Here is a 115,343-nt window from a genome sequence, read left to right on the forward strand (position 1 = left end):
TATTGAATAATCAAAATCCTTAAATGTCTCTTCCTTAGCTTTTATGATAACATTTCCCATAATATTGCCTGCACCACCAAATTCTAAAGCATCTGAATTTAAAACTTCCATATATTCTCCTAATTCAGGTACTCCTACTTTAAAATCATAATAAACCTCTGGAGTAAAGTTGCATATAAATATTAATTTTTCATTTTTATTTTTTCCATTTCTTATGAATGAAAGTACACTTTGTTCTGAATTATCAGCATCAATCCACTTAAAGCCCTTTTCTTCATAATCAAGTTCCCATAAAGACTTATTTTCTAAATAAAAATGATTTAAATTTTTAAAGTATTCTTGAGTTTTTCTGTGTATATCAAATTCTTCAATAACATTCCATTGAAGCCCTTCCCATTCTCTCCATTCAACAAACTGTCCAAATTCACATCCCATAAACATTAATTTCTTACCTGGATGTCCAATCATAAAAGAAGAATACAACCTTAACCCTGCATACTTTTTCCAATTATCTCCCCACATTTTATTTATAAGAGACTTTTTTCCATGAACAACTTCATCATGAGATATTGGTAATATAAACTTTTCTGAATAATTGTACACCATAGAAAAATTCATCTTATTGTGATGATATTTTCTATATATAGGATCAAGTTCTATATAACTTAAAGTATCATTCATCCATCCCATATTCCACTTGTAGTTAAAACCTAATCCACCATCCTCAATAGGTTTAGTTATTCCTTCCCATGAAGTTGATTCCTCAGCTATTGTAATAGCTCCTTTTCCTTCTGATTTTATTATTGTATTTAATTCCTTTAAGAATGATATAGCTTCAAGATTTCCATTTCCACCATAAATATTTTCTTCCCATTCGCCATATTCTCTTCCATAATCTAAATAAAGCATATTTGAAACTGCATCTACTCTTAAACCATCTATATGGAATTCATTTATCCAGTACATAGCATTTGAAAATAAAAATGATTTAACCTCAGGTCTTCCTAAATCAAAGTTACAAGTTCCCCATCCTTCATTATTTGCCTTCCACCAAGCTTGATATTCATAAGTTGGCGAACCATCAAACATAAACAATCCATGTTCATCCTTACAAAAGTGACTAGGTACCCAATCTAGTAGAACCCCTATATTATTTTTATGTAGTGTATTTATAAGTATTTTTAAACCATTTAAATCACCATACCTACTTGTTACTGAATAATACCCAACACCTTGATAGCCCCATGAAGCATCTAAAGGATGTTCATTTATTGGCATAAACTCAACATGAGTATATCCCATTTCCTTTATATAACCTGGCAAGACTTCACTTATTTCTTCATAGGTCATAAATTCTTCATCTTTTGTTTTCCAAGAACCTAAATGAAGTTCATATATATTCATAGGTTTATTATCTAGATTTTCTTTTTCTCTTTTATTAAGCCATCTCTTATCTCCCCATCTGAAATTCTTTATTTTAGTTAATACGGAAGCTGTATCTGGTCTTAATTCTGATTTAAAAGCATATGGATCTGCTTTATAAACTGTATTGTTTTCACACTCATTAACCACTGCAAATTTATATTTAATTCCTTCTTCTAATTTAGGTATAAATAAACTCCATATGCCCCTATCATTTACCTTTTTCATGGAATACTCTTCTTTAATTTCCCAATTAGAAAAATCACCTACAATATATATCCTACTTGCTCTAGGAGCCCATGTAGTAAATCTTACACCTTTTCTTCTATTTTCTGTGACAAAATGTGCTCCCATAAAGTTATAGGCAGAATGTTCTTTCCCATTTAAGAACAAATCTAAATCCATTAAAATATCCTTATTCTTGTCATTTCTACTTTTTTTATCTTCTTTCTCTTTTTTCTCGGTAACGTTACCATTATTCTTTACCTCAAGTTTTTTACAATTTTTCTTTTTCTCTTTAACCACCATAGTAATCCCCTCATCCTAAAAGATATTGTAATTTCTTATAAATATAATATTTTATCTCTATTGTACCATTTTATACATTAAATTACAATTAATCATATTATTCCTTAAAATTCTATTCTCTCCTTAAAACTAATTCTCTATCTTTAATATCAAACTTTCCATCCTTACTAAATGCAACCTTACTTTGTAATATGCCTATAATATCAACTAATACTATTCCTAAAATATTTTGACGTATTAATAGATTATATTTATCTTCTTCTATTTCTTTAATTTCATAATAATTGTTAATATCTGACACTTCTGCATTTACTTGTGTTTTTATATTCCCTTTATCATCATATATAAGATTTAAATATGACTTTTCTTTGTGAGAAATGTCTAAAAGATATTTTTCTTGTTCACTAAAAAAAATTTCTATTTTATAATTAGGTAAGTACTTTATACTAGCTTTATTTCTATTACTTATTTCCCACTGATTAGTTAGTTCTCTTAGTTCTCCATTATAATAATCGTATAATAGTAAAATAGCTATTCCACCTGATCCCGGAAACCTCCCTTTAACCAATATGCTATCTCTTCCATCTCCTAAAAAATCTCCTAAAAACAATTGCATGAAATATCCACCATAAGGTATTTTTTTTACTATACTTCCCACATTCCCCTCTAAATAAACATTTAATTCCAATTCATCTGCAAATTGATCTCTTTCTACTGGATATCTTCCCTTAAGTATAACTCTATCCTTTGAAAATCTGCTTTTTATATTACCCGTTTTCTCATCCAAAATAGCCATAAAAAAACCTCCGATTAAAAATTACCCATATAATATATTCATACTCTTAAGCATCTGTTAATTCTAAAAATTAATATGAATAAATTTATAAAATTACTTACTCCATATAAATTTACAAAATTTTAACTCAATATACACTTTATATACACTTTTGAATAATATTTTCCTATTAATCTTATATTGACATTTACATACTTATAGGAGGAAATATGGATTTTAATAGAATTATAAATTTATCCACAGACATCGGAACCTTAATGCTTAAAAATGGAGCTGAAACCTATAGAGTTGAGGAAACCATGAGTAGAATTTGCTTAGCTTATGGAATAAATAAGGTTGATGTATTTGTAATACCTACAAATATAATAATAACTATAAAAATTAATGATGATGCTATTTCAAGAACTAAAAGAGTTACAAGTAGGACTATTAACTTGGATAAAATCTCAAAACTTAATAACCTTTCAAGAGATATAGCTTTTAATAATGTATCTATTGAGGATGCCGAAATCGCTTTAAATAAAATAGATTCTGAAAAGGAATATTCTCTTAAAGTAAAAATACTAGGCTTTTTACTTACAGCCTCTTCATTTACTTTACTCTTTGGAGGAAATATGAAGGATGCCATAGCTTCAGGCTTTATTGGAATAGTACTATGTATTCTTTCATACTTTTTAAATATTTTAAGGACAAATAATTTTTTCATAAATATATTGTCAGGTGCTTTAGCCTCATTATTGGCTTTTTTCTCCATAAAATTAAACCTAGCTAATAACTTAAACGAAATAATAATAGGTTCATTAATGCCTTTAGTACCTGGTCTTGCCATAACTAATTCCCTTCGTGACATAATAGCTGGTGATTTAGTTGCTGGAAGTGCTAAGTTTATTGAAGCATTCTTAATTGCTGTTGGTATAGCCATTGGAAGTTCAGGGATTTTATCTATATTAATAAACCAGTATGGAAGTATATCTCTATGAATTTACTCTTAGACTCATTTTATGCATTCCTTAGTGCATCAGGCTTTGGCATAATATTTAATATAAAATTTACATGACTCTGTTTTAAACTAGTGTTGATTTTTATATGGAACTGTAAGACCATCTTAATGAGCAATTAGAGTTTTGAAACAATCTAAAAAGTTCTAAATTATAAATATAATTTAATTAGACATTTTTCATTGAAAATCATGTTGTTTTTACATTTTTTAATTCAAAGTCTTTATAACAATATATTCTTCACGGTATAATAGAAATGAAATAATCTAATAATTTTTCAAAAAAATATTTCATATTAATCTTATATGCTAATTGGAGGTACCTATGGATTTTAACAGAATTATCAATTTTTCAACTGAACTTGGTACTTTAATGCTTGAAAATGGCGCTGAAACATATAGGGTTGAAGAAACCATGAACAGAATCTGTTTAGCTTATGGAATAGAAAAAGTTGATGTTTTTGTAATTCCTACAAACATAGTAATAACAATAAAAGTTGATGAAAGTGCCATTTCAAGAACTAGTAGAGTAACAAGTAGAACTATTAATTTAGATAAAATATCTAAATTAAATAATCTTTCAAGAGAAGTAGCATTTAACAAAATTTCTATTGAAGATGCTGAAAATAAACTAAGTAATATAGCTAGTGAAAAAGAATATTCTCTTAAAATAAAGATATTAGGATATTTAATTACAGCTTCAACATTTACTTTACTTTTTGGAGGGAATTTAAAAGATTCTTTATTCTCTGGCTTTATAGGAATAGTACTTTGTCTTCTTTCATATTTTTTAAATATTTTAAAGACAAACAATTTTTTTATAAATATAATATCTGGAGCTTTAGCATCATTACTAGCCTTTCTTGCGGTAAAATTCAATATTGCTCCTGATCTAAATGAAATAATAATAGGGTCTTTAATGCCATTAGTCCCTGGACTTGCTATAACTAACTCACTTCGTGATATAATAGATGGAGAGTTAGTTGCTGGAAGTGCAAAATTTATTGAAGCATTTTTAATAGCTGTTGGAATTGCTATTGGAAGCGCCAGTATTTTATCTATATTAATAAATCAACATGGGGGTATGGCTCTATGAACCTAATAATCAACTCAATTTATGCTTTTTTCAGTGCTTTAGGTTTTGGGATAATCTTTAATATAAAAGGTAAGAATTTATTTTTTTCTTCTCTATGTGGTTGTTTAGGATGGTTTGTTTATCTTTTTTCTTCAAAATTTATAAGCACAAATGAAAATTTCAATTATTTTTTAGCAGCTATTTTTATATCTCTATTCTCTGAGATTGCAGCTAGGGTATTAAAAGTTCCTGTATTAGTATTCTTAGTATGTGGAATAATTCCTTTAGTTCCTGGAGGAGGTATGTTTTATACAATGCTAGAAACTTTAAAAGGAAATCTAGATAAAGCTTTATCCCTTGGATGCAATACATTAATGTTAGCTGGTTCTTTAGCTACTGGAATTGTTTTAATTTCATCATTTACTAAGCTATTCTTTTCTATAAAAAGACTTATTAAAAATAAAGTTAATCAAAATAATAACTATTTAAATAAAAACATTTAACTTACTTAAAATACTCTTATACTTTTAATAAATAATCTATACAAAAAGACTAAATCTAAGATTTAATATCAACTTAGATTTAGTCTTTTTCACTATCTTAAATAATCATTTTCTTCAGAATCCCATGAAACAAAATAATAAACATCCATTAAGTTATCAAATTCACCCCTAACAAAATCTATTATTTGACTTCTTGAATTACTACTGTGCTTTTTATCGTAGTCTTTCCTTATAGTTAAACAATATTTTTCTCCATTATCTGTGTATCTTATTATATCTTCTACATACTCTGATTCGTTTTCATAACCTCTATAATCATTATCCTTAATTAAGTATAACTTATAACCCTTATCTTCTAAAGCCATAAGTATATTTTCAAATTTTTCTTTAAGCTCATAATTTTTTCTTATCTTATTCACAAGATTTCTTTGTTCTATAGTACTGTATTTATCTAAATATAATGCTGTGTTCCAAGAATCACCACTTATCCCTAGTTGAATTTGAGGAATATAATTAAATACCATATCATCTTCTATTCTATTTCCCTCAATATCATGGAAAAGATTTAGCACTTTTATAAGTTTTCTAATATCAGCTCTATTTTTTCCATAGGATAAATATATTCTATCAACATACTCATCATTAACTCTCTTTGATGGCCAAGTTATACTTGTTATATATTGCTTTTCCCAATGAGAACTTAATCCTCTAGAATTCATAAATTCTAAAAGTCCAGAATTATGCAATTCTCTTAACTTATCAGCTGTAACTCTTCTTCCTTCTAATATAAATTTATCTCTATTTCTTGATTTGTCTATATCAAAAGCTCTAAAATCACTTTCTAAAAAAAAGTTTCCCATATTTATACCCTCCTTAATAAAACATCTTAAAGTTTATTTTATTAAATATTTAATCTCATTATACACCTCTTAAAAATCACTTTAAAATATTTTCATTTGATAAATATTAACCTAAAACCTTAGAATTTTTATATCTATTTAAAAACTTATTGTTTATTGTATATAAAAAGAATTATTTTCCTTATTTTTTTAAAAAACTTCAATATATAATATAATCCTTTTTATTTAATATTAATTTTTAAATAACTTTTTATTACTGCCATATAATTTATAAAATAATAAAGAAAGTTTATATACAGTATGATATAAAAAGAGTCAAAGATAATAAAAATCATCTTAGACTCTCTTTTCTTAACTTATATAAAACTCTCTTTAAATTACTTTTTCTCTACTCTCTCTTTTGAATTAGCTATTAATGAACATAAGTTAACAAAAACTTCTGGTAAGGACATAAATTTAGGATATGCTAAATATCTTGGTTGCCAAACTGGTGAAAACTTTGACTTATATCTTCTAAGCCCATCAAAGCTATAGAATATATTTCCACCATTATAAACTAATCTTGCTATCTTTTCTTGTAAATGTGAATGAGCATTAAATCCAACATTAGCTAATGGTGCTTCTCCTAAGCTAAAATATTTATATCCTTTTTCTTTAAAAGCTAGAAATAAATTAAGCATTAAATAATCCATAGAAGCATTAGGAGCATCTTTATCTATTCTCATTAAGTCTATTGCTACAGTCTTTCCTCCATCATTAGCATCCATTATTGTTACAAAGCCCCTAATTTTATTTTCTTCCTCATTCTTTAAAATAGCTATAGGTGATCTTTGTATATAATCTTCACTAAACCATCCTAATGAAAATCCTTTTTCCTTTCTGCTTCCTAGCCATTTATCAGATATTTCTTTTAATTGACTTATTACTTCCTTATTGAAAGGTGGTTCTATAATCTGAAAACTATAACCTTCTCTTTCAACTCTTCTTAAGGTGTTTCTAAAAGCACTTTTTTTGGAACCAACTAAGTTAAATTCCTCTAAATTTACTACTGCCTCTTCTCCTATTTTAAAGAAATAGTATCCCGCATCATGATAAGTAGAAAAGTTTTTTTCTTCTATTTCATAGAAAACAACATCATATCCATATAGATCTGTAAACTCTTGAAATTCTTCTATACTACTATATAGATTTTCTCTAGTGGCTATAGGATCTCCTAAAACTATTATTTTATCTTTGTATTTACTATACATTATTAATGATTTACCTTCATTAGCCCAAAAGACTTTCTTATCTTTTAAATAAACTAAATGAGAAAATATAGTTCCATAATCTATTTCACTATAAAACTTTGATATCTTATCTAAATCTGCATCCATATATCTCTCATCCTTTTCTATTTTAGGCATAGTCAAATACCATATTATAACGAATATTATGAATGCTATATAGGTATATAAAGCTATTCTTAAATAGCCTCTAGTATTTTGGAAAAAATCTACATAATACCTATAGTTTCTGCTAAAATGTATATTAAACTTATGTATAAAGCTTGCAAATATAATTATTACAAATAAAAAAATAATTAATATTGTGCTTAATTTAGTTAATTTCATTGGAATACTTTCTCTATAAAAGCTTTTCTTTGATAATATTAACAGAATTATAACTCCTAAAATAAATATTCCTTCTGTGTAATCTAAATCTTTTATAAATGCAAAGGCTCCCCCAATTATAAGTAATGTTAGTGTAACATAATAAGCTCTTTTAACTTTGAAGAAAACTTCCCTTGAAGTCATTATTAACATCAATCCAATTAAAACTGAAGCTCTATGTGAAAATCTTAAAAAGGATAAACTATATATAGTATCCAAAAATTTTATTTTATAAAATATTGTAGGATAAATTCCTGAAACTATTAAAAGAACACCACTTAAAAATACTAGAGCAGATACTATTATATTTGATATATCACTTAGTATTTTATAATTCTTTAATAATTTTTTTATATTTTCATAATTCTTTTTATCTCTTAAAAACCTAATAGCATTTTTCACACTATTATAACTCTTTTTTAGTGAATCCCACATATTATCTCCTTTCTTTGAAGAATGCATTAATTTGTTATCAAATTATTCATATTTAACTTGTATATAGTATATAAAATTTTACTTTATAAAGCAAATCACTCTCTATACTTATAAAAATAAAAGTAGGGTCTAAAATTAATATTCCCTACTTTTTAAATATATTTACTTATTTTCTATTGATAAAGTTTAAAATATCTATCCATAACCTTTTCTAGTTCAACAACACTTATATACTTAGCTTCCCTTAAGATTTCTTTACCATCTATATAAAGTATAATTGCTGGAAACATAAAAATACTTAACTGTGCTACTATATCTATACTTTTATCTGCTTCAACCTCAACCATTTTTGCATTTTCATATTTTTTTATTAGTTCCTCAATCTTAGGTTTCAAAACTCCACATGCACAACAAGTGTTAGTACTTAAATAAACTAATCTTATTCCTCTTTCTCCACAAAAATCTTTAAACTCATTCTCATTATCAATAATCCTCATAATCTCATCTTCTTTCTAATTATGTATAAAGGGATGAATTTCTATAAAATTCATCCCTTTATACATAATTATATCAGTAATAAAATAATATTCAATTTAAACATTTATTGCCCATTGATATATCCTATCATTTAATTTCGGCAAATAAGGCTCATGTCCATAATCAGGATACAAAACTAGTTCTTTTTCACAAAGTATATTGTTATATGCTGCAAACTGAGTTGATGGAGGACATATATCATCCATTAGGCCTATTGCCATATTTACCTTTCCTTTTATTCTATGGGCCATATTTTTTATATCAATATATCCTAAAGTATTAAAGACATATTCTTCATTTTCATGATTTGGATCTATGAATTTAAAATATCTTTTTAACTCATCATAAGCTTCCCCGCCTAAATCCATAAACCACACTCTTTTATAATCGCATAAAAATGGATAATATGCATATACTCCTTTAATTCTATTTTCTAAAGCAGCACAGGCTAAAGACAATGCTCCTCCCTGTGATCCTCCTGTAGTAATAACTCTATCTTCATCTACACATTCCATATTCATTATAATTCTAGCAAGAACTACAGTATCTAAGAATATATTTTTAAATAATAATTTTTCTCTTCCTTCAACTAATCCTCTTACTATGTGTCCTTTTACTGTAATTCCTTTAACCCCTCCAACATCTTCTGATAAACCAGCTTGTCCTCTACAATCCATAGATATTACGCACATTCCACTAGCTACATAATGAAGTTTATTGCTCCAATCAGTACTTCTTCCTTGGTAACCATGGAATTCTAGTAATGCTGGCATTTTTCCTTTAACCCCTTTAGGTTTCATAAATTTAGCATATATCTTCGCTCCATCTATACTATTAAAGTATAAATCATAACATTCAGCTATAGGACTTTGAAAATCAGCCTTTTTCATTTCAACCTTAACATCTAAGTTATCCAATTCTTTTAACTGCTTATCCCAAAATTCATCAAAATCTTTAGGTAAAGGACTAACTCCTTTATACTCATAAAGCTTTTCTAAAGACATATCTAACATTGGCATAATAATATTCCCCCTACTCCCATAAACCTATAATATAAAAATAATTATTTTCCCCTATAAATAATTATTTTAGAGCTAAACTTTTAATCAGCATCTTATTTAAACGTTTAACCAACATCTAAATTTTACCATTAAATTGTATTTTTTTCAAATATTGAATTATAAATTCTATTTTCTATATTAATAATAAAGATTTTTCATCTTAAAATCACCTAAAAAAACGTTAGTTAGGAATAGAGTTTCCTAACTAACATAAAATAACAAACTAATTTAAATCTATCTATTCTTCTCTTTTCTTAGAAAATTTTAAGAAACATCCTCCAAGAGTTGATATAACTCCTAAAAGAATTACTCCTTCTCTGCCAAGTTCTACTCCTGTTTGTGGCAAAGAATCATTTTTGTCCTCATCCTCAATATTATCGTCATTTCCACCATTGTTTTCATCATCATTTAAATCATCATCACCTTCATCATCTAAATCATCCTCTGGTATATTTATTTTAAATGAAAGCTTAATTTGATTTTTATTTCCAGCCTCATCTTCGGCTTCTACACTTAAAACATATTCTCCAGATTTCTCTATAGACTTTCCGTCCCATTCTTCTCCATTTAATTCTATATAAAGTTTAGCGCCTTCCTCTGTTGTAACTATTGGAGTTACAGGTTTATCATAAGTCTTTCCATCTTCAACACCTTCTATTTTTATTTCTGGAGGTGTTATGTCCTTATTTTCATCATAAGTTGAAGAATATATCGTATTAGAAATTAATCTATATTTATGCTGAGGATGGGCTTTATTCATTAAGTTATCAGCAAATAAAGTTACATTTTTCCCATTTATCTCTTCCGTAAAAGCCATTACCTTTCCCTTTGCTTTTTCATTGTTAGGCCACCATCCAGCAACAAAGAAATCCTCTTCATCGCTTATTTTCCCAAGCACTTTAGCATTCTCTGAAACACTTGAAATCCAAGCTCCGTTAGCTGTATATATTAGTTCTTCCTCATCATATCCAGATGTTATTACACTATCTAAGTTATAAATTCCTTTTACTAACCCTTCATGATATCCATATTGATCTGTTGTTTCATAATCAAATTTTGGTATTATATTACTACTTTTAACAGCATCTAAGGACCACATTCCTATTCCTAAATAATCCTTATCTTCATTTAGATAATCTAAAGTAGCATTTCCATAATCATCTACTATTATAGTTGCATCATCAACAGGAACTAATTCAAATCCAAGTTCCTTTAAAATCCATGTACTTTGAGCTGAACCAATATTCGCAACCTTAGGTTTCTCTAAAGTCTCACTCTTAATTTCCTCATTAGCTTTTTCCACTTCTAAATAATATTCATTACATAATTCTTTAAGATCATTAACTTCGACTAAAAAATCTCCCTTAGAAAAATCATCTCCTGAATTTAAAATGACTTCTACTTCTTCTCCATTTTCAAGAAGTTTATTTACAGCCTTTATAGTATCTGTACTTGTATTTTCTAAAACAACCTCATCTCCATCTTCAAAAATAGTTATAGGTTTTTTCACATCTTTTACAGTATCATATTTGTTTTTAAATACATCAGCTTGTCTAACTTCATATTCATCAAATCCTCTAAGAGCTGGGAAATTAACAACAATTTCTGCATACATTTCATCAAAATCTGAAACATCATATCCATCATATAAAAGCATATTAGCTAATCCTCTCTTAGCTTGATGCATGTCCACAATATAGCTTCCCTTTGGATATTTTGTTTCATTTATCTCTACATCCTCAGTTGTAATGCCAACTTTAACCCCATTTCTTAAAAGATGTTCAACCATATTATAAACTTCTAATACGTTTTTTTGTAATTCATCATCTACTGGTAAAACATAATATTCAGGGAAGAAGTTTTCATTATCTCCTCTTGGTCTTCCAACTGATTCGCCTGCCTGATTCACAAGATATTTATCCACTGTCTCCTTTGCATCTATTCCCTTAATACCACGATCAAGATATTCTAACTGATTTAAAAATAATTCATCTTTATTGTTTTGGATATAATTCATTGAACCAAAAAGTCCATAAACTAAAGCATTAACACTCTCTTCATTTAGCTCTGGTATTTCGATTGTATGTCCTAAAGAACCATGATGCATTGCAAAAACCGGTGTATATGATGGACCGCCATCATCCCATCCTGTCTCATAGTCTTCATAGGGAATTAGATAACTATCATATTTACTATTAGCAATTCCACTTTTACCAAATATATTGGCTTGTTCTAGCATTTTATCTACTAATAAATCATACTCATAATTTGGATCATGAGGTGGAGTACAAGGTTCTATTAAAAATCCTGATACAAAGCCATGTAATTCTAAAAAGCTTATAGGATTCCACTTAGCAATTTCTTCTACAACTATTCTAGTTTCTTTTTGTGTTTGATACCCATTATCTCTATTTAAATCAAATCCATTTGCATTCTGTCTTTTATTATAGTATCTTCCATCTGGGTTCTCTGTTAAATTCAAAAGAATTATAACATCCTCTAAAAGATCATCAATATTTAATGTTTCTTCCTTAGTTCCACCTTGAAGATTTTTATCATCAATTGCCACATTATAAGTTATATTTTCCTCTGTGGTTAGTTTTTTTAGAGTTTCTATCTGAGCATCAACTCCTGGAGTTTCATCTGGATGAATATTATTTATAAACATTGGAACTTTATAATCCCCTAAACTTCCATCCTTCATCATACTTTGAAGTTTCTCAGGATTATCATTCATAAGTGGTACAATTTCATTTAAATACTTATCAACAGAAACTTTATCCTTTGCCATAATAACAAAATGCATATCTCTTCCTTCTACAGATTGTCCCAAAACTTCATATTCTAAATATATATCTTTTCTAGCATTTTTAAATATTTCATCTACTGCTGGCTTTAATTCATCATATTTTTTATAACTATCATACACATTTAACTTCATTGATGTTTTTTTACTCTCACCTGAAACTGAATCATTGATTTCAAGCTCATAATCCCCTATTAACTTTGGAAATTCTCTTCTATATCTTGAAGCATCTTCTGTTCCATATAACAGCTTAAACTTTAAAGTAGCCTTAAGCTTATTTCCTTCAACTACTGGTTCCTCAAGAAATTCTATATAATTTTCACCTGTATAAGTTCCATCTTCTATATTCCAAGTTTTCCACTCCTCAAACTCTTTGCCCCCAAGAGTCCAGACTAAATTCTCAACTTGAATGTTATTTTTAAACTCAACCTCTACCTCAATCTCTCTTTCATCAGTCATAGATATTAAGTTATTACTTAAGATTATTCCCTCAGCAATATTTTTATTTTCCTCTTCCTCTACTAGAAGTTCTTTTTCCTCATTTTCATTTAAAGTTTCATTAGAATCATAATCCCCATTATTACTTCTAATCTCTTCTGAAATGACTACATTTTCTCCTTCCAAAACTTCCTCTGCTGAAACACTAATAATAAAATTATTTAGTAAAAGACTAAAAGATATTGCCCCTGCTAAAATAGTCTTCAACTTATTATTTTTCATTTCTTTGCCCCCTTTATTTATTTGTATATTTATTGCTTATTGCTTTTACAAAATTTATTATATTGTATATTTATTCACTTTTCAAGAAAATATTGCATAAATATAATATAAACTTTTTATATCATTTAAAACATAACATTGTATTGATTACTTTTAGTAGAACATTAAAAATTTCATATTGCTAAACAACGAATAATTATTCACCAAATACTGTATATTTATATATGATGAACATTATATATAAATATACAGTAAAATGTGCTTTTAAAATAAATCATCTTCTTTAAAAAATTCCAAATTCAGTAAAAATATTTTTAATTTTATTAAAAAATTTACTCTTAATATAAATAATGTACATCTATTAAAATACATATTAAATTATAATTCTTATTGATGATTTTCTTTCTCATCAATATATAAAATTAAGGAGATTAGTACATGGATAAAAAGAAAAAAATAATCAGCTCAATTATTGGAATTATAATTGTTCTTATTGGTGGATATTTTGGAATAGATTTAACACAAAACTCTAAGTCACCTAATGATGAAAAGCTTATGATTTCATACATGGATGTTGGACAAGGGGATGCAGCTTATATAAATGTAAATGGAAATGATATTTTAATAGATGCTGGTCCAAGAAGCAATTCTAAAGAACTTCTTGAACAATTAAAAGCTAAGAATATTGATGACTTTGAACTAGTTATTGCAACCCATCCACACGAAGATCATATAGGGGGAATGGTTGACGTATTTAAAGAATACAAAGTTAAGAGCTTTTATTCTCCTAAGGTTACACATACAACTAAAACGTACGAAAATCTTGTTAAAGCAGTAAAAGATGAAGGATTAAAAATAAATGAACTAAAAGGTGGCATGGTTATAGACTTAGGAGATGGAGCTAATTTTGAAGTATTTACTCCTCAAAACTCAAATTATGAAGAACTTAATGACTATTCACCTATAATGAAATTAAACTTTGATAAAACATCTTATTTATTTACTGGTGATGCAGAAAAAATTGCTGAAAATGAAGCTCTAACTAAATATAAAGATTCTCTTGATTCTGATGTCATTAAATTTGGTCATCATGGTTCAAGTAGTTCATCAAGCTCTGCCTTCATTGAAGCTGTTTCTCCAAAGTATGGAATAATCAGCTGTGCTAAAGATAATAAATATGGACATCCTCACAGAGAAACTTTAGATATAATCAAAAAGTATAATATAAAAACTTTTAGAACTGATATAGATGGCGAAATAATATTGACTTCAGACGGAAAAAATATAGTATTTAACAAATAAAAAAAGACACTAGTTTTTAACTAGTGTCTTTTAATTCCTTATAATTTAAGCTTCTTCATGAGTAGTCATATCACCTGATTTTAAAGCTCTTCTTTCAGCTATTAAATTCTTAACTAAAACATCAATAGTCCAATTAATAGATGTTTCTGTAACCATTGCAACTAATGGTCTTTGTATTCCTACCTTTTTTAAGTTTTCTAAAAATATATGCACTTTTCCTGGAGCTGTAGCATTAAATATTATGGCTCTTTCCTTAACGCCTTCCCCTTCTTTGCTTTCCATTTTATCTTCTAATATATTCTTTATAGTTTCTTCTCCATTTTTAGAGCTTAAAACTATTTGATCTTTTATTCCCATTATTCTAGCAAAGTTTTGTATCTTTTTTAATTCTTTATTTCCAAAGTTATATAGAATTACACAACTTCTACCTTCTTGTTCACTTCTATCTGAAATATCTATTCTTTCAAATGACATAATTAATTCTCCTTTAATAACAAATTATAATTATTATTTAATATCAATTATATCATATTTAAATTAATAATTATATAATCTAAAATTATGTTTTAAATTAATACTAATTTTTAGCTAATCAAATATATTAAATTTTAAATTATCATTTAAATCTTATTGAAACTATTTAAACACTCCTCTATATTATTACTCAAAAATAAAAGAGACATACATGCAAAATCATCAGCACCAGCACATAAAACTTCCTTGAAATTCTCTTCATTTATTCCTCCTAAAGCCACTACAGTACAATTTACTTTTTCTCTAATTTCTTTTATGAACTTACTTCCTCTAGGAATTGCTCCAGGTTTACATTTAGTTTCAAAAATAGGAGACACGAGTATATAGCTTGCTCCTAATCTATCAGCCTCCATAGCCTCATTAATAGAATGAATAGATACTCCAACATCTAAGGATTTAATATTTTCTAAATTTCTCTTAAAATCATTAAAACTTAAATGAATGAACTTTTCTTTCAAGATATTTACTGCCTCAATATTAGAGTTTATTATTATCTTTGTCTCTTCAGAAACTAACTCTCTTATCTTCTTATATATCTTTATTAATTCATCTGTTTTTAAATCTTTCTCTCTTAAAATTATATTTTTAACACCATATTTACTTGACTTTTCTATAGTATTAAAATATTTTTCCTCACTTACTAAATTTCTATTTGTTATTAAAAACATATAAAATCACCATTTTACTTAAATATTACAAGTTTAATCTAGAATCTATGCCAATCCTTAAATATAGGTTGATATCCTTGACTCTTTATTAACTCTTTAACCTCACTTACAGAACTCTCATCATTTATATCAAATTGACTTGTTCCCTTTTCTTTCAAAGAATGTCCTCCAACAGCAGTAGAAACTCCAGCACTCATTTTACTTACTCCTAAAGGAATTAAATTCTTTCTAAAATTCTTCTCTTCTCTAGTCGAAATATTTATTCCCCCTTGGGGATCAAACAGCTTATAAGCTAAGAGTATTTGAACTAGTTCCCTATCATTAACTTCATTTAACTTTTTAAGCCCCCCTTCACAGGGTCTTATTCTTGGCAATGAATAACTTATGTCTATATAAGGATACTTATCTCTTAAATATCTTCCATGCATCGCTGTAAAGAAGGCATCAACTCTAAAATCAGCTAATCCTAATAATGCACCTATACTAATACTTCTCATTCCAGCCTTAGCTCCTCTCTCTGGAGCCTCTAACCTAAATTTATAGTTTTTCTTTGGTCCTGCTACATGAACCTTATCATATGTCTTTTCATCGTATGTCTCTTGATATACAGTAAGCCCTTCTGCGCCAGCTTCTACTGCTCTTTTATATCCTTCTTCTGTCATTGGATATATTTCAAGAGTTATAGACGGAAATTTCTCCTTTAAAGTTCTAATACTATCTTCTATATAATTTACTGGAGTATGATATTCACTTTCCCCAGTTAATATTAAAATGTGTTTAAAACCATCCTTTGAAATAGCTTCTCCCTCTTTTTCTATCTCTTCTTGGTTCAACTTCTTTCTACATATTTTATTTTCTACATTATACCCACAATATGAACATTTATTTATACAATAATTTGAGATATACATTGGTGTATATAGTAATATAGTTCTTCCAAAATATTTTAAAGAAAGTTCTCTTCCTTCTTGAGCCATTTCTTCTAAAACTTCTTCTCCTATTGGAGATATTAAATTAAGTAAATCCTCTGGGCTCTTATTTCTTTCATAAATACTTCTTAATACGTCCTCCCTTTTTACGGAATCAAAGTATCCATAAAAATCAAACTCTCTATATTTTTCTACTACATCATAAAAACTCAATTCAATCATCTCCTAATCTAAGAATCCAGTAAGTGGAGATGAAGCATTTCCAAATTTTGATTCTCTTCCCATTTTAGATTCATAGGCTAATCTGCCACCCTCTACTGCCATTTTAAAAGCTCTTGCCATATTTATAGGATTTTTAGAAGATGCTATGGCAGTATTAACTAAACATGCCGCCGCTCCCATTTCCATAGCCTCCATGGCTTGGGATGGTTTTCCTATTCCGGCATCAACTATAATAGGAATATCTAGTTCATCTATCATTATTTGAATTAGTTCCTTAGTTTTCAAACCTCTATTGCTTCCTATTGGGGCTCCCAGTGGCATTACAGCTGCTGCTCCTGCCTCTATTAACCTTCTACCTGCATAAAGATCTGGACACATATAAGGAAGTACAATAAAGCCTTCATCAGCCAATACTTTAGTTGCCTTTATAGTTTCTTCATTATCAGGAAGTAAATATTTAGAGTCTGATATAACTTCTATTTTTATCCAATTTCCACACCCCATAGCTCTTGCTATTCTAGCTATTCTAATAGCCTCCTCTGCATTAGTAGCTCCAGAAGTATTAGGTAATAATATTACATCCTTTGGTATGTTTTGAAGAATATCCTCTTCCTTATTATCTAGATCCACTCTTCTTAATGCTAAAGTTATAACTTGAGATCCACTTCCCTCTAATACATCTTTTATTATCTCATTTGAAGGATATTTACCACTTCCAACAAAAAGTCTATTTTTTATTTCTACTCCACCTATTATTAACTTGTCCATAAAAATTCCCCTTTTCTACTCTTTTTTGTAAATTTTTCAAAATCATATATGAAATTGTTAGTTAATAAAACTTATAATTATCACTAAATATATTTATAAACTCTTTTTAATTGGTTCTGTTTTAGACTAATGTTGATTTCTAGAAATCAAACTTCACTTAAAATATAACCTTTTAGTTTAGTCTTTCTTAACAAATTCTATTTTATTAACAGCTATATCTATAACTAAATTAGCCATATGATTTGCACATATAGAAACTCTAGGAGCCATTAGTCCACATCCCTCTTTAGCTTCATTTACTAAATCTCCACAAATATAAAATTTATCTGTTATCTTCTTTGTTTTTATTAAGTTTGAATCATAAAAACCTGCCATTCCTGAAGATGAAATTAAGTATTTTTCTTTCATATTACTTAAAACATAGTTTGCTAATAAAGCTTTATAATCTGGATTATCAAAGGCCTCTATTATTATGTCAGCTTCTTTTAAAATCTCCATATTATCCTCAGAAAGTTTAATATTTAAATCTTCTATTTTTATAAAAGGATTTATTCTCATTAAATTTCTTTTTAATGCAGACACCTTAAACTCTCCAATATCGTCAATATAATATTGCTGTCTATTTAGATTAGAAGGTTCTACTATATCAAAATCTACTAATCTTATATTTCCAACACCTAGTCTTGCTAGAGAAATAGCAATGTTAGATCCAAGCCCCCCACATCCAGCTATTAAAACCTTAAGTTTTTTAAGTTTTTCATGAATACCTGGTGTATGTCTTGAGACCATTAATTCTTCTAATTCCTCTTTCTTAGGCTTAATTCCTTTTTTAATAAAAACAACTCTATCTCCATCTTTTAACTCTTTATCTTCTCCAAGTGGAAATCCATTTAAAACTATAACATCAGCATCATTTAATTCTTTATCCCTTAAAGAATAGACTGTACAATTTTCTTCAACCTCTTTCCACTTTTCATTAATCTTTATCTTCATAAAGGCTCCTTATATCTTTTTCTCTTTTTTCTCTCTTTTACTTTCAACCAACTTTTATTTTCTTAAACTTCTTAAATTCTTATTAATCAACCTCCACCAACAAATGCAATAATCTCAATTATATCTTCATGATTTAATAAAATCTCATCATAACTACAAGAGTTAATTATCTCTTTGTTAAGTTCCACAACCACTCTATTTCTATTTACATTTAAACTTTCTAATAAATCAGAAACTGTATTAAGGTTTTCTTTATTTAATTTCTTTCCATTAACAATCATATCTTCACCTCTTTCCCTTTAAATACCGCTTTATACCAACAAAAAAAGGTTTAGCAATATTGCTAAACCTTTTAAAATATATTTTCTAATTAATCATAATAATATTTTCTAATATGAAAAATCACAACTTAAAATATACTTCCCTACGTTGGTATTAACCAAATCAGGTTATTAGAGTTAGGATATTAAATCCCTCTCAGCCTTTTACAGCACCCCTAGCAATATCTTAAAATTTATTTGTTTTATTCATCATAACTCAAAAAACATTTTTTATCAATTAGTTTTTTCCACGCTTTCCATTTTTTTATTTTTCATATTTATTAATTGCTTATTTAACATAAGTGTTAAAATTAATCCAACTAAAGCTATCATAGCACATGTTAAGAATAATTTAGTATATCCTGTATTCATTACTTGTTGGAATGTAGTTTCTATAGCATTTTTAGCCCCATCTAAGCTTTGCATATATGATTTTTGAATCATATCTATATTTACATGAGGATTATTAGCAAACTTGTCACCTAATGATGCAAATTGTGATTGCACCATATCCTTTATAATGCTGAATATATTAGTAACACTTGCATTTCCCATTGAATTTGCAACGTGTGAAGATCCTCCACCATTTGCCATAATATTTGACATTCCATCTACATGAGGCATAACTTTTTGTAATGCATCTGGTACTCTTCTTCCAGCATCTGATATAAAGTTAATAAGTATGTTTGGTGATACTGCAATACCTATAGATTTAACTAATGATACTGCTGATTGTCCAACTGTAGCTTCATTATCAGGTACTAAGCTAAGCATTAAGTAGTTTATTGGTGTTCCCATAGAAAATCCTAAACCAAATCCCATAATAGCTAATCCTATTATTAAGTTAACCATACTTGGATGTTTAGTTGTTATATACCCTTGATAAAGGTTTCCTATTATAACTAAACTCATACCTATTATTAATACCTTTTTAACACCTATTTTATCAATAAATTTACCACCTAAAGGTGCTGCTATACCTACAAATACTGCAAATATTGTAACTATATATCCACCACTACCCATAGGTGTTCTTAATATATTTTCACTAAATTGAGGAATGAATACTGTTGCCATTAATCCACATCCTACAACGAAACTTAATATTAAAGTTATCGCTATTTCCTTATTAGTAAAGTAGGATAAGTTTATTACTGGATCTTCTGCTTTCTTTTCTACCCAAACTAATACAGGAATTGATATTACAAATATTAAAAGATATGGCCAAACATCTAATGATTTTATTGAGTCCATAAAATCGTAGAATTTTAAGTTTGTAGCTCCATACATTAAAGATAAAATTAATACAGTTAATACTCCTGAACCTAATATATCTAACTTCTTAACTCCTTGTGCAGAAGTATTCTCTTCTAATTTAGTTGCTAAAAGTAATATTATTATACTTATTGGAACATTTACTAAGAATAAAAATCCCCAGTTTTTATCACCAAAAATAGAAAGTATTCCTGAACCTAAAGTTGGTCCAATTACTGTTGCGATTCCATATACTCCACCAATCATTCCTAAAGCTGAACCTCTTTTTTCAACTGGGAATGATGTTCCTATATAAGCTGTAGCTATTGGCATTATTCCACCACCACCTATAGCTTCTATTACTCTTGCACATAATAAGAATCCATAACTATTTACATAATCTGATACTCCACATAATAAAGAACCTAGTCCAAATAAAGTTATTGAGACCATGTACACTTTTTTTCTTCCGAACTTATCAGAAAGTTTTCCCATGATAGGCATTGATACTGCATATGCTAAGGTATATATTGTTATAACCCAAACACTGGCATCCTGTGAAACCTTTAATCCATCAGCTATTATATCTCTTGCTGGTGATACAATTCCTGAATCAATAGCCCCCATGAATATTCCTAGTAAGAAGACAGCCATAGTGATTCCAACTGATTTCTTTTTCATAATCGTCACCCTTTCTTAAACTATAAACTTGTCCTTACTATGCCTTTTATTAATATTATTTTTTAAATATTATTAATAAAAAACACAGTGAACTACGTTCATATTACTCCTTAAAGTTTATAAAATCAAAGAGTAAATTTCCCCAAATTCTTCTAAAATCCCAAACAAACAGTTATATTCCTTAACTTTATTAATAATTAATTAATATTTTGTTCATATATAATTTTAAAATAAAGCTACCTTAATTATTCATCAAGGTAGCTTTCTATTATTTCATTTGTTCAATATTTTCTTTTAATTTTCTTATTTCTTCATCTTTTTCTCTTAACTTACTTTCATAGTAATTATCCTTATTATCTAAACTATTATTCAACATATTGATTAATGAAGCCATTTCATCTGCACTTCCTACAATTCTATTAAAAAGCAATAGATTTGATTTTAATATTTCAGGTATTTCATTATGAGAATATCTAAGCCTATGGTCAATTTCCCCATATCCCTCTTCAAAAATAGTTCTTACTTGAATCTCTGCAATAACCTTTTGATTTGTTGGATAACACTCCACAAGATAATGAACAGACCTATACCCTGATTGTCTTGATATAACTTCAATACCTAAATTATCAAATATAGTTCTGTCATCTCCATCTCTTATATTAGCTGTTATTTCAATTACATTCCATGTCTTTATTATAAAATCATGTATTGCCTTCCATTGATCTTTAAATATATGTAATACCCTTATACCTATCAAATCAGTTATTTCATTTTTATAATTTTCAACATTAAAATAAAAATGTTCACCATATTTTTCTTTTCTATCTTCTGTTTTTCTTATTATTTTTTCAATTAATCTTTCCGGATTTTTTATTCTTGATTTTACAGAATGAACATTTTCATTTGAACGTAATATATTCGCTATGAAATCTGCTTGATTCTCATAAGACTCTTCATATTTCACAAAGTCATAAAATATTTTTTGTAAATCTTCAAAATTAATATCATTCTTTTCTATGTATTCTTCTACATGAGGATATTTTTGGAGAAAACTTTCTTTATTTAAACTTCTCATAATTACCTCCCCTTATTTTAATTTAGTACTATATATTAAATCTCAATAATCCTTACTTTTTTATTAATTTCTTTAAATCTTCTAACCCCAAGGCTATTTCTTCCTTAGAAAAATTATATTGTTTAAGCTCTTCATCACTCTTTTTATCTAATAAGCTATACATCTTCTCTCCTATTTCATAAACTTCCATAGAAGGATTTTTCTCAGCCTCTCTAAAAAGCATATCTTCTGCTTCATCAATTTTTCCCTTAGATATTAATCCTCTTAAAGTTATCCAAAATATATCATCTTTTGAATAAGTATCAGCCAAAAGAAAATCATTTTCTCCATCTTTATTTAATAAAAATCCCATTTTAACACCTACTTTTCTATTTAAATATCTCTAAATATTCTTCATACCCTTTTTCTTTTAGTTCTTCCTTTGGAATAAATTTTAGTGAGGCTGAATTTATACAATATCTTAATCCACCTAACTCTTCTGGTCCATCACAAAATACATGTCCTAGATGAGAATCGCCTAATCTACTTCTAACTTCTGTTCTAATCATTCCATAGCTTTTATCTATCTTTTCCTTTATTATACTTCTATCTATTGGTTTTGAAAAAGCAGGCCATCCACATGAAGAAAAGAACTTGTCCTTAGAAGTGAATAAGGGTTCTCCAGTTGCTACATCAACATATATTCCTTCTCTATCAAAATCCCAATATTCATTTGTAAAAGGTCTTTCGGTTCCATTTTCTTGAGTAACATAGTACTCCTCATCTTTTAAAAGCTTCTTTAGTTCTTCTTTTTCTTTCTTTGCATATTTCAAAATAATCACTCCATTTAAAAATTTAATTTCATTACTTAAATTTTTTCAAGATAATTTTTTATAACTTTAATTATTAGTTCTAAGGCTCTAATACTTTCTAATACATTTCCTTTTATACACAGAGAATGTCCTGCATCTTCTATTTCTAAAACATTAAACTTTTCTTCTTTTATTTTCTCCAAATTATCTGAAGATATTAAAGCATCCTTAGTACCTGTTATTATTAAACTTTCTTTGTTTATGTTATCCTTAAAAGTTTCATTTATAGGAGTTAAATAAATATTTTTAACCTCTATATTATAAACCTTTTTAATTTCCTCACCTATTTTATTTTGTAATACTGTACCTAAACTTTTTCCTATAATAACTATATTTTTATATTTTCCTGTTCTAAATTCCAAAGCACTAAAAACAACATCTAAGCTTTCCAAGAATAATTCTCTAATGTCCTCTTCATCATGTCTATTGAAAGTTTCCCTACTAACTTGAAATCCATATTCTATTCCTAAACAATCATAATTTAAGTCTAGAACTAATTGTTTTGAATAATCCAGTATTGCTTTATCCAAGGTATATCCTAATCCAGGTAATAAGATAACCAAAGTTTCACTTTCATTGCAAATTAATTTATTATTGGTTCTACATTTCCACATAGATTGTTTCTCTATATTAAAACTCTTCACTTTTCGCACCTTCTTTTTAAATTCTATTATATAATTATATACGAAATTTTTTCAAGAAAGAAAAATGATGTTTTATTAAGTAAAACCTTAATAAAACATCACTCTCTTCTATTAAATGTCCTTTATTGAATTTTCCATTTCTGTTAACATTACATCTGTTGATTGTAATCCTGGCCCACCTAAGTACCAAGCCTTCGTATCTAAATAAACTATTTTCCCATTTTTATATGCATCTGTTCTTTGTACTAATTCATTTTCAATTATACCCTTAGCAGGTTCTTGCTTGCTACTTGCTACTATGCCCTTATCTATTACAAATAAATATCCAGGATTAATATTTGCTATATATTCATTAGAAACTGTTTGTCCATGATTTTCAGTTGTTATATTTTCATCTGCTTCCTTAAAGCCAAATTCTTTGTGAATAGTACTAAATCTTGAATCTTTACCAAAAGCACTTATTTCGCCATCATAAACCATTGTAATTAAAGCTTTTTCATCCATATTAGAAGTTTTTGCATTTATATTTTCTATTCTAGTATTTATATCTTTTATTTTATTATCCACAAAATCTTCCATACCGAAAACTATACCTAATGTCTTTGCATTATTTTCTAATGACTCAAAATGATTATTACCATTTCCCCCTAAAAATAATGTAGGTGCTATTTTAGATAGCTCATCATAATGTTTTTCTTGTCTTCCTTCTATTATTATAAGATCTGGTTTTAATTCATTTATAGTTTCCATATTAAACTCTTTTAAAGAACCTAAATCTTTATAATTATCACCCTTATACTCATCTAAGTATTCTGGTAAACTACCTTTAGGTAATCCTACAACTGTGCTTTCCTTATCCATTTCGTCAATTATATCTAATGATGAATAATCTAAAACAACTACTTTTTCTGGGTTTTTAGGTACTTCAATTTCCCCTTTTCTATCTGATACCTTCACCATTTCCTTTGCAGCCAATGCCGTGTTTTTGTCCTTCTCTCCTCCAAAAAGAGCAAAGCCTCCTGCCACTAAGGCTATACTTATCCCTACTATAGCTAAAACCTTTTTATTCATATATATATCCTCCTAAATTTTATTTTATTAAAAATAAACACATAATTTATTTCCATTGAAATTTTTAATTTCAAAATCTATTTCATATATATCCTCTAAGAATTCTTTGCTAATTATCTTAGATGTATCATCATTTCTAGCAATTTTACCATCTTTTAATACCACTATATTATCTGAATAGAATGATGCAAAATTTATATCATGCATAACTATTACTACTGTTTTGTTCAAATCATTTACTAATCCTCTTAAAACCTTCATCATCTTAACTGAATGTTTCATATCTAAGTTATTTAATGGCTCATCTAGCAAAATATACTCAGTATTTTGGGCTATTACCATTGCTATATATGCTCTTTGTCTTTGTCCACCTGAAAGCTCGTCTAAATATCTGTTTTCTATATCTTTAAGTTGCATATACTCTATTGCATTATCAATATGTTTCTCGTCTTCTTTAGTAAGCCTTCCTTCATTGTGAGGGAATCTTCCAAAACTAACTAACTCTCTAATGGTAAGCCTAACATTTATGTTATTAGATTGTCTTAGTATTGCTATTTTCTTTGCTAGTTCTTTATCATTCCACTTTTCTAAAGGAACCCCATCAATGATGACTTCACCCTTATCTTTACTCATGATTCTAGAAATCATAGATAAAACAGTACTTTTACCTGCTCCATTTGGTCCTATAAAAGATGTTATTTTTCCTTTATTTATATTAAAGGACACATCATCAACAACAAATTTATTACCATATTTTTTACTTAAATTTTTTATCTCTATCATTACTTACTCTCCTTTAACAATAAATATAAGAAATATGCTCCACCTATAAAGTTTATAATTATACTAACTGTACTTGTGTAGTTTAATATTCTTTCTACTATAAACTGTCCACCTACCAAAGCTATTACCCCCATTAGAGAAGCTCCAGCTATGAGTACACTGTGTTTATAAGTACTAAAGAACTCATAGGATAAATTAACTATTAATATCCCTAAAAATGTTATTGGACCTACTAAAGCAGTAGATACTGATACTAATATAGCCACAACTACTAAAATCTTTTTAGATAATTTATCATAATTTATTCCTAAGTTTATAGCATTTTCTCTTCCTAAAAGTAAAACATCTAATTTCTTTATATCGTCATACATAAAAGCAAATATTAATAATACAATAACTATAGTTATAAATAATATATCTGTATTCACATTGTTAAAACTTGCATATAAGCTAGTTTGTAAAGCTTCAAACTCATTTGGATCTATTAATACTTGCATAAACGTTGATAATGTCTTAAATAAGGTTCCAAGTACTGTTCCCACTAATAACAAGAAATAAATATTATTACTCTTTTTAAACATAAATTTATAAAGAATCAAACTTGAAATTATCATGCATAAAACTGATACTCCAAAATTAACTTTATGATTTAACATTACAACGCTACTTGTACCAAATATAAATACAGATAAAGTTTGTACAAATCCATACAAGGAATCTAAGCCTAATACGCTTGGAGTTAAAATTCTATTGTTAGTAACTGTTTGAAATATCATAGAGGAATATGCTATTGCCCCTCCTGTTATAATTATTGCTATAACCTTTGGTACTCTTTTGGAAATATTGTAATCCCAATTATTCTTATTTAATCCTTGAAATAAAAACAATAGTACAACTGATAAGGCTATAACTCCTAATAATATTAGTTTTTTTCTATCACTTTTTGAAATTGTCCTATTCATTTTTGTTCCTCCTAAAAATAAGATAAAGGAATACTATACTTCCAACAGTTCCTACAGTTACACTTATAGGAATCTCATAAGGATAAATCATTAGTCTTCCAACTATATCACATACAAGAACAAATATTGCTCCAAATAAAGCTGTATGCCATATATTTTTGCTTAAATTATCTCCCATCTTTAGAGAAACTATATTAGGGACTATTAGTCCTACAAAAGGAATATTTCCAACAGTTATTACAACTAAAGCTGATACCATAGCTACTATTGAAATACCTATATTAGCTACCTTATTAAAATCTAAACCTAAGTTTTTTGATATATCTTCTCCCATACCTATAATGGTAAATTTATTAGCATATAGTAATGCAATTATCATTAAAGGCACTGTTAAATACATAAGTTCATAATTACCTTTTAACACCCCTGAAAAACTTCCTTGCATGAAAGAACTCATATTTTGTACCATATCAAACTTATAAGCTAAGAAGTCTGTTATAGCACCTATTACATTTCCAAGCATAATACCTAGTAAAGGTATAAAAACTGCATTCTTATACTTTATCTTTTTTAGAATTTTCATAAAAATAAAGGTTCCTATCATTGCAAACATAAAAGCCCATATCATCTTCTGCATAAGAGTTACAGATCCTAATAGTAAAGTAGCAAATAAAATTCCTAACTTCGCTGAGTCTATTGTAGCTGCCGTTGTAGGAGATACAAACTTATTATTACTTATTTGTTGCATTATAACTCCCGATACACTTAATCCTACACCAGCAAATATTATGCTTAAAAGTCTTGGTAATCTACTTATTAAAAGCACTTCTATCTTGTCTGTATTTCCAGCCAATATATCTTTAAACCCAATATCATAAACTCCTATGAAAATTGATACAAATGATAATATGATTAAAGCTAATATTAAGTATCTCTTTTTCATAAATTAAACTCCTTAAATAATTAAATTTCCTATGTTAAAATTAACCTTTAATTCCTTACACTTTATCATTCTAATGATAATAATTATCATAGTCAATACATAATCAATCTCGTTAACTATTTATTATCATTAGTAATCATTTATACACAAAACAGGAATTTTTTGTATTTTATTTTTATTTAAAAGGAAATCTTAGTAAATAGCAGAATATATACTATAATCTCTATTTTTAGGAAGGAGTTTCTCATGAATATTGACGACTTAAAAGAAGTTCAAGTAAAAAATAATAAGATGATTTCTGAAATTCATTTTAAAGAACAATGTAGTTGGCTTAGAAATTCAAAAAAGAAGAAAAACTTAGAAGAAGATTTTTCAAAAGAAATCTATGATGAGTTTCAAGAGAAAAAAATTTATCTAGAATTAGTTGAAAAAGAAATTAAAGATATTTTTTCAAGCAAAGAATTTACAGCTAAAGAGAAAAAGCATATATATGAATTAACTAATGAGGCTTTTTGGAAGTGGAAAATTAATATAAATAAAAAATAATAAAGCATCATTAGTATTTTTCTAATGATGCTTTATTTTTATTTACTTTGTTCTGTATTTGTTTCTTCTGTATTATTTTGAGCTTTATTATTATCTGCTCCTGACTTTGAAGTATTTTTTATAACTTTAAATTCATAATCTTCACTTTTATAATAATCTATTATTTGTGGTAATATTTCTACAGTCTTTTCTTTTCCGGCTGCATCATGCATAAGAATAACTACATGATTTTTTCCTTTTGATGTTTTCTTAACATAGTTAAGCATTTCTTCTGTAGAATATGGTTTTCCTTCTGCATCACCATCTAATGCATTCCAGTCAACATTTACTATTCCATTTTCTTGTAATGTATTATCAAATTTTTGAAGAGAAGGATCTTTATAATATTTTCTTGTACCATACCCTCCTGGCATTCTTAGTACTCTACAATCAAATTCTTCTCCTAAAATACTTTTCATTATATCATTAGTCTTATTAAACTCATTCATAAAAGTTTCTATATTTAACTTATTATTTGGATATAGCTTTTTGAAGTCATGACTATAACTGTGATTTGCAATAGCATTTCCACCCTTTAATTCTTCTTTTAAATACTCTTGTCTTTTAGAGTCTTTTTCTATACTACTACCTAAAACGAAGAATGTTGCATGTACATCCTTTTCTTTTAATATATTTAATATCTTTTCTGTTGAATTTGATGGACCATCATCAAAGGTTAAAAATACATATTTACCATCACCTTTATATGTACCATCAGCCATTTCTTGAACATCTTTAGCATCAACTGCATACTTGTCCGCTTCATATGTAATATTCATACCTGGCATTACATCATCTGGATTAGGTTTTGCCTCCTGAACCTTATCAGCTTGTTCTTGACTAGTTGAGCTTTTGCTTTTAGCTGAACTATTTCCTATCATTGTAACAACTTTTGTACCAGCCCATAATAAAATTATAATTCCTAAAACTCCTAAAAAGATTTTTAAAAAATCATTTCTCTTGGAATTTCTTCTTTTTTTTGAAAATATTCCTTTGCTCATCATTTCCTCCTATGTTAACTTCATTTAAATATCTTTAGAATAAATCCACTTGTCCACTTATATAATTATCTTTTAAAACTTAATTTTTATCATTTCAAAACAGTTACATTTTTTTAAATAAATATTAATATTTTAAAATCAAACTCAATCCCTATTATATATCACTATTGAATATATTTTCCAATATAAAAAATGAGAATAAACTTAAAATATCAATGTTTATCCTCTCTTTTTATTAGTTAGCTTAAATTATTTTTAAAATACATAACTCCATATACTATTGTTGAAGTTAGTAAAAGTATTAATTGAATCAAAGAAATACCACTTATTAAACGGCTATTGATCTTTCCATAAATAAAAGTTCTTCTCACTACTTCTATCATTAAAAATATAGTTAAAATCTTAAGGTATATTTGTTTATTTTCTAAATATTTGCAATAACATATGTATAGAAGATATATAAGACATATAACAACTATTAAACTTATAAGAAAATCTCCATTTAGCATCCTCTCACTCCTTACCAAAACTATATTTTAATTGAGTTTTACAATCCTATAATTTTATTTTACAATAAAAAGTGCTTAATAAATATAAAGGATGGTTAATAATGAAAAAATTTCACAAAATTTTTATTTCCCTATTCATAATTGTACTTATATTAATCATGTTCTACTTTATGAATAAAGATATAATAAACATAAATACCTTGAGGAACTTAATTTTAGATTCTGGCTATTTTGCTCCATTAATATATATAATAGCCTTCTCCCTAGTACCATTAACCTTTTTCCCAGACTCTCTATTAGCTATCTTAGGGGGAACTCTCTTTGGGTTAAGTAGAGGTTTTTTATATACAAGCATAGGAGCTTTAATAGGTGGAAGTATTTCTTTTTTTATCTCTAGGATATTAGGACAATCTTTTGTAGAAAAGCTAGAAAATGATAAATTAAAAAATATTCAAAACCTTCTAAAAGATAATGGGTTTCTAATGATTTTACTTTTAAGACTAATACCTTTATTTCCATTTGATTTAATAAGTTACGGTGCTGGTCTTACTAAAATATCATATAAAGATTTTGTTTTAGGAACTTTAATAGGAACAATTCCTGGGATACTTGTCTTCGTAAATTTAGGAGCTCAATGGATTAGCTTTAATAAAGAAAGCATCTATTTATCAGTAAGCTTACTAATTTTATTTATAATAGTATCTTTATTCCTAAAGAAAATTTATATCAATAAACATCTATCTAAAGAAAATTAATATTTAAACTTTCTTTTGTATAAAATAGAAATAGCTATATCAAAGTTTAATCTTTACTTTGATATAGCTATTTTTTACTTTAATTTTTGGCTCCGTTTTAAACTAATGTTCATTTTCATCTAGGTCTGAGTAGCTAGTTAAAAATCAACATTAACTTAAAACAATGCCTAATTTTTATAACTACTCATATTTAGTGTAGGTATATTATTTTTTCTTGCCCATCTATTAAACATATTAAAAACATGCTTTTCGTCTAATTTATCTCTTAGTTCCTTTTCCTCCTCTTTACTACAAGATAAATATTCTTTAAATAAATCTTTCTCACTTCCTGATAAAGATTCTATAAAATCCTCTTTTTTATCTAAAGGCATATTATTGAATTGATTTTTAAAATCAGCATTAAAATCTTTTCCTACTTGCCCATTTGAATTTTTTGAGAACCACTTAAAAGCAGCCTTTACATTAAGCAATGATTCAACTAATAATCCTATTGCTAAGATTACTATGCCTACTACAATTAAAACCTTCATTTTATCATCTCCAAACTAAAATCTATTATATACAAAAAGGAGTGTATTAAAAATTAACTTCAAAGAAAGTCTTTTATAGTTTTCTTCGATAATTTAACTTTAATACACTTCCTTTAAATTAGCTTATGTAATTCATAGGATTTACCCATTCACCATTTATCATTATTCCAAAATGAAGGTGTGGACCTGTACTATATCCAGTTGATCCTACATAGGCTATTACTTGTCCTTGTGATACTTGTTGACCTGCTTGTACGGCAAGGCTAGATGAATGACCATATAAAGTGCTTGTACCATCACCATGATCTATTATAACCATATTACCATAAGCTGTATTCCATCCTGCTTCAACTACAGTACCTGACTTTGAAGCCAATATAGGCGTTCCATAAGGTGCACCTAAATCTGCGCCTGTATGCACACTTTGTTTTCCTGTTACTGGATGTGTTCTAGGACCAAATGGATCTGTAACTCCACCTGGAGCTGGTCTCATAAATCCACTTGAAGTATTTGTGTTTCCACCTGAACTTCCATTACTTCCTGAGTTTGATCCTGAATTACTATTGTTTTTATTAGTATTATCATTTGCCTTACTACTATTATTTTGATTTATTAAATTATTTATATAATCTTTAAGATTTGCATTGTCTTCTTGATAACTATTTATTTCATTTAATACATCTTTTTCTTTTTGGCTTAAACTATCTATTTCTGCTTGTTTTTGTGCCTCTAATGAATTTAATTCTTTTAATTGAGATTCATACTGACTTACTAAAGTGTCATATTCTTTCTTTTCAGTTTCTAATCTAGACTTTTGATCTGATAAATCTGTTTTTTGACTTTCTAATTTATTCTCTTCATTTTTCAGTTCGTCTTGAACTTTCTTTATGTCATTTATTAACTTATTATCAGTATCAACAATATATTTTATATTTGATACATTACTTATGAAATCCCCTACATTCTTTGATTCAAGCATTATGTATAAAAATTGGTTACTTAAATTTGACTTATATGCACTTCTTATTCTACTAGCAAGTATTTCTTCTTTTGCTTCTTCTTCTTTTTTCTTCTTATCTATACTCTTTTGAACATCGCTAATTTGAGTTTCTAAATTATTTATACTAGTCTTTAAAGAATCAATATCCCCTTTATATTCATCTACTTTCTTTTGTGAACTAAGTAGCACTTTATTTTTTTCAGCTATTTGATTTTGTATTTCATCTATTTTACTTTGAGCTTTATCTTTCTCAGAATTTATGTCATCCTTCTTATCTTTAAGCCCATCTATTTTGCTATTATTATTATCAATTTCTTGTTGTGCTTCTTCTTTTGTTTTAGCTTGTACAATATTACTACTGTTTATTGAAACAGCAAAAATCATTGTTATGCTAAGTATAACAGCCGTTAGTCTTCTTCTGTTCATAATATTTCTTCACCTATCTCTTTATATATATTATTTTGCTAAAACACTACATACCAAAACATTATACACTATAAAGATAAATTTGTTAATATAGCCAGTATACACTATAAACATTGTTAACATTTATTTAACCTTAATTTCAAAAAGACTATATAAAAACCAGCTTTCTTATATTTGAAAGCATGTTTTTATATAGTCCTACTTACGAATTAGAATCTTTCATTTGAAATTTCATCTTCAATAAGTTCTTCTAATGTTTTGTACTTACTACCTTCTTTTAAGTAATGTTTTTTTATACTGTCTTCCATTTCAGATAATGAAACTTCAGTATCAAATTCTTCTTGTTTAAAATCTTGTTTCATTCTTTTATATATTCTTGTTATTATATTTTCTTTATCTTTATTACTTATTTCCTTACTCATATGTCTATCTCCTTATTTAATTTAATAATTTATTCATAATTATATTATACACATAGCCTCTAATATATTAAAGTGATTATTAAAATATATATTATTCTTTAAAGCTTTTTTCCTATTTAATGTTATAGTTATTTTACTTTAAGTAACTAGAAAAGATTGATTAATATTAAAAGTTCTAATATAAATATCATTGATAAATTTAAATTTTTCTTTGGCTCTGAAAAAATAAGGAAAATTTAAAATTCTTAATATGATTCACCAAATCTCCTATTTTTTCTATACTATTACTAGTATTTTAATTTTAGGAGGTTTTTTATGAGCAAATCAGCGTGGGATTATACATTAGAAATCCTATCCTTAATGGGAGATATTGATTATTATAATGATTTACTAAGTAAAAATTTAAATCCTAAGGATAGAGAAATATATTCTAGAAAAGTAGATGCTTTAGAAAGTAATCTTTTCACTATGAAAGAAAAATTGAAAAATACATTCATTCTTTAAAGTAGCTTAAAACAAGCTACTTTTTTAATTAGTCTATATTTTAGGTGAATGTTAATTTTTAGCTAGCCGTTCAGACCTATCTAAAAATTAACACTGATTTAAAACAGATTCTTAAATTAAAGCTACTTATACATTATACCTATTCATAAGAAAAAAAGGTTCAACTTCAGAAGTTGAACCTTTAAACAAACTCAATTATATTCCCAAATATGCCGTCACACTTACAATTTTATACCTGCCTCTCGCAGGTGGGTTCTACTCAAACTAACTCGACCATCTTCTGTCACAAAAGTGAAGTTAAAAACTTGAAGTCCGATTTCCTTAGCTATTTTGCAAATCCCGTATTTAACATGTAGGTTAAAATTAATAAGCTTCGCGTACATCTCAGGATTGATTATGTTTTTATTATAACATAAGAATTTTAAAAATCAACCTTGATTTTTTAAAATTTTTTTACCTTAATTCATCTAATATTTCATCTACTTCTAATTCTTCATCTTCAGGTAAAAATACAGCTATGAATTGCTTACCTGAATAATTAGTAGCATCAATTTCATATCCTTCAGCCTTAGCTATAATTTCAAACTCTTCCATAATTTCTTCTAGAATCTCTTCAACATTATCTGTTGCTATATCATCTAAATATGGAATAACTCCTTCCACTATCCATGGATTACTATCCTCTTCATAATCTGTTTCATCATTTGCACAAGCCTTAGCTCCCTGTATTTCTATATCTTCAAAATCATAATAAAACTTAAGGGCCAATCTGTTATCTTCAGAAGAAACCTCTTCTACTTCTGTTAATCCATTGGTAGATAAATAATTTATTATCCTGTACTTATCCATAATATCCCCCTTTTTATTTTAATATAATAATTTTTTATATTCTTTTTTTACTAATCTAAATTCTTCATCGTCTTCAACTAAGTTATACTCAACTGAATCATTTACTTTATCAACTCTAAAAACAAAATCATCAGCTTCATCTCCTTCACCATCTACTGGTGAAAGAACTATATATTCTTTTTTATTTTTTTCTCCTAAATATATCTTAGCAACAACTTCAAATTCAACTTTATTTCCCTCTTCATCTCTGAAGGCCATTATTTGTTTTTCTTCCATACTAATCCTCCTAAATCAGCCTATTAAAGGTGATTTTTCATCTTTATAATATATATATTCATAATGTAATGCTCTAGTTAAAACAACATATAAAAGTTTTTTATCTATTTCATTATCATTATAATTTTCTTTACTTAAATTATAAACTATAGTGCAATCAAATTCTAACCCTTTAGTAAGATATGCCGGTATAATTATTAAATTCAAATCAAATTCATTTTGATCATCCTTAATTAGTTCAAAGTCATACTTGGAATATTTTTTAATCGCAGTTTTTATTTTTTTACATTCACCAAGAGTTTTTCCAACTATAGCTATTGAATTTTTTCCTTCACTCTTTATTTTTTCAACTATCTTATCTAAACTTTCACAAAAATCTTTTGCATTAGTAAATGATATTTCTTCTGGAACCATTCCATGTCTTAAAACTGGTTTTGCTGGTTTTTCATAAGTTTTTTGTTTAACTAAAACCTTATTAGCATAGTTTATTATTTCAACTGTACTTCTATAACTTTGACTTAGATGCTTATATTCTGCATTTCCATCATATACTAATTTAATAGCTTCTCTCCAGTCATTAATACCCTTAAAAGAATATATTCCTTGACCAATATCTCCAACTATGGTTAGTGAATTTCCTGAAACCATCATAGACATAACATATAATTGTAGCATAGAATAATCTTGTGCTTCATCAATTACTATGTGTTTTAACAGACTACTTTCTTCAATTCCTTCTATTCTAAATTTTAAATAAAGCATAGCAGCTAAATCATCTGCATCTATTATTTTTTTATCTATATTATTAGCCAAATTCTCTCTCATATATACAGCTAACTTTTCTGGAATTTTTCCTGCAGTTATTTCATCAAAAATCTCTTTATTTTCAAATAAAGTTCTATAAACATTAGTTGTGTCTATACCTTTCCATTGGTTGAAATATTCATTAAACTCTTTTTTTGCTGATTTCTTTATCTCTTTTTTATGATTATCTCTCTCGTCATAAAGCTCAATAAGCTTTTGTCTTCTCTCTTTAGAATCTTCCATTTCCTTTTTAAGTCTAGCTATTCTATATTCGTATTGGAAATCAACTTTATCTAAAACCTTACTTATCTTTTCTCCTAATTTTTTAGAAAAATAATTTTTTATTTCATCTTTTCTCTTATTTACAGGATACTTTATTAAATCCTTTAAAAACAATCTCTTGATTTCTTTAGAATCAAAAATTGAGTAACCGCAAACTCTTATATTATCTATATTACTGTCTTCTCTTTCAAGAACTTGAATATATCTATCTAACATTTCTTTAAAAAGTATAGAACCTTTTATTTTACTATCACTCATTATGTATTTATTTTTCTCTAAATCGTTCTCTAAAATTTCTACTAATTTTTTATCTTTAGTTATGACTTTTCCTTTTATCCCTAGCTTCTTTAAAGCTAATTCTTCAAAAGTCTTCTGTTCAACCTTTTCAACACCAAGATTAGGTAATACCTCTGAAATATAGTCTAAGAATATTTTGTTTGGTGCTATAACTAATATGTCCTCGCCTGTTATATTTCCTTTATATCTGTACAGAAGATATGCCAATCTATGAAGAGCTACAGTAGTTTTACCCGAACCTGCTGACCCCTGTATTATTAAAGGGAAATTTTTAGGCGCTCTTATTATATCATTTTGCTCTTTTTGTATTGTAGCTACCACATCTTTTAACTTTGTTCCTGTACTATTTTCTAGGTTTATTCTAAGGAATTCATCTATTAAACCATCGCCCTCTTCATTAAGACCAGATTTTAAGATTATTTCATTTATTCCTTCATCAAAACATTCTTTAAGATTATGGTCATCATCAAAAAGGAATTTTCTCTTTAAACTAAGCTCTCCCTCAATTACCCCCATAGGTGCTCTATAGTACGCTTTTCCTTGCGTTCCACTATAATAAAGGTCTGCTAAAGGTGCTCTCCAATCTATTACCTTCTCTTCCCCTTCCATAATATCTCCAAGACCACATTTACCTATATAAAAACTTTCAAAATCTTTTCTATATTCTCTAAAATCAATTCTTGCAAAGTATGGCTTATCATAAGCTTCGTTAAATTTATCTAACTCCTTTGATAAAAAATCAACAGATTTCTTAATTATTTCTATTTCAGGATCATATGCTCCTTTAGATTTTTTATTTAAAGCATCTAGTTTTTCATCTGTTTTAGATTTTTCATTTTTCAATCTTTCTTGTTCACTTGCAATCCATGTTTTAGTTTGTGAAAGTGCTTCTCTTTCATAACTTAAAACCCTATTATCGCTCATAATAAATACCTCCTTCACTAAGTAACTTTATTAAATTTTTTCCATAAAAATCATCAATGAATTTAATTATACTATCTTAAGTGTAACTATACAAATTTTATAATAAAAATTATAAATAAAAAGAAAGATTATTTATAATAACATTATTTTTTGATAAAAGGACAAAATACTAGGGAGGTGATATTCATGGAAAAAGTTACAGATAGAACTCCAAGCGAAGCTCTAAATGATAGTCTCAAAGGACTTTATATGGGTATAGATATTTTTGATCACTACTCCAAGAAGTGTACATCTAATGAACTTAAAAATTTACTTAGAGATGTTATAAACGTATACCAAAAAGAAGCCACTGAAATTTCTGCTAAAATTTCATCATTTGGTGGCTCTCCAGCATCTAGTACCGGTATAGTAGGTAAGGTTTCTGAGGCTCTCTACAACATAAAAACTCTTACTGCTGATACGGACAGTGAAATTCTTAAAGAAAGTATAAAAGCTTCTAAATCAGGAATAATCATGTTTCAAAAATTACTACAAGATAAAGAAAAAGAATTAGATTCACATTCTATTAATCTAATAAAAAACATGATAAAAGAAAATGAAGAGCTTAGTAAAAAGTTAAATGAGTATTCAAGTCCTCATCAAGCTAATTTCTTCTAAAATAAAATAGGTGCGTATTAATATAAATACGCACCACTTTACATAGCCCACTTTTTATCCTTTGTAAAAGATACATTTAGCCATTTTTCATAAGCTATGTGATTCAACGAATTAAATATTTCCTCTCTTAATGTATCCATTTCATCTAAGGCCTTAATATTAGATTCTTCATTATATATAAAATCTATTTCTATCCTTAAATCTCTTCCAGTTTTTGAAACTCTTGTAATGGCTTCTTCAAACCTATACTCTTCCTCTATTCCTTTTACAAGCTGACTAATTTCTGAAGTTATGCTATCATCAGCTTTAAATTCTAGAAGCTCTTTAAGTCCATCTATAAATGCTTTTACTGGCATTTTTATAAATATTGATGAACACATAATAACCATTAATGGATCTAAGTATTTAGTAAACCAAACAAGTTCTGTATATTGAAGTATGTTTGCTATTAAAAATCCTATTAAAACACCCATACTTAAAAGAGTGTCCATAAGCCATTGGTTACTTTCCACTGTTAATAAACTTGAATTTGTTGTCTTCCCTTTTCTTTTTAAGAATATATATGCAATTCCACATCCTAAAGTTGATATTATGGCATATATTAATGCATACCCATATTGAACCTCATTTCCACCATTTAATAAATCTTTAATTGCTCCAGTAAGAGAATACATACACATAATAAATATTGCTAAAGATTTAATTATAACTATCAAAGGCTCTATCATTCTTTTCCCGAAAGGATATTTTTCATAATCCTTTTTGTTTATATATATAATTCCTAATACCGATAATATTGATAAAATTACACTACCTAAAGAATATAACCCATCAAACAAAATCATTTCTGACTTTACAGTTCATCCCCATGCAATTCCTAATACTGCAAAAAATAATGCTCCTAATGCCGATATTTTTAATAAATAACTTTCATTCTTCATAAATTCACCTCAAAATAAGTCTTCTAAGATTATTTTATGATTTTTTAAAGTAAAATTCACTCACTAATAAGTTATATAAAAGGCACTAATATATTATTTTAAGATTATTTTTAATTTAATATAAAACATTTTAATCACTATTTTACCTTAAACTTCTACTGATTTTTTCTTTTTTTAACTTTGTTTCAATTTTTTCCTTTAATAACAAAGCCTCTTCTTTTGAAGGATAGACATATTGAAAACTTAAATCCATATTTATTGACTTTAAAGCATCTTCTAATTTTTCCGTAATAAACTGTGAATTAGCTAAATAGTACCAATATATAGACGATGTTGGATTTTTATCTACTAATCCACTATAATATTTAACTAAATTCTCAAAATATTTTTCATAGAGATCTCTTGCTTTTATTAAATTATTATTTTTAACACTATATATTTCTAATTTATATGCCTCTCCACTATCCCTACTCCAAATAATCACTTCAAAAATACCATCATCGTTAATATCTTCTACATATAAATCATTAAATGGCTTATCTAATGTTAGATAATTATATATACCATATTTATCTTGAGAATATATATCTAAAGTTTTCCATATATCTGAAAGCTCCCACACCACTATAATGTATCTATTTTTATCCTCTAGAGGTGCTATAATTATTTTATTTACATTATAACCATGTCCTTTTAGAATTTCTAATAATCCCCATTCACCCTTAATTTCTTCAAGAATAATTAAATATAATCCTTTAGCATATCTATATCCTGCAATAATTTCCTTATTTCCATCATTATTTATATCAACCTCATTAGCAAATAATATTTCACTATCCTTATTTATAAATCTTTTTACTATTTCCACTAAATCTAGCCTTTTTATCTTTGTATCAATTATAACTTCTCCCTTATTATCGCCATAGTACCCCTCTAATAAAACTCCATGTATATTTTCCTTTTTTATTTCATCAATTGATATTACTTTTTCCAAAAATATATTTTCCTGATATTCTTCTCCGTTAAATTTTGCTATTCTATACCCATCTTCTATCCCCAATCCTGAAATATATAATATTAAGTCTTTATATCCATTAGTTTTTTTATTTGAAATTATTATTGGATGTGCTACACTACTAAAATTTCCTATAACTTTAAATTCTCCATTATCCTCTTTTAAAACCAAAGCCTTGCACCCATTAATATTACAAAAATACCAATCTTTTAAATATATGAATATTTCATTAGTTCCATCATCATTTAAATCCACATTATATCTCACATATTTGAAGTTATCTTTTTCAAAATTTAATTCCTTTTTTATAACTTCCTTTATTTTAGGATCCTCTTCAGAAATTCCAGTTAATATATTAAAGCAACCTTCTTCTATACAAATCTCCTTATTTCTATAATTCTGATTTATAAAATTTCCCTTTAAATTAACAGTTTGGTCTACTAATTTAAACTCCTTATCTCTATAACTAATTACACTTTGAACCAAACATATAATATCTGTATCAGACTGCCCTAATATTTTTTGTAATACACTTATGCTTGCAACTCCATTTCCCATTGGGTAAAAAGGATAACATTCCCACACTCTACTTATATTAGCTTTTTCTCTTCCAGGTTTAACTTTACCGGAATCATCATAAACAAAGTCTAAATAATACTTATAATTTTCTCTTACTACAACAAAATATTTCTTATTTCTTTCATAATTTAATACTTGCAACTCATAATTATCTTTATAAAGAGCCATTACCTTATTTTCTTTATAAAATGTATTACTATTAAAGAGTTCTACAATCTGATTATTTTCAAAAGAAAATACCTGGCACTTAACATATCCACCGAAACTTTCACCAATGTTTCTTAAAAATATTTCTTTTTTTCTACGGTCTCTAAAACTTATTAACTGAATCTCAAATTTATAATGATCTTTTTCAAGTGGAAACTCATAAATATTTCCTGTTTTCTTTTCATAAACTACTAAAAAATTATTTTGCTCACAAACTTTTCCTAAACATGATACAATATAAACCTCTTCTTCAATTCCATTACCAGTAAGATCGCCCTTATCATAATCTATGATTTTATCATATTTACTAAAATTCATAATAACCTCCATAGATATCTACACTATAATAATAGTTTATCTTAAGTGTTCTTATCTGTTACTTCATATAAAAATAAGTGAAATTCAACTCAATTTAGTTTATAATTGAATTAATAAAACCTTATAGATTGGAGATAAGTTTCATGACTAAAAATAAAAAGAGGCTTTTAATAGTTTCGTTATCATTATTAATTCTTATAATAGCATCTTTTATAGGTGTAAAAATAGTTTATAATTCCTACTTTGCTCCTAAAGTAGCCGTAACTCCAATAGATTCTACCATAGAGCTTGATAATTGGAATTTGATAAAAAAGTTTCTTCCTAATAATGTAGATTTTTCCTTAAAAGAAATAAATGTTGAATCAACGACTGAATTCTCCGATTCTGAACTAACAGATTTATTTATATTAGCTTTAAGAGAAGAACCTAATGCAATAAAACAACTTACTGGATTAAAAGTAGATATAGAAAATAATGATATTAATGTATATATAGATGTAAATTATAAAAATATCCCTTTCCAAGGCAAACTTACCTTCACAGCTCAAAGTAATGATGGTAAAGGAATATTTCATTATAAAGAAGGAAAAATTGGATTTATAGATATTCCTAAAGATGCTATTTTTGAAAATCTAAAAGACAATTCCTTACTTTCCTTTGATAAAAATAATGGAGATATCATCCTTTCTTTTAAGGACATAATAAAATATCTTCAGATAAAATCTATAACAGTTGAAAATGATAAAATAATAATTGTATTTAATGGAGCAGTGCCTTTATTTAGTGCAATTTTTCCAAATGTGAATTAATAAAAAAAGTTCTAACTTTAAAATAGTTAGAGCTTTTTTATTGTTTAAACATAAATTTATATATTAAGTGGAATAATAAATTTACTATATATTTATTTTAGGTGATTATATGATTGATAAAGCTATTAAAAAATTCAACTTAGATATAGACTCAATGAAACGTGAAGGTTCTATTGCTTTTTTAACATTTTTAATCTCTTGGATATTTTTTGGAATTAATAATGCAATATTAGCCTATCCCATAGCATTAACTTCATCAATTCTTTTGAAAGAAAATTTCAAAATAAATCCTGTAGAAAAAACTATTCAACTTATATTTATATATTCATCTTTAGTTATTTTATCCTTTTTAGCTTCAAGCAACTTCATATTAGGAATTATAATTAATTTTTTCACTATATTTTTCATTGCTTATAAATTTTCAGTCAGCTATACTCCTTTACTTTATAAGCCATTCTTAATGTTATATATATTTACTTATTTCTATAGAATAGATTTTCAAAGCCTTCCAAAAAGATTATTATCTATGCTGTTTGGTTTTAGCTTAATAATAATATTTCACTTATTTATAAATAAATTGAGCTATAAATCCCTAATAAAAGAAAGCATAAGCAAATCAATCCTTTTATTAGACGGTCAAATTGATAACATTCTTTCAAAAAATTATAATTTAGACTTGCAAAAATCTATTTCTAAAGAAATGAACAATATCTGTTATAATCTTTATACAACTAGAAGAAGAAAAACATTAACCAATAACCTAGGTAGCATTCAATTTAAAATATATATAATATTAGAGAACTTAAATTTAGATCTGGCTAATTTAAGCATTCTTTATTATAAGATGAACTATAACAGCCCAATAATAAAATCTTTTTTAAAAGAATTAAAGAGATCTTTATTAATTATAAAATCATATTTAAATGATGAAATCTCTTATTATGAAATAGATAAACAACTTGATAAATTAAATAGATTTCATGAAAATTTACCAGATCAATTTACATTTATTCATGATATATCTACTTCAGTTAATAATCTTTATTTATACCTAGCTGATATGAATACTCTTGAAGAAACTGAAGGATATAAATCCTATACGCCTTGGAAAAACACTGATAAAAATCAATTTAAATTTAAAGATTCATTACATTTTGGAACAATCAAATTTAACTTTGCCTTAAGAATTTCATTGACATTAACCATTGTCTTATTGCTTAGCTCTTTATTTAATCTTGCTAAAATGAGTTGGCTTGGAATTACAATAATGTCCATAATGCAGCCTTATTATGAGGAAACATTAAACAAAAGTAAAGATAGATTTAAAGGAAACCTCTTGGCAATTATTCTTATAACCATTATTTTAAACTTATTTCAAAGTCAAGCAGTTTATATCATTGTTTTAAGTACAAGTTTATATTTAACCTATGCTTTCAAAAGTTATTATAAACTATCATTATTTACTGCTATATCAGCTATTTGTATGGCTTCTTTAAGCTATGAAGTAAATAATTTGGCATTTTTTAGAGTTTTCTATTTAGTTTTAGGTATAGTAATAACTTTTTTAGCTAATAAATTTTTATTTCCTTATAAACTAGATCATGGAATTAAAGAGTTAAGTTTCAAGCTAATGAGATATTTAAATATCTTAGCTGAGGAATTAATAAAAAATCCTTCTAAAAATGAAGAAGGAATAATAAATTTAACCATCCATATAAATCTTATGTGTAATAAGCTTTCTCTTAGAAATATTCAAAAAGATAATGCTAATATTTCTAGATTAATTTCATTAACTCAAAATTTAACAGCATCTTTAACCTATTACACATTACTAAAAAAAGACTTAGGATTAGTATGTGAAGTCAACAAAGACGAGTTAATAAAATTTCAAAACCAATTACAAAATTTACTTAAAGAAAAGGCTTCTTTAATAGATATAATAACCCTTTTAAATAACACACTTGATTCTCTCATAAATTGTCCTTATCTAAGAAAAATAAACTATACTCCATCTTCTAATGGTTTAATATTATAATTTATATTCTCAATAATAATAAAAGCTATATGAAAATCTTCATATAGCTTTTATTTAAATTTACACTAAATAATCTACTTTAAATAAATTCATTACCTCTTCTTCACTTAATGTGTTAAAGGCATTTCCTACTGATAGCTCTCCTTCTTCAATAACCTTAGAAATTAAAGTCTTTTTCTCTTCTTGAAGAGCTATTACTTTTTCTTCAATAGTTCCCTTGGCTATTAGTTTTATAACTTCTACCACATTCTTTTGCCCTATTCTGTGTGCTCTATCTGTAGCTTGTTCTTCTACAGCAGGGTTCCACCAAGGATCAAAATGAATTACAATATCTGCTGAAGTTAGGTTTAACCCAGTTCCTCCTGCTTTTAAACTTATTAAAAACACTGAGTTTTCACCCTTATTAAAATCATTAACCATATTAACTCTCTTTTTAGGTGAAACACTTCCATCTAAATAGCTAAAAGAAATTTTTTCATCTTCAAGTCTTCTACTTATATTCTTTAAGACAGAGGTAAATTGTGAAAAAACAAGTATCTTATGTCCTCCTTCTATTCCCTGATTTAATATTTCTATTAAAGCCTCTATTTTCGCACTTTCTCCCACATAATCATTTATTGTTACAGCTGGATCTAAGGCTAACTGTCTAAGTTTAGTTATATAAGATAATATTTCTATCTTGCTTTTATTGAATTCCTCTGCATCTTGTTTCTTCTCCATAATTGATAAAGCATTGTTAGCATATATGGAATATACTTTTTTCTGCTCTTCACCTAAGTCAACTAACTGCATCTTTTCAATCTTATCTGGTAATTCTTTTATAACATCTTTCTTTTTTCTTCTTAATATAAATGGTTTTATAAGAGCATGTATTTCCTCTAAAACTTCTTTACTTTCATTTAATTTCTTATAATATCTAACGGTAAATCTCTTTCTATCATAAAGATATCCTGGCATTATAAAATCAAAAATTGACCAAAGTTCCATAAGAGAATTCTCCATAGGAGTTCCAGTTAAAGCAAATTTATATTCAGCATTCACTTCTTTAACCGCTTCTGAATTTTGAGAATCTGGATTTTTAATTGCTTGTGCCTCATCAATAAAACAATAATCAAAATTTATTTTTTTATATTCCTCTAAGTCTCTCTTTAGTAGATTATAAGTAGTTATAATAACATCTTTATTGCTTATATCTTCTAAAATTTCTTCTCTTTTATCCTTACTTTCATTCAATACTTCTACAACTAAATTAGGTGCAAACTTTGTAAACTCCTCTTTCCAGTTATATATCAATGAAGTTGGAGCAACTATTAGTGTTTTCTTTCCCTTATTAGAAAGGATAAATGTAATGGCTTGAAGAGTTTTACCAAGTCCCATTTCATCTCCAAGTATTCCCCCTAACCCTAGATGTTCTAAAGTTTTGAGCCAATTATATCCAAACTTTTGATATTCTCTAAGTTCGGCATTAAGTTCCTTTGGAACCTCAAAAGAAAGTTTGTTTATATTTTTAAATTTACTTTTTATTTCATTTAATTTCTTTTTCCCCTTTATATATCTAATTCCTTGTTCTTCTATGTAGTTGGCTATAAATAAAGCTCTGTTATTACTAACCTCTAAACTATTATTATTTAAAGAATCTATATCAAGTGAATCCACAAGTTTTAAAAACTGTTTTAATTCTAACTCTTCTAAATCAAGGAATTCTCCACTTTTAAGCTTATAGAATTTTAAATTATCTCTAAAGGCTTTAAGTATTCCTTTTGTTTCTTCACTAGGTATATCCCCTATTTTAAAATCGAACTCAAAGTAATTATATCTTCCTGGTTTAATATCTCCCTTTATACCTTTACTTCCTAAGCTTTTGATTCCCTTAAAGTTTTCAGAATAGTAAACTTCTCCATACTCTTGCAATTTACATATATCATGTTTAAAAAAGCTAAATATGTATTCATCTCCTAAGTAGAAATAAAACTTTTTATTTATCTCCTCAAAACTAAATCTTTCAATTAAAGCAAGAACTTCTTTTTCTTTTTTTATATCTCTATAAATTATTTTTTCCTTACAATCATCAAATATATTAAATTCATAAGCTCCGTATTTTACTTTTAAAGTTAAAGTTATTTCTTTTCCTTCTTTATCAAAATAAAAGTTAAATTTTACTGGCTCTAGCACCGTCTTATTCATTATATTTTTTGAAAGGAATACATTATCAGTTAAATCTCTTAAAGAAGGAATTAGCTTTCTAAAGACTCTTTCTTCCTCATATTTATCAATATTAATAATCTTTCCCTCTGAAAAAACATCTAAATAGTTTTTTATCTTATAGCAAAACTCTTTTTTAGGAATATATATATTAGTTCCATATAGAAAAACGTCAGCTCTATCTCCTAAAACCTTAGGCATACCATTTGGAGAACTTAATTCAAAATTATTTTTTGAATCTTTTAAAGAAAAATCTATTGGTACCTCTTCAAAAAGTACTTCTCCCTCGACTGCTCTATAAAAGAATCCTTCATTTAAATAAACTCTGTGATTTTTTATTATACAAAAAAAATCTCTTACTAAATAATTAGGTATTTTTATACTTTTGCCATCTATAAATGTATCTCTATTTCTTAAAAAGCTTTTTATTGGTTTTTCTATTTCTTTTAAAGTCTCTATAAACTCTATTAATTCCTTATCCTTAGGACTTAACCTCTGCTCCCTTATGTCAAAAGTAAAAACCTTACTGTATCTAATAGGTATTTTATTATAATATGATACTAAGAACTGCTCAATATCTTTTAATATATAAAGCTTATTTGAACTCATTGATTTAGTTCCTATTTTAAATTCAGCTAATATACTATTGCTCCACTCATTTTTATTTATATATACCTCTATTTTCAGTTCTTCCTTCTCCATTTCTTCTTGAAGAATTAAGTCTAAAATTTTATTTTCACTCTTTTTGCAAAATAAGTTTTTATTTTCTTTAAATTCTTTCTTATTAGCTAAATCACCTAAAGCTTTATAAAAAGTTGCTACTAAATGCTTACAACAGTAATTTTCCTTACTAAATTCATGCTTTTCATAATCAGTACAAGTGCAATATGTTGATAATATCCCCTTCGTTCTAATATCTATCTCTAATTTAGTATTATATTTACTAAATAATTGCTCTGAAATTACTATTCCATTAACAGCTATTAGCTCTTGCTCATCCTCTATTTTTATGGATTCTACTAGATCATTATTAATAACTCTTTGCCCTTTGTTATAATTTCTTCCTGTAGTTTCTTCCTTAAATCTCTGTAACAATAAATCTTCAACTAACATAGTTACTCCTCTATTTACGTGCTTCATATCTTCTCATTATAACATAAAGTTATTTTTACTGAAAAATTAACTGAACTTTACTTTTTTATATTAAATTTATTTTTTTGTAGTTTTCACTCTAAAATCTCCCAATTTTAAAAATTCTGAAAGACAAAACAAAAATATCAGATGTAGTATTTACATCTGATATTTTTATATGATTATTCTACTGTTCCTCTTTCTACTAAAGAGGGTTCCAAATTTATTATTTTGCTCTTTAAAGATTTGTTATTTACTAAATCCATAAGCAACTTACATGAATATTCTCCAATTTTATAAATAGGTTGTGCTATAGTAGTTAATTCTGGCTCCATATAAGAACATATATTGATATTATCATATCCTAAAATACTTATATCCTCAGGTATTTTGTAGCCGTTTCTTATTAAATATTTCATACCTCCAATTGCCATAACATCACTACTATAAAATATTGCGTCAACTTTATTATTATTTTTGACTATTCTTTCTGTAGCTTTTATTCCGCCTTCCATAGAAAAATCTTCCTCTTCTATTAAAGCTTCACTAAATATTCCTAAATTTTTTGCTGTGTTTTTGAAACTTTCTAGTCTCAATTTAGCTATTTCTAAGTTAGATTTACCTGTAACAAAAGCAATTTTCTCTTTTCCTTTGTTAACTAAGTAATTAACCCCTAATTCAACACCTTTTTTGTTATCACAAAATACTCCATTTACATTTTTTTCATCTGAAATTATTCTATCTATCATTACAAAAGGAATTTTATTATTTTTTAGAATTTTAATCCATTCTTTACCTTCTCCACAAGCTGCTATTATTACACCGTCTACCAACTTACTTATTAAGAGCTTTAAATATTCCTCTTCCTTCTTTTTTTCATTAAGAGTATTGCATAAAATAATGCTATAGCCATGCTTTTCACTTTCAATTTCTATGGCTTTTGCCATTTCTGAGAAGAATGGGTTTTGGATATCTGGTATTATCATACCTAAAGTATAGCTCTTTTTAGTACTTAAACTTCTTGCTAATGAATTTGGTATGTAATTCATATCTTTCGCTGCTTTAAATATTCTTTCTCTAGTCTCTTTAGAAACATTTATTTCTTTATTATTTAGAACCATTGATACAGTAGTCTTTGATACATTTACTGCTTTAGCTATGTCTAATAATGTAGTTTTTCCCATTTTATCGCAACACCTCTTGTCCGCTTCGTTTTATAACAACAGTAATTATACCATATTATCCCTAGCTGTACCCTAATTATTTAGTATAGACCTTAAGATCTGCCGCTATTTTATCCTTAACACTTTCACCATGATATATTTTATTTGCTAAATCTACACCTAGTGCTCCAATTAAATCTGGTTGTTGTGCTATTGTTGCTGTCATTTCACTTGCATCTATAGAATCTTTGGCATCATCATTCCCATCAAAGCCTATTACCATTGCATTTAATCCACTAGCTTTAATGGCCTTAACAGCTCCTAAAGCCATTTCATCATTGTGAGCAAATACAACTTGTATATTAGGATTTGCTTGAATTATATTTTCCATAACTTGAAGTCCCTTTTGTCTATCAAAGTCTGCTGCTTGTATTGAAACAAAGTTGAATTTATCATTTTTGTCCATTATATTATGGAATCCTTCTCCCCTATCTCTAGTAGCTGATGCTCCTGGAATACCTTGTATCTCAACTACATTTATTGGACCCTTTTCATCTTTAAACTTATCTAATACATACTCAGCAGCCATCTCTCCACCTTTTATATTATCTGAAGCTATGTGACTTGTTATCTTTCCTCCATTAGCTTGTCTATCTAATGTTATAACTGGAATATTACTTTTATTTGCAACCTCAACTGTTTTAACTACAGCATCACTATCTGTAGGATTTATTAATAGTGCAACAACACCTAATTGTACTAAATCCTCTACATTAGCTCTTTCTTTCGCTGGATCATTTTGAGAATCTAAGACTACTAAATCATAACCTAACTTTTCTGCCTCTTTTTCTGCTCCATCTTTCATATTTACGAAGAATGGGTTATTAAGAGTTGATACAACCATACCTATTTTAGGCTTATTATCCCTTGAACATCCCATAAATGAAGTCATAAGCATCATGAGTATTAACCCAACTGAGAATATTTTTTTATTTATACGCATAAAACTCACCTCTTAAGCTTCTTAATTTTTTCTGCTCTTCTTGTCTAAAAGTACTGCTATTAATATAACTAACCCTTTTACTATTGATTGATAGAATGGTGATACATTCATAAGGTTTAATCCATTGTTAAGTACTCCTATAATAAGTGCACCTATTAAAGTACCTGTGATTGTTCCTTCTCCACCTGCTAAAGAAGTTCCTCCTATTACTACTGCAGCGATAGCATCTAATTCAAATCCTGTTCCTGCATTAGGTGAAGCAGATCCTATTCTACTTGTTATAATTACACCTGCAATGGCAGAAGCAAAACCTGATACTACATAAACTAAAGTTTTTATTTTATCTGTATTTATTCCTGATAATCTTGAAGCATCTTCATTTCCACCTAAGGCATATAAATATCTTCCAAATCTTGTTTGTGATAAAGCATATACTGCTATGATTGCTATTATTACAGTTATTATGACTGGTATTGGCATAAATCCTATTTTACCATTTCCTATTTTAACAAATGCTTCAGGTAATTTTGATATTGGAGTACCATCTGTAAATACTAAAGTAGCTCCTCTAAATATTGTCATTGTGGCTAAAGTAACTATGAATGCTTGTAGTTTTCCTTTTGATACTAATAAACCATTTATTAATCCTACTACTATACCTATAACAGCAGCTACTATAATTGCTAAGAATACGTTTCCAGTTGACTTAACAATAGATGCTCCAACAGCACCACTAATAGCTAAAGTAGATCCAACTGATAAATCTATTCCACCTGTTAATATTACAAAAGTCATACCAATTGCTATGATTGCATTAACTGAAACCTGCGTAAATACGTTAGTTATATTAGACACACTTAAAAAGTTTGGAGTAACTATAGTAATAACTATACATAATAATACTAGTCCTATAAGAGATTTATATTTAGATATATTTGCTTTAACATTCGCTTTCATTATGTAATCCTCCCTAATTGTTTATTCCAACAGCTAATTTCATTATACTTTCTTGATTTGCTTCTTCTCTACTTAATTCTCCAGAGATTCTTCCTTCACTCATAACCATAATTCTGTCGCTAATTCCTAATACTTCAGGTAAATCTGAAGAAATCATTATTATTGCTTTTCCACTAGCTTTAAGCTCATTTAGAAGCTCATAAATTTCTTTCTTAGCTCCAACGTCTATTCCTCTAGTAGGTTCATCAATTATTAATACCTCCGGTGATAACATAAGCCATTTTGCAAGTATAACTTTTTGTTGATTACCTCCACTTAAGTTTTTAATAATCTGATCTTTACTTGGAGTTTTAATATTTATTTTTTTAATATAATATTCTATGTCCTTAGTTTCTTCTTTTTTGTTTATGACTTTAAAATTATTTTCATATTTTTTTAAATTACATAAAGTCATGTTTTCTCCAACAGGCATTCCTAAAATACAGCCTTCTTTCTTTCTATCTTCAGAAAGATAACATATTCCTTTACTGATTGCATCATCTATACATCCTATGTTAATGTGACTTCCATTTAATTCAATTTCACCACTTGTCTTTTTGTACTCTCCAAATATCGTTTTTGCAAGCTCTGTTCTTCCTGATCCCATAAGACCTGCAACTCCTAATATTTCACCTTTTCTTAAAGTAAATGAGGCATTCTTTACGCCTTCCTTACAGCTAAGATCTTTGACTTCTAAGGCTAAATCACCCTTTTCAACTACCCTATATGGAAATTGGTCTTCTATTGTTCTTCCAACCATCATTGATATAAGCTTGTCATTATCTATGTCTTTTATGTTTGCACTTCCTGCATACTTACCATCTCTTAGCACTTCTACTCTGTGGCAAATTTTAAATATTTCTTCCATTCTATGTGATATGTATATTATTGCGATTCCTTTTTTTCTTAAGTTTTCTATTACCTTAAAAAGGTTTTCAGTCTCTACATCAGTTAATGCTGTGGTTGGCTCATCCATAATAATTATTCTAGCATTCTTGGTTAAAGCCTTAGCTATTTCTAACATTTGCTTTTCTCCTACATTAAGGGTACCAACAAGTCTATTTGGATTTATATCACAGCCTATTTGTTCTAAGAACATTCTACTTCTTTCATCTAATAATTTTTTATTTATTCTTCCAGTAAACTTATTATGTTTTTCATTTCCTAAAAATATATTTTCTGAAACAGTTAAGTTATTTAAAACACTAAGCTCTTGGTGAATTATTGTTATTCCAGCTTCTTCAGCTGACTTAATTCCCTTTACTTCTATTTCTCTTCCTTCTATAAAGATTTTTCCTTCATCTTTTTTATAAACTCCACTTAATATTTTCATTAAGGTTGATTTTCCTGCACCATTTTCTCCCATAAGAGCAGTAACTTCTCCCCCATAAGCCATTAAGCTAACATTATCTAAAGCCTTAACTCCTGGAAATGATTTTGATACACCTTCCATCTTTAACATTGGTGTTCTTTCACTCATTTACTACACCTCCCAAAATACTTTGTATTTTTCTAAGAATATTCTACCTATATAAAAACTAAGTAGAATATTCTTTATATATTCTTAAAAAACAACCCCTGATTTTAATATTATATTTGCATATGGAGTTTGTTCTCCTGTTCTAACAACAGCTTTACAATCTTTTAATTCCTTTTTTAACTCCTCATGTGATATAAATGTTATTTTAGTATCTTTTATAACATCTTTTATTTCTTTAAATAACTCAGGACTAACTTCTTCTGTTTCCTTAGCAAGAACTATTTCTTCTATTTGTAACTCTTCTAATATAGCTTTTAATGTCTCCATAAATCCTGGAACACCTTTTATTAATGCTAAATCTATTCTCTCAGTTTCATTTGGTATAGGTAGTCCACAATCTCCTATAGCTAACATATCAGTATGTCCCATTTTTGATATAACTGAGCTTATATCACTATTTAATAAACTTGTTTTTCTCATAATTACTCTTCTCCCTTATAAACTTCTAAAACTTCTTCTAAAAATGGTATTGATGGTTGAGCACCTTTTCTTTGTACTGCTATTGATGATACTTTATTTCCAAATCTTATAGCCTTACTTAAAGTTTCTCTTCCTAAGTTCTTAACATCTAATTTTGAACTTAATCCTCCAATAAAGCTATCTCCAGCCGCTGTAGTGTCTATTGCATTTACCTTGTATGCTGGAACTATTTCATAAAAGTCTTTTCCTATTAAAGCTGCTCCCTTTTCACCTAAAGTTATTATTACAAATTTAACTCCCTTGTCTAAGAATATTTCACCAGCTTTTTTTGCATCTTCTATATCTTTTATTTCAATTCCTGTTAAAAGCTCTGCTTCTGTTTCATTTGGAACTATTATATCTGTATATTTTAATAATTTTTCTTTTATTTGCTTAGCTGGAGCTGGATTTAAAATTGTTAATTTTCCATACTCTTTAGCTATTTTAAAAGCTTCTATTGTTACATCTTCTGGTGTTTCAAATTGTGATATTATAATATCTACTTCTTTTAATATGCTTTCTGCTTTTTTTATTTCCTCTTTAGTTAATGTCATATTTGAACCTGCATTAACAATTATTGAGTTGTTTCCATTATCATTAACCATTATTAATGCCATTCCTGTTGGCTCTGTTTCATCTTCAAAAATATATTTAACATCTATGTTATCTTCTATTAATTTATCTCTTAATTCTCTTCCATTTTCATCTTTTCCTATTTTTGAAATCATGAAAACTTCTGATCCATTTCTTTTAGCTGCTACTGCTTGATTCGCACCTTTTCCCCCTGCTATTTTTTGAAATGATTTTGAAAGTATAGTTTCTCCAACCTTAGGCATATCTTTAACCTTTAAAACTAAATCCATATTAATACTTCCAAGTACACATATTTTATTCATTAATGCTCCCTCCTTAGTTAACCGTTTCACTAAACCGATTAACTATATAATAATACTTTTGTAAACGTTAATCAAGGCTTTTTTGCAAAAAAATAAAAAAAGAGTATAGATTTAAAAAAATCCATACTCTAAAAATTTAATTATTCTTCTATTAATTCATACATTTCTTTAGCTCTATCAACGTACATTATTCCTTCTAGATGATCTATTTCATGTAAGAAACATCTCGCTAGAAGATCTTGAGCTTCATAAACCTTTAATTCACCTTTTTCATTTAAAGCTTGTATTCTAACTGCTCTTGGTCTTTCAACTAATCCCTCATGCATTACATAGCTTAAACATCCTTCATAATCATCATAAGTTTCTTTTGAAACTCCTATTACTTCTGGATTTATAAGAACATATTCATTCTCTCCATCTTGAAAATTTATATAAACAACTCTTTTATTAACTGCTAATTGTGGTGCAGCTAAACCTATTCCTTCTACAGTCGCTAATGTATCCTTTAAATCTTGAATTAATTCTTTAACTTCACTAACATTTTTAACAGGCTCTGAAACTCTTTTTAAAGCTTCATCTCCTAATTGAACTATTTTTTTAACAGCCATTTAATTTCTCCTTTCAACACTCTTATATGTATATTAAATCATAAAAATATAAAATTTTCACTAGTAAATTATATATAATATTCTTATAAAATATTATTGACTGTCTTTAAAGCATCTAAGTTTAAACTTATTATACTTTAAAGACAGTCAATACTATAATATTATCATAACTATTAACAATGATACTAAGCTTAAACATCCACTCAGTATACATATATATGATACTATTTGCTTTACAGTCATTCCCTTTTCTTGAAGTCTATAATGTATTTGGCTTCTATCTGCCTCATAAACAGGCTTTCCTGATTGAAATCTTCTGAAGATAACAAAGATATTATCAAAAATAGGTACACCTAAAGCTAATACCGGTACTAGTATAGATAATACAGTGGCTTGTTTAAATGCCCCTTCTAGGGCTATAATAGCTAAAATAAAGCCTAAGAAGTTAGCACCTGAATCTCCCATGAATACTCGTGCTGGATGCCTATTATATCTTAAAAAGGCTAATATTGATCCTACTAGAGTTATTGACATATATGCAGAATTAAATTGTCCCTTTGCAAGAGCAACGACGAACATAGTCATAGCTGATATTATAGATATACTTCCTGCTAATCCATCCATTCCATCAGACCAGTTGATTACTGTTGTAACTCCAAAAATCCATGTTATTGTAAGAATATATTGAGCCCATGTGGAAAATTGGACAAATTCACCTGTGAATGGATTGCTTATACCTCTAAAAACAATTCCAGCTTTAAAAACCATAGTGGCAGCTAAAATTTGTATTATAACCCTAGGGTATATTGGAAACTCTTTGCCTTTTCCTTTATAATAATCGTCTATTACTCCTATTATAATTACCAGAGTAGATGCTATAAATATAGTAAAAGTTTCTGATAATTGCCTTGTAGAATCTATTCCAAAAAGGTATGTTGCAAAAAATCCTATATACATAACAACCCCACCTATCAAAGGCGTTAATTTATCATGTTTTTTTCTTCCTGTAGGTTTATCAACAAAACCTTTTTCCTTAGCAAAGTCAATAAACTTTGGCATTAATAGATATACTATAATAAAAGGAATAAGCATTACAATTAAATACTTAATCATATTTTCTCCCTCTGCATTAAAAAACATTTTTTTTACATATATTATTCTAGTAGATTAATAAGTCATATTGATGACATTTTAATTAAAAATCTTTTATTACTTATTATTATATCACCTAATTAAGTAAATTAATCATTTACAGAAAAATTACTCTGTCTCATGCTTTAAGCAAACTGAAAAAACATGACAAGGTATTTTTCCTTCTTCTTTTCTTTCATATCTTTTAACTAATTCTCTTATTTCTCTATTTATCTCTTTAAACTCATCCTCATTTAAATATATATTCTTATAATTAAATCCTACAGCATCCTCTGCATTGCCTGTATCAACTTTCTCGGCTATTCTCTTCATAGTTTGTTCTTTTGAGCTATCATAATATTCGCTTAGAATATTTAATATTTGAGATTTGTATACTTGCTTAGCTTCTTTTTTAATTTGATTTCCTTCTATATTGAAGCTATCTGCAGTTAAATAATAATATTTTGCTATTATACCCTTTATTTCTTTTGTTTTTACAAGTTCCAAAATTCCTGCTTTTTCTAATTTTTTAATATGATAATGAACTTTTGCTGGTACTTCCCCAAAAAAATCAGCAATTTCTTTTACAGTAGCAGATTCTTGATTATTTCTAAGATAAGTTATTATCTTTAGTCTATATGGATCTGAATATGCTTTTATTTGTTCTAAAGTAGTTAAATTCATAACACTGTTCATTTTAAGCCCCCCCTTAGTATTAAGTGTAATTATTTACTTATTATACCATATTCTGTAGATAATTCACATAATAAAAAAACTATTATAAAAATTTTTATTATATTAAAATATCTATTTTTTCTTAATAAGATTATACATTTTATTTGGAAAATAGTAAAGAAAAAAGGCAAATCTTGATGTTTTATTAACATAAGATTGCCTTTTTTATTAATTTATATAAACTATCCTCTTTGCTCAATCATAGATTTAACTTTCATAAGTCTTGTTAAAGCACTTCTCTCATTTTCATCAAGTTTCATTCTGATGTATCTGATAGTCTCTTTTAATTGAGGAATTGTCATATATTCAAGAGCATTAACTCTTCTTCTTGTTTTTTCAATCTCGTCTGCCATAAGCTGACCAGATTTCTCAACTTCTGCAAGTTCTAATAATTTTGGTAATATTCCATATAGCTTAGAAATTGCATCATCAAGCTCAGCTGAAGTATTCATAAATCCATAAGGATAAATACTACCTTCATCACCTTCTAACTTTCTTTTGAAGTTCATTATAGGCACATTTACACTCATTATGTTTTTATTTCCGACTTCAACCTCAATCTCTTCTTTAGGGTATGCTATAGCTTCCTCTAGGAACTCTGAACTCATAACAGCTCTAGCCATAACGAAGTCTTTTAAGGAACTTCCTAGTTCCTTTTCAACTTCATCTCTTAATTGATTATTATATTTGATAAGGTTTATGAATTGTCTCATTAACTCATCTTGCTTATCTTTTAATAATTTATGTCCTCTTGTTGCTGTTGCTAATCTTTTCTTTAGCTTTGAGAGTTCCATTCTAGTAGGATTGACATTTAATCTTTGTGCCATTCTTACTCATCCTCTCCAACAGGCATATACTTTTCAAGATATTCATCTCTAATTCTCTTAAGCTCTGTTCTAGGTAAGATCTTAAGTAATTTCCATCCAAGATTTAGAGTTTCCTCTATTGTTCTGTTAGTTGTAAAACCTTGTGAAACATATTCATTTTCAAAAGCTTCAGCAAATTTAGCGTATGCTTTATCAACGTCTGATAATGCTGATTCTCCTAATATAGCAGCAAGTTCTTTTGCTTGCTTACCTTGTGCATATGCTGAGAATAACTGGTTCATTGTATCAGCGTGATCTTCTCTAGTTTTTCCTTTACCAATACCTTTATCCTTAAGTCTTGATAATGATGGTAAAACATCTATTGGAGGCATTATTCCTTTCTTGTAAAGCTCTCTTGAAAGGATTATTTGTCCCTCAGTGATATATCCAGTTAAGTCTGGAATTGGGTGAGTTTTATCATCTTCAGGCATTGTTAATATTGGAATTTGAGTTATTGAACCTTCTTTTCCAACTAATCTTCCTGCTCTTTCATATAATGTTGAAAGGTCAGTGTATAGGTATCCTGGATATCCTCTTCTTCCTGGAACCTCTTTTCTAGCTGCAGAAACTTCTCTTAAAGCCTCACAGTAGTTTGTTATATCTGTCATTATAACAAGAACGTGCATTCCCTTTTCGTATGCTAAGTACTCAGCAGTAGTTAATGCCATTCTTGGAGTAGCTATTCTCTCTATAGCTGGGTCTGATGCTAAGTTCATGAATAGAACTGATCTATCTATAGCTCCAGTTTTTGTGAACTCATCTACGAAGAATTCAGCTTCTTCGAAAGTAATACCTATAGCAGCAAATACAACTGCGAACTTAGAATCTGAGTTTAAAACTTTTGCTTGTCTTGCGATTTGAGCAGCTAACTCTTTGTGTGGAAGACCTGATCCTGAGAAAACAGGAAGTTTTTGTCCTCTAACTAGAGTATTAAGACCATCTATTGCAGAAATACCAGTTTGAATGAACTCTGATGGATAATTTCTAGCAACAGGGTTTATAGCTTCTCCGTTTATATCTAATCTCTTCTCTGGTATTATATTTGGACCGTTATCTTTTGGTCTACCCATACCATCGAATACTCTTCCTAACATATCTTCTGAAACACCAATTTCAAGTGGTCTTCCTAAGAATCTTACTTTTGTATCTTTAAGGTTAATTCCTGCTGAGCCTTCGAAAAGCTGAACCATAGCTTTGTCTCCGTTAACTTCAAGAACTTTACCTCTTCTTAACTCACCAGTTTGCATTTCTATTTCAACTAGCTCATCGTATTTAACACCTTCTACGCCTTCAACAGCCATTAAGGGTCCTACAACTTCAGTAACTGTTTTGTATTCTTTAAGCATTTAGAACACCTCCCTCGCTGATTAACTTGTTCATCTCTGACTTTAATTCAACTAAGATATCATCCATCTTACTTATTTCTTCTTCTGAAATATATTTACTTCTTGCAATTTTATCTCTAACAGGAAGTTTTAATACTTTATCTAAATAAACACCAGCTTCTAAAGCTTTTTCAGCTTCATGTCTGAAACTTAATATTAAGTTTAACATTTTGTGTTGTTTATTTAATGAAGTGTATGTGTCATTCTCATGGAATGCATTTTGTTGTAAATAGTCTTCTCTTATTGACTTAGCAACTTCAAGTTTTAATCTATCACCTTCTGAAAGTGCATCCATACCAACAAGTCTTACTATTTCTTCTAAGTTTGCTTCTTCTTGAAGAAGTGCCATAGCTTCTGTTCTTAATCCTGACCAGTCATCTGCTACGTTCTTATCCATCCACTCACCCATTTTTTCTAAGTATAATGAGTATGATGTTAACCAGTTAATTGATGGGAAATGTCTCTTATATGCTAATTGAGCATCTAGTCCCCAGAAAACTTTAACTATTCTTAAAGTTGATTGTGTAACTGGCTCTGATATATCTCCTCCTGGAGGGGATACTGCTCCGATAGCTGTAACAGCTCCTTCTCTTCCATCTTTACCTAAAGCTACAACCTTACCAGCTCTTTCATAGTAATCAGCAAGTCTTGATCCTAAGTATGCTGGGTAACCTTCGTCTCCAGGCATCTCTTCAAGTCTTCCTGACATCTCTCTTAAAGCCTCTGCCCAACGTGAAGTTGAGTCAGCCATGATTGATACTGAGTATCCCATATCTCTGAAATACTCTGCTATTGTTATACCAGTATAGATTGATGCTTCTCTGGCAGCAACCGGCATGTTAGATGTATTAGCTATAAGAACTGTTCTCTTCATTAAGCTTTCCCCAGTTTTAGGATCTTTAAGTTCTGGGAACTCGTTAAGAACGTCTGTCATCTCATTACCACGCTCTCCACATCCAACGTAAACAACTATCTCAGTATCTCCCCACTTAGCAACTTGGTGCTGAACAACTGTTTTACCAGCTCCGAAAGGTCCTGGAACGGCAGCAGCTCCACCTTTAGCTACAGGGAAGAAAGTATCTATAACTCTTTGTCCTGTAGTCATTGGCTCAACTGGGTTTAATTTTCTTGCATATGGTCTACCTTTTCTTACAGGCCATTTTTGCATCATTGTTAAGTTCTTGTCACCTTTTTCAGTTTCTACTACAGCAACAACTTCTTCTACATTGAAATCTCCAGCTTTTATTTCTTTTATTGTACCTTCAACTCCATAAGGAACCATTATTCTATGAATAACAACAGCAGTTTCTTGAACTGTTCCTATTACGTCTCCAGCTGAAACCTTCTCTCCTACCTTAACAGTTGGTACGAAAGGCCATTTTTTCTCTCTATTTAAAGATTTAACTTCTACCCCTTTAGTTAAGAAAGCAGAATTCGCTGCCTTCATGAAAGCGTCTAGAGGTCTTTGTATTCCATCGAACATTGACTCTATAAGTCCTGGTCCTAATTCTACTGAAAGTGGTTCTCCAGTAGTTATAACTGGGTCCCCAGGTCCAATTCCTGATGTTTCTTCATATACCTGGATTGAGGCCTTATCTCCTCTCATTTCTATGATCTCTCCGATAAGACCTTTTTCTCCAACTTTTACAACGTCATATACATTAGCTTCATCCATACCTTCAGCAACTACTAAAGGACCTGAAACTTTGATAATTTTCCCCGTTTTCAAGTTATCTACCTACTTTCTATAAAATGTTAACGCCAACTGCTTTTTCAACGTTATCTGATATTCTTTGTTTTCCTATATTTAGAGTTCCTTGATTGCTTGGAATTAATATTACAGCAGGAAGTACTTGTCTTGTATATCTTTCGATAGTTTCTTCTATGTTCTTAGCTACGTGCTCTGTAACAAAGATTACTGCATAACCTGTCATTGCAAGCTTATCAATTGTTTTTCTAGCTTCTTCATCTTCAACTACAGGGAATACATCTATTCCAAGCGCTTTGAATGCTAAAACTGAATCTTTATCACCTACAACTCCGATTTTCTTATACATATCCATCACGCAGCCTTTCTCTTATTACTTCCTTAGTAATATTGTTTAATTTACCAACCATGATAGTTCTTATTTGCTTAATTTCATTCTCTTTAACATACATATATGTTAGAACAGGCTCTAAACCTTTAGTTACTATTTTAGCTTCCTTCATTATACTCATTATGTGATTATCAATAAGCTTTTCAAATTCACTAACTGATGAAGTTTCTATGTAACTAGCTATACCTTCTCTTAATACTTGTGAGTATTCCTTACTACTTAAGTTATTAGGAATATTTTCGATTGTATCTAAGTATAAACTTCTAAACTTACTTGCATCTATACTACCACCTGGTACTACAGCATCTAAAAAGAAGTTAACATTTTTATCTTGCTTTTTAGTTCTTAATAATGTTTTAACATTATTTAAGTCTATAAGGTTATTAAGATATCTATCTAAAGCCTTATCTTTTATATTTTTCTTGTTTGCAATTTCATGAATATGAGCATATAAGTATTTATCTGCGATTAAATCTATAACTTGTGGATCCTGAGTTTCCTCAAATTTTTCAAATATTTTTCTTAAGCACTCTTCCATTTTCTTAGGAAGTCTACCAAAATCTTCTCCGTTTATTGCAGATTTTAAATCATTTACTCCTATCATACCAACTGGTATTAGCATTTGGGAAAAATCTTTATCTAAGATTTTCCCCTTAACTAAAACTTTTATGTTATGATAGTCATATTTTAAAGCCATAACGTCTATGATTTCCTTTAAAGGACTAGCCTCATACATAGTTTTATATAATTTAACTAGTTCATTTGATAAAAGTATTTCATAATCCTCTGGTCTTCTTACTTCATTCATAAATGCTGCATACTCTGTTTCTTGTAGAACTTTTAATGCACCTTCTGAAGTGTTTGCATCTATCATTCTTTCTATTTGAGCTTTATCAAGGAGTTTCTTTTCGTATACTCTGATTCTAGGAATTAATTGCAAAAATTGCATTGAATCCATTCTTCATCCTCCTTAATCAAATAATACTTTATTCACCTCAAACTCTAACTCTCCTCTTAAAGAGTTAATTAAAGCTTCAAAGGTATTATTTATTTGTATTCCATTTCTATCTAATATGAAGCCACCATTAAATTTGCCTTCCATATTTAATGTAATACTTCCTTTTTTTCCTTTAGATTCAAGTTCTTTATTTAATGCTTCCAAGAACTCATTGCTAAATATATCTTTATCTTTTTCATTGATTATAATAACTTCTGTTCCCTCTAACTCTAAAGAATCTAAAGTTGAGATAACATAATATTTATAATCTCCATTAGAAAGATTTTGTAATTTTTCTATAGCTTTGTTAAATATTTCTGATATAACATTTTGCTTAGCTCTTAACATATCATTTCTTACTGATAATTTAGCATTTGAAATTATTCTTGCTTTTTTAACTTCTGCTTCTACATTAGCCTTATTTATTATTTCTTCTTTATCTGCTTCTGCTCTATTTATTTTCTTAGATATTATTCTATCTTTTTGTGCTTCAGCGTCAGCTAATATATAGTTTTTCTTTTCTTCAGCATCATTTAGAATCTTGGAAGTTAAATTATTTAAATTTGACATTCCCTTCACTTCTCCAATCTTTGCTTACTAATTATTTTATTACGCTTGCGCCATTTACTAATAAGAATGATATAACGAATCCTAATAATGCATATGTTTCAACCATTGCTGCGAATATGATACCTTTAGTATTGTGCTCTGGTCTCTTTGCTAAGATTTGGATACCAGCTGCAGCTGCTTTACCTTGAGCTATACCTGACCATAATCCAGCGATTGCTATTGGTAAACATGCAAATAATAAGTATAATCCTTTAGCTAATGATGCATCACCATTACTGATTTGGTTAAATACTAAGAAACCTATAACGAATCCATAAAGACCTTGTGTACCTGGTAATAATTCAAGAACTAACGCTTTACCAAACTTTTCTGGCTCTTCAGTTACTAATCCTGCTGCCGCTTCCCCAACTATACCAACACCTTTTGCTGATCCTACACCTGACATACCTACAGCTAAGGCTATACCTAAAGCTCCAAATATTAATCCTCCGTAATTTGCCATAAAATATGAAATCCAGTTTTCCATAATTTAATTCCTCCTGAAAAATATAATGTTATTTTAATTTAATTTTAACTATTATTTATTTATTTCTTTTTTTTATTGTTATAAATTTATTTATTGTTCTAAATGGTGTGAATGCTTTTCCACCACCTTCATAGAATTTTGAGAAGTACTCAACGTACTGTAATCTCGCTGTATGAACATATGCTCCTAGTAATGATAAAAGCATATTAAATGTATGAGCCGCTATAAAGAATAGAGGTCCTATTATTATAATCGCTATTCCTGGGAACATACCTATTATTAAGTTAAGTGCAGCTGCTATTGATCCACCTGCAATACCTAATGCCATAAGTCTTGTATATGATACTAAGTCTCCTACGTATCCTGTTACACCGTATAAGGCATATAAACCTTGACCTATTTTAGCACCTTTTGTTTCTTCATCTCTACCTTGTGTTAATATTATTATTATTGAACCAACTATAGCTAATATCTTACCTATTAAACCTACAGTTCCACCGAAGAATATCATTGGAAGACCTATTAAAAGCATTACCCATGATCCTACGTCAAATAGAGCATATAAATATTCTCCATTTCTTATTAACATATATGCTTTTATAAATAATCCAAAGAATATTTGTATAACCCCAAATCCAACAGATAACATCAATAATAGATTTGTATCTTTACTTGGATTTATAAGTCCAAATGGTAGTTCAAATCCAAATGCAGTACCAAATATTGCTCCAGCTACTGTTGTAGCTATACTTAAATACATAAAGAATTTAGCAAATTTTTCTTGAGATTCATCTAAGTTAAGTAATTTCATAGCTAATAATGAACCTGCAAATAATATTAGTCCGTATCCTAAGTCTGCAACCATCATACCAAAGAATACTAGATAGAAAGGTGTTAAAAGTGGTGTAGGGTCTATTTCATTGTATCTTGGTAAGCTATACATTTCAGTTATCGAATCAAAGGCTGATGCTGGACCCTTGTTATGTAATTTAACTGGAACATCTGCGATTTCTTCATCTTTAACTTCTTCAAACTCAAGATAATACATATCTCCTACTGAACTCTTTATGATTTCCTCTAGAGAAAAGTTTTCATCTTTTGGAACCCACCCTTGAATAACAACTACTCTATCAGTTTTTAAGAAGTTTTCACTTGCTTCTTTTCTAATAAGTATGTTGCTATAATATTCATAAGCTAATTCTAGAGTTCTTTTTTCTTCTCTGTAATTTGAAAGTACTCCTCTTAAGTCTGCTTTTTTAGCTTCTATTTCTTTTATTTGTAATTTAAACTCTTCAACAAGAACTGAAGCTTTCTCTTTATACTTAGTTTGGAATGCTGAAAAACCGAAGTTCTTTAAAACTTCATCTATTTGTTCAGCTCTTTCTTTCATTGTCATTACAAAGACATATGAATCTTGGTCAGTGTTAGAAATAACTTCTATATAACTTTCCTTGAATTCGCTTTCAATTTCATTCTTCATATTTTCAAGATTTTGACTTGAAATAACTCCTAAGAATACAACTACTTTTTCAAAATTATTTAATTCACCTAGTGGAGCATCGAAACTTTGCCATGGCTCTAAGATTTCTATTTCACCTAAAAGTTTTGTCTTTTCGTTTTCTAGAGTAGCAAGCTCTCTCTCCATCTTCTTAACCTCTGAATAAACGACTTCCCAGTTGCTATTTTCAACCTTCGCTTCTAGCTCATCCAAAGTTAAGCTTTCTTTACCAGCTTTTAAAGCTTTAAGTCCTCCAACTTCAGCAACAAACTCTCTTAAGAAGTCTAAAGCTGATCTTGTTTTTGAAACATTTTCTTCTATAAGGGCTGTTTCAGAATCTAAATCATCCTTGCTAAGAGATTCAAAAACTTCGTTGCTTTCCACTTTTTCTTCATCTTGTAGGTTTATGAATTCAACCTCTGAAGAACTTTGAACTTTTTTAAGAAGCTTCTCTTTCTCTGATTCAAAGGCAAGTAAGGTGAATTTATTCATCTTAACTATTGCCATTAGTTTTCACAATCCTCTCAATAACTAAATTTACTGCTGAATCAATCTTAGAACCAGTAAGATTTGACACATCAGCACATTGTTTTTTACCTTCTGAAAGTATGACCTCGGCCTCTTTTCTTCCGGCATTTTCTGCATTGCCAATAATTTCTCTTGCAACATTTCTAGCCTCTTCTATGATGGAGTTATGTCTTTCGTCAGCTTGGATTGTTGCATCTGAAATTATTTTCTTGCTTTGCTCATGAGCTTTTTTAATCATTTCATCAGCTTGCATTTCAACTTTTTTAATTTCTTTTATTGCTTCTATTGCCAAAGTTTCACCACCTTTATATAAGGAATTTTTATAAAATATATATTAATACTTTATATAGTATTAATTAACCCTTACTACTAATTATACATGAAATTCAACTTAATTCAACATAATTTTACTCCTGTATACATTTTCATAGGTTTTTATTCAAAAATCTACATTATATTTTTTTGAATAAAAAATTAACTTTATTTACATTTGTAAAAAAGTCGTATTAATATATTTAGGGATTTATTAATACGACTAATATATTTATTGATTTTCTACTTCTATGTATGAATCATAATCAAAATTCATTTCATCAAATATAAGATATCTTGGTTCAGATTTAATTTCCCCATTTTTTAAGTAATTAATTATATCTAATTCAAATTTTTCTATATGAGCTTTTTTAAATGGCATTTGTCTATCAAAACTATCCTTTATTTTTTGCTCATCTTCCTTAGTAATTGTTCTAACAAGGAAATCTGGTAACCATCTCTTTTTATTAAAGCACAAATAATCGAATTTTAAAACTTCCTTTAAAAGACTCTCATCCTTCCCTTTTAGCTTCTCAATGTAAAAATCTAATAATATCTTATAATATTCAACATTTCCTATACTTCTCTTGAAATTACCCTTCTCTTCAAAGAACATAGCTAAATCATAATAAAAATCAAAAGGCTTCTCATATATATCTAAGAAGAATTTAATTACATTATTAAATTTGCATGAGTTATAATATTTATCAACCATAGCTTCAACTTTCTTTAATAATAGAAGTTCATCATAACTTATATCACTACTTCTTATTATTTCATATGGCGCATATGGTGAATAAACTATTCCCCACTTTTCTGCTTCCTCTCTCATTGATGAACCTTTTAACAACTTTAGGAAGCCTAATTGAATTTCATCTGGTCTTATGGCATGAACATCATTAAAAGACTTTTTAAATGATTCTAAGTCTTCTCCTGGTAGCCCTGCAATTAAGTCTAGATGTTGCATTACATTTTTTCCTTCAGCAACTTTTAAAACTTTCTCCTTTATGTTTTCATATGTGATATATCTATTTATATTATGTAAAACTTCATTATTAGTAGTTTGTACTCCTACCTCTAATTGGAATCTTCCCTTTGGAGAATTATTTAAAATTTCTATTTGCTCATCTGTTAAAAGGTCCGCTGCAACTTCAAAATGGAATCTTGTTTCTGTATCTTGCTCACTTAAGTATTTAAGAAGTTCAACTGTATATTTTTTATTACAGTTAAAAGTTCTATCAACAAACTTAACTAACTTTATTCCTCTTTCCATAAAGTATTTAAGTTCTTCTTTTACTCTCTCTACATCTAAAAATCTAACTCCATGCATTACAGAAGAAAGACAATATTTACATTTAAATGGGCATCCTCTTGAAGCTTCATAATAAACAATTTTATTATTTATATCCTCTTCATAAGTATAAGGAAATACTAATTCATTCATATCCATTTCAGGCCTAATTGGATTTTCAAAAACTTTTCCATCCTTCTTATAGTTTAATCCTCTTATATCTTCTATTTTTCCTTCTCCAAGCTTATAAAGGACAAACTCTCTAAAAGTCTTTTCTCCCTCTCCAACTATTACATATTCTCCTGGATGGTTTTCTAAAAACTCTTTTCCCTCATAAGAAACTTCTGGTCCACCATAAAGTATTTCTATTTTAGGATCTACAAGCTTTATAAGTTCGGCTAGTCTGTTTACGAACTCCATATTCCATATGTAACAGGAGAAAGCCACAACATCTGGTTTCTCCTCAATAATACCTTCTAAAATATTCTCAACTCTATCATTGATTGAAAACTCTTTTATATCACCTTGGAAATCTAAATCCTTTGTAAATGTCTTCAGATACCTCACTGCTAGATTGCTGTGAATGTACTTGGAATTTATTGCTGTTAGCAGTATCTTCATTCTTTATACTTCCTCTCTTTATTCCTTTAATAAATATTATTTTATCACAAACTTTAGTTTCCTGTATTTCAAAATATTTTTCAAGTACTTTTTTTGAACTATCCACTGTAAACTCATTTGAAATACTATTGTCTATAAATTCAATTTCCTTCTCTTTTTCCTTTGGCATTAAAACTTTAATCTTATCATTTACTGTTTCCCTTCTCTGTTTTTCTCTATCCCATATATAAATATTCCCTCCAAACCTTACATTACTCCATATATTTTTTATAACATTTTCAATTTCATTTTTATCTAATTGGCTTAGTGAAAAAAATAAAACACCGTTATCATATTGATTCCTATACTCATCATCAAAATTCTCAATATAATAATCTACACTTATCTCATTCTCTGTTTGCTTTAAAATATTATAAATGATTCCATAATTATTTATACCAACATCTAAGGTGTTACCTTTAAAATTTATGTTACCCATATCCAATATAACTTCTCTTACCATAAAATCACTCCCATTTTATTCCATTTCAATTTCTATTATACATTTAAAGAGTAATTCTTTCTATCTTTAATTAGAAAAAATTACTCTTATTATCTCTTAATAAATTTATATAATCCTAAAAGTTTAATTCTTATTTTTCTTTATAGACATAGTAAATTTGACAATAAGTACAATAATTAATATTAAATTTATACTTAATATTAATAAGTAATTATAAATAGGTATATTATTACCATCTATATTTTTTTGTAATTTAAAAAGTACACCTTTATTTCCATCTAATATATAGAGATTATCCTGAATTATCTTCATATCATTTATATAGGCATTTTCTTCTAAGCTTATGATATCTTTAACTTCTCCCGCCTTAAGAAACCTTGAAAGAGTATTTTTTTCGTGATTAAAAAACAAAAAGGCATTTTCTTCTAATATTATTCCCTCTCTATCTATTAACAAGGCATTAATCTCTCCAACATTTTCAGTTTGATATATAGGTTTTGGCATTATATAACTTCTATGTTCATCTGTTATAAAATTAATTATAGGTTTTCCTTCTTCTCTAAACCTTGGAGAGTTAACAGGATCTCCTCCACTATAATCTGGCCATCCATACCAAGTACCTTTTCCTTCTATTTTATATATATAGTCATTATCACCATTTAAAGGTCTATATCCTTTTTCCTCAATTCCTCCAACTATTGCAAAAATTTCTCCTGAACTGTTTAAATCAATTCCCTTAACATTTCTTATTCCATAAGAATATAGCTTTTTCTCATTATTCTTTATATCAACCTCTATAATTGCTCCATTTCCTACTATGTTTCCTTTTACTACTTCTCCCTTTTGTGTTTTAGTATTGTATGGCACAAAAGCTCCTTTTTTATTTTCATCATAATTTCTTCCATTTAAAATAGTATCTACTGGAGGTATATCATAGGCTTCTCCCTCCTCAGCTACAATTCCTGAATTTGTAGCTGATCCTATACTCAAATAAAGTTTTCCTTCCTTTATCAAAATCATGGTGTTTTCTTTATTTAGCCCCTTATTAGGAATTTCTTCAATTAAAATTTCTTTACTTAAGTTATTTAAGTCATAAGATATTAACTTTTCATCTAAGGTGTAATATAACTTTCCATCATAATACTCTAAATCATATATATTGCTTTCTTCCTTTGTCTCTAAAAATACATTATTGTTTTTATCTATTTTAAAAATATTATTCTTTACTGCTACATAAATTTCCTCTTCATCATTACATAAAGCTTTTGCACCATCTAGCCCCTTTAAAATTAATTCTTCACTAAAATCTTCACTCTCTAAATATTTTCCATCCTTATTAGTAAAAAAACATATTCCACTTGATAATAGTGCACTAATTAAAATTAACCCTATAATCTTTATAATATTCTTCATCTTTCCTCCTAATCAGCCTCAATAATAAATTTTCACTATTAAGAAAATCAAAAGCAATTAATCACAATTACCTCCTATATAATGAATATTTAACATAAGTTGTGAATATTCATTATTATTGAACTTTTAAATAAGGCGGTGATTCATTGGGTAAAGATGATTTTTATAAAAATTCTTTTATGCTGACAGCTTCAAATTTAACAACAGGTTTATTAGGCTTTATATTCTCAATGTACTTATCAAAAGTCCTAGGCCCCGAAGGAATGGGTCTATATGGAATTATAATGCCGATTTATAATCTATTTATATCCATCATGACTGCTGGTATAATTGCATCAATTTCCAAAATAACAGCTGTATATTCAGCCAAAGACGATTATAATAACATAATTCGTACTATGAAAGTCGTAGCTATTTTTAACTTTATTTGGTGTTTTATAATAGGTATATTTGTTTTTTTCATATCACCTATAATAGGTAACTTTTGGGCTAAAGATCCTAGAATAATAAAAGCTATAATGGTAACTTGTCCAGCTATGATTTTTATATCTCTTTCAAACATATTAAAGGGATTCTTTTACGGAACATCTAAAATTACAGTTCCATCTTTTATAGATATTTTAGAAAAATCTCTTCGTATACTTGTATTAGCAGTACTAATTTTTATCTTTAAGGCTCAAACTTTAGAAACTTTAGTTACCTTAGCTTATTTAGCCCTATGTTTGGGAGAACTCCAAAGTTTAATACTTTTATTTGGTTATTTTAAATATATGATAGGAAAAACACCTAAAAGAAATACTAAGGGAGAAAGCCGTGCTCAATTATTATTTGATGTTTTAGTAACATCAGTTCCTCTATGTTTAAACGGTTTTTTAATGAGCATATTTAGCGTTATATCAACACTTTTAGTTCCTAAAAGACTTATTGTTGCTGGTTTTACTTATTCTCAGGCATTATCACTTATAGGAAAATACTCCTCTATGGCTATGTCCATAGTAACCTTTCCTATAATAATAGTTTCTTCTATAAATACAATGTTAATACCAGATTTATCACAGACTTTAAGTAAAAGGAATTATATTTCTGCGGCCAAAAGAATTAGAGATGTAATTAAAATAGCATTTTTAATTGGTATTTGTACTGCTGTTGTAGGTTTATGTGTTCCAGATTCATTAGGAAAAGTATTCTTTGGAAGAGATGATTTAGGAGAATATATAAGAGTAACTTCATTAATGATGCCAATAGTATTTACTTCTAACACTATGTATGGAATATTAAATGGTTTAGGAAAACAAAATGTAATTTTAAGAAATACTATAATAACAGAATTATTAGAAGTTACTTTATTATTCTTTTTAACAGCTATACCATCTATAAATATATATGGTTATGCAATAACTATGCTTTTTGTTTCATCATTATCTCTATGCCTAAACCTTTATGAAATATATAAAAACATAGATATAGGTTTATCCATATCTAATTGTTTTATATATATATTAGTTGGAATTTTAACTTATATATGCTTAAGTCCACTTTCACTAAAACTTTCTTTCGTTGACTTTAGAGTTCAAGTTTTAGTTATTACCTTAATCGCAGTCTCTGTATTCATACTTTTAATTATTAAAGATAAATTTTCATCAAATTTAAAAAGAATTTCTATAAAAAGTAGATAAGGCTATACTATTTAGTATAGCCTTCCTTTCTTGACAAAATTTCAAATTCTTTAGTTTCACCAAGAACTCGCATTATTTTTATTCCTTTTTCTTCATTTAAATTAAAATGCTTAACTCCCATTTTCTTTATAAATTCATTATTCTCTGAATTTTCTATTATTACTAAAGGATTTAGGTTCTTTACTAATTTCTTTATTTCCTTTTTCTTTTCTTCTCCATCATTTAAATTTAAAATTTCTACTCTACAATCTTCTATTTTACTTAACTCTAAAGCTTTATCATAAGATTCCTTAGACAAAACTGCTATTTTAATATTATCTACAGTAGCAAAAATCATACCTTCATTAGAATTATCTACTCTTTTTGCATTTAGAGAAATACTTTCTTTATTATAATTAAATCCCTCTTCCATAGATGTTATTTCTATATTCTTGCTTTTCATAAGACTTTTAGTTTCTTCATTTAATCCTCCCAAAGTAGGAATAAGTATCTTTTTTATATTACTATTATTTATTGCCTCTTCAATAAACTCATTGCTTTCCTCTTTAAAAGAGTTTAAAACCAATAAATCAATTTCGCCTAAATTTTCTTTATTGACTCCTTCTAAGATACTCTCTATATTATTTCCCTCACTTATAACAACAGTTTCACAAGGACTTTTTAAAACTATTATTTCCTCTTCATAACCTAAAAACTCTATGGTATTTGGATTTTCTTTTGCGAATACATTAGTATTGCTACTAAATAGCAAAATCATAAGAAACATAAGGAGTATCATTTTTATTTTTTTCCTATTTTTCATAAAATTCACCACCTATACCAATAAAATCTCCAAAAAATATTTTTTTATACTTAATATTTAAACATAAACTTTTCTTTTAAATACAGATTGTTTTTTTCAATTCTTAAAATATTAAATATACTACAAAACTCAACATTCACCTAAAAAAGCCTAAAAAAATAACTATATCAAGAAAATTCTTGATATAGCTATTTAAACTATTTTAATCTAGTTCCAAATTCATCTTGTTCTATTAAGCCTTTTTTCATTAATCCACCTAAGGCCATTTTGAAATAGTTTTTAGAAGTTTTAAAAGTATTTCTTATTTCATCTGGAGTACTCTTATCATTTAAGCTCATAACTCCGCCATGTTCCTTTAAATACTCTAATATAGTATCTCCTAATTCGTTTCTCTCCTTAAGTTTATGATTTCTTAAAGATAACCCAACTATTCCATCTTCGTAAACCTTTATTATTTTACCTTTTATAGTATCTCCTGGTTTAATATTTGTGAAGTATTCGTTTTTAAGCACTACTCCTCTATATTTGTTATCTATTGCAACTCTTAAAGAATCATTAGTTTGATATCCATATACTACTCCTGAAACTTCTGTTCCCAGTTTAGGTTCCTCTATTTCGTCTAAATATTTATCAATATCTGTTGTTGCTGCTAATCTTCCTGTTTTATCAACATATATATATACTAGATATTTTTTTCCTTCTTCCATGTTATATTTTTTTTCTTTCATTGGAACAAGTATATCTCTTTCTAAACCAAAATCAACAAAAGCACCTATTTTAGTAATAGATTTAACTTCTAATAAAGCAACATCTCCAACAACAGCTAGAGGCTTTTTTAATGTAGCTATTAATCTATCTCTAGAATCTCTATAAATAAAAGCTTCAACTTCATCCCCAACTTTTATTTCTTGTCCTGCTAAATTTCCGCTTGGAATTAATATGTCATCAGAAGTATTTCTAGTTCCTCTATCTAAGTAGTATCCAAACTCTGCTTCTCTTACTACTTTCATTTTATTAAATTGTCCTACGTTTATTATCATAAGCTCCTCCTTTATTTATTATAAAGATTTTTCATCTCTATATATTCTCTTCTTGAATTTTTTATACTTTCGATTTCACAATCTGTAAGCTCTCTAATAACCTTGCCTGGAACTCCCATAACTAAGACTCCCTCTGGTATCTCTTTGTTTTGACTAACTAAAGTTCCAGCGGCAATCATAGTATTTTTCCCTATTTTTGCTCCATTTAATATTATTGCCCCCATGCCTATTAAGCATTCATCTTCTATCTTACACCCATGTATTATAGCACCATGTCCTATGGTAACACCATCACCAACTTCAATGTTATGCTCTTTATCAACATGAAATACTGCATTATCTTGTACACTAGTTTCATTTCCTATTTTAATTGAATTTTCATCGCCTCTTAATACAGCCCCAAACCAAATCCCACAATCTTCACCTATAGTAACATCACCTATGATGTCACTACTATGTGCTACAAAGGTTTTCTCTCCTATTTTAGGCTTATTTCCTTTAACTTCAATTAACATATAATCACCTCTTAGTTATTCTTATAATTTTATCATATAAAAATAGATTATGTCCACTTATGCTTTTATATAATTAAAATTCCCTCTTAATCTTATATATATCAATATTAAAAGCATGACATTTAATCTGAATAACAATAATATTATATATTATATTAATATAATTAAGAGGTATTAATGGATAAAAAAAACATATCCTTTGATAAACTTAGATTTTATTATGGAATTCCTCATTCTCACACATCATTATCAACTGGAAAAAGCACTCCACCCCAGGTCCTGGAACACGCTCGCTCTCGTGGATTGGATTTTTTGATAATAACTGATCATAATAAATATCTAAGTGAAAATATAACAGAAAAAAATAAAGAAATTTCAAAATGGACATATTTAAATAAATGCATAAATAAATTTAACAAAAAACATTCTGACTTTTTAGCTTTATCTGGATTCGAAGCAAAGTCAACCTCCTTAGGTCATTTAAATATAATATGCCCAAATACTTTTTTCACTGGGATAGTTTCAGATATCAACTATTTGTTGCTTTGGTTAATTAACGACCATACAGCTTTGCTTAGTATTAATCACCCTAAAAACTCTATTGCAAAAAAAATTGAATTTACTCCTCTTTTAGATAAGCTTTTATGCTCTATAGAAGTTGGGAATGGAATACCCCCTAAAAATTATACACGATATGATTCTCAATTTTTTTCACTACTTGATAAGGGATTCAAAATTGGAGCTATAAACTCTCAAGACAATCATAAATTAAATCATGGAGATAGTGAAAACTTAACTTGCGTAGTTTCTCACAAATTAGATAAGAACACCTTACTTTCAGCATTTAAAAATAGACATATATTCTCAACAGAATCTAAAACTTTAAAAATGCTATTCTCTTTAAATTCAACTTTTATGGGCGGAACTGTTGCCATAGATAAATCTTCCAAAATTAATCTCTATTTACAAGTTGAAGATGATTTAAACAGCATATCAAAAATTCAGTTTTTGACTAACAAAGGAAAAATTATTAAAGAAATTAATGATATAAACTTGCATAATATTAAATATATCTTTGAAAAAAATGTTTCTTTAGACGAAACTTGGTTTGTAGCTAAAGTATTTTTAAATGATGATAAAGAAGCTATGTCTTCTCCAATATTCGTTACTTACGAATAAAAAAAACAAACTCCATATATATGGAGTTTATTTTTTTGAATCTTTATTATGTTTAATTCTATTTGGTTTCGCCTTTGGTTTAATAACAACTTTTTTCTCTTTTTTAAGTTTTGGATATCCATTTCTAAGAATATCTAAGAACCATAAGAATAATATTGTTGCTATGGCCGAAATTATTAGCATAATCCATTGATTCATAGGAATGAACATAGGAATAAGGAAGATTATTATAGCTGCAGCTAATATGATCCATTTATTAACTTTAACCTTATTAAATACATATCTACTTAATAATGAAAATCCTCCAAAAATTACTACTGCTAAAAGTATTATTTGTAAAATAAATACAAGTATTCCCATAGTTTTGCCTCCTTGCATAATACTCCTTATATAATATATTAGTCTAAAAAAAAAACATTTTCAAGTTTTTATTTTTTAAATTTGTTCTTATAAAATTAACATTTGTAATATCATTTTTATTAATGTGTTAAATTAATAAAAAAAACTTTATTATTTTTAAAATAATATATAGTATTTTTATAAAAGTTTTGTTAGAATAGAATTATCATTTTATTCAAATTTTAAAGAGGTGATATTATGTCTCTAATAAATACATCAACTCATTTAGATGAATTAGATTTACAAATTTTAGATATCCTAATAAAAGATTGTAGAACTCCTTATTTGGAAATAGCAAGAATATGCCATGTTTCAGGTGGTACAATTCATGTTAGAATGAAGAAGATGGAAGACTTAGGAATAATTAAAGGTACTAGAATTCTTTTAAACTTACCTAAATTAGGTTATGATGTAACATGTTTTGTTGGAATACATGTTAACTCAACATCATCATATACTCATGTTTTTGATGAACTTTCAAAAATTAAAGAGGTTGTAGAGCTTCATTTGATAACTGGTGACTACGCTATTTTTGCTAAAGTTATATGCAAAAATATATCAGACCTTCAAGATATTCTAATGAACAAAATAAATCATATTGAAGGAATAAGTGGAACCGATACATTTATATCTCTATCTCAACCAATAGATAGAAATATAACTCTATAAAAAAAGAAATAGCACAAGCTATTTCTTTTTTTATTTGAATAAAATATATTTTTCTACTAATAATATTAATATATTCTTAGTAAAGGATGTGTTAAAAATGAAAACATTAAATATTATTGCTCTTACTTTAGTAATAATAGGAGCATTAAATTGGGGTCTTATAGGCATCATGGATTTTAATTTAGTAGATTTAATATTTGGAATAGGCTCCATTTGGAGTAGAACTATTTATGTATTAGTAGGTCTAGCTGGCCTATACTGTTTATCATTCTACGGCTATCTTAATAGCACAAAAGAACAATAATAAATTTATATCCCTATTAGGCTTCCTAATAGGGATATCTTTTTCTACATTTTTTCAATTATATCAAAAAGCTCTATAGCAGCCTTTTTAGGTCCCTCTTTTTCAAAACCGGAAACACCTAAACAAGTCTTTATTTGTCCAACCTTAACCTTATTGTTAAACATATCTTCAAAATATCTATCTATTATTAAATCCATTTCCTCTTTTTTCTGAACTGGTCCAAATGGATTTGCAAAATATGACTCTACTAATCCATTTTCTGTAGTAGTTCCTTTTGCCATTCTAGCACCAGCTTTGAAAACTTTTTTTGCTTCTTCTGGATTTTTAAAATATTGAATTGATTTTTCTCCATCCTTTAAACCATCATAATTATTTGCATAAAGGAAAAGATCAACATCATATCCTTTTACTATTTCATCATAATTACAAACTGGCATAACAAGTCTTGCATTTATTTTATCTGGATTCATAAATATACTTCTATCAATTTCTTTAAAAGCATATCCTTGATCTAAGTCATCAAGTCTTACAAAGGCACCAATTTCTGTTCCATACCCTTTAATTACGCCATTAACATTTTTAAATACACCCATATCATCAAATATTATAGTCATATCGCTTATATATTCTTCACTTAATGTTCTAAAGGCTTCTAGACTCTCAGATTTACCTGCTCCACTATCACCCATTATTACAACATTAGCTTCTTTTCCATTTTTAAGAACAACATTAACCATTGCTCCATGAATAGGCATGTATCCTCTTTTTATCATTATTATATTGTGTAGAGTTAAAATCATTTTCTTCATATATCCAAAATAATCTATCTCTTCACTATAATTAGCATATCCTAACATTATATTATTCTTTTCATCATCATAGAAGCAAGTTTTTACATCCTCTTCATCATCCTTTGCTCCAAATACATATACTATATCTGGTTTAATCCCTCTACATTCCTCTGCCGTAGCTAAATCAAATAAATTACATAGGCTTATTCCATGAGACATAAAATCTCTATGGAAATATACATAAGCTAATAATTCTCCTACTTTAGCTGGATAACAGAACCATTCTTCATTATTTATATGAGCACCTCTTAATGGATTTTCATCTATTTCTGAAAAAATACCATCTCTAGTATTCTTATTAGGATAAGTTATAAATGGTGCCTCTAAAGATATTGAATCTATAAACGGAATGTTTTCTAATATAGCGTATTCTCTTGGACTTGGCCAAATTACATTATTCACCATAATCCCTGCATTTCCACCTGCAGAAACTTGTCTAAGTATATTAGGCATATTTCCTAATAAATTCTTTTGAATCCTTCTATAAAATCTTAATACAAGATCATTAAAGCTTCTATTTGCATCTACAAATCCTACTGCAGCAATTCCATCTTTTACTTTATTATTTTGAATAACAGTATATCTTTCTAATTTCCTCCAGAAAGAATAAACATCATCTATAACACTTGCAAAAGACTTTCTATCCTCAAGTAACCCTTCAAAAGCCTCATTGACAACTAATACCTCATGAGCCCCCATCATGGATAATAGTTTTAATGTGCTTATTAAGTACCTTGATATTACCTTTATGTCTTCAGTACCTATAGTTTCACTTAAGAACCTAAAGTTATGACTTTTCTTATTTTTAGCCTTTTTTAAATAAGCTTCCAGAACTCTTCTAAACCCTTCACTATTTATTATTGACTCAAAACTATCGCAATATTTAGCAGTGAAGTTCATTGTTACTTTTCCATGCTTTAAGCAAAATTCTTTTTTCATATTAAGCCCCCTTTTTAATTAATACAAGTTTAAAATGTATTATCTCCAACTCAATTATAACACCAAAGTTGTATCTTTTCAAAATATTCCATTATTTTTTTCTATTGTAATTATAAACTAACTAAATTGAGTTTATTAATTGAATTATAGGTTAATAATGTATTATATTATTACTTATTTTTTAAAGGAGTTTTTATAATTGAAAATTACAACTAAGAAATTCAGCTTTTTTCTAATTATTTTACTTTTAATATCAATACTTTATTACTCACCCTCATATTCAATTCCCAATTATGACTTTATAATTCATTACATAGATGTAGGACAAGGAGATTCTGCTTTAGTTCAAACAAATAATAAAAATCTTTTAATAGATGCAGGTACACCAGATTCTTCTGAATCTCTTATAAACTATTTAAAAAATCTTGGAATAAAAAATATCGATTTCGTCGTAGCAACACATCCCCATGCTGACCACATTGGAGGCATGCAATCTATTCTTAAGGAATTTAATGTGAGTTACTTTTCTGCACCTAAAGTCACAGAAAATACTGATATATTTAAAAATATGATTAAAACTCTAAAAGAAAAGAATATTTCCATAAACATATTATCTGATTCTCACCCAATAGATTTAGGTGAAAATACTAAAGTAGAAATATACTCTCCTTCAAATAATGAATATGATAATATAAATAACTACTCATCTCTCCTTAGAATATCTTATGGTGAAACTTCATTTTTGTTTACTGGAGATGCAGAAGCTGAGATTGAAATGGAAGTTCTAAAACTAAATAAAGATTTAAAATCAGATGTGTTAAAGGTAGGACATCATGGCAGTATAACTTCAACAACAGATTCATTTCTAAAAGAAGTTTCTCCAAATATAGCAATTATCTCTTCAGGCCTAGATAACTCCTATGGCCATCCCTCTTCTCAAGTTCTAAAAAAACTTTCAGATAATAAAAGTAAAATTTTTAGAACCGATGAAGATGGAACTATTATTCTAACCTCTGATGGAAACTCTATAAAAAGGCATAAAAACTAAAGGCACCAAACTTGGTGCCTTTAGTTTTTATAGTTTTTTATTCTATAATAAACTATTATTCCTCAGTTGCTTCAACTTCACTGTCGTCTTCACTAATTAATATACTTTTCCAACTCAACAATATGTAAAATAAATTTACAACATCTTGCTCATTATAAACAAGTATTTTCTCAACCTTTTCTTTTGGCATTCTTTGAAAATACTCTCTATCTTTTAAAACTTTATGAAATGTTTTTGCTAAATTTGACCCTGAAAGAACATCGCCTTCTCTTTCAATACCAAATTTCTTTTCTAAAGCCTTAAGACCTATCCCTTGCTTAAAAGTATGCTCATAAATTTTCTGTATATCCACAGATCTAAAGTAATTATTAAAATCAAAATTTATTCCATATTTATCAAACAAATAATTTATAACTGTAAAATCATTATTCCCAGAAAAAGTTACTATATACTTTTTCTTTTGCTCTGCAGCAACCATTATAAAATATTTTTTTGCTAAGTAAAGAATATCTCTTACTTCTCCCTTATGTTCTATCATATATTGAGTCATCATGAACTTAGATTTCTCCTCATCATAATATCCCGCTCCAAAAACACCTATGCACTTAGGCTTTTTATATACATAGTGTTCTAAATCAAAATATACAGCCTGTTTATATATATCATAATTTTCATTAAAAGATAGGGCATTACTAAGATCTAAATCATTTATATCTATTTCATGCTCTTTTATGATCACTTTATCACTCTTTTCTTATATAAACTTATAACAGAAATATTATATCATTATATCACTCTTTAGTTAAGTATTAATAAACATTAATTGAATTTTTAATTAATACAATTTATCAATTGACAAATTCCTGTCAAGTTGATATAATTTAAATGAATTTGATAATGATTTTCATTTAGTGAGGTGCTTAAGATGAGTATATATGATTTAAAAATCGGACAAGCCGGTGTTATAGATAAAATTTGTGGACATGACGGTCTGGCTAAAAGACTTCTTGCTTTAGGATGCATTGAAGGAACAGAAATAAAATTAAAAAGAATAGCTCCTTTAGGAGACCCATTAATAGTAAACTTAAGAGGTTTTGATTTAGCTATTAGAAAAAAAGATGCTAAAAATATAATCTTAAAATAATAAATAAAATAGAATAATTTAATAGGAGGAAAACTAATGACAACAATAGCTTTACTCGGTAATCCTAACGTTGGTAAAACTACTCTATTCAATGCCTTAACAGGCTCTAACCAACACGTAGGAAACTGGCCAGGTGTTACAGTTGATAAAAAGGAAGGGTTTCTCAACTCTAACAAAATAGTTGATTTACCTGGTATCTATGCTTTAGATACATTTTCAAACGAGGAAAAGGTATCTAAAAAATTCTTAGAGTCTGGAGAGGTTGACCTTATACTAAATATAGTTGACGCTTCTAACTTAGATAGAAACCTATATCTAACTATGCAACTTAAAGAATTTAAGAAGCCAATAGTATTGCTTCTTAACATGAACGATATAGCCGAGAAAAAGGGAATTAAGATTAATCCAAAAAAATTAGAAAAAGCTTTTAACCTTAAAGTAATTCCTATAACAGCATCTAAAAAAGAAGGCTTAGATGAAGTTAAAGAATTCATAAATAAAGGCAATTTTGATAAATACTTAGACAAAAATACTTACTCATTTAAGGATGAGGCTAATACTTATAAATTTATTGAGGAAAAATTATCAGACTGTTTTAATAGGTCTAATAATTCTTCAACAAACCTAACAGACAAATTAGATAAAATATTTTTAAACCCATGGCTTGCATACCCATTATTTATAGTACTTATGATTTTTGTATTCCAATTTACATTCTCATGGGTTGGACAACCTATTTCAGATGCTTTAGATGGCTTTTTAAGTGATACTTTCATGCCATACTTAAGTAATCTTTTATCAGGTACAGCTCCATGGTTCCAATCATTACTTGTTGATGGTATTGTAGCAGGTGTAGGTGGAATCATAGTATTATTACCAATAATATTAGCATTATTTTTATGCATATCAATATTAGAAGATAGTGGATATATGGCTAGAGTTGCTTTCCTAATGGATAAGTTCATGAGAAAAATAGGACTTTCTGGAAAGGCTTTTCTTCCTATGATAACAGGATTCGGATGTACAGTTCCTGCTATTATGTCAGCTAGAACTTTAGAAAGTGAAAAGGATAGAAAACTTACTGCTCTTTTAGCACCATTTATGTCATGTAATGCTAGATTACCTGTATATGTAATATTCGCTGGATTATTCTTCCCAGAAAATGCATCTTTAGTTGTTGCTTCTTTATATATACTAGGTATAATCGTTGCTTTCATATTAGGCTTAGTGTTTAAAAATACTTTATTCAAGAAAGATGAAGAACCTTTTATTATAGAACTTCCTGAATATAAAGTACCAGAAATTAAATCTGTATTAGGTCAACTTTGGGATAAATCAAAGAATTTCCTAAAAAAAGCTGGAACTATTATATTTGCAATGAGTGTTGTTATTTGGTTCCTTCAAAGTTTCAACTTCAGTGGAATGGTTGAAGATATAACTCATAGTTTCTTATATAATATAGGTTCATTTATAGCTCCTATATTCGCTCCATTAGGATTTGGAGATTGGCAAGCTTCAGTTTCATTATTAACTGGTTTAATGGCTAAAGAAACTATAATTTCAACAATGGAAGTTATTTATAAAGGTGACTTAGTTCATATGTTACCACAATTCTTTACAGCTATTTCATCTTACTCATTTATGGTATTTGTATTACTTTACACACCATGTATAAGTGTTGTAGGTGTTATGAAGAAAGAATATGGTGGTAAATTCACAATTTTATCAGTAATATTCCAATTTGTAGTTGCTTGGGTAAGTGCCTTCATAATTTATCATATTGGTCTATTAATATTCTAAAGAAGGTGTTTTTATGGAAATTTTTATTACAGCCTTAATAGTATTAGCTGTGGTTGTTATACTATATAAAAACTTTAAAAAGTCATCAAAAGGACAATGTAGCGGTTGCAGCAAATGTGCTTCTAAAGGAAGTTGTCCTAGTAAAAAAAATAAAAAAAAATAAAAAAATAACCAATTCCAAAAGGAATTGGTTATTTTTTATTATAAACTACATTTTTTCAACTACATTTATTCCTATTAAGAATAAAGCATTCTTAATAACTTGTGCAGTAGCTTTTATAAGAGCAAGTCTAGCAGCTTTTAAACCTTCATCTTCTACATTTAATACTGTATGATTATTGTAGAACTTATTGAAAGCCTTAGCTACTTCTATTGAATATCTTGTTACAACAGAAGGCTCTAATTTATCTATTCCTAATATTATAGCTTTTTGTAATCCTTCTAATGTTTTAGCTAATTCAAACTCTTCTTTTGAAGTTAATTTTGTGAAGTCTGGCTCAGCTGTTATATTTTGCTCTTCGGCCTTTCTTAATATACTCTTAGCTCTTGCATATGAGTATTGAACATAAGGACCAGTTTCTCCTTCAAAGCTTAACATCTCTTTCCAATCGAAAACTATATCTCTTTCTCTTGAGTTCTTTAAGTAAGTGAATATTATTGCACCTATACCTATTTTCTTAGCTGCTTCTTCTTTATTTTCTAATGAAGGATTCTTTTCTTCTATAGTTTCTCTAGTTTTATCTATAGCTTCACTTAAAAGATCTTCAAGTAAAACTACATTACCTTTTCTTGTTGAAAGTTTTCTATCTGCAAACTTAACTAATCCAAATGGAATGTGTACGCAGTTTTTAGCCCATTCATTTCCTGCTAATTCTAATGTTTTAAATACTTGATTAAAGTGTAATATTTGGTCTTTACCAACTACATATATACATTTATCAAAGTCATAAGTGTTATGTCTGTACATAGCCGCTGCTAAGTCTCTTGTTGCATATATTGATGCTCCATCTGATTTAACAACTATACAAGGTGGCATATTGTACTCATCTAACATTACAACCTTAGCGCCATTACTTTCAGTTAATATATTAGCTTTTTCTAACTCTTCTACTACTACATCCATCTTGTCATTGTAGAAACTTTCTCCAGCCCAAGAATCAAAGTCTACCCCTAACATACCGTATATTTTATTAAACTCTTTTAATGATAAGTCTTTAAATCTTTCCCATAAAGCTACAGCTTCTGCATCTCCGTCTTCAAGCTTCTTGAAGTACATTCTTCCTTCGTCCTCAAGCTCTGGATTATTTTCAGCCTCATCATGGAATTTAACGTATATTCTTAAAAGTTCAGTTATTGGAGCCTCTTCTAAAGCCTCTTCATTACCCCATCTTTTATAAGCTGATATTAATTTACCAAATTGAGTTCCCCAGTCTCCTAAGTGGTTTATTCTTATTGGGTTATATCCTTCAAAGTTTAACATTCTATATAATGAATGTCCTATAGCTGTTGTGAATAAGTGTCCAACATGGAAAGGCTTAGCTATGTTAGGTGATGAATACTCAACAACAACATTTTTTCCCTCTCCTATTTTAGAAGAACCGTAGTTATCTCCCTCTTCTAAAACTTTATTTATTACATTCTTTGAGAAAGCCACTTTATCAACAAAGAAGTTTAAGTAAGGTCCTAAGCACTCTACTCTTTCAAATCCCTCTTTGTTTATTTTTTCAGCTAACTCAGCTGCTATCATGTTAGGAGCTTTTCTCATAACCTTAGCTAATTGGAAACAAGGAAATGCAAAATCCCCCATTTCAGGCTTAGGTGGTATTTCTATAAGCTTTTCTATATTCTCTAACTCTAAATCAACATGCTCTTTAATTCTTTCTGCAACCAACTTTTTGTAATCCATAATTATCCTCCTTATTTATATGCTAATTTTAAAAACACATTATATAGTGACATTATTGCCAAAATATAAATTTATTTACAATATAAAAAACCGCCTCTTTGAAACAAAGAGACGGATATATCCGCGGTACCACTCTAATTGGTTAAAAACCCACCTTATAATTTAACGCATAAGCGACATTTTAATAATGAAATACTAAAATGCAATCTCAGAGGCTCTCTTCATCCATACTATTCTATAAGGCTTACACCATCCCTTACTCGCTTAAGAAATCATAAAGACTACTCTTCTCTTCACAGACTTTTTATATTATCTTTTCTTAATTATTATATTATTTTACCTTAAATACTGTCAATATCCTCTTTTATTTATTATTAATAAAGTTTTATTTTAAAATACCCATTGAAAACTTCTTTGAAATTCTATAGTATCAGTATTATAATCAAATTATATTTTAAACAAGTAGAGGGGAAAAGAAATGGATAGAATAGGAGTAATAGATATCGGTTCTAACTCTGTAAGATTAACGCTTGCTGAGGTTGAGAATTCTGGATATTTTAGAATAATCGATGAATTAAAAGAACATATAAGACTTGGTTCTGATTTATTCGCTTGTTCTGTTTTGGACGAAGAAAAAATTAAACTTACAATTTCATCTATAAAAGCTTTTAAATCTATGTGCATCTCTTGTGGAGCATCTAAAATCATACTTATAGGTGTTGAAAGCATAAGACAATTAGATGAAAGAATTAATCTTAAAGAAATAATAAAAAAAGAACTTGGGTTAGATCTTAGAATTTTATCTAACGAAGAAGAGATTCATTATAATTTTTTAGGAGTTAAAAACTCTCTTTATATAAATAATTCTCTTCTTTTAGATATAAACGGAAACAATACCCATGTTTGTTGGTTAAAAGATAATAATATATATAAAGAAGTTACTCTTCCTTTTGGATATGTAACATTAACATCAATGTTCCAATTAAATGATATGATTTCCTATGAGAATAATACTAACTGTGTTAAGTATATAAAAGAACATCTTGAAAAAGTAGATTGGCTTGAATCTAATAAATTTGATTCAGTTATAGGTGTTGGGGGTTCTTTTAGAAATCTAGGAAAAATGGATAGACGTAGAAAAAGATATCCCATTGATATAGTTCATAATTATGTTCTTTATGATTATGATGTTGAGGAAATGTTCCACTTACTAAAAAGTAAAAATCTTCGTCAAAGGAAAAAGGTTGAAGGACTTTCTCCAGCAAGGGCTGATGTTATAGTTGCTTCTACAAATTTAATAAAAGAAGTTTTAAGCTTTACTAGTACTAATGAGGTAATAATCTGCGGTCGTGGTCTTAGAGAAGGACTTATATATGAATATATGACAAATACATTCCATAATGATGATGATATTTTAGATGTGAGTTTAAAAGGAATTATGGACACTTTAAATATAAACATTCCTCATGCTAAAAATGTATGCAAACTCTCATTTTCATTATTTGAAGGTTTAAAACCACTTCATCATTTAGGTGATGAGTTTAAAAACATACTAAAAACTGCTTCACTACTTCACGACTGTGGTATAAGCATAAGATATTATGATCACCATGTTCATTCATTCTATGTTATTTTAAGCTCCCACATAAATGGATTAACACATAAAGAAATTTTATTAAGTGCCTTATGTGCTGCTTACCATAGAAATAATTCTTATCAAGCACCACTTGCAAAATATTCTACTATAATAAACAGACTTGATTTAAAGCATGTTGAATATTTAGGAGTTATTCTTAAACTTGCTGAGGGATTAGATAGAGGATTAACTGGCCATGTAAAAAATCTTGATGTAATAATTGATGAAGATACAGTTACATTAAAACTTTATTCTGACTATGATTTAGAGTTAGAAATACGTCAAGCAAAGAGAAGTGCTAAAGCATTCTCAGAAATTTACAATAAGGATTTAATTATCGAAAAAGCATAATAAAAGTCTACAGGAGAATATCTCCTGTAGACTTTACTTTTCTATTATACTTCTGGTTGATTCTAGAGATTTATTTAATTCATTTATAATACTTTTATCTAAGTCTTTACCTTCTTCACTATTTAATGTCTCTTCTACAGGTAATATATAATAATCAGACTTTTTATTTTCTTTTTGAATTTTATAAACCCAAGTTGGAGTATATCCCCATTCTTCTATTTCTACTCCCTTTCTAGTCTTATCTAAAGTTAAATTTAGTATAATCCCATCTGCTGTTCTTCTCTCTCCCATTGTTTCTTCTCTTTGATTTGAAATAAAGTTCCCTAAAGAATAAGCTACTAGTGTCTTATGACCATCTTCCCTCTCAATTTCATTTATAGGCTGTATAACATGAGGATTGCTTCCTAGTATTAAATCAACCCCATACTCATTTAAAGCCTCAGCTATTTGAATTTGATACTTGCTAGGTTCACTATTATATTCGATTCCCCAATGCATACCAAAAACTATAAAATCTGCTCCTTCATTCTTCATTTTCTCTATTAAAACTTTCATTTCCTCTAATCTCTCATCTAATTTATTATAATTAAAAGTGTTTAGAGTGCTATTTTCAGAAATTTTATTACCATTTAACTCTCCTTCTTTACTTTCATAAGTGTAGGATGTAAATGCTATTTTTATTCCCTTTACTTTTTTAATAATATATTTTTTATTTCCGATAGAACTCATTAACTCATCTATTTTTTCTCCTGTTCTAATAGCCCCATCTTCTCCCTTATCTAAAGAATGATCAGTTGCTACATTTATAACATCAAAGCCTGTCTCTCCCAAAGCTGTTATCATTGAATCTGGTCCATTATAAGAAGGATATCCTGAATACCCCTTTTCTTCGCCACTATAAGTTCCTTCTATAGTTCCATAGGATATATCACTCTTTTCAATAAAACTCTTTATATACTTAAAATTATCCGTAAAATCATAGATTTTATTTTCCTCATTGTATGCTGACCATATTTGCTCATCATGTAATATTATATCTCCTACTGCACTTATTTTCACTTTTCTTCCCAAAGTAAATAAATTAAAAAATCTCTTTTTATCCTTTTCCTTTGTAACCTCTTTTTCCTCAATACCAGCTCCCTTTGTGGTTACAATATTGTTGGTTATGATATTATTAGCTATTAAAACAGAACAAACAATAACTAGAGAGGATAATATTATTTTCATTGCTTTAGACATTCTTATCATATTCTCACCCCTCTATATATTACCATATTTTTACATTTTATTTCAATTATCTTTATATAAAAAAATTAGATTAGATTCAGCTAATTTATTTCGAAGAATAAAACTGCCTATCTAATCTAATTCTCTTTAATATATTAATTTTAATTCTTAAATTACATTATTATTCCGACTAGAGAATATATGAAAGCCATAACCATTTGTGATGGAATAGCTAGTATATATCTTCCAAGTAATATTATAGCTATAAGTATAATACTATAATATTCATATACTACACCAGATAACTTATAAAATAGTCTTGGTTTAAGATCTTCTAAAATTCTAAAACAATCAAGACCTGGTAACGGTAATATGTTGAATACAAAAAAGTTAACATTTAATACAACTATATACTGTAATATTAAAAATATTATCTGAGATAAATCTCCTCTTATTCCAAAAAATCTAAGATATAGAACTGTAAGTATTACTCCAACTATAGCCACTACTAAGTTTGAAAGCCAAGCTGCCACATTAACTTTTATAGCATCTTTCTTAGGATTTTTAAAAGCATATTTATTTATCTCTACAGATTTACTCCATCCAAAACCAACAAAAGCCATCATTAAAGCTCCTAAAATATCAATATGCTTTAATGGGTCTAAAGTCAATTCTCCTTTAAATCTCGGTGTTTTATCCCCTAATTTATCTGCCATTTTGGCACGAGTATATTCTTTAACTGAAAAGGCTATTAATATTGCCGGAATGCTAAGCAATGCGTTTAATATAAATTGCATAATTAAGACCTCCTTATTTTGTATTTTAAATTATACCATAAATTTCTTTATTTTATTATGTAGTAAACTTAATAATTTATTAATTTTAGATTCTCTTTTAAGTTAATATTAGTTTTTGTTCTTTATTTAAAATATAACCTAATTTTAAAGCACGCAAAATAGAGGGTTCCTATCTTTTTCATAAATAAAGAACCCTCTTAAATCAACTATAATCTCTTAGCTGCTTCGTAAGCTAATTCACTTCTCTCACACTCATCATACTTCAAAGTAACTTGATAGCAAAGATGACTCCCCTTCATTTTTTCTGAAGCATAACACAATCCATTACTTCTTGAATCTAAAAATGCTTGGTCTATTTGCTCAGGATCACCAACCAATATTATCTTTGATCCTTCTCCTGCTCTTGTTATAATAGCCTTGACTTGCTTTGGTGTTAAGTTTTGAGCTTCATCTATTATAATCCAGTTCTTTATTATGCTTCTACCTCTCAAATAGGCAACAGCTTCCGTTGTTATTATCTTTCTCTCGAAAAGTTCTTCTATCTTATCATTTAACTCTCTTTCATTAGAATATCTTTCCTTCTCATCTGAATCTATTAAAATTTCTAGGTTATCATATATAGGTCTCATAAATGGAGCTATTTTTTCCTGTTCAGTTCCTGGTAAATATCCTATGTCTTCATCCATTGTTACATTTGGTCTACATACTAAAATCCTTCTATATTGTCCACTTTCCTCTTCTAATATTTTTTGTAATCCAACAGCTAAAGAAAATAATGTCTTAGCAGTACCTGCAGGTCCCTTTATAATTACTAAAGGAGCTTTTTTAGCATCAATACTTAAACACTCTAACATAAACTTTTGCCCAACATTTCTAGGACTTATTCCCATAATATTATTGCTGTCCTTATAAATTAAAGGTCTAACAACTTTCCCATCAAATCTTCCTAAGGCAGTCTGTTTATCATTATCATTACAATGTATTATTAAGAACTGATTAACCTCTAGTTCTGGTTCTACATATTTTTTATTTCCCTCATCATAAAATGTTAAATCTTTTTTTTCTATTACTTTATTTTTAAAGAATTTACTTAAAACTTCAGAACTTGTGTAAACTTCCATCCTTCCACTATACTGTTCTTCAAACTCAGGTACTACAACTTCATAAAAGTCTTCTGATTTTATGCTAACTGTATCAGCCTTTATTCTTTCAAATATATCCTTAGTTATTAAACAAACATCTTCTCCCGCTTCTTTTAAGGCCTTACATATTTGTATTATTCTATTATCAGGTTTACTTATATTCCATGCTTCTGGTATTTCAGTATTATAAAAATTAGTTACTACTTTAAGTTTCCCTCCTCCAGGTAAATCAACACCTTCACTTAGAGAACCCTCTAATCTTAGCTTATCTAACTCTCTAGCAACATTCCTTGCATTTGCTCCCAAATCATTGTTCATTTTCTTTATATTGTCTAATTCCTCTAGAACTACTTCTGGAATAATAACATTATTATCATGAAAAGAATATATAGCTCCTGGTGAATATAACAATACATTGGTATCTAATATATAAGTTTTCTTCAAAATAATCACTCCTTTAGAATAATACAGCCATAATAAGCAAACTTGATTTTCATTTGTTTATATATTAATATTTAAGAATACTCAATATAATTCTTAAATATTGATATTTTATAAGTAAAATTTATAAATTATAAATTTGATTTAATTAATAAGAATTTTAGTTTATACTATTATATAGACATTAAGCATATGGGAGGCTTTACATAATGAAATTACTTTTTTTTGATACAGAAACTACAGGAGTCAAACCCGGAAGCATATGCCAGCTTAGTTATATTCTTGTAGATACTTCAACTAAACCTCAAACAACAATAGGTAAAAATGTTTTCTTTACAGTTGACGAAATGGAACCAGAGGCTGAAAGAATTCACGGCTTTTCTTTAGAAAAATTATATGAATTAAGTGAAGGAATGTATTTTGAAGATCTTTATACTGATTTTATAAATGATTTCTTAGAATCAGATTTTTTAATAGGACATAATGTTCAGTTTGACATTAAATTCTTAAAGCATGAATTATTAGGTCTTGGAGATTTCTTTGAACCTAAAAATGTATTTTGTACTATGAAATACTATAAAGATATATGTAAGATATTAAGACCTACTGGAGATTATAAAAACCCTAAGCTTGAAGAGGTAATTAAGCACCTAAAAATAACTGATGCTGAAATAAGTGAAACTGCTAATAAATACTTCCAAGGCAGCGGAAACTACCATGATGCTAGATTTGATACAGCAGCAACCTATCTTACTGTAATAAATGGAATAAAAAAAGGAATAATTCCAAGAAATTATTTCACAAATTTATTAGAAAAAAATAAAAAGATATATTTTTAAAATATATCTTTTTTTAGTTCCCTATGAAATTTCTTTTTCTTTTGCTTTATTTAGAAGATTTATATTAGAGGTATTTATATTAGTATAATATCTAACTTCTCCACTTTCACTCTCATATCTACTTTCTACAACCTCTCCACTTACAGAAACTAAATCACCAATCTTAACATAATTCTCTAAAAATTCTACTGTGGATCTACTCCATGTTATTACGCTTAAAAATGTAGTAGTTTCCTCTTTTCCATTAAAACTATTAACGGCTATTCTAAATCTCACATACTTCTTTTGATTTTTAGACTCTTTCACCTCAATTTTTGTAGCAACTCTTCCGATAAGATCAACTTTATTCATTGATTTTCACTCCTTAATTGTTATTTACTTAGAGTATTGACCATATTTAAGAGTCTCAAACGTATGTTCTTTAAAAATTTTTTATCAAATCAACTTACATAACATAAAATTAAATCTTACAATATATATTTCTACTTAGATAAGTATTATTTTAATAATAAATAATTTAATATTATAGTTTTAAATAAAGCCCTTTATATGAGAATGCATAAGAAAAAAGCTATTAGATAGAATCTCTCTAATAGCTTCTTAATTAACTTTATATTAAACTGTTATGTTACTACTTAAGTTAGCTGCATCTTTATTAGCTTCTATTATAGGATCTACATATTCATCTATGAACTCCACAACTTGACTTGGAGCTCTACCAACGAACTTAACTGGATCTATTATAGCGATAATTTCTTCCTCTGAAAGATTAAATGAATCATCATTTATAATTCTTTCTATTAAGTCATTATTAAGTCCTTCACCTTTAACTCTTTGTGCTGCATCCATAGAATGAACTCTTATTCTTTCATGAAGTTCTTGTCTATCTCCGCCTTTTTTAACTGATTCCATCATTATGTTCTCAGTTGCCATAAATGGTAACTCTTGATTTACATGAGCTGCAATAACTTTATCATAAACAACCATGTTCTCAGCAATATTAATATAAAGATTTAAAACACCATCTAAAGCTAAGAAAGCTTCTGCAACAGCGATTCTCTTGTTAGCTGAATCATCTAAAGTTCTTTCAAACCATTGAGTTGAAGCAGTTATAGCTGGGTTTAAAGCATCTACTATAACGTATCTAGCTAAGGCACCCATTCTTTCACTTCTCATAGGATTTCTCTTATAAGCCATAGCTGATGATCCTATTTGATTCTTTTCAAATGGTTCTTCTACTTCTTTCATGCTTTGAAGTAATCTTAAGTCATTTGAGAATTTATATGCACTTTGTGCAACTTCTGATAATGTATTTAAGATTATAGAATCTAATTTTCTTGGATATGTTTGACCAGTAACTCCAAAACTCTTTTCAAATCCCATCTTTTCAGCAACAATCTTATCTAAAGCCTTAACTTTGCTTTGATCTCCTTCAAAAAGGTTCATAAAGCTTGCTTGAGTTCCTGTAGTTCCTTTTACTCCTCTTAATTTTAAAGTTGATAATAAGAAATCTATGTTCTCCATATCCATTACTAAATCTTGCATCCATAATGTAGCTCTTTTACCAACTGTAGTAAGCTGTGCTGGTTGGAAATGAGTAAATCCTAAAGTAGGCATATCTTTATATTCTAATGCAAACTTTCTTAAGTTATTTAAAACTGCAACTATTTTTTTCTTTATTAATAATAAAGCATCTCTCATTATTATTACGTCTGTGTTATCTCCAACGTAGCAGCTCGTAGCTCCTAAATGTATTATACCTTTTGCTGAAGGACATTGAAGTCCATATGCATGAACATGACTCATAACATCATGTCTTACTTCTTTTTCCTTCTTTATTGCTTCTTCATAGTTTATATCTGAAATATGGCTTTTAAGCTCTTCTATTTGCTCATCAGTTATATTTAAACCTAATTCTTTTTCGCCCTCTGCTAGAGCTACCCATAATTTTCTCCATGTTGAGAATTTCATATCATCTGAGAAAATATATGACATTTCCTTTGACGCATATCTTGAATTTAATGGTGTGCTATATAAATTTTTCACTTTGTACCCTCCTAAAGCAGCAATACTAATTATGTCTATATTATACCATAAGATAAGTATAATATAAATAAATTTATAAGTTTTTTGTTTATCATTCGTGTTTTTCTTGTTTAATGCCATGAAAGATATATATTTTATATGTCAATGTACGTATTTTGTCTATATTTATAGTTTTTGAAAAACTCTATAAAATTATTATGTAAATTTATAAAAAATAAAAGGATTCCTTATGGAATCCTTTTACGAAGATTACTCTTCTAAATTTTCAATTAACTTAGCTATTTCTTCAGCTGCTAAAGCTTCATCATCACCACTAGCGATAACCTTAACATTAGCATCTTTAGAAACTCCTAATGATAAAACTCCAATTAAGCTCTTAACATTAGCTTTTTTTCCATTGTACTCTAAGCTTATGTCTGATTTGAAAGCTGAAGCTTTTTTTACTAGTAAAGTTGCTGGTCTAGCATGTAAGCCTGTTGAATTTTTAACTATAACTTCTTTAGTTACCATTATAAACACCTCTTTACTTCTACTTTTATTTGTTATTTAACAATACTAACTTCTTAATTATACTCATTTTTTTAGAAAATTTCAACAACTTAAAAAAAAGATTAATTTCTATTCATTATTTTGTCAACAAATTTTTTTATTCTTTTTAAGCCCTTAATTATTTCCTCTTTAGAAGTAGCATAAGATAATCTTATAAAATTATCTTCTCCAAAAGCTATTCCCGGTATTACAACAACATTTTCTTCTTTTAATAACATGTTAGCAAATTCCATTGAACCTTGTATATTACCTTTTTCTAAAACCTTAGATATATCAATCATTACATAAAAAGCACCTTTAGGCTCTATAAATGTAAGTTCATTTATATCACTTATAAGTTCTATCATAAGATTTCTTCTTGAACTAAATTCTTTAACCATTTCCTCTATAGTTTTTTGATCACCCGTTAAAGCTTCTAAAGCTGCAAACTGAGCTATACTATTTGTATTTGATGTTATATGGCTTTGAATATTGTTCATTACTCTAACTAACTCTTCATTATAGCAAGCTGCATAACCAATTCTCCATCCTGTCATTGCATATGCTTTTGAAAATCCATTTATAACAACAGTTCTTTTAAAAGCATCTTCATTTAAAGAAGCAATACTTATGTGTTCTTCTTTTCCATATATAAGTTTTTCATATATTTCATCAGAGATTATTATAAGGTCATTTTCCTCAGCAAATTTTGCAATAACCTCTAAATCATTTTTTGAATATAAAGTTCCTGTTGGATTATTTGGTGAATTTAAAACTATAGCCTTTGTTTTATCACTTAAAACTGACTTTAATTCATCATAAGTTACCTTAAAATCATTTTCTTTCTTTGTTTCTATAAAAATAGGAACTCCATCACTTAACTTAACTAATTCAGGGTAACTTACCCAATAAGGTACTGGTATTATTACCTCATCACCCGGATTTAAAATTGCCATAAATACATTTGCTAGAGATTGTTTAGCTCCTGTTGAAACAATTATATTTTTAACTCCATAATTCAATCTATTATCATCATGTAATTTTTTTGCTATGGCTTCTTTTAATTCTACTATTCCAGATGTTGCTGTATATTTTGTCTTTCCTTCTTCCATAGCTCTAGTAGCAGCTTCTATTATATTTTTAGGAGTATTAAAATCTGGCTCACCTACTCCAAAACTTACTACATCGATTCCTTCTTTTTTTAGCTCTCCAGCCTTAGCTGTTAAGGCTAAAGTTAATGATGCCCCAATACTTTGTGCTTTTCTAGATAATATCATCTAATCCCCTCTTTACTGCTTATTTTTTAATTTAATTACGCTTTCAATATATCACTTTTATTATTTAAAGTAAACCAATAAAAAATGCTACTACAAGTAAAATTACTCATAGCAGCATCTATTTATTTACCAAATTTAGAGCACCTCTAAACTTTTATCTTGGCTGTATTATAAGCTTTATAGCTGTTCTTTCTTCACCATCTATTTCGATGTCTGTGAATGCAGGAATACAAACTATATCTTTTCCACTTGGTGCTACAAAGCCTCTAGCTATAGCTATAGCTTTAACTGCTTGATTTATGGCACCTGCCCCTACTGCTTGTATCTCTACAGTATTTCTTTCTTTTATTATGGCTGCTAGTGCACCTGCTACTGAATTCGGATTTGATTTAGTTGATACCTTTAATACTTCCATTATATAAACCTCCTAGACATTTTTAGGATACGTTTACATTTAAATAGTTAACGTTTTCCCTTACATAATAATATTCTATATAAGTTTTCTAATTCCTTCTTGAACAAATGAAATTTTTAAAAGAATTTTAAAATATTTATTTTAAGCAATAATAAAACTCTACTGTAATTGTTGCAGTAGAGTTAATTAAAAAAATACATTTTGTAAACAAAATGTATTTTATATATTCATTTATTTAGCATAGTCAACTGCACGAGTCTCTCTTATTACATTTATCTTGATTTGACCTGGATACTCTAATTGTTCTTCTATCTTCTTAACAATATTTCTCGCCATCTCAATTGCCCCTGCATCATCAACTTGATCTGGTTTAACCATAATTCTAATTTCTCTTCCAGCTTGAATGGCATATGACTTTTCTACACCTTCATATGAAGTAGCTATTTCTTCTAATTTTTCTAATCTCTTAATGTAAGCTTCTAAAGTTTCCCTTCTTGCTCCTGGTCTAGCTGCTGATATAGCATCTGCCGCTTGAACAAGTATTGCTTCAAGAGTTTGCATTTCTTCATCACCATGGTGAGCTCCTATAGCATTGACTACAGCTGCTGACTCATGATATTTCTTTGCAAGTTCTCCACCAATAACGGCATGAGGACCCTCATATTCTTGATCAACTCCTTTACCTATATCATGTAAAAGACCTGCTCTTCTAGCTAGATTCACATCTAAACCTAATTCAGATGCCATTAATCCTGCTAAATATGAAACCTCTATTGAATGTTTTAAAACATTTTGACCATAACTTGTTCTGTACTTTAGTCTTCCTAGAAGCTTAATTATTTCTGGATGTAATCCATGAACACCAGTTTCGAAAGTTGCTTGTTCTCCCTCTTCCTTAATGTCATTTTCTACATCTTTAATAGCTCTTTCTACCATTTCTTCAATTCTAGCTGGATGAATTCTTCCATCTACAATTAATTTTTCTAAAGCTATTCTTGCAACTTCTCTTCTTATTGGATCGAAGCTTGAAAGAATAACAGCTTCTGGAGTATCATCTATTATTAAGTCAACTCCTGTTAATGTTTCTAAAGTTCTTATGTTTCTACCTTCTCTACCGATGATTCTTCCTTTCATCTCATCATTAGGTAAGGCAACAACATGAACTGTAGTCTCAGAAACATGGTCTGCCGCACATCTTTGAATAGCAGTAGTAATTATTTCCCTTGATTTTTTATCAGCTTCTTCTTTGGCCTTAGTCTCAAGTTCTTTAATCAGCATAGCTGATTCATGTTTTATTTCTTTTCTTACTTCATCTAATAATAATGTTCTTGCGTCTTCTCCTGAAAGATTTGATATTCTTTCAAGTTCAGCTCTTTGTTCACCGTATAAACTTTGCACACGTTCTTCAAGTTCTTGAATTTCTATAGATTTTTTGTTCATGCTATCTTCTCTTTTTTCAAGCATTTCACTCTTTTTATCTAATGACTCCTCCCTTTGGATAAGTCTTCTTTCAAACCTTTGAATCTCATTTCTTCTGTCACGAGTTTCTTTATCAAGATCTGCTCTTAGTTTGTGTACCTCTTCCTTTGCTTCTAATATGGCTTCTTTCTTTGTAGATTCAGCTGTTCTTTTAGCCTCCTCAAGAGTTGCACTCGCTTCTCTTTCTAAGCTTTCCACCTTATTTTTTGAAGCTTTTTGTATAAGAGTGTATTGAATAAACCCTACTACCCCTAATATTATTATTCCTATTAATACAAGTATTTCTACTCCCATATAAACACCTCCTCGCTTATTCTCTCTATAAAAAACATTTCGCGTAGAAAGGTGTCATACTATTCTCACTGTAATTTCTTGAATATGATAAACCAGTATTTGTTATTATTGTATAGTAATTTTATATTTATGTCAAGGTTAGCCCCTGCGTATATTATATGCTAAAAAACAAAAATTATTCTTATACTAATCCAGATATAATGGGCTTTTATAACTTTTTAACTTCCTTAAAATGTAGAAACTTTTAATTAATGTTAACATATTCATAACTACCTGAATTTTCATATTTTTAATAGTGTAAATTCATAAAATATGAAAAAAAAGATAAGGAAAAATCCTTATCTTTTTTTATTATTCTTCAATAGTTTCTTCTACCTTTACTGCTTCTACTGCTTTAGCTAAAGGTAAATCATACTTTTCTCTTATTTGATTTTCTATATCTAATGCAACTGATGGATTTTCTTTTAGATATTGCTTAGCATTTTCTCTACCTTGGCCTAGTCTTATATCTCCATATGAGAACCAAGCACCACTTTTTTGTACTATATTTTCTTTTACTCCAACATCTACTATGTTACCTTCTTTTGATATACCTTCATTATACATTATATCAAATTCAGCTTGCTTAAATGGAGGAGCAACCTTATTTTTAACAACCTTAACTCTTGTTCTGTTACCAGTTATTCCATCACCTTGTTTTATTGAATCAATTCTTCTTATATCCATTCTAACTGATGCGTAGAATTTTAAAGCTCTACCACCTGGTGTTGTTTCTGGATTTCCGAACATTACACCAACTTTTTCTCTTAATTGGTTTATGAATATTACTACACAGTTTGATTTATTTATTGTTCCTGTTAATTTTCTTAAAGCTTGAGACATTAATCTAGCTTGAAGTCCCACATGAGAGTCTCCCATTTCCCCTTCAATCTCAGCTCTTGGTACTAAGGCAGCAACTGAGTCAACAACTAAAACATCTATAGCTCCTGATCTAACTAAGGCTTCTGTTATCTCTAAGGCCTGTTCTCCTGTATCTGGTTGTGAAACAACCAAATCATCTATATTAACACCTAATCTTCTTGCGTAAACTGGGTCTAAAGCATGCTCAGCATCTATATACGCTGCTGCTCCCCCTATTTTTTGAGCCTCTGCCACTACATGTAGAGCCACTGTTGTTTTACCTGAACTCTCTGGTCCATATATCTCGATAATTCTTCCTTTTGGTACCCCACCAATTCCTAAGGCTATATCAAGATCTAAACATCCAGTTGAAACAGCATCCATTTGAGGAGCACCTTGCTCTCCAAGTTTCATTACTGATCCCTTTCCGAATTGTTTCTCTATTTGACCCATCGCCATCTCAATAGCTTTTAATTTATCTTTATCTATATTTGCCATACTTAACCTCCTTAAATAACCGAACATAAGTTCTATTATTATTATAATATATACAAAAAAAAAGTCAACATTAACATGAAGCTATAGAAAAAACTTCATGTTTTAATTATTGACTTTTTTTTAACTTTTAAACCCTTATTTATAAGTGTTTATAACCTTTTTATTTTTTATAAAGTAATCTATTCCAGAAATTATTGTTATTGCAACAGCTAAGTATAAGAATATATCGGGAACATATATAAAGAAGTTTCTTAAGAAACTATTTCCCACTACTAATTCTTTAATTCCTGGTGAATTAATTATGTTTACTTGTAATAATAAAAGCACTATAGCGATTATTTGTATTACAGTTTTGATTTTTCCCCACCAACTAGCAGCTATAACTTTACCCTCTGAAGCCGCTATAGTTCTTAAACCAGAAACAGCAAACTCTCTAGCTATTATTACAATTGCTGCCCATGCTGGAACTAGTTGTAATTCTACTAAAGATATTAAAGCTGCCGTCACTAATAACTTATCCGCTAAAGGGTCCATAAACTTACCGAAATTGGTTACTTGATTTCTTGATCTTGCTATATATCCATCTAGTTGATCTGTCACAGATGCTATTATGAATATAAGAGTTGCTATTATACTACCATAAGGTAAGTCTTGATAAGCTATAAATACTAAAAATACGGGAACTAAAACTATCCTAATCAAAGTTAATTTATTTGCAAGATTCATTGCATACAACTCCTACTAAATCATATTCTAAGGCCTTTTCAATTTTAACTTTACAGAATTGGTCCTTTTTAGCTCCATTTCCTTTTACATAAATACATCCATCTATATCTGGAGCCATTTCATAGCTTCTTCCTATATAGTACTCCCCATTAAATTTTTCAATAAGAACATTATATTTTCTATCAACCTTGCTCTTATTAATTTCTTCTGATACTTCTTTTTGAAGTAACATTATTTCTTCTTCTCTAGTCTTTTTAACTTCTTCATCTATTTGATCTTCCATTATAGCTGCTGGAGTTCCTTCTTCTCTTGAGTAAGTGAAAACCCCTACTTTATCTAATTTTATTGTTTCAATAAATTCTTTTAACTCATTGAAATCTTCTTCAGATTCTCCTGGGAACCCAACAATTAAAGAAGTTCTTAAAACTATATTAGGTATGCTTTCTCTTAAAGCATTAATCTTTTCTATTATTTCCTCTTTTGTTGTTTTTCTACCCATTCTCTTTAAAACATTATTGCTTATATGTTGTATAGGTAGATCAAGATAATTACAAACTTTATTATTTGATGCAATTTCCTGAATTAGTTCATCATATATAGCTTCTGGATAGCAATAAAGAACTCTTATCCATTCTATTCCTTCAATTTTAGCTAATTCTCTTAAAACTAAGTGAAGTCTCTTCTCGCCATATATATCTATACCATAATTAGTTGTATCCTGAGCTATTAATATTAACTCTTTTACTCCACTCTCAGCTAATTTTTTTGCTTCATCAATTATATTTTCTAAAGTTCTACTTCTAAACTTACCTCTTATTTTAGGAATAATACAATAAGTACAGAAGTTATTACATCCTTCTGCAATTCTTAAATATGCAGTTGTCTTATCAGTTGTTATCAATCTTAATCCTTCATTAATTGATATATCACTGTAATTTGTCGCTGTAACCTTCTTACTATTTCCATTTATAAAGTTCATTATGGCTTCATTTATTTTAGTATAATCATTAACACCTAACATTATATCTATTTCTGGCATTAATTCTAATAATTCATCACCATATCTTTGAGTTAAGCAGCCTGTAGCTATAAGTAACTTACAGTTGTGACTTGTTTTGTATTTTGCCATATCTAATATTGTGTTTATGGATTCTTGTTTAGCCTTTTCAATAAACCCACAAGTGTTTACTATTATTATGTCCGCTTCCTTTGGGTTATTTGTAAGTTCATACCCATTTTGAACCATACCAAGCATGATTTCTGAGTCTACTCTATTCTTATCACAACCTAAACTCACCATTCCTACCTTATATTTCGCCAAATCTACTTCCTCCTACGTTTAAATATATATTTCTTATTTTAAAACTCTTTTTAAAATTAAACAAGTTTTTATTTCATATTTTCTAATTCATCTTTGCTAATTAGGATTTGTCTTGGTTTACTTCCATCTCTTCCAGAAATAACGCCGCATTCTTCTAGTTCCTCTATTATCCTTGCCGCTCTATTAAATCCTATTCTTAATCTTCTTTGTAAATAAGAAGCCGATGCTTGCCCACTCTCAACTACTATTACTATAGCTTCATCTAAAAGCTCATCTCTATCTCCATCACCATTTCCTTCAGAAGCAACTGTGGCTGAATTTATATGTTCTAATATATCCTCTTCATATTGAGTATCTTTTTGTGATTCCTTTATAAAGGATACAACATGTTCAACTTCTTCTTCTGAAATAAATGCACCTTGAACCCTTTGAGGTTTAGATTCTCCTACTGGATAGAATAACATATCTCCTCTACCTAATAGCTTTTCTGCTCCTGCTGAGTCTAATATTGTTCTTGAGTCAATTTGGCTTGAAACTGCAAAGGATATTCTAGATGGTATATTAGCTTTAATTACCCCTGTAATTACATCTACAGATGGTCTTTGAGTAGCTATTACCAAATGCATACCAGCCGCTCTAGCCATTTGTGCTAATCTACATATATAATCTTCCACATCATGAGGGCATGCCATCATAAGGTCAGCAAGCTCATCTACAATTATAACTATATAAGGAAGCTTCTCAGGCACTTCTCCCTTAGAAAATAAAGCATTATATGATTCTATATTTCTTACTCCATTATCAGCAAAAAGCTTATATCTTCTAGTCATCTCATTTACAGCCCAGTTTAATGCAGCGGCTGCCTTCTTAGGCTCTGTAACAACTGGAATTAATAAATGTGGAATTCCATTATAAACATTTAATTCAACAACCTTAGGGTCTACCATTAAAAGTTTAACCTCATCTGGAGAATATTTATATAATATACTTACTATTAAAGTATTTATACATACACTCTTACCAGACCCAGTTGCTCCTGCAATAAGCACGTGAGGCATCTTACTTATATCTGTAACAACAGCCTTACCTGTAATGTCTTTTCCTAATGCACATGCCACCTTAAACTTATTATCTAAAAATTCTTTTGATTCTACAATTTCTCTAAAAAATACTGGTGTTTGTTCCTTATTAGGTACCTCAATACCTATAGCAGCCTTTCCTGGAATAGGTGCTTCTATTCTTACCCCTTTAGCTGCTAATCCTAAAGCTATATCATCAGATAGGTTAACTATTTTACTAACCTTTATCCCCGCCTTAGGTTGAAGCTCAAATCTAGTAACAGATGGTCCTTTTGTTACTTGAAGTATTTTAGCTTCTACTCCAAAACTCATAAGAGTTTCTTCTAACTTAGCTGCATTAGCTAATAATGCTTTTTTATCATCTTTATCTAATTCATTGTTATCATTAAAGTTTAATAAATCTGCATTTGGTGCAACATAACTAGCTCCTACCGGTGGATTTTTACTAGCTATATTATTTGATATTTCTTCTCCTATGGATTCTTCACTATTGTTATTATCTGAATTAAATCCTCTTTGTTCTATTATTGTATTATCTAAACTTAAGTCTCTAGGCATTTTAGACTCTTGCTTGAATTGATTTATCTTAATATCATTCTTTGCATTTTCTTTATCTTTAATATCATTTAATGATGAATTCTTCATAAAATCTAATATCTTTATTTTATTATTTTCTTCTGGATTATCCTCTTTTGAATTTTCCTTCTTAATTTCCTTATTATCTTCAGAAGAACCATCCTTTTTCTTTAAATTGATATAATCATCTTTCTCATACTTTTTATCAACAAGTTTAACTTTAGAAGCCTTTTCCTTAACACCACCAAAGAAATTTCTTATTGAAACTAAATTATAATCAAATATAAGCATTGAAGAGATAAGATATAGAGTTATAAAAATTACAAAAAGTCCTATTTTACCTACTAATTTATATAAAGGTAATACTATTAAAAATCCAACTATACCTCCATGCCATTCATTTGCTGAATTCCATATTGTTTTTATAGATCCCCATAAACTACCTTGGATATAATAGTCATTTATATTTACTGTCTGAATAATTAGCACAGTGGTTATTAATACTATAGTTATTCCTAATCCAACTCTAGAAAACAATACTTCTCTTTTAAATAAGAAAAGCTTTGTACATAAATATATTATGTAAATTGGAATAAAAAAAGCTCCAACTCCAAAAAAACCTATTAGTAAAGTTCTTGATATAACACTTAAATATCCTGCTTTATCAGTATATAAACTAAACATAACTATTAACGAAACACATATAGCTACTAAAGCATATATTTCTTCCGTAACTTTTATTTGGCTTTGATTTTTCTTTTTTTGAGTCTTAGTTGCGGTTTTCTTTTTTCCCCCAGCCATACTTAACTAAATCACCTCACCTATTTTAATTTTAAAATGGTAAAATACTTGTACCAAAAAATATTATATACATAAAAGAGTATAAATTGTCAAAATATTTTTATATTACATAAATAGAACCATAGAAATTCTATGGTTCTGCATTATAAGCTTCTATTAAGCTATTTAATTTATCTAAGGCTTCTTTAACACCGCCAACCTCGTTTATTAATCCACACTGAACAGCCTCTTCTCCAACGAGTATTGTACCCATATCATTTAAAAGCTCATCAGTTTGCATCATCATTTCCTTAAGTACATCTAACTTTATACCTGAAGTTCTTATTATAAATTCATTTATTCTCTCTTGCATTTTGTTAAAATATTTAAATGTTTGAGGAACACCTATTACAAGCCCATTCATTCTTATAGGATGTACTATCATCGTTGCTGATGGTGAAATAAAAGAGTATTGTGATGCTGTTGCTAAAGGAACACCTATAGAATGTCCTCCTCCAATAACTAATGACACTGTTGGCTTAGTTAAACTTCTTATCATTTCAGCAATAGCTAACCCGGCTTCTACATCTCCTCCAACGGTATTTAAAACAAATAATATGCCTTTTATTTTATCATTTTGTTCTAAATCAATTAATTGAGGAATCATATGTTCATACTTAGTTGTTTTTGTTTGTGGTGGTTGGACGCTATGACCTTCAATCTGCCCTATTATTGTCAGAACTTGTATGTTAGAGTCTTCCTTTTTGTTTTCAGGCAAAATAGCTCCAACTTCTTTTATTTCTTCTATACTCTTATTTTTATTTTCATTTTCTTTATTATGTTCCATTTATCTCCCTCCTGTATCATTGTTATTTTATACAGAAAGGAAATTTATATACATTATTTCATAAAAGCTCTATGAAGTGCTTTTATAGCTTCTTTTACATTTTTACTTTCAACAAGACACCATATTGTCATATGTGAATCTGCTGTTTGTAAAACTTCTATATTTTCCTTATCTAAAGCTCCAACTATTTTTGCCATAACCCCAGGAATTCCTCTCATTCTTGAGCCAACTATGGCTATAGTACTTAAATCTTCTACTAAGCTATACTTTAGATTGCTCTTTTCCATAATATTTTCAAATAATTCCTTAACCTTTGAATCTATTGTAAACACCTTTTCTTTAGGAAAAATATTTATTAAATCTAAGCTTATTTTATTATTTGCAAGACTTTCTAAAACAGTCTTATAATTAGGATTATTTTTATTTTCATCAGACTTTATAGAAACTTGTATTCTATTTGATTGATGAGTTATTCCTGTTATAAACTTAGTGTTATTTACATCTCCTAAACTGTCTATCATTGTACCTTCACAAGAGCTCATAGTGTTCTTTATTACTAAGGCAACATTACCTTTCATAGCTATTTCTACGGCTCTTGGATGAATAACTTTAGCCCCTTGGTCTGCTAATTGGAAGACTTCATTATAACTTATTTTATTTATAAGCTCAGCCTCTCCAACTATTCTTGGATCAGCAGTCATTATTCCATCAACATCTGTATATATTTCAATCTCTTCAGCCTTTAATGCTACTCCTAACACAGCTGCTGTAGTATCACTACCCCCTCTTCCTAAAGTTGTTAAAAATCCATTTCTGTCAACACCTTGGAATCCAGCAACAACAGGAACTTTTCCTTCTTTAAGTACATCTAATATTAATTTAGGATTTATATCTATAAAATCTGCACTTGAATAATTATTATCTGTAAGTATTCCTGCATTTCCTCCTGTTAAAGGAACTGCTTCTATATTTGCATTTTTTAATTCATCACTCATAACAACAGTACTTATGATCTCTCCACATCCCATAAGTAAGTCTGTAGCTAATTTATTTTCTTTTTTAAATTCTTCTGATACTAGTCCTAAAAGTGTATCAGTTGCATAAGGCTCCCCTTTTCTTCCCATAGCAGATACAACAACAACCGGTACGTATCCCTTATTTATTGCCTCTTTTACTTTTTCTACAACCATAGTTCTTCTTTCTTTAGTTGATACAGAAGTACCCCCAAATTTTTGTACTACTATTTTCAAAATCCCCACGCTCCTATAGTTTTGTTTTTCTTATCATATCGCTATCTACATCTAATATTATGGTTTTAGCGCCTATTCTTTTTACATTTTCCCACTCAATTTCTAAATATTCATCTGAGTTAAAAAGATTAAACTTTCCACCACCTAAATTTACTATTAAATATTTTAGCTTTCCCTCTTCATCTATAATAACATCATTATTTATAAGTCCGCTATATTTTTCACCATCATTTATATTTATAATTTCATATCTTTCTATTTCGCTCAAATATTTAATATTATTACTCATAAAACATACCTCCACTTATTTATTAAAACAATAAATAATATGTTACTATTAACAAATATATGTCAAATTACTCTTAAAAGAGGTAAGCTTTATGAATAAGAAAAAAATAAAAAGGCAATAATAATTGCCTTTTACTATTGCTGTTTATTTTCTTCTTCAGCTTCTTTTATTGCATCTTTTCTTGAAAGATTTATTCTTCCTTGAGAATCTATTTCCGTTACCTTAACTAGAATTTCATCTCCAACAGATACTATATCTTCAACTTTTTCTACTCTCTTAGCATCTAACTTAGAAATGTGTACTAAACCTTCTTTATTAGGTAACACTTCAACAAAAGCACCAAATTGGGCAATCTTTGTAACTTTACCTAAGTAAATTTCCCCGGCTTTAACTTCTTTAGTTAAACCTTCAATTATTTTAATAGCTTCTTTAACACCTTCTGTTTCAGATGATGAAACATAAACTAATCCATCTTCTTTTATGTCTATCTTAACACCAGTATCTGCTATTATTTTATTTATAACTTTTCCACCAGCACCAATTACATCTCTTATTTTTTCAGGATCTATTTGTAAAGTTGATGTCTTAGGTGCATATTTTGAAACTTCTTCTCTAGGAGCTGGTATGCATTCTTTAATCTTATCTAAGATCATTAATCTTGCTTTTCTTGCTCCGTAAATGGCATCGTGTATAACTTTCTCTGAAAGTCCTGCTATCTTAGTATCAACTTGGATTGAAGTTATTCCTTCTTCAGTTCCAGCTACTTTAAAGTCCATATCTCCAAAGAAATCTTCTATACCTTGAATATCTGTTATAACTTCTTCCTCTGTTAAATCTTTTGAAGTTATTAATCCCATAGCTATACCTGCTGCTGGTCTCTTTATTGGAACACCTGCATCTAGAAGAGCTAATGTACTACCGCAAACTGAAGCCTGTGAAGTAGATCCATTTGAACTTAAAACTTCTGATACTAATCTTATTGTATATGGGAACTCAGCTTCTGAAGGTATAAGCGGTTCTAAAGCTCTTTCTGCTAAAGCTCCATGACCTATTTCTCTTCTACCAGGTCCTCTTAATGGTCTAACTTCTCCTACACTGTATGCTGGGAAGTTATAGTGATGCATATATCTCTTAGACTCTTCTTCACTTATACCATCAAGTATTTGTATTTCACTAATTGATCCTAAAGTTGCAACAGTCATTACTTGAGTAAGTCCTCTTGTAAATACGCCTGTTCCATGTGTTCTTGGAAGTATTCCAACTTCACAATCTATATTTCTAACCTGATCGAAAGCTCTTCCATCTGGTCTCTTGCCTTCTTTTAAAAGCATATGTCTTACAACTTCTTTTTGAATGTTGTAAACAGCTTCTCCAATATCAGACATATTATCTGGATATTTTTCTTCAAATTCTGCATTTATTCTAGCTTTAACATCATCCATAGCAGCATTTCTTTCATCTCTGTCAGTAATGTGCATTGATTCACTAATCATATCAAATGCGAATTCTTTTACTGCTTCCTCTATTTCAGCTGGTACTTTATGTAGTTCTGGCACTTTTTTCTCTTTACCAAACATACTTATAGCTTCTTCTTGGAATTTTATTATATCTTGACACTTATCAAAACCAAATTTGATAGCGTTAATCATTGTTTCTTCTGGGATTTCATCTCCACCAGCTTCAATCATCATAGATCTTTCCTTAGTTGCACAAACAGTTAATTGAAGTGAGCTTTCTTCTCTTTCCTTTGATGTAGGGTTTAATATGAATTCATCTCCGATTAATCCTACTTGAACTGCAGCTACTGGAGTATTAAAAGGTATGCTTGATAAACATAATGCCATTGACGCAGCATTTATAGCTAATATTTCAGGAAGGTTATCATTTTCTACTGAAACAACTGTACATACTACTTGAACATCATTTCTATATCCTTTTGGGAATAAAGGTCTTAAAGGTCTGTCTATAGCTCTACCATTTAGTATAGCTTTTTCTGAAGGCTTTCCTTCTCTTTTTATGAATCCACCTGGTATTTTACCAACTGAATATAATCTTTCTTCATATTCAACACTTAGTGGGAAAAAGTCTATTCCCTCTCTTGGTTTTTCTGATGCATTTACATTTGTTAATATTACTGTATCACCATAACTCATTAGTATAGCAGCATCTGAAAGCATTCCTAATTTTCCGAACTCAACTTTCATTGGTCTTCCTGCTATAACAGTTTCATGTGTATGATTCATATAAATACCTCCTTTCGGTATATAAAGACTAAAATTTTACAATATTAATATTTTTAAAATAATAGAGCGGTAAAAAACCCGCTCTACTAAATTATCTTCTTAATCCTAATTCTTTGATTATAGCTCTGTATCTTTCGATATCTTGCTCATATAGGTAGTTTAATAAACCTCTTCTTTGTCCAACCATCATTAAAAGACCTCTTCTTGAGTGGTGGTCTTTTTTGTGTGTTCTTAAGTGATCAGTTAAAGAGTTTATTCTTTCTGTTAATAACGCGATTTGAACCTCTGGTGAACCAGTGTCTCCTTCGTGTCTTGCATGTTTAGCTATTATTTCTTGTTTTCTCATTTTATCCATTGTTACACCTCCGAAAAATTATCCCCTAGTTCCAAGAAAAAAGACGGTTACCCTTAAATCTTAGAGTTAGGTTCTATATGATTATATCAAAACTCGCTTTTCTTGTAAATCTTTATTACAAAGAAATTTTTATGTTACTTTTTTCTGCGAAATTTTTATCCTTAATCAACTGTTCTTTTAATTCTTCCAAAGAATTAAATCTCTTTTCATTTCTTATTTTACTTATAAAGTAAAGTTTTATATTCTTTCCATATATATCTTCATCAAAGTTTAGTATGTGAGTTTCTACCGTAATATTCTTACCATTTACCGTAGGATTATTCCCTACTGAGGTTATCCCTTTATAAATTTTTTTATCAATACCTACATTAGTATAGTAAACTCCTATTTTAGGTAGTATTCTTTTTTCATCAGTTTTTAGATTAGCAGTTGGAAAATCTATTGTTCTACCTATTTTTTTTCCACTTACTACTTCACCACTTAAAGAAAAATATCTTCCTAGCATATTGTTAGCATCCTCTAATTTACCTTCTGATAAAGCTTTTCTTATTCTTGTTGAGCTAACAACTTCTGATTTATATGTAAATGGTTCTATAACACAAAGTTCTATTCCTTTTAGATTACATAATTCCTTAAGCAATCTAACATCCCCCTTATTCTTATGACCAAATCTATAGTTAAAACCTACAACTATTCCCTTTACATTATAGTTCTTTATAAGATTATCTATAAACTCTTCAGGCTCTAACTTCATAAACTTTTTATCAAATTCAACAAAGCTACTTAAATCAACTTTTAAATCTTCAAGAATCTTTATTTTTTCGCTCAAAGTACTTATAAGCTTTGGAGCTTCTTCTTTATTTATAAAAGTCCTTGGATGATTTTTAAAGGTATAGATCATGCTTAATGAATCATTATTCTTAGATAACTCAATACTTTTATTTATTAACGCTAAATGACCTTTATGAATCCCATCAAAACTACCTAAAGCTACATAGGTACTTTTTTGAACCACTCTCTTAAAATCATTGTTTATTAAAATCATTGACTACTCCTCTATCAGTAATTTCTCTAATTTAAATCCTTTTTCATCCCTTTTTCCTAATCCTAAAAAGACACCATTATCTTCATATACTCTGTATAGCTTATTTAATTCAACATCTCTACTATACATCCTGTTATCAAATACTTTAACGCCATTTCTTAAAAGCTTGCTAAATTTTTCATTTACAGTTATCTTTTCAAAGTCATCCAAAGCTTCTTCTATAGAAATAAGATATTTTTCTAAAATCTCTTCTGTTAAATCGTCTATATTTATAGCTTCTTCCTTTGTAAATGGACCATTTTGTATTCTCTCTAAAGCAGTCATTGTTGCTCCTACATCTAACTTTTCACCAATGTCAAAGCAAAGACTTCTTATATATGTTCCTTTAGAACAACAAACATCCATCTGTATATTATCATTTGATTCTATTTTTATATTTTCAATAGAATAAATAGTAATTTTTCTAGCCTCTCTATGAACCTCTATTCCTTGGCGCGCTAATTCATATAATCTTACTCCATTTTGTTTTAAAGCAGAATACATAGGTGGAACTTGATCTATTGTTCCTACAAAAGAATTTATACATTCTAATATTTCATCCTTTGTTATGTGCGAAGCATCCTTCTCCTTTAAAACTTCCCCTTCTAGATCATAGGTATCAGTAATCATTCCAAGCTTTAAATTCACTCTATAGACCTTTTTATTTTCCATTATATAATCTATAATCTTTGTAGCTTTTCCAAGACAAACAGGTAAAACTCCAGAAGCCGCTGGATCTAAAGTCCCTGTATGCCCTACCTTTTTCATCTTTGCAACTCTTCTTATCATGGCTACAACATCAAATGAAGTCATTCCCGTATTTTTATATATGTTAATTACTCCATTCATATGTTACACCATCTCTTTTGCAAGTATTTCTAATATTTTATTTTTAGCTTCATCCATAGTTACATCTTTAATGAATGCTCCTGCAGCCTTTGTATGACCACCGCCACCGAAGTTTTCTGCAATCTTTCTAACATCTAAAGCATCTTTTGATCTGAAACTAACTTTTACTCCTTCATCTACCTCTTTAAGAAGTATACATCCTTCTACTCCTTTTATTTGGTTTCCTAAGGATACAACATCTGAACTATTTTGTACATCTTCTCCAATAGAATCTAACATCTCTTTAGTAATTCTCATAAGAACTATTTTATTATTACAAACTAACTCCATATCTCCTAAAACTAAAGACATTAATTTCATCTTAGCGAAAGGCTTATTATCAAATATATTTCTATGAATCTCATCATGTTTTATATAGTTGACTAGTTCACCGGCTATTATATGTGTTCTTTCAGTTGAATTTGAATATCTAAAAGAACCTGTATCTGTTATTAAAGATGTATATAAACATTTAGCTATATCTTCATTAATCTCAATCTTTAATTCCTTTAATAACATAAATATTATTTCAGCCGTTGCTGCTGCTTCAGTATCAACATAGTTAATATCACCATATTTATCATTTGATAAATGATGGTCTATGTTTACTAAGTTTCCTTTGAATTCACTTAAGTCTGCAGAAATTCTCTCGACGTTTCCACAATCTAAAACTATAACACAATCTGTATCTTCTGATGGTTTTATAACCTCTCCAGTTATTTCCTCAGCATAAGGCAGAAAGCTTAGGTTATCTGAGACTAAGTCCTTAGAGATAACATAAGCTTCTTTACCATAATTTCTGATACCTTGAAGTAGTGCTAATACACTACCCAAGGCATCACCATCTGGAGATACATGATATGTTATACCAATTTTTTCACTTTTATTTATAATTGATATTACATCATGAAATCTCATTTTTTATTTCTCCTTGATTTTGTGTAGCAATGATTCAATGTACATTGCATTATCTATAGAATTATCTTCTTCAAATAATATTTCAGGAGTACTTCTTAGCTTAACTCTATTTCCAACTTCTCTTCTTATGAATCCAGCTGAACTTTTTAGAGCTTTTAAGCTTTCCTCTTTTTCTTCTTCATTTTTAGCGAATAGGCTAACAAAAACTTTAGCGTATCTTAAGTCTTTAGTAACTTCAACATGAGTTACACTTACCATAGCTGTTAGTCTAGGGTCTTTTATTTGGTTTCTTATGATATCACTTACTTCTTTTCTTACTTCTTCGTTTATTCTTTTACCTCTGAAGTTAGCCATATAAATCACCTCTTTAATTAAAGTTCTTTTCTTTCTATAGCTTCCATAGTGTATGCTTCGATGATATCGCCTTCTTTAATATCATTGAATTTTTCTACGCTGAATCCACATTCATATCCAGCATTAACTTCTTTAACATCATCTTTAAATCTCTTTAATGATGCTAATTTAGATTCAAATATTACGATACCTTCTCTTATAACTCTTACATCTGCATTTCTAACTAATTTACCAGTTAATACATATCCACCAGCAATTGTTCCAACGTTAGAAATTTTGTAAGTTGCTCTGATTTCTGCAGTTCCTAATACAACTTCTTTGTATTCAGGATCTAACATACCAATCATAGCTGATTTAATATCTTCTATAGCATCGTATATTATTCTGTAAGTTTTAACTTCAACACCATCTCTCTCAGCAGTTGAAATTGCATTGTTATCTGGTCTAACATTAAATCCGATAACTATAGCATTAGAAGCTGCAGCTAGTGTTATGTCTGTTTCACTTATAGCACCAACAGCACCATGTATAACTCTTACTTTTACATCATCAGTTGATAATTTTTCTAATGATGCTTTTATAGCTTCAACAGATCCTTGAACGTCAGCTTTAACTATAACTGAAAGTTCTTTAACTGATCCTTCTTTTATTTGGCTATATAAATCTTCTAATGAAACTCTATGTGAAGTTGCAAAATTTTCTTGTCTTACTTTTTCTTTTCTTGCTTCAGCCATGTTTCTAGCAGTCTTTTCATCTTTAACAACTGTGAATCTATCTCCTGCAGCTGGAACTTCTGAAAGTCCTAAAATCTCTACTGGAATTGATGGACCTGCTGATTTTATTTTCTTACCAGCATCATCAAACATAGCTCTTATTCTTCCATAAGTTGATCCAACAACTATTGAATCTCCCATATTTAAAGTACCATTTTGAACTAATAATGTAGCAACTGCTCCTCTACCCTTATCAAGTTTAGCCTCAACAACTGTACCTTTAGCTCTTCTACTAGCATCTGCTTTTAACTCTTGCATCTCTGAAGTTATAAGAACCATTTCTAATAAAGTATCAATGTTCTCTTGAGTTTTAGCTGAAACTGGTACTGCGATTATATCTCCACCCCAGTCTTCAACAACTAATCCATGCTCAGTTAACTCTTGCTTAACTCTTTCTGGGTTAGCTCCTTCTCTATCCATTTTGTTTATAGCTATTATCATAGGAACATTAGCTGCTTTACAGTGGTTTATAGCTTCTACAGTTTGTGGCATGATTCCGTCATCTGCTGCAACAACTAAGATAACTACGTCTGTTATTTGAGCACCTCTAGCTCTCATTGCTGTGAAAGCTTCATGTCCTGGTGTATCTAAGAATGTTAAAGTTTCTCCATTTACTTCAACAGTGTAGGCACCTATATGTTGAGTAATTCCACCAGCCTCTGTACTTGTTACTTTTGCTTTTCTTATAGCATCAAGTAATGAAGTCTTACCATGGTCAACGTGACCCATAACTGTTATGATTGGTGGTCTCTTAGCAAGATTTTCTTCTTCTACTTCAGTATCTTCTTCGAATTCTTCTAAAGTATTTTCTTCTTCTTTTTCATAAACTGCAACCTCATACTTTTCAGCAACTTTTTCAGCTGTTTCGAAGTCAATTTCTTGGTTTATAGCAGCCATTACTCCTGTAAAGATTAAAGTTTTTATAACATCATTAACTGGTTTATTTAATTTCTCAGCTAATTCTTTTACTGTTATAGTCTTTCCGATTTCAATAACTTCAACATCTTGCTCGTCATTATCTTCATCGTCATTTTTCTTTCTCTTTTTCTTCTTCTTAGCAGCGTTATTTACTTCTTCAGCTAATTCAGCTTCATACTCTTCAACTAATTCGCTATTTCCTTCGCTACCTGCTAAAAGTTCTTTTATTAATGCAGCATCTTCATCTTCTATAACGCTCATGTGGTTTTTAACCTCAACGCCGAACTCATCCATTAATACATTTATAAGAACTTTACTTGGAACTCTTATTTCTTTTGCCAATTCATAAACTCTTATTTTTGACATATATTCACCCCCGAAAAATTTTAGATGAACTAATTATTATTAGAATATGATAAAAGTTTATTTGCCATATTCTCATCAGTTACTCCTAGTATATTGATTTCATATCTACCAATACTATATCCTAACTCCTCTTTTGAGAAATTATCAACATATGGTATGTTGTACTGTTCACAGTACTTAATAAATTTTTCTTTTGAACGACTTGAAATACTGTCTGAAAAAATAAAAAGATAAATTTTACTTCTTTTCATTTCCTCTTCACATTTATTATAACCTTCCAAAAGTTTTCCTGCTCTTTTAGTAAGTCCTAAAAAATTAAGAAATTTATCCATTCACTATCTCATCTCTCAATCTATCATAGACTTGATCTCCAATATTTGTTTGAAGATTCTTGTTTAATCTTTTTGCCTTAAATGCTTTTTCTAAACATTCAACACTTTTACAAATGTAAGCCCCTCTACCTGACTTTTTCCCTGTTAAATCTACTGAAACTTCACCTTCAGCATTTTTAACAATTCTTATCATTTCTTTTTTAGGCTTCATTTCCATGCAACCATTGCACATTCTCATCGGAATTTTTTTTGGTTTCATTTTGTCACCTCCAAAGTCTAGAAGTTATTATTCTTCTATTATTATCTCTTCTTCAACAACAACATTTTCTTCTTTTAATAACTCTTCTGCTTTAGATTTGCTCTTTATGTCTATTTTCCAACCAGTTAATTTAGCTGCTAATCTAACGTTTTGTCCTTCTTTACCTATAGCTAATGATAATTGACTATCTTCAACTATAACCTTAGCTGATTTAGTTTCTTCGTCTGCTTCTACGCTTATAACTTTAGCTGGACTTAAAGCATTTGATATATATTCAGCTGGAACATTGCTCCATTTTATTATATCAATTTTTTCATTTTTAAGCTCATCAACTATGTTTTGAACCCTAACACCCTTAGGTCCAACACAAGCTCCCATAGCATCTACTGATTCATCATTTGAGTAAACAGCTATTTTAGTTCTTGATCCAGCTTCTCTAGCTATGCTCTTTATTTCAACTATTCCTTCATATATTTCTGGAACTTCTAATTCAAATAATCTTTTAACTAAGCCTGGATGTGTTCTTGAACATAATACTGAAGCACCTTTAGATGTTTTTTTAACTTCAACTACATATAATTGTAATTTTTCATTGAAGTTATACTTTTCTGTAGGCATTTGTTCGTTTGGTCCTAAAACACCTTCTATTTTTCCTAAATCAACAAATACATTACCTTTATCTTTTCTTATTACTGTACCAGGTAATATGTCAAACTCTTTTTCTGCAAATTCTGAATAGATTACATTTCTCTCAGATTCTTTTATTCTTTGGATAACCATTTGCTTAGCAAGTTGTGCAGCAACTCTTCCAAAGTTTTTAGGCGTTACTTCTATTTCTACTATATCATCTAATTGATAAATAGCACTAACAGCCTTTGCATCTTCTAAGCTTATTTCTGTTACATCATCATAAACTTCTTCAACAACAACTTTTTGAGCATAAACATGGATTTCTCCTGTTTTCTCATCACGTTTTACCTTTACATTTTGTGCAGTTGTTCCTGAGTTTGAAAAGTTTTTCTTATAAGCTGCTATTATAGCATCATCTATAGTTTCTAATAAAGCCTCTACTGAAATACCTTTCTCTTTTACTATTTCAGATAATGCCCCTAGAAATTCTTCATTCATTTTTAAACCCTCCTTAAATTATATCTCCCCTTCAAGGTTCGCTGTTTTAATTTTATCTTTAGGAACTTTAATGTCATTCCCTTCACATTCAACTACTATGTTGTCTTCTTGTACATCTTTAAGAATTCCTTTTACGTTTTTTCTACCACTTAAAGAACTCTTAAATCCAACAAATACTTCACTTCCAATAAATCTATTAAAATGATCATCACTATGTAAATTTCTGTTTAATCCTGGTGATGAAACTTCTAAGAAGTAAGCATCCTTTATTGGATCTTCTATATCTAGCATTTCACTTAATGCTCTACTTACAATTTCACAATCTCTTAGAGAAATTCTTTCCTCTGGCTTTTCTATATATAATCTTAAATAGTATTCATTATTTTCTTTTACATATTCTATATGATATAAATCATATCCTTTTTCTTCAACTATAGGAGCACAAAGTGCTTCAAGATCAGCTACAAGTTGCTCTTTTTTCATTATACTTCCCTCCCTTATTAAGTTTTAAGTCTTATCTTTATTGTATCCAATAAAGTAAATACCTATTAACTTATATAATAATAGGTATGCAAAAACGCAACTTTTTTCTAAGTTGCGTTACAAATAGAAAGAGCGGGCTTTTCTGTCCCACTCCTTTACCTCAAACTATTAGTAAAAAACTTCTACTTATATAGTAACATAGTATATTTTATATTACAAGAAATTTTTGAAATTAGCCAAATAGACTAAGTTGGTTACTTTCTTGCATTCCTTCTAAGCATCCATGGTTATCTAAAGTTTCTATTACAGTCTTTGAAACTTTAGATCTAAGCCTTAAATCTTCCTTTGAAATAAACTCACCATTTACTCTACATTCAACTATACTTTTTGCTGCATTATCTCCAACTCCTTGGAGAGCATTTAATGGTGGTCTTATTCCATCTTCTTCTATCTTAAACTTAGTTGCCTCTGATTTATATAAATCAACCTTTAAGAATTTTAATCCTCTCTTATACATTTCATAAGAAAGTTCTAAAATCGTTAAAAGTCCTTTTTCTTTTACAGATATGTTGTTTCCAAGCTTATTTAACTCCTCCATCTTAGCTTCTATAGCCTGCTCACCCTTACATATTAAATCAGCATCAAAATCATCTGCTCTAACAGTGAAATATGTTGTATAGTAAGCTTCTGGATAATAAACTTTATAATATGCTATTCTAACAGCCATCATGACATATGCAACAGCATGCCCCTTAGGGAACATGTATTTTATTCTTTTACAAGATTCTATATACCAATCCGGAACTTTTTTTTCTCTCATTATGGCTTCATCTTCTTCACTAAGACCTTTACCCTTTCTTACTTTCTCCATTATGGTGAAGGCTGTTTTTGGAGGTAAGTCCTTATACATAAGATAAACCATAATATCGTCTCTTGTTGCAATACAGTCCTTCAGAGTTGTATATCCTTCTTTTATAAAGTACTGTGCATTGTTAAGCCAAACGTCAGTACCATGTGAAAGTCCTGATATTCTCACAAGGTCTGCAAAACTCTTAGGTTGAGTATCAACAAGCATTTGTCTAACGAATTTAGTACCGAACTCAGGAAGTCCATAACTACCAACTTCACATCCTAATTCCTCTTTAGTTACCCCTAAAGCATCTGGTGAAGTAAATAAACTTATAACCTTAGGGTCATTTAAAGGTATTGTTTTAGGATCTAAGCCAGTTAAATCTTGAAGCATTCTAAGAACGGTAGGGTCGTCGTGTCCAAGTATATCAAGTTTAAGAAGTCTACCACTTATAGAGTGGTAATCAAAATGAGTAGTTATAATATCTGTGTTAACATCGTCTGCTGGATGCTGTATTGGACAGAAGTTATATATCTCGTTATCACTTGGAACAACCATGATTCCTCCTGGATGCTGTCCACTAGTTCTCTTTATTCCAGTACATCCAATAGTAAGCCTTTCTATTTCAGCTTGTGATACTACTAAATCTCTTTCTTGAAGATATTTTCTAACATATCCATAAGCAGTTTTCTCAGCCACTGTACCTATTGTTCCAGCTTTAAATACATATCCTTTTCCGAAAAGAACCTCTGTGTACTTATGTACAACCGCTTGGTATTCTCCAGAGAAGTTAAGGTCGATATCAGGCTCCTTATCCCCTTCAAAACCTAGGAATGTTTCAAATGGTATATCATGACCATCTTTAATATATTCAGTTCCGCATTCTGGACAATTCTTATCTGGCAAATCTGCTCCTGAACTTACGGATCCATCTAAGAAAAATTCAGACTTTTGACAATTAGGGCAAACATAATGAGGAGGTAATCCATTAACCTCTGTTATATCTGACATTGTTGCAACGAAGGATGAACCAACAGATCCTCTTGAACCAACTAGATATCCATCTTCTAATGACTTAGCCACAAGCTTTTGGGCTATAAGATAAAGAACGGCATATCCATTATTTATTATGGAATTTAATTCTTTATCTAATCTTTTTTGAACAACATCAGGAAGTTCCTTACCATAAATACTATGAACCTTATTCATAGTCATTTCTCTTATTTCTTCTTCAGCCCCTTCAATCTTTGGAGGGAATGTTTCATCTGGTATTGGTTTTACTGCCTCAACCATATCAGCTATCTTTTGAGTATTTTCTATTACAACTTCCTTACAAGCATCTTCTCCTAAATACTCAAATTCCTTCATCATTTCATTTGTTGTTCTGAAGTATAATGGTGGTTGATTGTCTGCATCTCCATACCCTTGACCAGCCATTATTATTCTTCTAAATACTTCATCATTAGGATCTAAGAAATGACAATCACATGTAGCAACTACTGGTTTATCCATTTCCTTTCCTAAATCATATATTTTTTTGTTTAATTCCTTAAGTTCTTCCTCATCCTTTACATTTCCTTTTCTTATAAGAAATTCATTATTTTGTATCGGCTGAATTTCTAAATAATCATAGAAAGAAGCAATTTCTTTTAATTCCTCATGAGTTTTCCCTTCTAAAACAGCCTTATATAATTGACCAGCCTCGCAAGCTGAACCAATAATTAATCCTTCTCTATATTCAGTTATTACACTCTTCGGAAGTCTTGGTCTTCTTGCAAAATAATCTAAATGAG

109 protein-coding genes, 1 other RNA gene, 1 riboswitch and 1 other annotated feature (2 of these 112 cut by a window edge) are annotated in these 115,343 nt (G+C 28.7%); of the genes, 20 read left to right on the plus strand and 90 right to left on the minus strand.

Features of this window, described 5'->3' with window-relative positions; all coding sequences use genetic code 11:
- Positions 1-1,950: the 5' portion of a 1,4-alpha-glucan branching protein GlgB gene (gene glgB / locus AC2A4K_RS11285; RefSeq protein WP_322502592.1), read on the minus strand. It extends 48 nt beyond the left edge of the window; 1,950 of the gene's 1,998 nt are visible here — the first part of the coding sequence; the start codon lies at positions 1,948-1,950; the stop codon falls past the left edge of the window.
- A 112-nt stretch (positions 1,951-2,062) separates the two neighbouring features.
- Positions 2,063-2,746 (minus strand): hypothetical protein, encoded by a 684-nt coding sequence (locus tag AC2A4K_RS11290; RefSeq protein ID WP_322502593.1) that lies wholly within the window; start codon positions 2,744-2,746, stop codon positions 2,063-2,065.
- 209 nt (positions 2,747-2,955) lie between these two features.
- Here AC2A4K_RS11290 and AC2A4K_RS11295 point away from each other — a divergent pair, with 209 nt between their 5' ends.
- The 3 genes from AC2A4K_RS11295 to AC2A4K_RS11305 all read left to right on the plus strand — a co-directional run bounded on the left by AC2A4K_RS11295 (position 2,956) and on the right by AC2A4K_RS11305 (position 5,321).
- Positions 2,956-3,726: a threonine/serine exporter family protein gene (locus AC2A4K_RS11295; RefSeq protein WP_322502594.1), complete on the plus strand. Its 771-nt coding sequence runs from the start codon at positions 2,956-2,958 to the stop codon at positions 3,724-3,726.
- A gap of 342 nt (positions 3,727-4,068) precedes the next feature.
- A complete protein-coding gene (locus AC2A4K_RS11300) occupies positions 4,069-4,839 on the plus strand; it encodes a threonine/serine exporter family protein (protein ID WP_322502595.1) in 771 nt (256 codons plus the stop codon).
- Positions 4,836-5,321, plus strand: a complete 486-nt coding sequence (locus AC2A4K_RS11305) for a threonine/serine exporter family protein (protein ID WP_322502596.1) — start codon at positions 4,836-4,838, stop codon at positions 5,319-5,321. The genes AC2A4K_RS11300 and AC2A4K_RS11305 overlap by 4 nt, the downstream gene beginning before the upstream one ends.
- A gap of 92 nt (positions 5,322-5,413) precedes the next feature.
- Here AC2A4K_RS11305 and AC2A4K_RS11310 read toward each other — a convergent pair whose 3' ends face one another.
- From AC2A4K_RS11310 to AC2A4K_RS11330, 5 genes are all read right to left on the minus strand, one after another.
- Positions 5,414-6,181, minus strand: a complete 768-nt coding sequence (locus AC2A4K_RS11310; protein WP_322502597.1) for a hypothetical protein — start codon at positions 6,179-6,181, stop codon at positions 5,414-5,416.
- A 377-nt stretch (positions 6,182-6,558) separates the two neighbouring features.
- Positions 6,559-8,268: a phosphatidylglycerol lysyltransferase domain-containing protein gene (locus AC2A4K_RS11315; protein ID WP_322502598.1), complete on the minus strand. Its 1,710-nt coding sequence runs from the start codon at positions 8,266-8,268 to the stop codon at positions 6,559-6,561.
- A gap of 173 nt (positions 8,269-8,441) precedes the next feature.
- Entirely contained in the window at positions 8,442-8,765 is a 324-nt protein-coding gene (locus tag AC2A4K_RS11320; protein WP_322502599.1) for a thioredoxin family protein, read from the minus strand.
- Between the two features lie 96 nt (positions 8,766-8,861).
- Positions 8,862-9,824, minus strand: a complete 963-nt coding sequence (locus tag AC2A4K_RS11325; protein WP_322502600.1) for an acetylxylan esterase — start codon at positions 9,822-9,824, stop codon at positions 8,862-8,864.
- Positions 9,825-10,104: 280 nt separating this feature from the next.
- Positions 10,105-13,392, minus strand: coding sequence for a M14 family metallopeptidase (locus tag AC2A4K_RS11330; RefSeq protein ID WP_322502601.1), 3,288 nt, complete (start codon positions 13,390-13,392; stop codon positions 10,105-10,107).
- 438 nt (positions 13,393-13,830) lie between these two features.
- On the opposite strand from AC2A4K_RS11330, the gene AC2A4K_RS11335 reads away from it, so the two are divergent.
- The gene (locus AC2A4K_RS11335) at positions 13,831-14,694 is read left to right on the plus strand and encodes a ComEC/Rec2 family competence protein (RefSeq protein WP_322502602.1); all 864 of its coding nucleotides are present in this window, start codon (positions 13,831-13,833) and stop codon (positions 14,692-14,694) included.
- A 45-nt stretch (positions 14,695-14,739) separates the two neighbouring features.
- Here the strand turns inward: AC2A4K_RS11335 and AC2A4K_RS11340 are convergent, their stop codons facing one another.
- The 15 genes from AC2A4K_RS11340 to AC2A4K_RS11410 all read right to left on the minus strand — a co-directional run bounded on the left by AC2A4K_RS11340 (position 14,740) and on the right by AC2A4K_RS11410 (position 27,392).
- The gene (locus AC2A4K_RS11340; RefSeq protein WP_322502603.1) at positions 14,740-15,168 is read right to left on the minus strand and encodes a DUF3783 domain-containing protein; all 429 of its coding nucleotides are present in this window, start codon (positions 15,166-15,168) and stop codon (positions 14,740-14,742) included.
- Between the two features lie 146 nt (positions 15,169-15,314).
- Positions 15,315-15,896, minus strand: a complete 582-nt coding sequence (locus tag AC2A4K_RS11345) for a thiamine phosphate synthase (protein ID WP_322502604.1) — start codon at positions 15,894-15,896, stop codon at positions 15,315-15,317.
- Between the two features lie 38 nt (positions 15,897-15,934).
- On the minus strand, positions 15,935-17,038 hold the full coding sequence (gene thiH, locus AC2A4K_RS11350) for a 2-iminoacetate synthase ThiH (RefSeq protein WP_322502605.1): 1,104 nt from the start codon (positions 17,036-17,038) through the stop codon (positions 15,935-15,937).
- Positions 17,039-17,050: 12 nt separating this feature from the next.
- Positions 17,051-17,815: a thiazole synthase gene (locus AC2A4K_RS11355; RefSeq protein WP_322502606.1), complete on the minus strand. Its 765-nt coding sequence runs from the start codon at positions 17,813-17,815 to the stop codon at positions 17,051-17,053.
- 177 nt (positions 17,816-17,992) lie between these two features.
- Positions 17,993-18,808, minus strand: a complete 816-nt coding sequence (gene thiF, locus AC2A4K_RS11360; RefSeq protein ID WP_322502607.1) for a sulfur carrier protein ThiS adenylyltransferase ThiF — start codon at positions 18,806-18,808, stop codon at positions 17,993-17,995.
- An 86-nt stretch (positions 18,809-18,894) separates the two neighbouring features.
- Positions 18,895-19,089: a sulfur carrier protein ThiS gene (gene thiS / locus AC2A4K_RS11365; RefSeq protein WP_322502608.1), complete on the minus strand. Its 195-nt coding sequence runs from the start codon at positions 19,087-19,089 to the stop codon at positions 18,895-18,897.
- Positions 19,090-19,212: 123 nt separating this feature from the next.
- Positions 19,213-19,316: riboswitch (TPP riboswitch) on the minus strand.
- 46 nt (positions 19,317-19,362) lie between these two features.
- Positions 19,363-21,063, minus strand: coding sequence for an MFS transporter (locus AC2A4K_RS11370; protein ID WP_322502609.1), 1,701 nt, complete (start codon positions 21,061-21,063; stop codon positions 19,363-19,365).
- Positions 21,064-21,331: 268 nt separating this feature from the next.
- Positions 21,332-22,138: a RelA/SpoT domain-containing protein gene (locus tag AC2A4K_RS11375; RefSeq protein WP_322502610.1), complete on the minus strand. Its 807-nt coding sequence runs from the start codon at positions 22,136-22,138 to the stop codon at positions 21,332-21,334.
- 52 nt (positions 22,139-22,190) lie between these two features.
- The gene (locus tag AC2A4K_RS11380) at positions 22,191-22,490 is read right to left on the minus strand and encodes a DUF6483 family protein (RefSeq protein ID WP_322502611.1); all 300 of its coding nucleotides are present in this window, start codon (positions 22,488-22,490) and stop codon (positions 22,191-22,193) included.
- Positions 22,491-22,506: 16 nt separating this feature from the next.
- On the minus strand, positions 22,507-22,950 hold the full coding sequence (msrB, locus tag AC2A4K_RS11385; RefSeq protein WP_322502612.1) for a peptide-methionine (R)-S-oxide reductase MsrB: 444 nt from the start codon (positions 22,948-22,950) through the stop codon (positions 22,507-22,509).
- A 35-nt stretch (positions 22,951-22,985) separates the two neighbouring features.
- The gene (locus AC2A4K_RS11390) at positions 22,986-23,633 is read right to left on the minus strand and encodes an alpha/beta hydrolase family protein (protein WP_322502613.1); all 648 of its coding nucleotides are present in this window, start codon (positions 23,631-23,633) and stop codon (positions 22,986-22,988) included.
- Positions 23,634-23,744: 111 nt separating this feature from the next.
- Entirely contained in the window at positions 23,745-24,704 is a 960-nt protein-coding gene (locus AC2A4K_RS11395) for a siderophore ABC transporter substrate-binding protein (protein WP_322502614.1), read from the minus strand.
- A 27-nt stretch (positions 24,705-24,731) separates the two neighbouring features.
- Entirely contained in the window at positions 24,732-25,487 is a 756-nt protein-coding gene (locus AC2A4K_RS11400; RefSeq protein ID WP_322502615.1) for an iron ABC transporter ATP-binding protein, read from the minus strand.
- Positions 25,487-26,449: an iron chelate uptake ABC transporter family permease subunit gene (locus tag AC2A4K_RS11405; RefSeq protein ID WP_322502616.1), complete on the minus strand. Its 963-nt coding sequence runs from the start codon at positions 26,447-26,449 to the stop codon at positions 25,487-25,489. The genes AC2A4K_RS11400 and AC2A4K_RS11405 overlap by 1 nt, the downstream gene beginning before the upstream one ends.
- Positions 26,442-27,392 (minus strand): ABC transporter permease, encoded by a 951-nt coding sequence (locus AC2A4K_RS11410; protein ID WP_322502617.1) that lies wholly within the window; start codon positions 27,390-27,392, stop codon positions 26,442-26,444. Before AC2A4K_RS11410 ends, AC2A4K_RS11405 begins: the two co-directional genes overlap by 8 nt.
- Before the next feature lie 246 nt (positions 27,393-27,638).
- Between AC2A4K_RS11410 and AC2A4K_RS11415 the strand changes: the two genes are divergently transcribed.
- A complete protein-coding gene (locus tag AC2A4K_RS11415) occupies positions 27,639-27,938 on the plus strand; it encodes a hypothetical protein (protein WP_322502618.1) in 300 nt (99 codons plus the stop codon).
- 38 nt (positions 27,939-27,976) lie between these two features.
- Here the strand turns inward: AC2A4K_RS11415 and AC2A4K_RS11420 are convergent, their stop codons facing one another.
- Positions 27,977-28,978, minus strand: a complete 1,002-nt coding sequence (locus AC2A4K_RS11420) for a polysaccharide deacetylase family protein (RefSeq protein WP_322502619.1) — start codon at positions 28,976-28,978, stop codon at positions 27,977-27,979.
- A 239-nt stretch (positions 28,979-29,217) separates the two neighbouring features.
- On the minus strand, positions 29,218-29,487 hold the full coding sequence (locus tag AC2A4K_RS11425; RefSeq protein WP_322502620.1) for a hypothetical protein: 270 nt from the start codon (positions 29,485-29,487) through the stop codon (positions 29,218-29,220).
- Positions 29,488-29,588: 101 nt separating this feature from the next.
- On the opposite strand from AC2A4K_RS11425, the gene AC2A4K_RS11430 reads away from it, so the two are divergent.
- Positions 29,589-30,242: a TVP38/TMEM64 family protein gene (locus AC2A4K_RS11430; protein WP_322502621.1), complete on the plus strand. Its 654-nt coding sequence runs from the start codon at positions 29,589-29,591 to the stop codon at positions 30,240-30,242.
- A gap of 167 nt (positions 30,243-30,409) precedes the next feature.
- On the opposite strand, the gene AC2A4K_RS11435 is transcribed toward AC2A4K_RS11430, so the two are convergent.
- The 3 genes from AC2A4K_RS11435 to AC2A4K_RS11445 all read right to left on the minus strand — a co-directional run bounded on the left by AC2A4K_RS11435 (position 30,410) and on the right by AC2A4K_RS11445 (position 32,620).
- A complete protein-coding gene (locus AC2A4K_RS11435; protein WP_322502622.1) occupies positions 30,410-30,772 on the minus strand; it encodes a hypothetical protein in 363 nt (120 codons plus the stop codon).
- 118 nt (positions 30,773-30,890) lie between these two features.
- Positions 30,891-32,198, minus strand: a complete 1,308-nt coding sequence (locus tag AC2A4K_RS11440) for a murein hydrolase activator EnvC family protein (RefSeq protein WP_322502623.1) — start codon at positions 32,196-32,198, stop codon at positions 30,891-30,893.
- A gap of 209 nt (positions 32,199-32,407) precedes the next feature.
- Positions 32,408-32,620, minus strand: coding sequence for a hypothetical protein (locus tag AC2A4K_RS11445; protein WP_322502624.1), 213 nt, complete (start codon positions 32,618-32,620; stop codon positions 32,408-32,410).
- 315 nt (positions 32,621-32,935) lie between these two features.
- Between AC2A4K_RS11445 and AC2A4K_RS11450 the strand changes: the two genes are divergently transcribed.
- The gene (locus AC2A4K_RS11450; RefSeq protein ID WP_322502625.1) at positions 32,936-33,124 is read left to right on the plus strand and encodes a hypothetical protein; all 189 of its coding nucleotides are present in this window, start codon (positions 32,936-32,938) and stop codon (positions 33,122-33,124) included.
- A gap of 196 nt (positions 33,125-33,320) precedes the next feature.
- Here the strand turns inward: AC2A4K_RS11450 and ssrS are convergent.
- The 4 genes from ssrS to helD all read right to left on the minus strand — a co-directional run bounded on the left by ssrS (position 33,321) and on the right by helD (position 36,556).
- Positions 33,321-33,518, minus strand: a non-coding RNA gene (gene ssrS / locus AC2A4K_RS11455) — 6S RNA.
- Between the two features lie 59 nt (positions 33,519-33,577).
- Complete coding sequence (locus tag AC2A4K_RS11460; protein ID WP_322502626.1) at positions 33,578-33,973, minus strand: hypothetical protein; 396 nt, start codon at positions 33,971-33,973, stop codon at positions 33,578-33,580.
- A gap of 18 nt (positions 33,974-33,991) precedes the next feature.
- On the minus strand, positions 33,992-34,249 hold the full coding sequence (locus AC2A4K_RS11465) for a DUF1292 domain-containing protein (protein ID WP_322502627.1): 258 nt from the start codon (positions 34,247-34,249) through the stop codon (positions 33,992-33,994).
- A 15-nt stretch (positions 34,250-34,264) separates the two neighbouring features.
- Positions 34,265-36,556, minus strand: coding sequence for an RNA polymerase recycling motor HelD (helD, locus tag AC2A4K_RS11470; RefSeq protein ID WP_322502628.1), 2,292 nt, complete (start codon positions 36,554-36,556; stop codon positions 34,265-34,267).
- A gap of 186 nt (positions 36,557-36,742) precedes the next feature.
- Here helD and AC2A4K_RS11475 point away from each other — a divergent pair, with 186 nt between their 5' ends.
- Positions 36,743-37,213: a DUF2383 domain-containing protein gene (locus tag AC2A4K_RS11475; RefSeq protein ID WP_322502629.1), complete on the plus strand. Its 471-nt coding sequence runs from the start codon at positions 36,743-36,745 to the stop codon at positions 37,211-37,213.
- A gap of 38 nt (positions 37,214-37,251) precedes the next feature.
- On the opposite strand, the gene AC2A4K_RS11480 is transcribed toward AC2A4K_RS11475, so the two are convergent.
- Positions 37,252-38,058 (minus strand): cation diffusion facilitator family transporter, encoded by an 807-nt coding sequence (locus tag AC2A4K_RS11480; RefSeq protein WP_322502630.1) that lies wholly within the window; start codon positions 38,056-38,058, stop codon positions 37,252-37,254.
- Between the two features lie 238 nt (positions 38,059-38,296).
- A complete protein-coding gene (locus tag AC2A4K_RS11485) occupies positions 38,297-40,273 on the minus strand; it encodes a hypothetical protein (protein WP_322502631.1) in 1,977 nt (658 codons plus the stop codon).
- Between the two features lie 143 nt (positions 40,274-40,416).
- On the opposite strand from AC2A4K_RS11485, the gene AC2A4K_RS11490 reads away from it, so the two are divergent.
- Positions 40,417-41,082, plus strand: coding sequence for a hypothetical protein (locus AC2A4K_RS11490; protein ID WP_322502632.1), 666 nt, complete (start codon positions 40,417-40,419; stop codon positions 41,080-41,082).
- Positions 41,083-41,191: 109 nt separating this feature from the next.
- Positions 41,192-43,117, plus strand: coding sequence for an FUSC family protein (locus tag AC2A4K_RS11495; protein ID WP_322502633.1), 1,926 nt, complete (start codon positions 41,192-41,194; stop codon positions 43,115-43,117).
- A 60-nt stretch (positions 43,118-43,177) separates the two neighbouring features.
- On the opposite strand, the gene AC2A4K_RS11500 is transcribed toward AC2A4K_RS11495, so the two are convergent.
- From AC2A4K_RS11500 to AC2A4K_RS11605, 22 genes are all read right to left on the minus strand, one after another.
- Positions 43,178-46,432 (minus strand): SNF2 helicase associated domain-containing protein, encoded by a 3,255-nt coding sequence (locus tag AC2A4K_RS11500; RefSeq protein WP_322503250.1) that lies wholly within the window; start codon positions 46,430-46,432, stop codon positions 43,178-43,180.
- A 200-nt stretch (positions 46,433-46,632) separates the two neighbouring features.
- Positions 46,633-47,634 (minus strand): LacI family DNA-binding transcriptional regulator, encoded by a 1,002-nt coding sequence (locus tag AC2A4K_RS11505; protein WP_322502634.1) that lies wholly within the window; start codon positions 47,632-47,634, stop codon positions 46,633-46,635.
- 76 nt (positions 47,635-47,710) lie between these two features.
- A complete protein-coding gene (gene rbsB, locus AC2A4K_RS11510; RefSeq protein WP_322502635.1) occupies positions 47,711-48,616 on the minus strand; it encodes a ribose ABC transporter substrate-binding protein RbsB in 906 nt (301 codons plus the stop codon).
- Positions 48,617-48,637: 21 nt separating this feature from the next.
- Positions 48,638-49,573 (minus strand): ABC transporter permease, encoded by a 936-nt coding sequence (locus tag AC2A4K_RS11515; RefSeq protein ID WP_322502636.1) that lies wholly within the window; start codon positions 49,571-49,573, stop codon positions 48,638-48,640.
- Between the two features lie 13 nt (positions 49,574-49,586).
- Positions 49,587-51,092 (minus strand): sugar ABC transporter ATP-binding protein, encoded by a 1,506-nt coding sequence (locus AC2A4K_RS11520; protein WP_322502637.1) that lies wholly within the window; start codon positions 51,090-51,092, stop codon positions 49,587-49,589.
- Positions 51,093-51,176: 84 nt separating this feature from the next.
- Positions 51,177-51,572 (minus strand): D-ribose pyranase, encoded by a 396-nt coding sequence (gene rbsD / locus AC2A4K_RS11525; RefSeq protein ID WP_322502638.1) that lies wholly within the window; start codon positions 51,570-51,572, stop codon positions 51,177-51,179.
- 2 nt (positions 51,573-51,574) lie between these two features.
- Complete coding sequence (rbsK, locus tag AC2A4K_RS11530) at positions 51,575-52,507, minus strand: ribokinase (protein WP_322502639.1); 933 nt, start codon at positions 52,505-52,507, stop codon at positions 51,575-51,577.
- 140 nt (positions 52,508-52,647) lie between these two features.
- A complete protein-coding gene (def, locus tag AC2A4K_RS11535) occupies positions 52,648-53,115 on the minus strand; it encodes a peptide deformylase (RefSeq protein WP_322502640.1) in 468 nt (155 codons plus the stop codon).
- 153 nt (positions 53,116-53,268) lie between these two features.
- Positions 53,269-54,228 carry an MraY family glycosyltransferase gene (locus AC2A4K_RS11540; protein ID WP_322502641.1) on the minus strand — a complete coding sequence of 320 codons (960 nt, stop codon included), beginning with the start codon at positions 54,226-54,228 and terminating at the stop codon, positions 53,269-53,271.
- Positions 54,229-54,375: 147 nt separating this feature from the next.
- A complete protein-coding gene (locus AC2A4K_RS11545) occupies positions 54,376-54,942 on the minus strand; it encodes a helix-turn-helix domain-containing protein (RefSeq protein WP_322502642.1) in 567 nt (188 codons plus the stop codon).
- A 221-nt stretch (positions 54,943-55,163) separates the two neighbouring features.
- On the minus strand, positions 55,164-55,808 hold the full coding sequence (locus AC2A4K_RS11550; protein WP_003449608.1) for a V-type ATP synthase subunit D: 645 nt from the start codon (positions 55,806-55,808) through the stop codon (positions 55,164-55,166).
- Between the two features lie 2 nt (positions 55,809-55,810).
- Positions 55,811-57,193, minus strand: coding sequence for a V-type ATP synthase subunit B (locus AC2A4K_RS11555; protein WP_322502643.1), 1,383 nt, complete (start codon positions 57,191-57,193; stop codon positions 55,811-55,813).
- Positions 57,186-58,961, minus strand: coding sequence for a V-type ATP synthase subunit A (locus tag AC2A4K_RS11560; RefSeq protein ID WP_322502644.1), 1,776 nt, complete (start codon positions 58,959-58,961; stop codon positions 57,186-57,188). The genes AC2A4K_RS11555 and AC2A4K_RS11560 overlap by 8 nt, the downstream gene beginning before the upstream one ends.
- Positions 58,962-58,977: 16 nt before the next feature.
- A complete protein-coding gene (locus AC2A4K_RS11565; protein ID WP_003449642.1) occupies positions 58,978-59,295 on the minus strand; it encodes a V-type ATP synthase subunit F in 318 nt (105 codons plus the stop codon).
- Positions 59,282-60,289, minus strand: a complete 1,008-nt coding sequence (locus tag AC2A4K_RS11570; RefSeq protein ID WP_322502645.1) for a V-type ATP synthase subunit C — start codon at positions 60,287-60,289, stop codon at positions 59,282-59,284. The genes AC2A4K_RS11565 and AC2A4K_RS11570 overlap by 14 nt, the downstream gene beginning before the upstream one ends.
- A 12-nt stretch (positions 60,290-60,301) precedes the next feature.
- Positions 60,302-60,898, minus strand: coding sequence for a V-type ATP synthase subunit E (locus AC2A4K_RS11575; protein WP_322502646.1), 597 nt, complete (start codon positions 60,896-60,898; stop codon positions 60,302-60,304).
- A 31-nt stretch (positions 60,899-60,929) separates the two neighbouring features.
- Positions 60,930-61,424, minus strand: a complete 495-nt coding sequence (locus tag AC2A4K_RS11580) for a V-type ATP synthase subunit K (RefSeq protein ID WP_322502647.1) — start codon at positions 61,422-61,424, stop codon at positions 60,930-60,932.
- Between the two features lie 55 nt (positions 61,425-61,479).
- Positions 61,480-63,429: a V-type ATP synthase subunit I gene (locus AC2A4K_RS11585; protein WP_322502648.1), complete on the minus strand. Its 1,950-nt coding sequence runs from the start codon at positions 63,427-63,429 to the stop codon at positions 61,480-61,482.
- Positions 63,416-63,742, minus strand: coding sequence for an ATP synthase archaeal subunit H (ahaH, locus tag AC2A4K_RS11590; protein WP_322502649.1), 327 nt, complete (start codon positions 63,740-63,742; stop codon positions 63,416-63,418). The genes AC2A4K_RS11585 and ahaH overlap by 14 nt, the downstream gene beginning before the upstream one ends.
- A gap of 252 nt (positions 63,743-63,994) precedes the next feature.
- Positions 63,995-65,674, minus strand: coding sequence for a B12-binding domain-containing radical SAM protein (locus AC2A4K_RS11595; protein ID WP_322502650.1), 1,680 nt, complete (start codon positions 65,672-65,674; stop codon positions 63,995-63,997).
- The gene (locus AC2A4K_RS11600; RefSeq protein WP_322502651.1) at positions 65,574-66,176 is read right to left on the minus strand and encodes a hypothetical protein; all 603 of its coding nucleotides are present in this window, start codon (positions 66,174-66,176) and stop codon (positions 65,574-65,576) included. Before AC2A4K_RS11600 ends, AC2A4K_RS11595 begins: the two co-directional genes overlap by 101 nt.
- Positions 66,177-66,299: 123 nt before the next feature.
- Positions 66,300-67,589 (minus strand): PQQ-dependent sugar dehydrogenase family protein, encoded by a 1,290-nt coding sequence (locus AC2A4K_RS11605; RefSeq protein WP_322502652.1) that lies wholly within the window; start codon positions 67,587-67,589, stop codon positions 66,300-66,302.
- Between the two features lie 146 nt (positions 67,590-67,735).
- Between AC2A4K_RS11605 and spoVB the strand changes: the two genes are divergently transcribed.
- The gene (gene spoVB / locus AC2A4K_RS11610; RefSeq protein ID WP_322502653.1) at positions 67,736-69,265 is read left to right on the plus strand and encodes a stage V sporulation protein B; all 1,530 of its coding nucleotides are present in this window, start codon (positions 67,736-67,738) and stop codon (positions 69,263-69,265) included.
- A gap of 7 nt (positions 69,266-69,272) precedes the next feature.
- Here spoVB and AC2A4K_RS11615 read toward each other — a convergent pair whose 3' ends face one another.
- The 3 genes from AC2A4K_RS11615 to AC2A4K_RS11625 all read right to left on the minus strand — a co-directional run bounded on the left by AC2A4K_RS11615 (position 69,273) and on the right by AC2A4K_RS11625 (position 71,622).
- Positions 69,273-70,067, minus strand: a complete 795-nt coding sequence (locus AC2A4K_RS11615; protein ID WP_322502654.1) for a hypothetical protein — start codon at positions 70,065-70,067, stop codon at positions 69,273-69,275.
- Positions 70,068-70,264: 197 nt separating this feature from the next.
- Complete coding sequence (locus tag AC2A4K_RS11620; RefSeq protein WP_322502655.1) at positions 70,265-71,107, minus strand: CvfB family protein; 843 nt, start codon at positions 71,105-71,107, stop codon at positions 70,265-70,267.
- Between the two features lie 11 nt (positions 71,108-71,118).
- The gene (locus AC2A4K_RS11625) at positions 71,119-71,622 is read right to left on the minus strand and encodes a gamma carbonic anhydrase family protein (protein ID WP_322502656.1); all 504 of its coding nucleotides are present in this window, start codon (positions 71,620-71,622) and stop codon (positions 71,119-71,121) included.
- Between the two features lie 177 nt (positions 71,623-71,799).
- Between AC2A4K_RS11625 and AC2A4K_RS11630 the strand changes: the two genes are divergently transcribed.
- Positions 71,800-72,801 carry a CehA/McbA family metallohydrolase gene (locus tag AC2A4K_RS11630; RefSeq protein ID WP_322502657.1) on the plus strand — a complete coding sequence of 334 codons (1,002 nt, stop codon included), beginning with the start codon at positions 71,800-71,802 and terminating at the stop codon, positions 72,799-72,801.
- A 27-nt stretch (positions 72,802-72,828) separates the two neighbouring features.
- On the opposite strand, the gene AC2A4K_RS11635 is transcribed toward AC2A4K_RS11630, so the two are convergent.
- The gene (locus AC2A4K_RS11635; RefSeq protein ID WP_322502658.1) at positions 72,829-73,161 is read right to left on the minus strand and encodes a hypothetical protein; all 333 of its coding nucleotides are present in this window, start codon (positions 73,159-73,161) and stop codon (positions 72,829-72,831) included.
- Between the two features lie 237 nt (positions 73,162-73,398).
- Between AC2A4K_RS11635 and AC2A4K_RS11640 the strand changes: the two genes are divergently transcribed.
- Both AC2A4K_RS11640 and AC2A4K_RS11645 read left to right on the plus strand, forming a co-directional pair.
- Positions 73,399-73,869 carry an Lrp/AsnC ligand binding domain-containing protein gene (locus tag AC2A4K_RS11640; protein ID WP_322502659.1) on the plus strand — a complete coding sequence of 157 codons (471 nt, stop codon included), beginning with the start codon at positions 73,399-73,401 and terminating at the stop codon, positions 73,867-73,869.
- A gap of 97 nt (positions 73,870-73,966) precedes the next feature.
- Positions 73,967-74,173 (plus strand): DUF378 domain-containing protein, encoded by a 207-nt coding sequence (locus AC2A4K_RS11645; protein ID WP_322502660.1) that lies wholly within the window; start codon positions 73,967-73,969, stop codon positions 74,171-74,173.
- A 44-nt stretch (positions 74,174-74,217) separates the two neighbouring features.
- On the opposite strand, the gene AC2A4K_RS11650 is transcribed toward AC2A4K_RS11645, so the two are convergent.
- Positions 74,218-75,963: a phosphoenolpyruvate carboxykinase (ATP) gene (locus AC2A4K_RS11650; protein ID WP_322502661.1), complete on the minus strand. Its 1,746-nt coding sequence runs from the start codon at positions 75,961-75,963 to the stop codon at positions 74,218-74,220.
- Between the two features lie 199 nt (positions 75,964-76,162).
- On the opposite strand from AC2A4K_RS11650, the gene AC2A4K_RS11655 reads away from it, so the two are divergent.
- Positions 76,163-77,011, plus strand: a complete 849-nt coding sequence (locus AC2A4K_RS11655; protein WP_322502662.1) for a ComEC/Rec2 family competence protein — start codon at positions 76,163-76,165, stop codon at positions 77,009-77,011.
- Positions 77,012-77,066: 55 nt separating this feature from the next.
- Here the strand turns inward: AC2A4K_RS11655 and AC2A4K_RS11660 are convergent, their stop codons facing one another.
- On the minus strand, positions 77,067-77,750 hold the full coding sequence (locus AC2A4K_RS11660; RefSeq protein ID WP_322502663.1) for a ribonuclease H-like domain-containing protein: 684 nt from the start codon (positions 77,748-77,750) through the stop codon (positions 77,067-77,069).
- Between the two features lie 186 nt (positions 77,751-77,936).
- On the opposite strand from AC2A4K_RS11660, the gene AC2A4K_RS11665 reads away from it, so the two are divergent.
- Genes AC2A4K_RS11665 through AC2A4K_RS11675 form a run of 3 tightly spaced genes read left to right on the plus strand, consistent with a single transcriptional unit; the run spans position 77,937 to position 80,118 of the window.
- Positions 77,937-78,155 (plus strand): FeoA family protein, encoded by a 219-nt coding sequence (locus tag AC2A4K_RS11665; protein WP_322502664.1) that lies wholly within the window; start codon positions 77,937-77,939, stop codon positions 78,153-78,155.
- Between the two features lie 36 nt (positions 78,156-78,191).
- Positions 78,192-79,955 (plus strand): ferrous iron transport protein B, encoded by a 1,764-nt coding sequence (gene feoB, locus AC2A4K_RS11670; protein WP_322502665.1) that lies wholly within the window; start codon positions 78,192-78,194, stop codon positions 79,953-79,955.
- A 13-nt stretch (positions 79,956-79,968) separates the two neighbouring features.
- The gene (locus AC2A4K_RS11675) at positions 79,969-80,118 is read left to right on the plus strand and encodes a FeoB-associated Cys-rich membrane protein (protein ID WP_322502666.1); all 150 of its coding nucleotides are present in this window, start codon (positions 79,969-79,971) and stop codon (positions 80,116-80,118) included.
- A 45-nt stretch (positions 80,119-80,163) separates the two neighbouring features.
- Here AC2A4K_RS11675 and argS read toward each other — a convergent pair whose 3' ends face one another.
- Positions 80,164-81,861, minus strand: a complete 1,698-nt coding sequence (argS, locus tag AC2A4K_RS11680; protein ID WP_322502667.1) for an arginine--tRNA ligase — start codon at positions 81,859-81,861, stop codon at positions 80,164-80,166.
- 104 nt (positions 81,862-81,965) lie between these two features.
- Positions 81,966-82,167, minus strand: a binding site (T-box leader).
- A gap of 172 nt (positions 82,168-82,339) precedes the next feature.
- On the opposite strand from argS, the gene AC2A4K_RS11685 reads away from it, so the two are divergent.
- Positions 82,340-83,848, plus strand: a complete 1,509-nt coding sequence (locus AC2A4K_RS11685) for a Ppx/GppA phosphatase family protein (protein WP_322502668.1) — start codon at positions 82,340-82,342, stop codon at positions 83,846-83,848.
- A gap of 33 nt (positions 83,849-83,881) precedes the next feature.
- On the opposite strand, the gene AC2A4K_RS11690 is transcribed toward AC2A4K_RS11685, so the two are convergent.
- From AC2A4K_RS11690 to AC2A4K_RS11700, 3 genes are all read right to left on the minus strand, one after another.
- Positions 83,882-85,096, minus strand: a complete 1,215-nt coding sequence (locus AC2A4K_RS11690; RefSeq protein ID WP_322502669.1) for a CapA family protein — start codon at positions 85,094-85,096, stop codon at positions 83,882-83,884.
- Positions 85,097-85,248: 152 nt separating this feature from the next.
- Complete coding sequence (locus tag AC2A4K_RS11695; protein ID WP_322502670.1) at positions 85,249-85,872, minus strand: site-2 protease family protein; 624 nt, start codon at positions 85,870-85,872, stop codon at positions 85,249-85,251.
- Between the two features lie 206 nt (positions 85,873-86,078).
- Complete coding sequence (locus tag AC2A4K_RS11700) at positions 86,079-87,458, minus strand: PhoH family protein (RefSeq protein WP_322502671.1); 1,380 nt, start codon at positions 87,456-87,458, stop codon at positions 86,079-86,081.
- Positions 87,459-87,664: 206 nt separating this feature from the next.
- Here AC2A4K_RS11700 and AC2A4K_RS11705 point away from each other — a divergent pair, with 206 nt between their 5' ends.
- On the plus strand, positions 87,665-88,294 hold the full coding sequence (locus AC2A4K_RS11705; protein WP_322502672.1) for a 3'-5' exonuclease: 630 nt from the start codon (positions 87,665-87,667) through the stop codon (positions 88,292-88,294).
- A gap of 21 nt (positions 88,295-88,315) precedes the next feature.
- Here the strand turns inward: AC2A4K_RS11705 and AC2A4K_RS11710 are convergent, their stop codons facing one another.
- The 25 genes from AC2A4K_RS11710 to AC2A4K_RS11830 form a co-directional block, all read right to left on the minus strand.
- Entirely contained in the window at positions 88,316-88,645 is a 330-nt protein-coding gene (locus AC2A4K_RS11710) for a single-stranded DNA-binding protein (RefSeq protein WP_322502673.1), read from the minus strand.
- A 264-nt stretch (positions 88,646-88,909) separates the two neighbouring features.
- On the minus strand, positions 88,910-90,340 hold the full coding sequence (gene purB, locus AC2A4K_RS11715) for an adenylosuccinate lyase (RefSeq protein WP_322502674.1): 1,431 nt from the start codon (positions 90,338-90,340) through the stop codon (positions 88,910-88,912).
- Positions 90,341-90,589: 249 nt separating this feature from the next.
- On the minus strand, positions 90,590-90,850 hold the full coding sequence (locus AC2A4K_RS11720; RefSeq protein ID WP_003459789.1) for an HPr family phosphocarrier protein: 261 nt from the start codon (positions 90,848-90,850) through the stop codon (positions 90,590-90,592).
- 101 nt (positions 90,851-90,951) lie between these two features.
- Positions 90,952-92,145 (minus strand): pyridoxal phosphate-dependent aminotransferase, encoded by a 1,194-nt coding sequence (locus AC2A4K_RS11725; protein WP_322502675.1) that lies wholly within the window; start codon positions 92,143-92,145, stop codon positions 90,952-90,954.
- A gap of 154 nt (positions 92,146-92,299) precedes the next feature.
- Complete coding sequence (locus AC2A4K_RS11730; protein ID WP_003459803.1) at positions 92,300-92,560, minus strand: stage V sporulation protein S; 261 nt, start codon at positions 92,558-92,560, stop codon at positions 92,300-92,302.
- A 231-nt stretch (positions 92,561-92,791) separates the two neighbouring features.
- Positions 92,792-94,333 (minus strand): ribonuclease Y, encoded by a 1,542-nt coding sequence (gene rny / locus AC2A4K_RS11735; protein ID WP_322502676.1) that lies wholly within the window; start codon positions 94,331-94,333, stop codon positions 92,792-92,794.
- A gap of 351 nt (positions 94,334-94,684) precedes the next feature.
- A complete protein-coding gene (recA, locus tag AC2A4K_RS11740) occupies positions 94,685-95,731 on the minus strand; it encodes a recombinase RecA (RefSeq protein ID WP_322502677.1) in 1,047 nt (348 codons plus the stop codon).
- A 135-nt stretch (positions 95,732-95,866) separates the two neighbouring features.
- A complete protein-coding gene (gene pgsA, locus AC2A4K_RS11745; protein WP_322502678.1) occupies positions 95,867-96,457 on the minus strand; it encodes a CDP-diacylglycerol--glycerol-3-phosphate 3-phosphatidyltransferase in 591 nt (196 codons plus the stop codon).
- Complete coding sequence (gene rimO, locus AC2A4K_RS11750) at positions 96,441-97,778, minus strand: 30S ribosomal protein S12 methylthiotransferase RimO (protein WP_322502679.1); 1,338 nt, start codon at positions 97,776-97,778, stop codon at positions 96,441-96,443. The genes pgsA and rimO overlap by 17 nt, the downstream gene beginning before the upstream one ends.
- A 68-nt stretch (positions 97,779-97,846) precedes the next feature.
- The gene (locus AC2A4K_RS11755) at positions 97,847-100,234 is read right to left on the minus strand and encodes an FtsK/SpoIIIE family DNA translocase (protein ID WP_322502680.1); all 2,388 of its coding nucleotides are present in this window, start codon (positions 100,232-100,234) and stop codon (positions 97,847-97,849) included.
- Positions 100,235-100,364: 130 nt separating this feature from the next.
- Positions 100,365-101,060 carry a ClpP family protease gene (locus AC2A4K_RS11760; RefSeq protein WP_322502681.1) on the minus strand — a complete coding sequence of 232 codons (696 nt, stop codon included), beginning with the start codon at positions 101,058-101,060 and terminating at the stop codon, positions 100,365-100,367.
- Positions 101,061-101,113: 53 nt separating this feature from the next.
- The gene (gene dapG, locus AC2A4K_RS11765) at positions 101,114-102,310 is read right to left on the minus strand and encodes an aspartate kinase (protein WP_322502682.1); all 1,197 of its coding nucleotides are present in this window, start codon (positions 102,308-102,310) and stop codon (positions 101,114-101,116) included.
- A gap of 13 nt (positions 102,311-102,323) precedes the next feature.
- A complete protein-coding gene (locus AC2A4K_RS11770; protein WP_322502683.1) occupies positions 102,324-102,599 on the minus strand; it encodes a YlmC/YmxH family sporulation protein in 276 nt (91 codons plus the stop codon).
- 134 nt (positions 102,600-102,733) lie between these two features.
- A complete protein-coding gene (locus AC2A4K_RS11775; RefSeq protein ID WP_322502684.1) occupies positions 102,734-104,842 on the minus strand; it encodes a polyribonucleotide nucleotidyltransferase in 2,109 nt (702 codons plus the stop codon).
- A gap of 91 nt (positions 104,843-104,933) precedes the next feature.
- Positions 104,934-105,197, minus strand: a complete 264-nt coding sequence (rpsO, locus tag AC2A4K_RS11780; protein ID WP_322502685.1) for a 30S ribosomal protein S15 — start codon at positions 105,195-105,197, stop codon at positions 104,934-104,936.
- A 115-nt stretch (positions 105,198-105,312) separates the two neighbouring features.
- Entirely contained in the window at positions 105,313-106,242 is a 930-nt protein-coding gene (locus tag AC2A4K_RS11785; protein ID WP_322502686.1) for a bifunctional riboflavin kinase/FAD synthetase, read from the minus strand.
- A 3-nt stretch (positions 106,243-106,245) separates the two neighbouring features.
- Entirely contained in the window at positions 106,246-107,130 is an 885-nt protein-coding gene (gene truB, locus AC2A4K_RS11790) for a tRNA pseudouridine(55) synthase TruB (RefSeq protein ID WP_322502687.1), read from the minus strand.
- Between the two features lie 3 nt (positions 107,131-107,133).
- On the minus strand, positions 107,134-108,087 hold the full coding sequence (locus AC2A4K_RS11795) for a DHH family phosphoesterase (RefSeq protein WP_322502688.1): 954 nt from the start codon (positions 108,085-108,087) through the stop codon (positions 107,134-107,136).
- 3 nt (positions 108,088-108,090) lie between these two features.
- The gene (gene rbfA / locus AC2A4K_RS11800) at positions 108,091-108,441 is read right to left on the minus strand and encodes a 30S ribosome-binding factor RbfA (protein WP_322502689.1); all 351 of its coding nucleotides are present in this window, start codon (positions 108,439-108,441) and stop codon (positions 108,091-108,093) included.
- A 17-nt stretch (positions 108,442-108,458) separates the two neighbouring features.
- Positions 108,459-110,498 (minus strand): translation initiation factor IF-2, encoded by a 2,040-nt coding sequence (gene infB, locus AC2A4K_RS11805; RefSeq protein ID WP_322502690.1) that lies wholly within the window; start codon positions 110,496-110,498, stop codon positions 108,459-108,461.
- Positions 110,499-110,527: 29 nt separating this feature from the next.
- The gene (locus AC2A4K_RS11810) at positions 110,528-110,830 is read right to left on the minus strand and encodes a ribosomal L7Ae/L30e/S12e/Gadd45 family protein (protein ID WP_322502691.1); all 303 of its coding nucleotides are present in this window, start codon (positions 110,828-110,830) and stop codon (positions 110,528-110,530) included.
- Complete coding sequence (rnpM, locus tag AC2A4K_RS11815; protein WP_322502692.1) at positions 110,823-111,089, minus strand: RNase P modulator RnpM; 267 nt, start codon at positions 111,087-111,089, stop codon at positions 110,823-110,825. The genes AC2A4K_RS11810 and rnpM overlap by 8 nt, the downstream gene beginning before the upstream one ends.
- Before the next feature lie 27 nt (positions 111,090-111,116).
- Positions 111,117-112,217, minus strand: a complete 1,101-nt coding sequence (nusA, locus tag AC2A4K_RS11820; RefSeq protein WP_322502693.1) for a transcription termination factor NusA — start codon at positions 112,215-112,217, stop codon at positions 111,117-111,119.
- A gap of 18 nt (positions 112,218-112,235) precedes the next feature.
- A complete protein-coding gene (gene rimP, locus AC2A4K_RS11825) occupies positions 112,236-112,700 on the minus strand; it encodes a ribosome maturation factor RimP (protein ID WP_322502694.1) in 465 nt (154 codons plus the stop codon).
- Between the two features lie 232 nt (positions 112,701-112,932).
- Positions 112,933-115,343, minus strand: the 3' portion of a protein-coding gene (locus AC2A4K_RS11830; RefSeq protein WP_322502695.1) for a PolC-type DNA polymerase III. Its footprint extends 1,939 nt past the window's final position; only the last 2,411 of its 4,350 coding nucleotides appear in the window; its start codon lies off the right edge, out of view — the gene reads right to left on this strand; it ends in the stop codon at positions 112,933-112,935.

Source organism: Clostridium sp. LIBA-8841, from assembly GCF_057782475.1.

Bases quoted from the DNA above. Each gene is read 5' to 3' on its own strand.
- AC2A4K_RS11290 (WP_322502593.1), bottom strand. From the start codon at position 2,746: ATGGCTATTTTGGATGAGAAAACGGGTAATATAAAAAGCAGATTTTCA.
- AC2A4K_RS11295 (WP_322502594.1), top strand. From the start codon at position 2,956: ATGGATTTTAATAGAATTATAAATTTATCCACAGACATCGGAACCTTA.
- AC2A4K_RS11300 (WP_322502595.1), top strand. From the start codon at position 4,069: ATGGATTTTAACAGAATTATCAATTTTTCAACTGAACTTGGTACTTTA.
- AC2A4K_RS11305 (WP_322502596.1), top strand. From the start codon at position 4,836: ATGAACCTAATAATCAACTCAATTTATGCTTTTTTCAGTGCTTTAGGT.
- AC2A4K_RS11310 (WP_322502597.1), bottom strand. From the start codon at position 6,181: ATGGGAAACTTTTTTTTAGAAAGTGATTTTAGAGCTTTTGATATAGAC.
- AC2A4K_RS11315 (WP_322502598.1), bottom strand. From the start codon at position 8,268: ATGTGGGATTCACTAAAAAAGAGTTATAATAGTGTGAAAAATGCTATT.
- AC2A4K_RS11320 (WP_322502599.1), bottom strand. From the start codon at position 8,765: ATGAGGATTATTGATAATGAGAATGAGTTTAAAGATTTTTGTGGAGAA.
- AC2A4K_RS11325 (WP_322502600.1), bottom strand. From the start codon at position 9,824: ATGCCAATGTTAGATATGTCTTTAGAAAAGCTTTATGAGTATAAAGGA.
- AC2A4K_RS11330 (WP_322502601.1), bottom strand. From the start codon at position 13,392: ATGAAAAATAATAAGTTGAAGACTATTTTAGCAGGGGCAATATCTTTT.
- AC2A4K_RS11335 (WP_322502602.1), top strand. From the start codon at position 13,831: ATGGATAAAAAGAAAAAAATAATCAGCTCAATTATTGGAATTATAATT.
- AC2A4K_RS11340 (WP_322502603.1), bottom strand. From the start codon at position 15,168: ATGTCATTTGAAAGAATAGATATTTCAGATAGAAGTGAACAAGAAGGT.
- AC2A4K_RS11345 (WP_322502604.1), bottom strand. From the start codon at position 15,896: ATGTTTTTAATAACAAATAGAAATTTAGTAAGTGAGGAAAAATATTTT.
- AC2A4K_RS11355 (WP_322502606.1), bottom strand. From the start codon at position 17,815: ATGGACAAGTTAATAATAGGTGGAGTAGAAATAAAAAATAGACTTTTT.
- thiF (WP_322502607.1), bottom strand. From the start codon at position 18,808: ATGAAGATAAAGATTAATGAAAAGTGGAAAGAGGTTGAAGAAAATTGT.
- thiS (WP_322502608.1), bottom strand. From the start codon at position 19,089: ATGATTGTTAATGGAAAGAAATTAAATAAAGAAAACCTTAATACAGTT.
- AC2A4K_RS11370 (WP_322502609.1), bottom strand. From the start codon at position 21,063: ATGAAAAAGAAATCAGTTGGAATCACTATGGCTGTCTTCTTACTAGGA.
- AC2A4K_RS11375 (WP_322502610.1), bottom strand. From the start codon at position 22,138: ATGAGAAGTTTAAATAAAGAAAGTTTTCTCCAAAAATATCCTCATGTA.
- AC2A4K_RS11380 (WP_322502611.1), bottom strand. From the start codon at position 22,490: ATGGGATTTTTATTAAATAAAGATGGAGAAAATGATTTTCTTTTGGCT.
- AC2A4K_RS11395 (WP_322502614.1), bottom strand. From the start codon at position 24,704: ATGAATAAAAAGGTTTTAGCTATAGTAGGGATAAGTATAGCCTTAGTG.
- AC2A4K_RS11400 (WP_322502615.1), bottom strand. From the start codon at position 25,487: ATGATAGAGATAAAAAATTTAAGTAAAAAATATGGTAATAAATTTGTT.
- AC2A4K_RS11405 (WP_322502616.1), bottom strand. From the start codon at position 26,449: ATGAATAGGACAATTTCAAAAAGTGATAGAAAAAAACTAATATTATTA.
- AC2A4K_RS11410 (WP_322502617.1), bottom strand. From the start codon at position 27,392: ATGAAAAAGAGATACTTAATATTAGCTTTAATCATATTATCATTTGTA.
- AC2A4K_RS11415 (WP_322502618.1), top strand. From the start codon at position 27,639: ATGAATATTGACGACTTAAAAGAAGTTCAAGTAAAAAATAATAAGATG.
- AC2A4K_RS11420 (WP_322502619.1), bottom strand. From the start codon at position 28,978: ATGAGCAAAGGAATATTTTCAAAAAAAAGAAGAAATTCCAAGAGAAAT.
- AC2A4K_RS11425 (WP_322502620.1), bottom strand. From the start codon at position 29,487: ATGCTAAATGGAGATTTTCTTATAAGTTTAATAGTTGTTATATGTCTT.
- AC2A4K_RS11430 (WP_322502621.1), top strand. From the start codon at position 29,589: ATGAAAAAATTTCACAAAATTTTTATTTCCCTATTCATAATTGTACTT.
- AC2A4K_RS11435 (WP_322502622.1), bottom strand. From the start codon at position 30,772: ATGAAGGTTTTAATTGTAGTAGGCATAGTAATCTTAGCAATAGGATTA.
- AC2A4K_RS11440 (WP_322502623.1), bottom strand. From the start codon at position 32,198: ATGAACAGAAGAAGACTAACGGCTGTTATACTTAGCATAACAATGATT.
- AC2A4K_RS11445 (WP_322502624.1), bottom strand. From the start codon at position 32,620: ATGAGTAAGGAAATAAGTAATAAAGATAAAGAAAATATAATAACAAGA.
- AC2A4K_RS11450 (WP_322502625.1), top strand. From the start codon at position 32,936: ATGAGCAAATCAGCGTGGGATTATACATTAGAAATCCTATCCTTAATG.
- AC2A4K_RS11460 (WP_322502626.1), bottom strand. From the start codon at position 33,973: ATGGATAAGTACAGGATAATAAATTATTTATCTACCAATGGATTAACA.
- AC2A4K_RS11465 (WP_322502627.1), bottom strand. From the start codon at position 34,249: ATGGAAGAAAAACAAATAATGGCCTTCAGAGATGAAGAGGGAAATAAA.
- helD (WP_322502628.1), bottom strand. From the start codon at position 36,556: ATGAGCGATAATAGGGTTTTAAGTTATGAAAGAGAAGCACTTTCACAA.
- AC2A4K_RS11475 (WP_322502629.1), top strand. From the start codon at position 36,743: ATGGAAAAAGTTACAGATAGAACTCCAAGCGAAGCTCTAAATGATAGT.
- AC2A4K_RS11480 (WP_322502630.1), bottom strand. From the start codon at position 38,058: ATGATTTTGTTTGATGGGTTATATTCTTTAGGTAGTGTAATTTTATCA.
- AC2A4K_RS11485 (WP_322502631.1), bottom strand. From the start codon at position 40,273: ATGAATTTTAGTAAATATGATAAAATCATAGATTATGATAAGGGCGAT.
- AC2A4K_RS11490 (WP_322502632.1), top strand. From the start codon at position 40,417: ATGACTAAAAATAAAAAGAGGCTTTTAATAGTTTCGTTATCATTATTA.
- AC2A4K_RS11495 (WP_322502633.1), top strand. From the start codon at position 41,192: ATGATTGATAAAGCTATTAAAAAATTCAACTTAGATATAGACTCAATG.
- AC2A4K_RS11500 (WP_322503250.1), bottom strand. From the start codon at position 46,432: ATGTTAGTTGAAGATTTATTGTTACAGAGATTTAAGGAAGAAACTACA.
- AC2A4K_RS11505 (WP_322502634.1), bottom strand. From the start codon at position 47,634: ATGGGAAAAACTACATTATTAGACATAGCTAAAGCAGTAAATGTATCA.
- rbsB (WP_322502635.1), bottom strand. From the start codon at position 48,616: ATGCGTATAAATAAAAAAATATTCTCAGTTGGGTTAATACTCATGATG.
- AC2A4K_RS11515 (WP_322502636.1), bottom strand. From the start codon at position 49,573: ATGAAAGCGAATGTTAAAGCAAATATATCTAAATATAAATCTCTTATA.
- AC2A4K_RS11520 (WP_322502637.1), bottom strand. From the start codon at position 51,092: ATGAGTGAAAGAACACCAATGTTAAAGATGGAAGGTGTATCAAAATCA.
- rbsD (WP_322502638.1), bottom strand. From the start codon at position 51,572: ATGAGAAAAACAAGTTTATTAAATAGTGATATAAGCTCAGTTATATCA.
- rbsK (WP_322502639.1), bottom strand. From the start codon at position 52,507: ATGAATAAAATATGTGTACTTGGAAGTATTAATATGGATTTAGTTTTA.
- def (WP_322502640.1), bottom strand. From the start codon at position 53,115: ATGGCTGTTAAAAAAATAGTTCAATTAGGAGATGAAGCTTTAAAAAGA.
- AC2A4K_RS11540 (WP_322502641.1), bottom strand. From the start codon at position 54,228: ATGATTAAGTATTTAATTGTAATGCTTATTCCTTTTATTATAGTATAT.
- AC2A4K_RS11545 (WP_322502642.1), bottom strand. From the start codon at position 54,942: ATGAACAGTGTTATGAATTTAACTACTTTAGAACAAATAAAAGCATAT.
- AC2A4K_RS11550 (WP_003449608.1), bottom strand. From the start codon at position 55,808: ATGGCACAAAGATTAAATGTCAATCCTACTAGAATGGAACTCTCAAAG.
- AC2A4K_RS11555 (WP_322502643.1), bottom strand. From the start codon at position 57,193: ATGCTTAAAGAATACAAAACAGTTACTGAAGTTGTAGGACCCTTAATG.
- AC2A4K_RS11565 (WP_003449642.1), bottom strand. From the start codon at position 59,295: ATGGATATGTATAAGAAAATCGGAGTTGTAGGTGATAAAGATTCAGTT.
- AC2A4K_RS11570 (WP_322502645.1), bottom strand. From the start codon at position 60,289: ATGGATTCAATGCAATTTTTGCAATTAATTCCTAGAATCAGAGTATAC.
- AC2A4K_RS11575 (WP_322502646.1), bottom strand. From the start codon at position 60,898: ATGTCAAATTTAAATAATTTAACTTCCAAGATTCTAAATGATGCTGAA.
- AC2A4K_RS11580 (WP_322502647.1), bottom strand. From the start codon at position 61,424: ATGGAAAACTGGATTTCATATTTTATGGCAAATTACGGAGGATTAATA.
- AC2A4K_RS11585 (WP_322502648.1), bottom strand. From the start codon at position 63,429: ATGGCAATAGTTAAGATGAATAAATTCACCTTACTTGCCTTTGAATCA.
- AC2A4K_RS11595 (WP_322502650.1), bottom strand. From the start codon at position 65,674: ATGAAGATACTGCTAACAGCAATAAATTCCAAGTACATTCACAGCAAT.
- AC2A4K_RS11600 (WP_322502651.1), bottom strand. From the start codon at position 66,176: ATGGTAAGAGAAGTTATATTGGATATGGGTAACATAAATTTTAAAGGT.
- AC2A4K_RS11605 (WP_322502652.1), bottom strand. From the start codon at position 67,589: ATGAAGAATATTATAAAGATTATAGGGTTAATTTTAATTAGTGCACTA.
- AC2A4K_RS11615 (WP_322502654.1), bottom strand. From the start codon at position 70,067: ATGAAAAATAGGAAAAAAATAAAAATGATACTCCTTATGTTTCTTATG.
- AC2A4K_RS11620 (WP_322502655.1), bottom strand. From the start codon at position 71,107: ATGATAATAAACGTAGGACAATTTAATAAAATGAAAGTAGTAAGAGAA.
- AC2A4K_RS11625 (WP_322502656.1), bottom strand. From the start codon at position 71,622: ATGTTAATTGAAGTTAAAGGAAATAAGCCTAAAATAGGAGAGAAAACC.
- AC2A4K_RS11630 (WP_322502657.1), top strand. From the start codon at position 71,800: ATGGATAAAAAAAACATATCCTTTGATAAACTTAGATTTTATTATGGA.
- AC2A4K_RS11635 (WP_322502658.1), bottom strand. From the start codon at position 73,161: ATGGGAATACTTGTATTTATTTTACAAATAATACTTTTAGCAGTAGTA.
- AC2A4K_RS11640 (WP_322502659.1), top strand. From the start codon at position 73,399: ATGTCTCTAATAAATACATCAACTCATTTAGATGAATTAGATTTACAA.
- AC2A4K_RS11645 (WP_322502660.1), top strand. From the start codon at position 73,967: ATGAAAACATTAAATATTATTGCTCTTACTTTAGTAATAATAGGAGCA.
- AC2A4K_RS11650 (WP_322502661.1), bottom strand. From the start codon at position 75,963: ATGAAAAAAGAATTTTGCTTAAAGCATGGAAAAGTAACAATGAACTTC.
- AC2A4K_RS11665 (WP_322502664.1), top strand. From the start codon at position 77,937: ATGAGTATATATGATTTAAAAATCGGACAAGCCGGTGTTATAGATAAA.
- feoB (WP_322502665.1), top strand. From the start codon at position 78,192: ATGACAACAATAGCTTTACTCGGTAATCCTAACGTTGGTAAAACTACT.
- AC2A4K_RS11675 (WP_322502666.1), top strand. From the start codon at position 79,969: ATGGAAATTTTTATTACAGCCTTAATAGTATTAGCTGTGGTTGTTATA.
- argS (WP_322502667.1), bottom strand. From the start codon at position 81,861: ATGGATTACAAAAAGTTGGTTGCAGAAAGAATTAAAGAGCATGTTGAT.
- AC2A4K_RS11685 (WP_322502668.1), top strand. From the start codon at position 82,340: ATGGATAGAATAGGAGTAATAGATATCGGTTCTAACTCTGTAAGATTA.
- AC2A4K_RS11690 (WP_322502669.1), bottom strand. From the start codon at position 85,096: ATGATAAGAATGTCTAAAGCAATGAAAATAATATTATCCTCTCTAGTT.
- AC2A4K_RS11695 (WP_322502670.1), bottom strand. From the start codon at position 85,872: ATGCAATTTATATTAAACGCATTGCTTAGCATTCCGGCAATATTAATA.
- AC2A4K_RS11705 (WP_322502672.1), top strand. From the start codon at position 87,665: ATGAAATTACTTTTTTTTGATACAGAAACTACAGGAGTCAAACCCGGA.
- AC2A4K_RS11710 (WP_322502673.1), bottom strand. From the start codon at position 88,645: ATGAATAAAGTTGATCTTATCGGAAGAGTTGCTACAAAAATTGAGGTG.
- AC2A4K_RS11720 (WP_003459789.1), bottom strand. From the start codon at position 90,850: ATGGTAACTAAAGAAGTTATAGTTAAAAATTCAACAGGCTTACATGCT.
- AC2A4K_RS11725 (WP_322502675.1), bottom strand. From the start codon at position 92,145: ATGATATTATCTAGAAAAGCACAAAGTATTGGGGCATCATTAACTTTA.
- AC2A4K_RS11730 (WP_003459803.1), bottom strand. From the start codon at position 92,560: ATGGAAGTATTAAAGGTATCAACTAAATCAAATCCGAATTCAGTAGCA.
- rny (WP_322502676.1), bottom strand. From the start codon at position 94,333: ATGGGAGTAGAAATACTTGTATTAATAGGAATAATAATATTAGGGGTA.
- recA (WP_322502677.1), bottom strand. From the start codon at position 95,731: ATGGCAAATATAGATAAAGATAAATTAAAAGCTATTGAGATGGCGATG.
- pgsA (WP_322502678.1), bottom strand. From the start codon at position 96,457: ATGAATCTTGCAAATAAATTAACTTTGATTAGGATAGTTTTAGTTCCC.
- AC2A4K_RS11755 (WP_322502680.1), bottom strand. From the start codon at position 100,234: ATGGCTGGGGGAAAAAAGAAAACCGCAACTAAGACTCAAAAAAAGAAA.
- AC2A4K_RS11760 (WP_322502681.1), bottom strand. From the start codon at position 101,060: ATGGAACATAATAAAGAAAATGAAAATAAAAATAAGAGTATAGAAGAA.
- AC2A4K_RS11770 (WP_322502683.1), bottom strand. From the start codon at position 102,599: ATGAGTAATAATATTAAATATTTGAGCGAAATAGAAAGATATGAAATT.
- AC2A4K_RS11775 (WP_322502684.1), bottom strand. From the start codon at position 104,842: ATGAATCATACACATGAAACTGTTATAGCAGGAAGACCAATGAAAGTT.
- rpsO (WP_322502685.1), bottom strand. From the start codon at position 105,197: ATGGATAAAATGAGAAAACAAGAAATAATAGCTAAACATGCAAGACAC.
- AC2A4K_RS11785 (WP_322502686.1), bottom strand. From the start codon at position 106,242: ATGATTTTAATAAACAATGATTTTAAGAGAGTGGTTCAAAAAAGTACC.
- truB (WP_322502687.1), bottom strand. From the start codon at position 107,130: ATGAATGGAGTAATTAACATATATAAAAATACGGGAATGACTTCATTT.
- AC2A4K_RS11795 (WP_322502688.1), bottom strand. From the start codon at position 108,087: ATGAGATTTCATGATGTAATATCAATTATAAATAAAAGTGAAAAAATT.
- rbfA (WP_322502689.1), bottom strand. From the start codon at position 108,441: ATGGCTAACTTCAGAGGTAAAAGAATAAACGAAGAAGTAAGAAAAGAA.
- infB (WP_322502690.1), bottom strand. From the start codon at position 110,498: ATGTCAAAAATAAGAGTTTATGAATTGGCAAAAGAAATAAGAGTTCCA.
- AC2A4K_RS11810 (WP_322502691.1), bottom strand. From the start codon at position 110,830: ATGGATAAATTTCTTAATTTTTTAGGACTTACTAAAAGAGCAGGAAAA.
- rnpM (WP_322502692.1), bottom strand. From the start codon at position 111,089: ATGAAACCAAAAAAAATTCCGATGAGAATGTGCAATGGTTGCATGGAA.
- nusA (WP_322502693.1), bottom strand. From the start codon at position 112,217: ATGAATGAAGAATTTCTAGGGGCATTATCTGAAATAGTAAAAGAGAAA.
- rimP (WP_322502694.1), bottom strand. From the start codon at position 112,700: ATGAAAAAAGAGCAACTTGTAGCTGATCTTGAAGCACTTTGTGCTCCT.